Annotated in this window: 117 protein-coding genes, 1 tRNA gene and 1 pseudogene (1 of these 119 cut by a window edge); 31 read left to right on the top strand and 88 right to left on the bottom strand. The window is 70.6% G+C overall.

All coding sequences use genetic code 11. The features are described 5' to 3' along the window. Nucleotides 1-111: the 5' portion of a DUF4177 domain-containing protein gene (locus AB0J55_RS15850; RefSeq protein WP_003068074.1), read on the bottom strand. 51 nt of this gene lie to the left of the window's left edge; 111 of the gene's 162 nt are visible here — the first part of the coding sequence; its start codon is at nucleotides 109-111; its stop codon lies off the left edge, out of view. Between the two features lie 105 nt (nucleotides 112-216). On the opposite strand from AB0J55_RS15850, the gene AB0J55_RS15845 reads away from it, so the two are divergent. From AB0J55_RS15845 to AB0J55_RS15835, 3 genes are read left to right on the top strand one after another with little or no spacing between them, the layout of a single operon-like run. Continuing rightward, nucleotides 217-465, top strand: coding sequence for a hypothetical protein (locus AB0J55_RS15845; protein WP_364248359.1), 249 nt, complete (start codon nucleotides 217-219; stop codon nucleotides 463-465). Between the two features lie 21 nt (nucleotides 466-486). Further along, complete coding sequence (locus AB0J55_RS15840) at nucleotides 487-1,494, top strand: ArsA-related P-loop ATPase (RefSeq protein ID WP_364248357.1); 1,008 nt, start codon at nucleotides 487-489, stop codon at nucleotides 1,492-1,494. Then, nucleotides 1,491-2,600, top strand: coding sequence for an ArsA family ATPase (locus tag AB0J55_RS15835; protein ID WP_364248355.1), 1,110 nt, complete (start codon nucleotides 1,491-1,493; stop codon nucleotides 2,598-2,600). Before AB0J55_RS15840 ends, AB0J55_RS15835 begins: the two co-directional genes overlap by 4 nt. Before the next feature lie 45 nt (nucleotides 2,601-2,645). Here AB0J55_RS15835 and AB0J55_RS15830 read toward each other — a convergent pair whose 3' ends face one another. Next, nucleotides 2,646-2,942, bottom strand: a complete 297-nt coding sequence (locus tag AB0J55_RS15830; protein ID WP_364248353.1) for a WhiB family transcriptional regulator — start codon at nucleotides 2,940-2,942, stop codon at nucleotides 2,646-2,648. 344 nt (nucleotides 2,943-3,286) lie between these two features. Here AB0J55_RS15830 and AB0J55_RS15825 point away from each other — a divergent pair, with 344 nt between their 5' ends. Beyond that, complete coding sequence (locus tag AB0J55_RS15825; protein WP_364248351.1) at nucleotides 3,287-5,461, top strand: transglycosylase domain-containing protein; 2,175 nt, start codon at nucleotides 3,287-3,289, stop codon at nucleotides 5,459-5,461. Between the two features lie 59 nt (nucleotides 5,462-5,520). On the opposite strand, the gene AB0J55_RS15820 is transcribed toward AB0J55_RS15825, so the two are convergent. Further along, nucleotides 5,521-5,991: a hypothetical protein gene (locus AB0J55_RS15820; RefSeq protein WP_364248349.1), complete on the bottom strand. Its 471-nt coding sequence runs from the start codon at nucleotides 5,989-5,991 to the stop codon at nucleotides 5,521-5,523. Nucleotides 5,992-6,521: 530 nt separating this feature from the next. Between AB0J55_RS15820 and AB0J55_RS15815 the strand changes: the two genes are divergently transcribed. Both AB0J55_RS15815 and AB0J55_RS15810 read left to right on the top strand, forming a co-directional pair. Beyond that, complete coding sequence (locus AB0J55_RS15815; RefSeq protein WP_364248347.1) at nucleotides 6,522-10,361, top strand: SGNH/GDSL hydrolase family protein; 3,840 nt, start codon at nucleotides 6,522-6,524, stop codon at nucleotides 10,359-10,361. A 9-nt stretch (nucleotides 10,362-10,370) separates the two neighbouring features. Beyond that, nucleotides 10,371-10,844, top strand: a complete 474-nt coding sequence (locus tag AB0J55_RS15810) for a hypothetical protein (RefSeq protein ID WP_364248345.1) — start codon at nucleotides 10,371-10,373, stop codon at nucleotides 10,842-10,844. 2 nt (nucleotides 10,845-10,846) lie between these two features. Here AB0J55_RS15810 and AB0J55_RS15805 read toward each other — a convergent pair whose 3' ends face one another. From AB0J55_RS15805 to AB0J55_RS15795, 3 genes are all read right to left on the bottom strand, one after another. Next, nucleotides 10,847-11,221 carry a hypothetical protein gene (locus AB0J55_RS15805; RefSeq protein WP_364248343.1) on the bottom strand — a complete coding sequence of 125 codons (375 nt, stop codon included), beginning with the start codon at nucleotides 11,219-11,221 and terminating at the stop codon, nucleotides 10,847-10,849. A 20-nt stretch (nucleotides 11,222-11,241) separates the two neighbouring features. Continuing rightward, nucleotides 11,242-15,174 (bottom strand): hypothetical protein, encoded by a 3,933-nt coding sequence (locus AB0J55_RS15800; RefSeq protein WP_364248341.1) that lies wholly within the window; start codon nucleotides 15,172-15,174, stop codon nucleotides 11,242-11,244. A gap of 176 nt (nucleotides 15,175-15,350) precedes the next feature. Further along, nucleotides 15,351-17,045: a protein kinase gene (locus tag AB0J55_RS15795; RefSeq protein WP_364248339.1), complete on the bottom strand. Its 1,695-nt coding sequence runs from the start codon at nucleotides 17,043-17,045 to the stop codon at nucleotides 15,351-15,353. 179 nt (nucleotides 17,046-17,224) lie between these two features. On the opposite strand from AB0J55_RS15795, the gene AB0J55_RS15790 reads away from it, so the two are divergent. Both AB0J55_RS15790 and AB0J55_RS15785 read left to right on the top strand, forming a co-directional pair. Further along, nucleotides 17,225-18,205: a metallophosphoesterase gene (locus AB0J55_RS15790; protein ID WP_364248337.1), complete on the top strand. Its 981-nt coding sequence runs from the start codon at nucleotides 17,225-17,227 to the stop codon at nucleotides 18,203-18,205. Nucleotides 18,206-18,234: 29 nt separating this feature from the next. After that, nucleotides 18,235-18,308: transfer RNA gene (locus tag AB0J55_RS15785), tRNA-Pro, on the top strand. Nucleotides 18,309-18,350: 42 nt separating this feature from the next. On the opposite strand, the gene AB0J55_RS15780 is transcribed toward AB0J55_RS15785, so the two are convergent. Next, nucleotides 18,351-19,124 (bottom strand): methyltransferase domain-containing protein, encoded by a 774-nt coding sequence (locus AB0J55_RS15780; RefSeq protein WP_364248335.1) that lies wholly within the window; start codon nucleotides 19,122-19,124, stop codon nucleotides 18,351-18,353. Nucleotides 19,125-19,163: 39 nt separating this feature from the next. Between AB0J55_RS15780 and AB0J55_RS15775 the strand changes: the two genes are divergently transcribed. Further along, nucleotides 19,164-21,014 (top strand): prolyl oligopeptidase family serine peptidase, encoded by a 1,851-nt coding sequence (locus AB0J55_RS15775; protein ID WP_364248333.1) that lies wholly within the window; start codon nucleotides 19,164-19,166, stop codon nucleotides 21,012-21,014. A 37-nt stretch (nucleotides 21,015-21,051) separates the two neighbouring features. Here the strand turns inward: AB0J55_RS15775 and AB0J55_RS15770 are convergent, their stop codons facing one another. The 6 genes from AB0J55_RS15770 to AB0J55_RS15745 all read right to left on the bottom strand — a co-directional run bounded on the left by AB0J55_RS15770 (nucleotide 21,052) and on the right by AB0J55_RS15745 (nucleotide 25,030). Then, complete coding sequence (locus AB0J55_RS15770; RefSeq protein WP_086840847.1) at nucleotides 21,052-21,237, bottom strand: tautomerase family protein; 186 nt, start codon at nucleotides 21,235-21,237, stop codon at nucleotides 21,052-21,054. Nucleotides 21,238-21,247: 10 nt separating this feature from the next. After that, nucleotides 21,248-21,874 (bottom strand): TIGR03085 family metal-binding protein, encoded by a 627-nt coding sequence (locus tag AB0J55_RS15765; RefSeq protein WP_364248331.1) that lies wholly within the window; start codon nucleotides 21,872-21,874, stop codon nucleotides 21,248-21,250. Between the two features lie 46 nt (nucleotides 21,875-21,920). Next, entirely contained in the window at nucleotides 21,921-23,309 is a 1,389-nt protein-coding gene (locus AB0J55_RS15760) for a glutamate decarboxylase (RefSeq protein WP_364248329.1), read from the bottom strand. A gap of 73 nt (nucleotides 23,310-23,382) precedes the next feature. Next, nucleotides 23,383-23,859: a DNA starvation/stationary phase protection protein gene (locus AB0J55_RS15755; protein WP_364248327.1), complete on the bottom strand. Its 477-nt coding sequence runs from the start codon at nucleotides 23,857-23,859 to the stop codon at nucleotides 23,383-23,385. A gap of 40 nt (nucleotides 23,860-23,899) precedes the next feature. Next, nucleotides 23,900-24,322 carry an organic hydroperoxide resistance protein gene (locus AB0J55_RS15750; RefSeq protein ID WP_013230586.1) on the bottom strand — a complete coding sequence of 141 codons (423 nt, stop codon included), beginning with the start codon at nucleotides 24,320-24,322 and terminating at the stop codon, nucleotides 23,900-23,902. A 135-nt stretch (nucleotides 24,323-24,457) separates the two neighbouring features. Further along, complete coding sequence (locus AB0J55_RS15745; RefSeq protein ID WP_364248325.1) at nucleotides 24,458-25,030, bottom strand: NAD(P)H-dependent oxidoreductase; 573 nt, start codon at nucleotides 25,028-25,030, stop codon at nucleotides 24,458-24,460. A 127-nt stretch (nucleotides 25,031-25,157) separates the two neighbouring features. On the opposite strand from AB0J55_RS15745, the gene AB0J55_RS15740 reads away from it, so the two are divergent. Further along, complete coding sequence (locus AB0J55_RS15740; RefSeq protein WP_364248323.1) at nucleotides 25,158-26,210, top strand: alpha/beta hydrolase; 1,053 nt, start codon at nucleotides 25,158-25,160, stop codon at nucleotides 26,208-26,210. 14 nt (nucleotides 26,211-26,224) lie between these two features. On the opposite strand, the gene AB0J55_RS15735 is transcribed toward AB0J55_RS15740, so the two are convergent. Continuing rightward, nucleotides 26,225-26,824: a TetR family transcriptional regulator gene (locus AB0J55_RS15735; RefSeq protein WP_364248321.1), complete on the bottom strand. Its 600-nt coding sequence runs from the start codon at nucleotides 26,822-26,824 to the stop codon at nucleotides 26,225-26,227. After that, a complete protein-coding gene (locus tag AB0J55_RS15730) occupies nucleotides 26,805-28,334 on the bottom strand; it encodes a DHA2 family efflux MFS transporter permease subunit (protein ID WP_364248319.1) in 1,530 nt (509 codons plus the stop codon). The genes AB0J55_RS15735 and AB0J55_RS15730 overlap by 20 nt, the downstream gene beginning before the upstream one ends. A gap of 182 nt (nucleotides 28,335-28,516) precedes the next feature. Between AB0J55_RS15730 and AB0J55_RS15725 the strand changes: the two genes are divergently transcribed. After that, a complete protein-coding gene (locus AB0J55_RS15725) occupies nucleotides 28,517-29,656 on the top strand; it encodes an MFS transporter (protein WP_364249497.1) in 1,140 nt (379 codons plus the stop codon). A gap of 19 nt (nucleotides 29,657-29,675) precedes the next feature. Here the strand turns inward: AB0J55_RS15725 and AB0J55_RS15720 are convergent, their stop codons facing one another. Continuing rightward, complete coding sequence (locus AB0J55_RS15720; protein ID WP_364248317.1) at nucleotides 29,676-30,056, bottom strand: hypothetical protein; 381 nt, start codon at nucleotides 30,054-30,056, stop codon at nucleotides 29,676-29,678. A gap of 15 nt (nucleotides 30,057-30,071) precedes the next feature. After that, nucleotides 30,072-31,250 carry an RtcB family protein gene (locus AB0J55_RS15715; RefSeq protein WP_364248315.1) on the bottom strand — a complete coding sequence of 393 codons (1,179 nt, stop codon included), beginning with the start codon at nucleotides 31,248-31,250 and terminating at the stop codon, nucleotides 30,072-30,074. Nucleotides 31,251-31,413: 163 nt separating this feature from the next. Between AB0J55_RS15715 and AB0J55_RS15710 the strand changes: the two genes are divergently transcribed. Both AB0J55_RS15710 and AB0J55_RS15705 read left to right on the top strand, forming a co-directional pair. After that, nucleotides 31,414-32,898 carry a M48 family metalloprotease gene (locus AB0J55_RS15710; RefSeq protein ID WP_364248313.1) on the top strand — a complete coding sequence of 495 codons (1,485 nt, stop codon included), beginning with the start codon at nucleotides 31,414-31,416 and terminating at the stop codon, nucleotides 32,896-32,898. A 9-nt stretch (nucleotides 32,899-32,907) separates the two neighbouring features. Beyond that, the gene (locus tag AB0J55_RS15705) at nucleotides 32,908-34,008 is read left to right on the top strand and encodes a DUF4034 domain-containing protein (protein ID WP_364248311.1); all 1,101 of its coding nucleotides are present in this window, start codon (nucleotides 32,908-32,910) and stop codon (nucleotides 34,006-34,008) included. Between the two features lie 45 nt (nucleotides 34,009-34,053). Here AB0J55_RS15705 and AB0J55_RS15700 read toward each other — a convergent pair whose 3' ends face one another. Next, on the bottom strand, nucleotides 34,054-35,094 hold the full coding sequence (locus AB0J55_RS15700; protein WP_364248309.1) for an aspartate-semialdehyde dehydrogenase: 1,041 nt from the start codon (nucleotides 35,092-35,094) through the stop codon (nucleotides 34,054-34,056). Next, complete coding sequence (locus tag AB0J55_RS15695; protein WP_364248307.1) at nucleotides 35,094-36,359, bottom strand: aspartate kinase; 1,266 nt, start codon at nucleotides 36,357-36,359, stop codon at nucleotides 35,094-35,096. The genes AB0J55_RS15700 and AB0J55_RS15695 overlap by 1 nt, the downstream gene beginning before the upstream one ends. Before the next feature lie 228 nt (nucleotides 36,360-36,587). Between AB0J55_RS15695 and AB0J55_RS15690 the strand changes: the two genes are divergently transcribed. Then, a complete protein-coding gene (locus tag AB0J55_RS15690; protein WP_364248305.1) occupies nucleotides 36,588-37,178 on the top strand; it encodes a nitroreductase family protein in 591 nt (196 codons plus the stop codon). On the opposite strand, the gene AB0J55_RS15685 is transcribed toward AB0J55_RS15690, so the two are convergent. After that, nucleotides 37,173-37,541: a hypothetical protein gene (locus AB0J55_RS15685; RefSeq protein WP_364248303.1), complete on the bottom strand. Its 369-nt coding sequence runs from the start codon at nucleotides 37,539-37,541 to the stop codon at nucleotides 37,173-37,175. The genes AB0J55_RS15690 and AB0J55_RS15685 overlap by 6 nt on opposite strands. A 228-nt stretch (nucleotides 37,542-37,769) precedes the next feature. Here AB0J55_RS15685 and leuA point away from each other — a divergent pair, with 228 nt between their 5' ends. After that, entirely contained in the window at nucleotides 37,770-39,530 is a 1,761-nt protein-coding gene (leuA, locus tag AB0J55_RS15680) for a 2-isopropylmalate synthase (RefSeq protein WP_364248301.1), read from the top strand. Further along, nucleotides 39,527-40,504 carry a WYL domain-containing protein gene (locus tag AB0J55_RS15675; protein ID WP_364248299.1) on the top strand — a complete coding sequence of 326 codons (978 nt, stop codon included), beginning with the start codon at nucleotides 39,527-39,529 and terminating at the stop codon, nucleotides 40,502-40,504. The genes leuA and AB0J55_RS15675 overlap by 4 nt, the downstream gene beginning before the upstream one ends. Here the strand turns inward: AB0J55_RS15675 and AB0J55_RS15670 are convergent. Continuing rightward, on the bottom strand, nucleotides 40,495-41,397 hold the full coding sequence (locus AB0J55_RS15670) for an SDR family oxidoreductase (protein WP_364248297.1): 903 nt from the start codon (nucleotides 41,395-41,397) through the stop codon (nucleotides 40,495-40,497). The two genes, AB0J55_RS15675 and AB0J55_RS15670, sit on opposite strands and share 10 nt — an antisense overlap. A gap of 129 nt (nucleotides 41,398-41,526) precedes the next feature. Between AB0J55_RS15670 and AB0J55_RS15665 the strand changes: the two are divergent. Next, nucleotides 41,527-42,138 (top strand): annotated as a pseudogene (locus AB0J55_RS15665) (DedA family protein). On the opposite strand, the gene AB0J55_RS15660 reads toward AB0J55_RS15665, so the two are convergent. Beyond that, nucleotides 42,125-42,727: a peroxiredoxin-like family protein gene (locus AB0J55_RS15660; RefSeq protein ID WP_364248295.1), complete on the bottom strand. Its 603-nt coding sequence runs from the start codon at nucleotides 42,725-42,727 to the stop codon at nucleotides 42,125-42,127. The pseudogene AB0J55_RS15665 and the gene AB0J55_RS15660 overlap by 14 nt on opposite strands. A 59-nt stretch (nucleotides 42,728-42,786) precedes the next feature. Here AB0J55_RS15660 and AB0J55_RS15655 point away from each other — a divergent pair, with 59 nt between their 5' ends. Next, nucleotides 42,787-43,389 carry a TetR/AcrR family transcriptional regulator gene (locus AB0J55_RS15655; RefSeq protein WP_364248293.1) on the top strand — a complete coding sequence of 201 codons (603 nt, stop codon included), beginning with the start codon at nucleotides 42,787-42,789 and terminating at the stop codon, nucleotides 43,387-43,389. Here AB0J55_RS15655 and AB0J55_RS15650 read toward each other — a convergent pair. Further along, nucleotides 43,379-44,284: a LysR family transcriptional regulator gene (locus AB0J55_RS15650; RefSeq protein ID WP_364248291.1), complete on the bottom strand. Its 906-nt coding sequence runs from the start codon at nucleotides 44,282-44,284 to the stop codon at nucleotides 43,379-43,381. The two genes, AB0J55_RS15655 and AB0J55_RS15650, sit on opposite strands and share 11 nt — an antisense overlap. An 86-nt stretch (nucleotides 44,285-44,370) precedes the next feature. Here AB0J55_RS15650 and AB0J55_RS15645 point away from each other — a divergent pair, with 86 nt between their 5' ends. Continuing rightward, the gene (locus AB0J55_RS15645) at nucleotides 44,371-45,261 is read left to right on the top strand and encodes an EamA family transporter (protein WP_364248289.1); all 891 of its coding nucleotides are present in this window, start codon (nucleotides 44,371-44,373) and stop codon (nucleotides 45,259-45,261) included. On the opposite strand, the gene AB0J55_RS15640 is transcribed toward AB0J55_RS15645, so the two are convergent. Then, on the bottom strand, nucleotides 45,258-45,899 hold the full coding sequence (locus AB0J55_RS15640; RefSeq protein WP_364249495.1) for a DedA family protein: 642 nt from the start codon (nucleotides 45,897-45,899) through the stop codon (nucleotides 45,258-45,260). The genes AB0J55_RS15645 and AB0J55_RS15640 overlap by 4 nt on opposite strands. Before the next feature lie 362 nt (nucleotides 45,900-46,261). Continuing rightward, nucleotides 46,262-46,693, bottom strand: a complete 432-nt coding sequence (locus AB0J55_RS15635; RefSeq protein WP_364248287.1) for an SgcJ/EcaC family oxidoreductase — start codon at nucleotides 46,691-46,693, stop codon at nucleotides 46,262-46,264. Nucleotides 46,694-46,766: 73 nt separating this feature from the next. On the opposite strand from AB0J55_RS15635, the gene AB0J55_RS15630 reads away from it, so the two are divergent. Both AB0J55_RS15630 and AB0J55_RS15625 read left to right on the top strand, forming a co-directional pair. Then, complete coding sequence (locus AB0J55_RS15630; RefSeq protein WP_364248285.1) at nucleotides 46,767-47,120, top strand: YciI family protein; 354 nt, start codon at nucleotides 46,767-46,769, stop codon at nucleotides 47,118-47,120. Next, nucleotides 47,117-48,307 (top strand): DUF6596 domain-containing protein, encoded by a 1,191-nt coding sequence (locus AB0J55_RS15625; protein WP_364248284.1) that lies wholly within the window; start codon nucleotides 47,117-47,119, stop codon nucleotides 48,305-48,307. Before AB0J55_RS15630 ends, AB0J55_RS15625 begins: the two co-directional genes overlap by 4 nt. A gap of 47 nt (nucleotides 48,308-48,354) precedes the next feature. On the opposite strand, the gene AB0J55_RS15620 is transcribed toward AB0J55_RS15625, so the two are convergent. From AB0J55_RS15620 to AB0J55_RS15570, 11 genes are all read right to left on the bottom strand, one after another. Then, nucleotides 48,355-49,467, bottom strand: coding sequence for an oligopeptide/dipeptide ABC transporter ATP-binding protein (locus AB0J55_RS15620; protein WP_364248283.1), 1,113 nt, complete (start codon nucleotides 49,465-49,467; stop codon nucleotides 48,355-48,357). Continuing rightward, nucleotides 49,464-50,459 (bottom strand): ABC transporter ATP-binding protein, encoded by a 996-nt coding sequence (locus tag AB0J55_RS15615; protein ID WP_364248282.1) that lies wholly within the window; start codon nucleotides 50,457-50,459, stop codon nucleotides 49,464-49,466. Before AB0J55_RS15615 ends, AB0J55_RS15620 begins: the two co-directional genes overlap by 4 nt. Before the next feature lie 6 nt (nucleotides 50,460-50,465). Beyond that, nucleotides 50,466-51,395: an ABC transporter permease gene (locus tag AB0J55_RS15610; RefSeq protein ID WP_364248281.1), complete on the bottom strand. Its 930-nt coding sequence runs from the start codon at nucleotides 51,393-51,395 to the stop codon at nucleotides 50,466-50,468. Further along, nucleotides 51,392-52,393, bottom strand: coding sequence for an ABC transporter permease (locus AB0J55_RS15605; protein WP_364248279.1), 1,002 nt, complete (start codon nucleotides 52,391-52,393; stop codon nucleotides 51,392-51,394). Before AB0J55_RS15605 ends, AB0J55_RS15610 begins: the two co-directional genes overlap by 4 nt. An 86-nt stretch (nucleotides 52,394-52,479) precedes the next feature. Next, nucleotides 52,480-54,159, bottom strand: coding sequence for an ABC transporter substrate-binding protein (locus AB0J55_RS15600; RefSeq protein WP_364248277.1), 1,680 nt, complete (start codon nucleotides 54,157-54,159; stop codon nucleotides 52,480-52,482). 328 nt (nucleotides 54,160-54,487) lie between these two features. After that, nucleotides 54,488-54,991: a uridine kinase gene (locus AB0J55_RS15595; protein WP_364249493.1), complete on the bottom strand. Its 504-nt coding sequence runs from the start codon at nucleotides 54,989-54,991 to the stop codon at nucleotides 54,488-54,490. Nucleotides 54,992-55,028: 37 nt separating this feature from the next. Next, the gene (locus AB0J55_RS15590) at nucleotides 55,029-55,463 is read right to left on the bottom strand and encodes a DUF2304 domain-containing protein (RefSeq protein WP_364248275.1); all 435 of its coding nucleotides are present in this window, start codon (nucleotides 55,461-55,463) and stop codon (nucleotides 55,029-55,031) included. A 12-nt stretch (nucleotides 55,464-55,475) separates the two neighbouring features. Then, complete coding sequence (locus tag AB0J55_RS15585; protein WP_364249491.1) at nucleotides 55,476-56,222, bottom strand: glycosyltransferase family 2 protein; 747 nt, start codon at nucleotides 56,220-56,222, stop codon at nucleotides 55,476-55,478. Nucleotides 56,223-56,245: 23 nt separating this feature from the next. Beyond that, complete coding sequence (locus tag AB0J55_RS15580) at nucleotides 56,246-58,225, bottom strand: DUF6541 family protein (RefSeq protein ID WP_364248273.1); 1,980 nt, start codon at nucleotides 58,223-58,225, stop codon at nucleotides 56,246-56,248. A 61-nt stretch (nucleotides 58,226-58,286) separates the two neighbouring features. After that, entirely contained in the window at nucleotides 58,287-59,582 is a 1,296-nt protein-coding gene (locus AB0J55_RS15575; protein ID WP_364248271.1) for a hypothetical protein, read from the bottom strand. An 8-nt stretch (nucleotides 59,583-59,590) separates the two neighbouring features. Continuing rightward, nucleotides 59,591-60,622, bottom strand: a complete 1,032-nt coding sequence (locus AB0J55_RS15570) for a glycosyltransferase (RefSeq protein ID WP_364248269.1) — start codon at nucleotides 60,620-60,622, stop codon at nucleotides 59,591-59,593. 84 nt (nucleotides 60,623-60,706) lie between these two features. Between AB0J55_RS15570 and AB0J55_RS15565 the strand changes: the two genes are divergently transcribed. Next, entirely contained in the window at nucleotides 60,707-61,804 is a 1,098-nt protein-coding gene (locus AB0J55_RS15565) for a UDP-N-acetylglucosamine 2-epimerase (RefSeq protein WP_364248267.1), read from the top strand. A gap of 55 nt (nucleotides 61,805-61,859) precedes the next feature. After that, nucleotides 61,860-62,417, top strand: a complete 558-nt coding sequence (locus tag AB0J55_RS15560; protein WP_364248265.1) for a glucosaminidase domain-containing protein — start codon at nucleotides 61,860-61,862, stop codon at nucleotides 62,415-62,417. Here AB0J55_RS15560 and AB0J55_RS15555 read toward each other — a convergent pair. From AB0J55_RS15555 to AB0J55_RS15545, 3 genes are read right to left on the bottom strand one after another with little or no spacing between them, the layout of a single operon-like run. Next, entirely contained in the window at nucleotides 62,374-62,781 is a 408-nt protein-coding gene (locus tag AB0J55_RS15555) for a hypothetical protein (protein ID WP_364248263.1), read from the bottom strand. The two genes, AB0J55_RS15560 and AB0J55_RS15555, sit on opposite strands and share 44 nt — an antisense overlap. Before the next feature lie 55 nt (nucleotides 62,782-62,836). After that, the gene (recR, locus tag AB0J55_RS15550; protein WP_361087634.1) at nucleotides 62,837-63,433 is read right to left on the bottom strand and encodes a recombination mediator RecR; all 597 of its coding nucleotides are present in this window, start codon (nucleotides 63,431-63,433) and stop codon (nucleotides 62,837-62,839) included. Nucleotides 63,434-63,438: 5 nt separating this feature from the next. Continuing rightward, complete coding sequence (locus AB0J55_RS15545; RefSeq protein WP_103343527.1) at nucleotides 63,439-63,798, bottom strand: YbaB/EbfC family nucleoid-associated protein; 360 nt, start codon at nucleotides 63,796-63,798, stop codon at nucleotides 63,439-63,441. 78 nt (nucleotides 63,799-63,876) lie between these two features. Here AB0J55_RS15545 and AB0J55_RS15540 point away from each other — a divergent pair, with 78 nt between their 5' ends. Beyond that, entirely contained in the window at nucleotides 63,877-64,737 is an 861-nt protein-coding gene (locus AB0J55_RS15540; RefSeq protein ID WP_364248260.1) for an N-acetylmuramoyl-L-alanine amidase, read from the top strand. 10 nt (nucleotides 64,738-64,747) lie between these two features. Continuing rightward, the gene (locus tag AB0J55_RS15535) at nucleotides 64,748-65,179 is read left to right on the top strand and encodes a TIGR03618 family F420-dependent PPOX class oxidoreductase (protein ID WP_364248258.1); all 432 of its coding nucleotides are present in this window, start codon (nucleotides 64,748-64,750) and stop codon (nucleotides 65,177-65,179) included. Between the two features lie 357 nt (nucleotides 65,180-65,536). Here AB0J55_RS15535 and glmM read toward each other — a convergent pair whose 3' ends face one another. From glmM to rplM, 3 genes are all read right to left on the bottom strand, one after another. Then, nucleotides 65,537-66,871 carry a phosphoglucosamine mutase gene (gene glmM / locus AB0J55_RS15530; RefSeq protein WP_364248256.1) on the bottom strand — a complete coding sequence of 445 codons (1,335 nt, stop codon included), beginning with the start codon at nucleotides 66,869-66,871 and terminating at the stop codon, nucleotides 65,537-65,539. Between the two features lie 188 nt (nucleotides 66,872-67,059). Further along, nucleotides 67,060-67,560, bottom strand: coding sequence for a 30S ribosomal protein S9 (gene rpsI / locus AB0J55_RS15525; protein ID WP_004560139.1), 501 nt, complete (start codon nucleotides 67,558-67,560; stop codon nucleotides 67,060-67,062). A 14-nt stretch (nucleotides 67,561-67,574) separates the two neighbouring features. Then, a complete protein-coding gene (rplM, locus tag AB0J55_RS15520) occupies nucleotides 67,575-68,027 on the bottom strand; it encodes a 50S ribosomal protein L13 (protein ID WP_004560141.1) in 453 nt (150 codons plus the stop codon). Nucleotides 68,028-68,288: 261 nt separating this feature from the next. On the opposite strand from rplM, the gene AB0J55_RS15515 reads away from it, so the two are divergent. Beyond that, complete coding sequence (locus AB0J55_RS15515) at nucleotides 68,289-69,182, top strand: hypothetical protein (RefSeq protein WP_364248254.1); 894 nt, start codon at nucleotides 68,289-68,291, stop codon at nucleotides 69,180-69,182. 26 nt (nucleotides 69,183-69,208) lie between these two features. Then, the gene (locus tag AB0J55_RS15510; RefSeq protein ID WP_364248252.1) at nucleotides 69,209-69,973 is read left to right on the top strand and encodes a DUF4333 domain-containing protein; all 765 of its coding nucleotides are present in this window, start codon (nucleotides 69,209-69,211) and stop codon (nucleotides 69,971-69,973) included. Between the two features lie 98 nt (nucleotides 69,974-70,071). Here the strand turns inward: AB0J55_RS15510 and AB0J55_RS15505 are convergent, their stop codons facing one another. From AB0J55_RS15505 to eccCa, 5 genes are all read right to left on the bottom strand, one after another. Further along, nucleotides 70,072-70,365, bottom strand: coding sequence for a WXG100 family type VII secretion target (locus AB0J55_RS15505; protein WP_364248250.1), 294 nt, complete (start codon nucleotides 70,363-70,365; stop codon nucleotides 70,072-70,074). Nucleotides 70,366-70,416: 51 nt separating this feature from the next. Next, nucleotides 70,417-70,743, bottom strand: coding sequence for a WXG100 family type VII secretion target (locus AB0J55_RS15500; RefSeq protein ID WP_364248249.1), 327 nt, complete (start codon nucleotides 70,741-70,743; stop codon nucleotides 70,417-70,419). 255 nt (nucleotides 70,744-70,998) lie between these two features. Continuing rightward, nucleotides 70,999-71,337 (bottom strand): hypothetical protein, encoded by a 339-nt coding sequence (locus tag AB0J55_RS15495; protein ID WP_364248247.1) that lies wholly within the window; start codon nucleotides 71,335-71,337, stop codon nucleotides 70,999-71,001. Between the two features lie 14 nt (nucleotides 71,338-71,351). After that, a complete protein-coding gene (locus tag AB0J55_RS15490; protein ID WP_364248245.1) occupies nucleotides 71,352-73,343 on the bottom strand; it encodes a type VII secretion-associated protein in 1,992 nt (663 codons plus the stop codon). 106 nt (nucleotides 73,344-73,449) lie between these two features. Continuing rightward, a complete protein-coding gene (gene eccCa, locus AB0J55_RS15485) occupies nucleotides 73,450-77,463 on the bottom strand; it encodes a type VII secretion protein EccCa (RefSeq protein WP_364248243.1) in 4,014 nt (1,337 codons plus the stop codon). 306 nt (nucleotides 77,464-77,769) lie between these two features. Here eccCa and eccD point away from each other — a divergent pair, with 306 nt between their 5' ends. Together eccD and mycP are read left to right on the top strand one after the other, a co-directional pair. Then, a complete protein-coding gene (eccD, locus tag AB0J55_RS15480) occupies nucleotides 77,770-79,134 on the top strand; it encodes a type VII secretion integral membrane protein EccD (protein ID WP_364248241.1) in 1,365 nt (454 codons plus the stop codon). A gap of 20 nt (nucleotides 79,135-79,154) precedes the next feature. After that, a complete protein-coding gene (mycP, locus tag AB0J55_RS15475) occupies nucleotides 79,155-80,753 on the top strand; it encodes a type VII secretion-associated serine protease mycosin (RefSeq protein ID WP_364248239.1) in 1,599 nt (532 codons plus the stop codon). Between the two features lie 3 nt (nucleotides 80,754-80,756). Here mycP and AB0J55_RS15470 read toward each other — a convergent pair whose 3' ends face one another. From AB0J55_RS15470 to eccB, 3 genes are all read right to left on the bottom strand, one after another. Next, a complete protein-coding gene (locus AB0J55_RS15470; RefSeq protein WP_364248237.1) occupies nucleotides 80,757-81,770 on the bottom strand; it encodes a WXG100 family type VII secretion target in 1,014 nt (337 codons plus the stop codon). Beyond that, the gene (locus AB0J55_RS15465; protein ID WP_364248235.1) at nucleotides 81,767-82,081 is read right to left on the bottom strand and encodes a hypothetical protein; all 315 of its coding nucleotides are present in this window, start codon (nucleotides 82,079-82,081) and stop codon (nucleotides 81,767-81,769) included. Before AB0J55_RS15465 ends, AB0J55_RS15470 begins: the two co-directional genes overlap by 4 nt. 64 nt (nucleotides 82,082-82,145) lie before the next feature. Then, nucleotides 82,146-83,786: a type VII secretion protein EccB gene (gene eccB, locus AB0J55_RS15460; RefSeq protein ID WP_364248233.1), complete on the bottom strand. Its 1,641-nt coding sequence runs from the start codon at nucleotides 83,784-83,786 to the stop codon at nucleotides 82,146-82,148. Between the two features lie 669 nt (nucleotides 83,787-84,455). On the opposite strand from eccB, the gene eccE reads away from it, so the two are divergent. Both eccE and AB0J55_RS15450 read left to right on the top strand, forming a co-directional pair. After that, nucleotides 84,456-85,691, top strand: coding sequence for a type VII secretion protein EccE (eccE, locus tag AB0J55_RS15455; protein ID WP_364248231.1), 1,236 nt, complete (start codon nucleotides 84,456-84,458; stop codon nucleotides 85,689-85,691). Then, entirely contained in the window at nucleotides 85,688-86,407 is a 720-nt protein-coding gene (locus AB0J55_RS15450) for a hypothetical protein (protein WP_004558890.1), read from the top strand. The genes eccE and AB0J55_RS15450 overlap by 4 nt, the downstream gene beginning before the upstream one ends. A gap of 44 nt (nucleotides 86,408-86,451) precedes the next feature. Here AB0J55_RS15450 and truA read toward each other — a convergent pair whose 3' ends face one another. The 38 genes from truA to rpsL form a co-directional block, all read right to left on the bottom strand. Then, nucleotides 86,452-87,291: a tRNA pseudouridine(38-40) synthase TruA gene (gene truA / locus AB0J55_RS15445; RefSeq protein WP_364249489.1), complete on the bottom strand. Its 840-nt coding sequence runs from the start codon at nucleotides 87,289-87,291 to the stop codon at nucleotides 86,452-86,454. 73 nt (nucleotides 87,292-87,364) lie between these two features. Beyond that, nucleotides 87,365-87,904, bottom strand: coding sequence for a 50S ribosomal protein L17 (gene rplQ / locus AB0J55_RS15440; protein WP_364248229.1), 540 nt, complete (start codon nucleotides 87,902-87,904; stop codon nucleotides 87,365-87,367). 41 nt (nucleotides 87,905-87,945) lie between these two features. After that, on the bottom strand, nucleotides 87,946-89,016 hold the full coding sequence (locus AB0J55_RS15435) for a DNA-directed RNA polymerase subunit alpha (RefSeq protein WP_004558887.1): 1,071 nt from the start codon (nucleotides 89,014-89,016) through the stop codon (nucleotides 87,946-87,948). 105 nt (nucleotides 89,017-89,121) lie between these two features. Next, entirely contained in the window at nucleotides 89,122-89,727 is a 606-nt protein-coding gene (gene rpsD / locus AB0J55_RS15430; protein WP_125306120.1) for a 30S ribosomal protein S4, read from the bottom strand. A gap of 23 nt (nucleotides 89,728-89,750) precedes the next feature. Next, nucleotides 89,751-90,158: a 30S ribosomal protein S11 gene (gene rpsK / locus AB0J55_RS15425; protein ID WP_004558885.1), complete on the bottom strand. Its 408-nt coding sequence runs from the start codon at nucleotides 90,156-90,158 to the stop codon at nucleotides 89,751-89,753. A gap of 18 nt (nucleotides 90,159-90,176) precedes the next feature. Beyond that, on the bottom strand, nucleotides 90,177-90,362 hold the full coding sequence (locus tag AB0J55_RS15420; protein WP_004558884.1) for a hypothetical protein: 186 nt from the start codon (nucleotides 90,360-90,362) through the stop codon (nucleotides 90,177-90,179). Then, entirely contained in the window at nucleotides 90,359-90,739 is a 381-nt protein-coding gene (rpsM, locus tag AB0J55_RS15415) for a 30S ribosomal protein S13 (RefSeq protein ID WP_004558883.1), read from the bottom strand. Before rpsM ends, AB0J55_RS15420 begins: the two co-directional genes overlap by 4 nt. Nucleotides 90,740-90,945: 206 nt before the next feature. Beyond that, nucleotides 90,946-91,059 carry a 50S ribosomal protein L36 gene (rpmJ, locus tag AB0J55_RS15410; protein WP_004558882.1) on the bottom strand — a complete coding sequence of 38 codons (114 nt, stop codon included), beginning with the start codon at nucleotides 91,057-91,059 and terminating at the stop codon, nucleotides 90,946-90,948. Between the two features lie 37 nt (nucleotides 91,060-91,096). After that, the gene (gene infA, locus AB0J55_RS15405; protein WP_004558881.1) at nucleotides 91,097-91,318 is read right to left on the bottom strand and encodes a translation initiation factor IF-1; all 222 of its coding nucleotides are present in this window, start codon (nucleotides 91,316-91,318) and stop codon (nucleotides 91,097-91,099) included. Between the two features lie 267 nt (nucleotides 91,319-91,585). Further along, on the bottom strand, nucleotides 91,586-92,362 hold the full coding sequence (gene map, locus AB0J55_RS15400) for a type I methionyl aminopeptidase (protein WP_364248226.1): 777 nt from the start codon (nucleotides 92,360-92,362) through the stop codon (nucleotides 91,586-91,588). Nucleotides 92,363-92,406: 44 nt separating this feature from the next. Then, entirely contained in the window at nucleotides 92,407-92,961 is a 555-nt protein-coding gene (locus tag AB0J55_RS15395; protein ID WP_364248224.1) for an adenylate kinase, read from the bottom strand. After that, a complete protein-coding gene (gene secY / locus AB0J55_RS15390; protein WP_364248222.1) occupies nucleotides 92,958-94,265 on the bottom strand; it encodes a preprotein translocase subunit SecY in 1,308 nt (435 codons plus the stop codon). Before secY ends, AB0J55_RS15395 begins: the two co-directional genes overlap by 4 nt. 290 nt (nucleotides 94,266-94,555) lie before the next feature. Further along, nucleotides 94,556-95,086 (bottom strand): hypothetical protein, encoded by a 531-nt coding sequence (locus AB0J55_RS15385; RefSeq protein WP_364248220.1) that lies wholly within the window; start codon nucleotides 95,084-95,086, stop codon nucleotides 94,556-94,558. Between the two features lie 654 nt (nucleotides 95,087-95,740). After that, complete coding sequence (gene rplO, locus AB0J55_RS15380; RefSeq protein WP_086842934.1) at nucleotides 95,741-96,187, bottom strand: 50S ribosomal protein L15; 447 nt, start codon at nucleotides 96,185-96,187, stop codon at nucleotides 95,741-95,743. After that, nucleotides 96,184-96,369 carry a 50S ribosomal protein L30 gene (rpmD, locus tag AB0J55_RS15375; RefSeq protein ID WP_004558875.1) on the bottom strand — a complete coding sequence of 62 codons (186 nt, stop codon included), beginning with the start codon at nucleotides 96,367-96,369 and terminating at the stop codon, nucleotides 96,184-96,186. Before rpmD ends, rplO begins: the two co-directional genes overlap by 4 nt. A 1-nt stretch (nucleotide 96,370) precedes the next feature. Beyond that, the gene (rpsE, locus tag AB0J55_RS15370; protein WP_004558874.1) at nucleotides 96,371-97,015 is read right to left on the bottom strand and encodes a 30S ribosomal protein S5; all 645 of its coding nucleotides are present in this window, start codon (nucleotides 97,013-97,015) and stop codon (nucleotides 96,371-96,373) included. Between the two features lie 34 nt (nucleotides 97,016-97,049). Beyond that, nucleotides 97,050-97,448: a 50S ribosomal protein L18 gene (gene rplR, locus AB0J55_RS15365; protein ID WP_004558873.1), complete on the bottom strand. Its 399-nt coding sequence runs from the start codon at nucleotides 97,446-97,448 to the stop codon at nucleotides 97,050-97,052. Between the two features lie 2 nt (nucleotides 97,449-97,450). Next, complete coding sequence (gene rplF / locus AB0J55_RS15360; RefSeq protein ID WP_364248217.1) at nucleotides 97,451-97,990, bottom strand: 50S ribosomal protein L6; 540 nt, start codon at nucleotides 97,988-97,990, stop codon at nucleotides 97,451-97,453. 16 nt (nucleotides 97,991-98,006) lie between these two features. Then, nucleotides 98,007-98,405, bottom strand: a complete 399-nt coding sequence (gene rpsH / locus AB0J55_RS15355) for a 30S ribosomal protein S8 (protein WP_004558871.1) — start codon at nucleotides 98,403-98,405, stop codon at nucleotides 98,007-98,009. A gap of 90 nt (nucleotides 98,406-98,495) precedes the next feature. Further along, on the bottom strand, nucleotides 98,496-98,681 hold the full coding sequence (locus AB0J55_RS15350) for a type Z 30S ribosomal protein S14 (protein ID WP_004558870.1): 186 nt from the start codon (nucleotides 98,679-98,681) through the stop codon (nucleotides 98,496-98,498). Between the two features lie 4 nt (nucleotides 98,682-98,685). After that, a complete protein-coding gene (rplE, locus tag AB0J55_RS15345) occupies nucleotides 98,686-99,249 on the bottom strand; it encodes a 50S ribosomal protein L5 (RefSeq protein ID WP_004558869.1) in 564 nt (187 codons plus the stop codon). Then, the gene (rplX, locus tag AB0J55_RS15340) at nucleotides 99,249-99,563 is read right to left on the bottom strand and encodes a 50S ribosomal protein L24 (RefSeq protein WP_013222610.1); all 315 of its coding nucleotides are present in this window, start codon (nucleotides 99,561-99,563) and stop codon (nucleotides 99,249-99,251) included. Before rplX ends, rplE begins: the two co-directional genes overlap by 1 nt. Next, nucleotides 99,563-99,931 (bottom strand): 50S ribosomal protein L14, encoded by a 369-nt coding sequence (gene rplN, locus AB0J55_RS15335; RefSeq protein WP_004558867.1) that lies wholly within the window; start codon nucleotides 99,929-99,931, stop codon nucleotides 99,563-99,565. Before rplN ends, rplX begins: the two co-directional genes overlap by 1 nt. A gap of 79 nt (nucleotides 99,932-100,010) precedes the next feature. Continuing rightward, the gene (gene rpsQ / locus AB0J55_RS15330) at nucleotides 100,011-100,289 is read right to left on the bottom strand and encodes a 30S ribosomal protein S17 (RefSeq protein ID WP_043781942.1); all 279 of its coding nucleotides are present in this window, start codon (nucleotides 100,287-100,289) and stop codon (nucleotides 100,011-100,013) included. Then, nucleotides 100,286-100,531, bottom strand: coding sequence for a 50S ribosomal protein L29 (gene rpmC, locus AB0J55_RS15325; protein ID WP_191316653.1), 246 nt, complete (start codon nucleotides 100,529-100,531; stop codon nucleotides 100,286-100,288). The genes rpsQ and rpmC overlap by 4 nt, the downstream gene beginning before the upstream one ends. Continuing rightward, nucleotides 100,531-100,950, bottom strand: a complete 420-nt coding sequence (gene rplP, locus AB0J55_RS15320) for a 50S ribosomal protein L16 (RefSeq protein WP_004558864.1) — start codon at nucleotides 100,948-100,950, stop codon at nucleotides 100,531-100,533. The genes rpmC and rplP overlap by 1 nt, the downstream gene beginning before the upstream one ends. A gap of 3 nt (nucleotides 100,951-100,953) precedes the next feature. After that, nucleotides 100,954-101,787, bottom strand: coding sequence for a 30S ribosomal protein S3 (gene rpsC, locus AB0J55_RS15315; protein WP_176173271.1), 834 nt, complete (start codon nucleotides 101,785-101,787; stop codon nucleotides 100,954-100,956). Further along, complete coding sequence (rplV, locus tag AB0J55_RS15310; RefSeq protein WP_003102079.1) at nucleotides 101,787-102,203, bottom strand: 50S ribosomal protein L22; 417 nt, start codon at nucleotides 102,201-102,203, stop codon at nucleotides 101,787-101,789. Before rplV ends, rpsC begins: the two co-directional genes overlap by 1 nt. A 31-nt stretch (nucleotides 102,204-102,234) precedes the next feature. Next, nucleotides 102,235-102,516 carry a 30S ribosomal protein S19 gene (gene rpsS / locus AB0J55_RS15305; protein WP_003102083.1) on the bottom strand — a complete coding sequence of 94 codons (282 nt, stop codon included), beginning with the start codon at nucleotides 102,514-102,516 and terminating at the stop codon, nucleotides 102,235-102,237. An 18-nt stretch (nucleotides 102,517-102,534) separates the two neighbouring features. Next, a complete protein-coding gene (gene rplB, locus AB0J55_RS15300) occupies nucleotides 102,535-103,368 on the bottom strand; it encodes a 50S ribosomal protein L2 (RefSeq protein WP_310967696.1) in 834 nt (277 codons plus the stop codon). Between the two features lie 15 nt (nucleotides 103,369-103,383). Further along, a complete protein-coding gene (gene rplW / locus AB0J55_RS15295) occupies nucleotides 103,384-103,695 on the bottom strand; it encodes a 50S ribosomal protein L23 (protein WP_003102087.1) in 312 nt (103 codons plus the stop codon). Next, nucleotides 103,692-104,381 carry a 50S ribosomal protein L4 gene (gene rplD, locus AB0J55_RS15290; RefSeq protein ID WP_364248212.1) on the bottom strand — a complete coding sequence of 230 codons (690 nt, stop codon included), beginning with the start codon at nucleotides 104,379-104,381 and terminating at the stop codon, nucleotides 103,692-103,694. Before rplD ends, rplW begins: the two co-directional genes overlap by 4 nt. After that, nucleotides 104,378-105,034: a 50S ribosomal protein L3 gene (gene rplC / locus AB0J55_RS15285; protein ID WP_003102093.1), complete on the bottom strand. Its 657-nt coding sequence runs from the start codon at nucleotides 105,032-105,034 to the stop codon at nucleotides 104,378-104,380. The genes rplD and rplC overlap by 4 nt, the downstream gene beginning before the upstream one ends. Before the next feature lie 31 nt (nucleotides 105,035-105,065). Next, nucleotides 105,066-105,371, bottom strand: a complete 306-nt coding sequence (gene rpsJ / locus AB0J55_RS15280) for a 30S ribosomal protein S10 (protein WP_003102098.1) — start codon at nucleotides 105,369-105,371, stop codon at nucleotides 105,066-105,068. A gap of 411 nt (nucleotides 105,372-105,782) precedes the next feature. After that, on the bottom strand, nucleotides 105,783-106,976 hold the full coding sequence (gene tuf / locus AB0J55_RS15275; protein WP_091304691.1) for an elongation factor Tu: 1,194 nt from the start codon (nucleotides 106,974-106,976) through the stop codon (nucleotides 105,783-105,785). A 130-nt stretch (nucleotides 106,977-107,106) separates the two neighbouring features. Next, nucleotides 107,107-109,206 carry an elongation factor G gene (fusA, locus tag AB0J55_RS15270; RefSeq protein ID WP_364248210.1) on the bottom strand — a complete coding sequence of 700 codons (2,100 nt, stop codon included), beginning with the start codon at nucleotides 109,204-109,206 and terminating at the stop codon, nucleotides 107,107-107,109. Nucleotides 109,207-109,269: 63 nt separating this feature from the next. After that, a complete protein-coding gene (gene rpsG / locus AB0J55_RS15265; protein WP_003102106.1) occupies nucleotides 109,270-109,740 on the bottom strand; it encodes a 30S ribosomal protein S7 in 471 nt (156 codons plus the stop codon). Beyond that, the gene (gene rpsL / locus AB0J55_RS15260) at nucleotides 109,740-110,114 is read right to left on the bottom strand and encodes a 30S ribosomal protein S12 (RefSeq protein WP_003102113.1); all 375 of its coding nucleotides are present in this window, start codon (nucleotides 110,112-110,114) and stop codon (nucleotides 109,740-109,742) included. The genes rpsG and rpsL overlap by 1 nt, the downstream gene beginning before the upstream one ends. Between the last annotated feature and the right edge of the window lie 629 nt (nucleotides 110,115-110,743).

The raw sequence follows: 110,743 nt of genomic DNA, 5'->3' as shown, positions 1-110,743 counted from the left end.
CGGCAGCACGGTGACCAGCTCCCAGCCGTCCTCGCCCCACTGGTCGAGGATCTGCTTGGTGGCGTGGATCAGCAGAGGGACGGTGGCGTACTCCCACTTGGTGGCGCTCATGAACCGGGAGCGTAACCAAACGGGCAAGGGCCGCGCGGGCCACCGCCGGGTTAACGGCCGCGACGCGCCGGAGTGTGGTCCATCTCACGCCGTTAGCGTGGGTCCGTGGAAACGTGGCGCGTGATCGCGACGGCGCTGCTCGCGGCGGCCGGGCTGCCCCTGGTGCTCGTCGTGATGGCGAAGGTGCGGGACCGGACGCAGAGCTCGGGCCAGGTCGCGCTCGGCGGCGTGGTGACCCTCACGCTGCTGCTCGTGCTGGGCGTGTTGCTGCTCACGGTGCTGCCCGGGCTCGCCGCCTGGGTGCTGGTCGCGGCGGTCGCGGCTGCGGTCAGCGTCATGCTGCTGGCCAGCTGAGAGCTGATTTAGGGTGAAGAAGTGACCATTCCCCATGCCGGCTGGACCGACGAGCTTGCCCGCGCCCGGCTGCACTTCGTCACCGGCAAGGGCGGCACCGGCAAGACGACGCTCGCCGCCGCACTCGGCCTCGCGCTCGCCCGCGAAGGCCGCCGCGTGCTGCTCATCGAGGTCGAGGGCCGCCAGGGCATCGCCCAGCTCTTCGACACCGAGCCGCTGCCGTACGCCGAGCAGCGCATCGCGTCCGTCCCCGGCGGGGGCGAGCTGCGGGCGCTGCACATCGACGTCGAAGCCGCGCTGCTCGAGTACTTCGAGATGTTCTACAACCTCGGCTTCGCCGGCCGGACGCTGCGGCGGATGGGCGCGATCGAGTTCGCCACCACCCTCGCGCCCGGGCTCAGGGACGTCCTGCTCACCGGGAAGATCAAGGAGTGCGTCGGCCGCACCGAGTCCGACGGGCGGCACACCTACGACGCCGTCGTCGTCGACTCACCGCCGACCGGCCGGGTCGTCAAGTTCCTCGACGTCACCAAGGCCCTGACCGACCTCGCGAAGACCGGCCCGATCCGCGGCCAGGCCGAGGGGGTCGTGCGGCTGCTGCACTCCGGCGAGACCGCCGTGCACCTGGCGACGCTGCTGGAGGAGATGCCGGTCCGCGAGACCGTCGAGGCGGTGGCCGAGCTCGACGGCGCCGACCTGCGCCCGGGCGCGGTGCTGGTCAACCGGGTCCGGCCGCCGCGGCTGCCGGCCCGCTCGGTGACCGCCGCCGCGGACGGGCGCGTCGACGCCTCCCGCGTCCGCGACGGGCTGGCGTCGGCCGGGCTGAAGCTGCCGCAGGCCACCCTGGACGCGCTGGTCGACGAGACCGTCGAGCACGCCGTGCGGGTCGCCGCCGAGCAGCGGGCGCGCGAGCAGCTCGCCGAAGCCGACCTGCCGACCCTGGAACTGCCGGACCTGACCGAGGGCGTCGACGTCGCGGCCCTCTACGACCTGGCGGAAGCCCTGACCGACCAGGGGGTGCGGTTGTGACCACGATCGACATCGACGCGCTGCTCGACGACCCGGAAAGCCGCGTGATCGTCTGCTGCGGCTCCGGCGGCGTCGGCAAGACGACGACCGCCGCGGCGCTGGCCCTGCGCGCGGCCGAACGCGGGCGGCAGACCGTCGTGCTGACGATCGACCCCGCGCGACGGCTGGCCCAGGCGCTCGGCCTGCGCGAACTGGGCAACCACCCGCGGCAGGTGCAGGTCGAAGGCTTCGAGCCCAAGGGCGAGCTGTGGGCGATGATGCTGGACATGCGCCGCACCTTCGACGACATGGTGCGCGTGCACGCCGGGCCGGAACGCGCCGAGCAGTTGCTCCAGAACCCCTTCTACCAGACGATTTCCACGTCGTTCTCCGGCACGCAGGAGTACATGGCGATGGAGAAGCTGGGCCAGCTCGCGGCGACCGGCGAGTGGGACCTGATCATCGTCGACACCCCGCCGAGCCGGTCCGCTTTGGACTTCCTGGACGCGCCGACCCGGCTTTCGTCCGCTTTGGACGGCCGGATGATCCGGCTGCTCACCGCGCCGGCGAAGGCCGGCGGCTGGGGCCTGCGCAAGGTCGTCAACGCCGGGTTCTCGATGTTCGCCAAGGCGGTGTCGACGATCATCGGCGGCCAGCTGCTGACCGACGCCTCGGCGTTCATGCAGGCGTTCGACAGCATGTTCGGCGGCTTCCGCGAGCGCGCCCGCAAGACGGCGGAGCTGCTGCGGTCGTCGGGGACGTCGTTCCTGGTCGTGGCCGCCCCGGAGCCGGACGCGCTGCGGGAGGCGTCCTACTTCGTCGAGCGGCTCTCGGCCGAGTCGATGCCGCTGGCCGGGCTGATCGCGAACCGGACGCACCCGGTGCTGGCTTCGCTGTCGGGCGCGGAGGCGCTGGCGGCGGCCGAGACGCTGCAGAACGCGCCCCTGGCCGAGGCGGTGCTGCGGCTGCACGCGGACCGCGTCGAGCTGGCGGCCCGCGAGGAGCGGCTGCTGGCGCGGTTCACCCGGGCCCACCCGGAGGTGGCGCTGACGAAGGTCCCGGCGCTGGCCGGCGACGTCCACGACCTCGAGGGCCTGCGCAGCATCGGGGTGAAGCTCGCCGGCTGAGCGGCACGGGCGGCGCGGCAGCAGGTCCGCGCCGCCCGCGGCCGGTCAGCCGACCTTGACCCGCTCCAACGCGTCGCGCTTGGCCGCTTCCAGCAGGTCGGCCCAGCTCTCCACGTCGGGGCGGCGGCGCAGCAGGGCCCGCCGCTCACGTTCGGTCATGCCACCCCAGACGCCGAAGTTGATCCGGCCGTCGAGCGCTTCGGCGAGGCATTCGGTGCGGACCGGGCAGCCCATGCAGACCGCTTTGGCCCGGTTCTGCTCCGCACCCCGGACGAACAGGCCGTCCGGATCGGCGTCCCGGCAGGACGCGTTGATTCGCCAGCTCGACTGGTTGGTTTCCATACCCCCAGCTCCCTACCCTGGTGATCGACGCACCAGCGGGGAAAGGCACTGCGCGCCCTGCCCCCGCGAGCGTGTCTCCCTCAGCTCACGTCGGTTACCCGGGCACCTCCCCGGCGCCGGTGCCGCCGTTCGGACCAGGCGAGCTCCCACCCGCGTTGATCCATCCGTCGGCTTTTCTTCGTGAGACGTTGACGGACTGTAGGGGCCTTCGGTTCCCCCCGCCAAGACCCAGAATGCCTTCCGTTACCAGTTGTCACCGAAGGGGGCCTGTTTTGTCACGGATTTCACACCCTCGGGGACACGGCGTCACCGGCGCCCGACTCACTCCGGGTAGCCTGGCCCTCGTGCGAAAAGCGGATGGTTTGTTCAAGCTCATCGGCCTCTGTCTGCTCGCGGGGGTGCTCGTCGCCGGCATGCTCTTCCCCGTCGTGGGGGCGGCCGGTGTCATGTCCAACCAGGCCAGTGAGACGGTGGAAAAAACCTCCTCCGACCTCGCCGACATCCCGCCCCCGCTGGTGACGACGGTCACCGACAACACCGGGAAGCCGATCGCGACGCTCTACAGCCAGTACCGGCTGCCGATCACCGAGAACCAGATCAACGAGGCCATGAAATGGGCCCTCGTCTCGGTCGAGGACAAGCGGTTCTACGAACACCACGGCGTGGACTGGCAGGGCACGCTGCGCGCGGCCGTCAGCAACAGCACCGGCGCCGACACCCAGGGCGCCTCGACGCTGACCCAGCAGCTCACCAAGAACTACCTGATCAACGTCGTCTACCGGAACGACCCGATCGGCCAGAAGAAGGCCCAGGAGCAGTCGATCTCGCGCAAGCTGAAGGAAGCGCGGATCGCGATCAACCTCGAGACGAAGCTGAGCAAGCAGCAGATCCTGGCCAACTACCTCAACATCGTCGAGTTCTCCCGCCAGATCTTCGGGATCGGCGCGGCGGCGCACGCGTACTTCGACACGACCCCGGAGAAGCTCACCGTGCCGCAGGCCGCACTGCTGGCCGGCCTGGTGAACAACCCGATCAACAACGACCCGTGGAACCACCCGGACAAGGCCACCGCACGCCGCAACCTGGTGCTCGACCGCATGGTCGACAACAAGAAGCTGGCGAAGGCCGACGCGGACCGCTTCAAGGGCGAGCCGCTGGGCGTGGTCGCGGACGGCCCGAAGAAGCCGCCCGCCAACTGCATCGGCGCCGGCCCGGAGGCCGGGTTCTTCTGCCAGTACGTCGAGGACTACCTGCTCAAGAGCAGCGGGATGACCAAGGACCAGCTCTACTCCGGCGGCTTCACGATCAAGAGCACGCTGGACGAGCGCGCCAACCACGAGGCGAAGGTCTCGGCGGAGAACCAGGTCAAGAAGACCCAGCCGTACATCGCGAACACGCTGTCGCTGGTGAAACCGGGCAAGGACCGGCACGAAGTGGTGGCACTGGCCTCGAACCGCGACTACGGGCAGAACCAGGACCAGGGTCAGACGACCTACGCCCTGCCCGCGGGGGTCTACAACACCGGTGGTGCCGGGTCGACGTTCAAGATCTTCACCAGCGCGGCCGTGCTCGACAAGGGCATCGCGGGCATCTATTCGTCGGTCGACATGCCCGACACCTACACCTCCCGCGTGTTCTGGACCAGCAAGGGCGGTTGCAGCACCATCCCGACCGGAAAGCCGGCCAGCTACTGGTACTGCGTCGGCAACGCGGGCGACTACAGCAAGGCCGCCGCGAACGCGACGCTCCAGACGGCGCTCGCGACGTCCCCGAACACCACGTTCCTGGAGCTCGAAGACCGGCTCGGCAGCACCGGCCCGGCCATCGACATGGCCAAGCGGCTCGGCCTGCGCGAAACGATGGCCAGCAACACCGGCGGCGGCCCGGTCGACCCGAACAACAAGGACAAGGCCAAGAGCCAGGCGGAGACGTACGGTCCCACCGGGAACAACCCGGGGTACGGCGCCTTCACGCTCGGGTTCAGCCCGGTGAGCGGCCTGGAGATGGGCAACGTCGCCGCGACGATCCTGTCCGGCGGCGTCTGGTGCCCGCCGACGCCGATCGCCGGGGTGACCGACCGCAACGGGAAACCGGTGCCGATCAAGGAAGCGCCGTGCGAGCAGGCGGTGCCCGAAGGCCTGGCGAACACCCTGGCGGTCGGCATGAGCAAGGACGACCAGCCGGGCGGTACCTCGGCCAAGGCGGCGAGCGAGGTCGGCTGGGACCGGCCGATCATCGGCAAGACGGGTACGACGCAGGGCAACGTCTCGGCGGCGTTCGTCGGCGGCACCCCGCAGCTGGCGGGCGCGGCGATGACGTTCAAGTTCGGCGGCGGCCAGGGCGGTATCTGCGACGCCGGCCCCGGCAACGTCCGCGTATGCCCGACCGGGAACATCTTCGGCGGCAAGGCGCCGGCCCGGACCTGGTTCGGCGCGATGAAGAACATCCTGGACGCCAGCCAGCCGGTGATGCAGCTGCCGGGACCGGACCCGAGGTACATGGGCGGCGGCGCCCGGTAGCCGTCACGAAAGCCGGAAGGGGCCTGCGGAATCCGCGGGCCCCTTCCGGTTTTCCGGGCTCAGTACCAGCCGGTGAGGATCTGCTGTCCGTTGTGGTAGCCGCCGGCCCGGAACACCCAGCTGGTGCTCGGGTTCGTCAGCTGGGCCGCCGAGGTGATGCTGGCCTTGTTCTTGGGGTTGCCGAAGGGACCGCACTGCAGCCAGGTCCGGCCGCCGTCGCGCGACCAGTCCATCCAGACCGTGCCGGTCACCGGGACGTCCCAGGTGCCGTTCCACAACTCGGCGTACCCGCGCGTCCGGCCGCCGAACGTGCCGAAGAAGAGGTTCACGCGGGTCCCGTCGGACCAGTAGAGCTCGGGCCCGACCGGGCGGTAGTCGGCCGCACCGTCGTCGGAGATGTCGATGAAGCCGTTGGCGCCGCCGGCGCAGTCGGCGACGCTCGCCGACGCCGTCCCCGCCGGGACGAGCACGGCCGCCACCGCGGCCAGCGCGGCGGCCAGCACCGACACTTTTCCGGAAATTGTGCGCATCAAAGCCTCGATTCACCGTGGATCACGCGAACGAGAGTCGAGAATGAGCCGACGGCTCGATTGACGGTGCCCATTCCGGGCCACCGTCCCCTCCTCCCGTCCGGAGCATAGCTGCGTCCGACAACTCTTCCTCAATCCACCGATCGAGTGATGTCAGGCGTCCACGAAGATCGTGTCGAGCCGGTCGGCCGGTCACCCGGTCAGCCCTTGATCATGGCCGGGACAACCTGTTAACGTCACACGCTGCAGCGATGCCAGTTCAGGCCGCCGCGGTCACCAGCCCTGGGGAGGGGGTGAACGGCTCTGCCGCGTCTTCGGCCAGGAGTCGCACACGTGTTCGGTTCCGCATCGCATCCACATGTCTCACCAGGCCCGAAATACGGACATCCGCACCTTTTCCGCCTGGCTTGATCCCGGTTTTCCGCGGCGTTCCGCAATTCGGCGACCGCGTTCGAAAACTCATTCCCGTGATGGTTCACGCCGTCACGATTTCAGGAAGGCATGCGCCCATGCGCAAGGTCCCCAGACCCGTGTGGCCACCCCTCGCGGCGGCCGTCACCCTGATCTCCGCCCTCGCGGCCGGGCAGAGTCCCGCGTCCGCCGCGCCCGCTCCTCCACCCGCCGGCCCGCCACCCACCTCGTCGGTTCCGGCCGCCCAGCGCGCCGGCGTGCTCGGATCCGGCTGGGCCACCTCCGCCGACCGCGCGGTGGCCACCGCGGGTGACACCGCCGGCTTCCACGTCCTCGTCGCCGACGCCAAGGACGGCTACGCCTGGCGCACCGCGGCGACGCTCACCGAGCCCGGCGCCGAGACCAGCCAGTGGATCGGGCAGGACTGCGTGACCGGCTCGGGCCGGTTCGCCGCCGTCGTCTACGCCCCGCGCGAGGCGGTGAACCGCGAGGAGCGGTTCCACGCCGGCGGGCTCGCCGCCGTCGTCGACCTCGGCACCGGTGCCGTGCGCAAACTGCCGTTCGCGGTGAACCTCGCCTACTACAACCCGGGTTGCGGCTCGGGCGACGAGGTCGTCTTCACCCGCAACCTCACCGCCGGCGACACGTACAAGTCGCGGCTGGTGACGGTCGACGCCCCCACCGCGAAGGTGGTGCGGCAGGTCGACGCGACCGGGCAGGTCACCTCCGCGGTGCCCTTCGGCGACGGTGTGCTGGCCGCCGCGGCGGACGGCCTCGCCACCGTCGGACCGGACGGGAAGCTCCGGCACGTCGCCGGCAGCGCCGGCACGCCGTTCCGGCTGAGCGCGGACAAGGACGGCGGCGTCGGGTACGAAGTCCGCACGAAGGACGGCACCGAACTCCACCGCTACACCCGGGCCGGTGACGCGCGGATCACCGTGGCCCCGCTGGATTCCGTGCGGTTGAGCCAGGTCGCGGGCCACGTCGTGGTGCAGGGCCCGGCCGCGGCCCGGCTCGCCGCGCCGCTGCCCGCCGGCTGGCAGGCCGCCGACGTCCCGGCCGGCGCGAGCCTGTCGACCACGGGCGCGCTGGCCGTGCTGTCCGCCACGAACACCGGCGGCGCGCCGGACCACCCCGGTGACGCGTCGCCGGTCAGGATCGAAGCCCAGGTGCTGAAAACCGGTGCGCGGCCGGAGTTTTCCGTGCACCCCGACGCCCTGGTGCCGTCGGCCGGAAGCGCGGCTTCGCCCGCGATCGGCGCTCCGGACGGCACCGGACGGCGGGCCGCCGCCGTCGATCCGTCGACGACCACGATCGACCCCGACCGCGGGTGCGCGATACCCCGCAACGATCCGAAGATCCAGTCGCTGCAGGCCACGCCCGAGATGGCCGAATGGGCGGCCGACCTCGCGGTGAAGGGGCAGCTGAACGTCCAGCGCCCGGCCGGCTGGAACGGTTCGACGCTGCCCGCCTACACCCCGCAGGGCCTGTTCCCGCTGCACGCCCTCACCGGCGGCGGGCAGGTGCCCGCCCAGGTGCTGCTCGGCGTGATGGCGCAGGAATCGAACATGTGGCAGTCGGGGATGAACACCGTCGACGGCGAAAGCGGCAACTTCAACCAGGGCGGCTTCTACGGCAAGGGCGTCGGCGTCGACAGCGTGAACTTCGGCAACGTCGACTGCGGTTACGGCGCGACCCAGGTGACGACCGGCATGCGGGTCAGCGAAGGCACCTCGGTGTACACGCCGACGCAGCAGGTCGCGCTGACCGTCGACTACGCGGCCAACATCGCCGCCGGGCTCAACATCCTGATCGACAAGTGGAACCAGATGAAGCAGGTCGGCATCACCGTCAACAACGGCGATCCCGCCAAGATCGAGAACTGGTGGTACGCGCTCTGGGCGTACAACAGCGGCTGGCACGCAGTGGGCGAGGTGGCCGGTGTCTACGGCCTCGGCTGGGCCAACAACGTGGCGAACGAGGACTTCCCGCCCGACCGCAACGGTTTCCTCGACGCGAGCTACGACGACGCGAAGACGCCCGGCCACTGGGCCTACCCCGAGCGCGTGCTCGGCTGGGCGAAGCACCCGTTGGTGCGGCTGGACTGGAAGGCGGGCACGTACGGCACCGCCTACCAGCCCGCACTCTGGCCCAACGCGGGCACGCCGCAGCGGCCGCCGCTGGGCACCTTCTGCAGCACCGCGGTGCAGTGCGACATGACCCAGATCCACAAGCCGTCGCAGTACCCGAACGATTCCGGGAGCCACTGCCTGCGCGACGACCTGCGCTGCTGGTGGCACGCCTCGGTGAGCTGGACGAACTGCCCGACCGGGTGCGGCGGCGAAAACCCGCGCTTCACGCCGGGTACCCCCGAACCGGTGCTGGCCGCCTCGAAGGTGCTCTACCGGCCCGACTGCGGGGGCGCGGCGGAACTGCCGGCCGGCTCGCTGATCATCGACGACGTCCCCGGTGACGTCACGACCTACCGCGGCTGCAACAAGGACTGGACCAACCACGGTTCCCTGACGTTCAAGTTCGCCGCCGACGCACAGGGCCACTACCCGTCGAAGATCGACTTCCACCAGGTGGACGGCGGTTTCGGCGGCCACATGTGGAGCGCGCACGCGTGGCGCGGCCAGCCGAACGTCCCGGCCAACGAAAAGCACCGGGTCACCGGAACGTGGACGCTGGACCAGCAGCTCAACGGCTGGGCGCGCGTGCTGGTGTACATCCCGGACCACCGCGCCCGGACACCACAGGCGTTCTACACGGTCAACGGTTCCGATTCGACCTCACCCACCCGCTCGGTCGTGGAAGGCAACTACCTCGACGACGGGCGCAACCCGGCCCCCGGGCACTGGGAATCCCTGGGCGCGTTCAACTTCCACGGCACACCGAGCGTGTCGCTCGACAACTTCACGCGCCGCGACGTCGACAACCAGTGGGCCGACGACGTGCGGGACGTGCCGTGGGACGCCCTGGCCTTCCAGCCGCTGCCCGGCAAGCCCGCCAACCAGGTCGTCGCCCTCGGTGATTCGTACGCCTCGGGCGAGGGTGCGAGCGGCGACCCGCTGAACGGGGTGTGGAGCTACTACCGCAGCAGCGACCACGACGGCCGGGACGAACACGGCGACGACCACACCATGCGCGACGCCTGCCACCGCGCGCCCGGCGCGTGGGCACGGCAGACCTTCCTGCCGGACAACCCCGGCCGCACGATCGGGTCCCGGGTGGATGCGTTCGATCCGACGCTGAGCTACCACATGTCCGCCTGCGCCGGCGCGACGACGCGGAACCTGCTGCCGGGCGGATCCGGGCAGTACCAGGAGGGACAGCAGCCCGACCAGGGCTACCTCGACCAGTACACGACCCTGGTGACGTTCTCCGCGGGCGGCAACGACGCGCGGTTCACGCCGATCTTCAACCAGTGCGTGCTGTCGGTGACGGTCTGCCAGAACCAGGTGTTCGAGAACGACGGCGAACCGCTTTCGTCGGCCGAGCCGAAGAAGATCGACCAGATCGGCCCGGCCCTGCAAACCGTTCTGACGTCGCTGCGGGACCCGGCGCGAGCCCCGAACGCGAAGATCCTCGTGATGGGTTACCCGATCCTGCTGGAGGTCGACGGCGAGTGCATTCCCGGGATCGGGGCCGACGAGGGACCGTGGATCATCGAGATGAACAACCGCCTCGATGACGTCCTGCGCACCGCGGTGACGAACGCGAAGGCGGCGGGGATTCCGGTGACGTGGGCCGATCCGCGTCCGGCGTTCGCCGGCCGGGCGGCGTGCGGCGACGACCGGGGCGGCACCTCGAGCGGCCCGGAGCTGATCCACCGGGTCGTGCTGACGCTGACCCGGGGCGACGCCGCGAACGCCGTTTCCCAGCAGAGCATGCACCCGACCGTCGAGGGTTCGCAGGTCTACGGGCAGGTCGCCACCGCGGCGATCGCCGGGATGTAGCCTCGGGAGATGGGCTTGCGGGCGGGACTGGCCGGGCTGTGCGGGGCGATCGCGGTGGCGACGTGCTGCACGGCCTGTGCCAGTCCCGCCGACGAGCTCCGGCCGAAGGCGGTCGCCGGGGCACGCGCCGCCGCCGCGGATGCGCTGCGGCAGCTGCGGGCCGCCGCGCCGCCCATGCGGGCCTCGGTCGATCAGGCGATCGCGGACATCGTGCCGAACGAGAACCGGGTCGGGGGCACCGTGCTGCTGGGCAAGGAACTCCCCGCCGACGGCCGGTACACCGCCCGGTACGCGTTCGTTTCCCTTGTCGGCGACGGGTTCCAGGGCCAGTACGAGCAGATCGCCGTGCGGCTGTGCGTGTCCTACTCCGGGGACCTGGGCCGGCCCGGCGAGGTGGCGATGGCCGATCTCCCCTGCCCGCCCGGGCTGCCCGGTCCCGACAACGGTGTCCCGGTCGACCGGGAAATCAAGCTGGCGGACTGATTTCAGGGGCAGCTCGGCAACCGGTCGTACCGCACGGAAGCCGCGCCCGCCGGGGGAACAGCGAACGCATAGCAAACGTGGTCCGGATCCGGCGACACCAGCTGGACGACCACCGTCATCCGCGTGCCGTCCCGGGTGATCAGGATCGCCGTCGCGCCGTCGACCGCTGCCGCGCGGCGGAGCGGGCCGTCCTCCGCTCGCTCCGCCGGGGTCAGCTTCTCCAGCCTCGCGGCGATCTCCGGGGCCTCCGTGCCGACCACGTGCGGCTCCGTGACCTTGTCCTGCACCCGGCCCGGGACGACGGTGAAGACCCACACCACTCCCGCCGCCCCGGCCAGGAACACGCCGAAGAGCAGCCAGAAGAGGAGCGGCTTCACCCGCCGTCCCGGTCCGGTCATCAGCTCGGGTAGTGGAGCTGGGTCAGTCGCGCTTCCATGACCTGAGCGTAGCCGGTCGTCCCCGCCGCGTTGGGGTGGAACATCTCTCGGCTCAGGCACGCTCCGCCCAGGACGTCCCAGAAGCAGAACTGTGTCGGGTTGTCACCCTTGTGGAAGTCCCCCTCGCCGTTGGGGCCGAGGACGATCTTGTTGATCCACTCCGGGTCGTCGCAGCCGCCGTGGCCGACGAACGCGCCGATCGGGTCGGCCGCGTCCACCTTGATGCCCTCGCCGCGCAGCTGCGTGACGACCTCGGCCTCCTTGTCGCGGACGTAGCCGGTCAGCTCGGCGATCGCGTGCACCTCGCTCAGGTCGAAGTACCAGGAACCACCGCACTTCACCGTGCGGCTCAACGGTTCCGGGTACGCCGTCAGCACGATCTGGGCGTTCGGCGCTTCGCCGCGGATGGCGCGGACCGTGTCGGCGATCCGCGTCTTCGTGCGGTCGAAGACGGCCTTGTACTTCGGCAGGTACTCGTCGTCGGCGCAGTTGGTGATCGACGCGCAGTCCATCAGGGCGTTGACGAACGCGCCCTCGTCGTTGCCGCCGATCGTCAGGGTCACCAGCGTGGTTTCCGGCGTCAGCACCCCGGAGGCCACCTGGTTGATCTCGTGGAACTGACCCTCGCCCTTCTCGTACTGCTCCGGGTGGATCCACGACGTCGGGATCGAGCCCGAACCGTTCCACCGCCCGGAGACGTTCCACGTCGACGCGCCCGAACAGGCGACGAACCCGAGTTCGTTGTTCGTGTTCCACTGGTCGGACAACGTGCCCAGCGAACCGCCCGAACCGGGGATCACCATCTTGCGCGGCCAGGCGTTGGCGCTGCGGCGGCAGGCGTTCCACTCGGCGTTGCCGTGGTTGAGGTCGGACTCGGTCGCGTAGTTGCCGGCGCCCTCACCCGAGGAGTAGGAATCGCCCAGCGCCGCGACGATGTTCGTCGGCTTGGCCGGCAGCGGCTGGAACGCGATCGCGTCCCAGGCGACGTCGAGGTCGCCGGTGCCCTCCTCGGTCAGCGTGCTCATCGAGACGCTCGGCCGCCCGGCGAACGGGTACACCCCGATCGACACCCAGCCGTTGCGCTGGATCTGCTGGTTGAGGTACCGGTGCCGGCTCTGCCCGTTGCCCAGGTTGATGTCGTAGCGCGCCTGCTGGGTCTGGGCGCCGATGTCGGGCAGGTGCACCATGACCCGCGCCCAGGCGTTGAGCGGGTTGTCCAGCGTCCACGTCCCGGTGGCCTTCAGGCGGCCGCCCTCGACCGACGACGTGCGCGTGTGGCCGAAGTAGAAGTGGCCGCCGAAGCCACCGCCGAGCTGGTGCGTGTCGACCTTCCCCGGGTAGTGCCCGGTGCCGTCGTCGGAGTAGCTGAGCTGGAAGCTGCCCGCGTTGTTCCACGTCTGCCCGCAGTTGTTCCGGACCGGCGGGGCGCCGTTGGCGTCGTCGACGATCAGGGTGTTCGACGGCAGCCCGGCGGTGCTGCAGTTCGGCGGGTAGCTGTTGGCGTCTTCCTGGTAGGCGTACCCGGGATCGAACCGGAGCAGTTCGTACCCGCACGAGGAGTCGCAGTCCGGCTTCCACGTGTTGGACTGGTGGTACCAGCACTTGAGGTCGAACTTCCCGCCGGTCTTGTGCGCACACGGACCGGCCGGTTCGCCGACGACGTTGGCCGGGTCGTCCGGGCCGGTGCCCGCGTAGTCCGGCACGTTCTTCTCACCCGGGTGGCATTCGTTGCTGTCGTCGCAGAACTGGTTCACCGGCGGCTTGACCGCGAGCCGGTTGTCGACGGTGTTCCACCACGACGGCCGGAAGCCGGCGACCATGGTGCCCGGCGTCTCGATCAGGTTGACCGGGTGCCCGGCCCAGCCGAGCACCTTCTCCGGGTACGGCCAGTACTGCGGGTGCGCCGCGTCGGCGTAGGAATACTCGAGGAACGGCAGCCGGCTGTCGAGGAACCGCGGGTTCGCCGGGTTGTTGCCCCAGCCGAGCCCCCACGGCGCCGAACCCGACGCGGGGTGGAACCCGGAGTTGTAGGCCCAGATCGCGAAGAACCAGTTCTCGATCCGGGAGACGTCACCGTTGTTGACGACCAGGCCCGCGGCCCGGACCTCGTTCCACTTGTTGGAGATGATCTGCGCGCCGGCGGCCACGTTCGCGGCGAAGTCCAGCGCCACGGCCCGCTGCGTCTGCAGCGGCCACGCCTCGTCGCCCGGGCCCTTTTCCTTGCCCGCCAGGCGCATGTGGTCGGTGACCTGCGTGACGCCGTAGCCGCAGTCGGCCTTCGCCCAGTCGATCGTCCAGTCGTCGGCCGCGTTGCCGTTGTAGTAGTTGATGCCGTAGTAGTTGCCGATCAGCGGGTTGCCGGTGGTGCCGGGCACCGAGGACCGCGCGGCCTGCCACATGTTCGACTCCTGCGCCGTGATGCCGAGCATCACCTGCGCGGGCACGAACCCGCCGCCGGCCAGGTCCACCTTGGGGAACAGGCCCTGCGGCGTGTACGCCGGCATGCCGAGGTTCTTCCAGTTCGCCGGCCGCTGCACCGTCAGCGCGCCGCGGACGGCCTGGTCGACGGCCCATTCGACCTGCCGGGGCTTCGGCTGCATCGCCTGGTTGCGCGGGTCGGTGCGGGGCACGCTGCAGTAGCGGTCGGCCGAGTCGGACGGGTCGGTGGGGTTGCCGTTGGTGGCCGCCGGGGCCGAGGTGCCGGCCGGGGCCGGGCTCGTCACGCGCCCGGCCGCGGGCGCGGTGTCCGTTTCCGCGACGAGCGTGACCTGCTTGTGGTTGGGCAGGACCGTCGCGGTGATGTTGACGGCCTGGGCGCCCGCGGGTGCCTGCCGCGGGTCGGGCACGCCCGGCTTGACCACCTCGGTGACGGCGAGCCGGCCCTCGGTGGACACCGTCGCGTCCTTCGGCACGTCGAGCAGCGAGACCGCGGCGGGCAGGGCCGCGCCGGTGGCCTTCTTGACGCCGGTGACGGCGACCCGGCCACCACGGCCCGAGGTCACGCCCAGCGCGGTCCGCGTGCCGGTGGCGAGGGTCCTGGTGGTGACCGTCCCGTCGCCGGCGATCACCGCCCGGCGGGCCTTGGCGTTCTGCGTCCCGTCGTGGTCGAGGTAGACCACGCCGCCGTCGGCGTCGGCGGCCAGCGCGTAGGGCACGCCGGACGCCGGGGCGACCCGCTGCAGGGCGCCGCTGCCGGTGACCCGGACGAGCGCGTCCTTGGTCGCGCCGATCAGGCCGTGCGCCGTCGGCACCGCCGACGTCAGCTGGCCCGCGACGTCGACGGGCGCGGCGAGCTTGCCGGAGGCCGCGTCGAGGCGCAGCAGCCGGGTCTTCCCGAGGTCTTCGTCACCGGCCTGGGTGAGGACGGCGGAATCGCCGGTGCCGCAGGAGGGGTTGAAGTAGGCGAGGCTGGTCCGGACCGGCAGCTTCCGCACCGCCCCGGTGTCGAGGTCGACGACGGCGGTGAACGCCCCGCGGTCGAAGAGCTCGGTCTTGTTGGTGAAGGTGCGCGGGGCGTACGCGACGACCGCCCGGTGGGCCGACCCGGTCACGCAGACGTTGCCGATCCACGCGTCGGCGTCGAAACCCGGCTCGGACAGCGTGGCGACGGTGTGCCACTCGTAGGCTTTCGCCTCGTCGGCGACCAGGAGGTGGAAGCCGTCCGCGTCACCGCTGCTCGTCCAGGCCCGGTCGGCCGAGCGGTCCCAGCCGGGGGCGCGCTCCGCGGCACCGACGCTGCGGGCGGTGGCCCGTGGCGGAGCCGCGGCTTTGGTGTCGGTTTCGGGGTTCGGGTTCTCGGGTGCGGCGGAAGCCGGCGCCGAAACGGCGGCGCTGACCGAAAGCGCGACCGCGAACGCGGCCGCCCATCGGAGCCGCGGACGACTGGATCTCACTGATCCCCCTCGGGTGCAGTGGGCGCGAAACCGCTCGCACGGCAAACACCGCGCCGGCGACGGACGCGGTGTGGAACCCCCCAGCGATGACGACCGGCAGACGCTGCCGGTTTTGCCCCCTCTCCCGACGTATTCAGCCAGTTCGCCACACGGCGATCAATACGCTGCCCGGGTGATCAGCTCTGCGGCATGTCCGACAGGATCTCCGAGTTCCACCACTGGTAGAGCTTGTCCAGCTCGTCGTTGGTGGTGATCTTCGTCGAAAGCAGGACGCCCGCCACGAGGTTCTTCTTCTCCGTCCACACCAGCTGGGCGGGATCACCCAGGAAGCAGGTCAGGTACTCGCCCGGGACCGGGTTCCGGACCTCGGCCCGGTAGTAGGTGCCCCAGATCTTGGGGTACTTGTCCGGACGGCACGCTCCCTGCGCGTCGTTGCGGGTGAGGCCCTGGGTCTTCACGATGTTCTGGAAGAACGCGTCCATCGCGGCGGCGTCGGCGAAGCGGAGGAACCGGGCGCCGGTCGGCTCCGGGAACCAGACGTTGCCGATCCTGACGTCACCGACGGTCGAACCGGTGCACTCGACCGCCGCGGCCGCGCCGGCGGGCGCCGCCGCGTCGGTGCAGGTCCGGTAGATCGGCGGCACCGCCGCGGCCAGGGCGTCGTCGTGCGGCGGCTTCGCTTCCGAGGTCTTCGAGGATTCCGAAGTGGACGGTGGTTCCGTCGTCGGGGTTTCCGGTGCCGGTGAAGAGCTTTGGACGTCGGGGGTGGGTGTCGACGGCCCCGGTCCGGCCGTCTGGTTCGCCCGGTCCCGGGTCACGACGTAGGTGATCACGAGCGCCACCACGACGATTCCGGCCAGGACGGCGCACAGCGCGAGCCACCGGTTCCGCTGCGGTTTCGCGGGCTTCGGGGTGATCGGCGGCGGCCCGGTGAACGGTCCCGTCGGCGGCGCCGGGCGCGGGACCGCCGGGACCGGCATCGGCCGGGGCGGGGTCATCGGCGCCGCTTGCGCCACCGGCCCGGGCAGCGTCTTCTGCCACGTCGGGAAGGGCGGCGCGGGCGCGGTCAACGCCGCGCGGACGGCGTCGGCGAACGCGCTCGCCGTCGGGTACCGGTCGGCCGGGCGCTTCGCCATCCCGCGTGCCACCACGGCGTCCAACGCCGGCGGGAGGCCCGGGCGGGCTTGGGACAGCACCGGCGGCGGCGCGGTCAGGTGCGCGCCCATCTGCGCGGCCGCGCCCTCGGCCGGGAACGGGCGGCGGCCGGTGAGGCATTCGAAGAACACGCACGCGAGCGCGTAGACGTCGATGAGCCCGGTGACCGGCGTGTCGCCGAAGCGTTCCGGCGCCATGTAGTCGAGGGTGCCGATCACGTTGCCGGTGCCGGTGATCGAGGTCCCTTCGGCGGTCATCGACCGCGCGATGCCGAAGTCCACGAGGTACACGAAGTCGGCGTCGGTGACGAGCACGTTCGACGGCTTGACGTCGCGGTGCACCAGGCCGTCGGCGTGCGCGGCGTCGAGTGCGCCGGCGACCTGCGCCACGATCCCGGCGGCCCGTGCGGGTTCCAGCGGACCGTCTTCGAGGAGCTCCTTGAGGTCGCGGCCTTCGACGAGCCGCATGTCGAGGTAGAGGCGGCCGTCGATCTCGCCGTAGGCGTGGATCGGGATCACGTGCGGTTCCCGCAGCCGCGCGACGATCTGCGACTCGCGGCGGAACCGCGCGCGGAAGGCTTCGTCGGCGACGAAGGGGTCGGACAACAGCTTCAGCGCGACGACGCGGTCGTGCGCCGTGTCGTAGGCGCGGTGGACCTCGCCCATGCCACCGCGGCCGAGCAGGCCCTCGATCCGGTACGGCCCGAACTGCTCCATCGTTCTCCCCAAGCCCCCCGGCCTGTTTCCCGTGACATCCGGGGCTTCGCCCCGGGCCGGGGGCTCCGCCACCCGGAACCCCCGAAATGCCCATGTTCAGGCCGACGCAAATGCTAAGCGGCAGGTTCCCCGGAACGGCGGCGAAGTCACCCAACCGTTGAGCACGTATCCTGGACTTCGTGAGCACGCTCAGTAACACACGCACGTCGGGGGCGACGGCCGCGCGCCTCGCCGCGGGGACGGTGGCGCTCGGCGCCGCGACCCTCGGTTACGCCGTCGGCATCGAACGGCGCCGCTGGACCCTCCGCACCGCCGAGCTGCCGGTGCTGGCGCCGGGATCGCGGCCGTTCACCATCCTGCACGTCTCGGACCTGCACATGCTGCCCGGTCACCACAGCAAGCAGCGGTGGGTCGCCGCGCTCGACGAACTGAACCCGGACCTCGTGGTCAACACCGGCGACAACCTGTCGCACCGGACGGCCGTCCCGGCCGTGCTGCGGGCGCTGGGCCCGCTGCTCGACCGGCCGGGGGTGTTCGTCTTCGGCAGCAACGACTACTACGCGCCCAAGCCGAAGAACCCGGCCCGCTACCTGATGCCGCAGGGCAAGAAGAAGCGCATCCACGGCGTCCAGCTGCCCTGGCGCGACCTGCGCGCGGCGTTCGTCGAGCACGGCTGGACGGACCTGACGCACGTCCGCCGCACGATCGACGTCGGCGGGCAGCGCGTGTTCGCGGCGGGGGTCGACGACCCGCACCTGCGCCGCGACCGTTACGCGGACATCGCCGGCCCGGCCGACAGCGGCGCGGCCGTCCGCCTCGGCGTGACGCACTCGCCGGAGCCCCGGGTCCTGGACACGTTCGCCACGGACGGTTACGACCTGGTCCTGGCGGGCCACACCCACGGCGGCCAGCTCCGGCTCCCGGGCTACGGCGCCATCGTCACCAACTGTGACCTGGATCGCAGCCGGGCCCGGGGTGCGTCCCGCTGGGGCGCGCACATGTGGCTGCACGTGTCGGCCGGCTTGGGGACGTCACCGTGGGCACCGGCGCGGTTCGCGTGCCCGCCCGAGGCGAGCCTGTTGACGCTGGTCCCGCGCGGATCGGGGTCGAACGAGCCCCATAAGTCGGCCCCCCGTAAAGCCCGCGACAGCGTCCGCTAGACTTCTCCACGACCCGTTAAGCAGTACCTCGGGGTGTGGCGCAGCTTGGTAGCGTGCCTCGTTCGGGTCGAGGAGGTCGTGGGTTCAAATCCCGCCACCCCGACGAGTAAGAGCCGGTGTCTTCGGACACCGGCTCTTCTGGTTTTCAGGGCCGGGTGGCCGTCACCTCGACCCAGCACTGGCTGAAGTCGCCGTCGCCGCCGCGGGTCCACATCCAGGCCGAGCGGGCCGCGCTCGCCAGCTGGTCGCGGTCGCGCGCGAACGCCGGGTCCGCGATCGCCGCGTCCAGCCGCGACTCCACGTACTTCGCCAGGTCGCGGTAGCTCATGTCTTCGCGGTACTTCGCCCGCGAAGTCACCTCCGTGAAGCCCGCCCGCACGCACTCCTCCGCGATGTGACGACCCGCGAACGGGTCGCCGCCCGCGCGGCGGCGCAGGAGGTAGTGCCCTCTCAAGGCTGCGTCGACGTTCGCCGTCTTCGGGCGCAGGCGCGCCTTGCTCCAGTCCGATGTGGACAACGCCAGCTTCCCGCCGGGGCGCAACACCCGGCGTAACTCTGCCAACGCGTCGGCCGGAGAAGCGAGGTGCTCGAACAGCGCGTGCGAGAACGCCACGTCCACACTGCCGGAAGCGAACGGCAGGTCGTACGCCGAGCCGACCACGAAGTCCACTGTGGACCTGCCCGCGCGGCGGGCCGCCTCGCGGGCGAGGACCACCTGGCCCGCGTCGCGGTCGACGCCCGTCACCCGGGACTCCGCGGCCAGGCCCAGCGTGATCGAGCCCGGGCCGCAGCCCAGGTCGACCACCCACATGCCCGGCCGGAACAGGGGCTGGGCGAAAGTCGCGCGCTCGGCAGCCGTACGCGCGGCCAGCATCGACACCGCGTCTCGCCCGTAGCCCGGCGCGTAACCCTCCAGCACCCCGCACACAGTACGGCCAGAAGGTGGCAGGATCGAGGGGTGAGCACGCAGTCAGCCAACCAATATCCGCCCGCGGTGGTCCCGGACCGGCTGTTCGACGACGCCGAAGCCGAAGCCCGCTGGCGCGCCCGCTTCCACGCCCCGCGCATCTCCGTGCCCGAGTGGGCCCGCGACGCCCCGGAAGCCAACGTCTACGTCTCCAACGCCAGCGGCGTCTGGGAGGTCTACGCCTGGAACCGGGCGACGGACGAGCACCGCCGCGTCACCGACCGGCCCAACGGCACCATGCACGCCACGCCGTCCCCGGACGGCGAGTGGATCTGGTGGTTCGACGACACCGACGGCGACGAGTTCGGTTCCTGGGTCCGCGAGCCGTTCGCCGCGACCGAGGGCAGCAAGCCGGAGAAGGCCGTGCCGGACGTCCACGACGGCTACCCGGCCGGTCTCGAGATCGGCGCGAAGCTCGTCGCGGTCGGCGTCTCGACCGACGACGGCAGCGAGCTGTTCGCCCGGATCGGCGGCGAGACGCACCGCTTCTACAGCCACCCGGACGACGCCGGCATCGCCTCCCTCTCGCGCGACGAGAGCCTGATCGCGATCTCGCACTCCGAGCACGGTGACTCGCGCCACCCCGCGCTGCGGGTGCTGGCGGCCGACGGGTTCGGGACGGTCGCCGAGCTGTGGGACGGCGAGGGCAAGGGCCTGTCCGCGCTCGAGTTCTCGCCACTGCCCGGCGACCAGCGCCTGCTGGTGCTGCACGAACGCCGGGGCCGCGAGGAGCTGCTCGTCTGGGACGTCCAGGCCGGCACCGAGACCGAGATCGAGCTCGGCCTGCCCGGCGAGGTCGTCGCGGGCTGGTACCCGGACGCGCGCGCCCTGCTCGTCGTCCACTTCCACGAGGGCCGCAGTTCGCTGTACCGCTACGACCTCGACACGGCCGAACTGTCCTCTGTGGACACGCCGGCGGGGCGGATCGGCGGGGCGGGCGTCCGCCCGGACGGCACGGTCGAGTACTCGTGGTCCAGCGCCGCCGAGCCGGCCGCGGTGCGGGCGCGGACCACCGACGGCACCGATTCGATCCTGCTCGAGCCGCCGGGCGAGCGGGCGCCGGGCTCGGAGCCGATGACCGACGCGTTCGTCGAGGGGGTCGGCGGGCGGATCCACGCGCTCGTCTCGCGGCCTTCGGACGCACCGGAGGGCCCGCTGCCCACGGTGTTCACGCTGCACGGCGGCCCGCACGCGGCGGACGAGGACCGCTTCTCGGCCTACCGGGCGACCTGGCTCGACGCCGGGTTCGCCGTGGTCGAGGTCAACTACCGCGGCTCGACCGGCTACGGCTCGGCCTGGCGCGACGCCATCGAGGGCCGTCCCGGCCTGACCGAGCTCGAGGACGTCGCCGCGGTCCACGACTGGGCCATCCGAAGTGGACTCAGCGACCCGGCGAAGTGCGTCGTCAACGGCGCTTCCTGGGGCGGTTACCTGTCCCTGCTCGCGCTCGGCACGCAGCCGTCGCGGTGGGCGGCGGGCATCGCCGGGGTGCCGGTGGCGGACTACGTCGCCGCGTACGAGGACGAGATGGAGCAGCTGCGCTCGTTCGACCGCGCGCTCTTCGGCGGCTCGCCGGAGGACGTGCCCGCGGTGTACCGGGAGTGCTCGCCGATCACGTACGTCGACGCCGTGACGGCGCCGGTGCTCGTGCTCGCCGGCGACAACGACCCGCGCTGCCCGATCCGCCAGATCGAGAACTACCTCGACCGGCTCGGCCACCGCGACCTGCACCACGAGTTCTACCGCTACGACGCGGGCCACGGCTCGCTGGTGATCGCCGAGACGATCAAGCAGACCGCGATCGAGGTCCACTTCGCGCTGCGGGCCCTGGGCCTGCGCTGACGTGCTCGCCGGGAGGCCGGACCGGTCTCCCGGCGGGTCAGCGTTCGGAGTACAGGACGCCGCCGCTGGCCCAGTGGTCGGCGCCGATTTCGACCAGCGTGACCTGGACGCCTTCGGGCTTGCCGCCGCAGGTGCGGACGAAGGCGTCGGTCAGCTCGCGGACCAAGGCGCTCTTCTGGGCCGGGGTACGGCCGGGGAACATGGCAACGCTGATCATCGGCATGGGGCGCAGCCTAGAGGCCCCGGTTCACCGCCTGCAGCCGGCCGACGGCAGCCGCGTCGCCCTCGAAGTCCAGGTGAACGGCGTCGCGGCCGAAGACGAACAGCAGCAGGTCCACCGGCTCGCCGACGATCGTCACCGGGTCGGGCCCGGTCTTGACGGCGGCCTCGCGGCCGTCTTTCGTCCGCAGCGTCACGCCGACGGGCGACTTGCGGAGGTTCAGCTTCGCCGCCTGCGTCGCCGACCGCCAGGCGGCGGCGTCCCGGGTGGGATCCGCGGGCCGCGGCTCCCAGCCGTCCTGCGCACGCCGGACGTCCTCGTGGTGGACGAGGAACTCGGCGGTGTTGGTGAGTTCGTCGAGCGGGCCGATGGCGGTGGGCCAGAACTTCGACGGCCCCCGCCGCACCTGCTCGACCAGCTGCGCCCAGGGTTTCGCGGCGTAGCGATCCTGGACTTTCTGAGTGTACCGGGCGAGCGCGGGCACGACGATGCCCGGAGCGGCGTCCGCCCGGTGCTCCCGCACGACGAGGTGGGCGGCGAGATCCCGCGTGGTCCAGCCCTCGCACAACGTCGGCGCGTCGGGCCCGAGTTCTTCGAAGAGCGCACTCAGCGCCCGGCGTTCGTCAGCAGCGACACCCATGCCTCGACGTTACCCGCCGGTAGAGGCCCTGGCGACGGGATGTGAGCTAGTGGTGGAACGCCGTCGCCTTCGCCGGGTCCTTCGGGCGGCCGCCCAGCTCCTCCAGCTCCGGCAGCACCCGACGCAGGTCGGCCAGCAGGAGGTCCGCCAAGTCGTGCGTGAAGCCGTTGCGGACCACGATCCTCAGCACCGCCAGGTCCGTCCGGTTCTCCGGGAACGTGTACGCCGGCACCAGCCAGCCCCGCTCACGCAGCCGTCGTGACACGTCGAAGACGTCGAAGCCCGCGTCCGGAACCGTCGTGAACGCGAACACCGGCAGCTGATCCCCCCGCGTCAGCAACGAGAACGGCCCGAGCGACTCGATCCCGGAAGACAGGTGCATGGCGACGTCGCGCGAAGCCTGCTGCACCGCCCGGAACCCGGAGCGCCCGAGCCGGACGAACGTGTAGTACTGGGCCGCGACCTCCGCGCCCGGGCGGGAGAAGTTCAGCGCGAATGTCGGCATGTCGCCGCCGAGGTAGTTCACGTTGAACACCAGCTCGGACGGCAGCGCCGCCTTGTCGCGCCAGAGCACCCAGCCCACGCCCGGGTAGACCAGGCCGTACTTGTGGCCCGACGTGTTGATCGACGCCACGCGCGGCAGGCGGAAGTCCCACTCCAGGTCCGGGTCCAGGAACGGGGCGATCATCGCGCCGGAAGCGCCGTCGACGTGCACCGGGATGTCCCAGCCGGACCGCGCCTGCAGCGCGTCCAGGGCCGCCGCGATCTCCGCGACCGGCTCGTAGCTGCCGTCGAACGTCGAGCCCAGGATCGCGACCACGCCGATCGTGTTCTCGTCGCAGCGCGCCACGGCCTCCTCGGCGGTGAGGTGGAACCGGTCGCCGTCCATCGGGACCAGGCGGGGCTCGACCTCCCAGTACTCGCAGAACTTCTCCCAGCACACCTGGACGTTCGCGCCCATCACCAGGTTCGGCCGGCCGCTGCGGCCGAGCCGGGCCCAGCGCCGTTTCAGCGCCATCCCGGCGAGCATGCACGCCTCCGACGACCCCGTCGTCGAGCAGCCCATGATGTCCGCCGGATCGGGTGCGTGCCACAGGTCGGCGAGGATGTTCACACAGCGCCGCTCCAGCTCGGCCGTCTGCGGGTACTCGTCCTTGTCGATCATGTTCTTGTCGACGCACTCGGCCATCAGCTCCCGCGCCTGCGGCTCCATCCACGTCGTGACGAAGGTGGCGAGGTTGAGCCGGGCGTTGCCGTCGAGCATCAGCTCGTCGCGCACCAGCTGCAGTGCGGTGTCCGGCGGCAGCGAGTCTTCGCGCAGCTTGTCGTGCGGCATGACGAAGCCCGCCGCGAGCGCCGGGTTCGCCCCGGCGTACAACGGATTCGTCCCGGCCGTGCGGTCCGGGCGGTCGGTTTTCCCCTGATGCAAGACCATGCCACCGAACGTACTCACCCGCACCGACGAAAAAGGGCCGCTCCATCCGGAACGGCCCTTTCGTGGCGAAAAATCAGGCCTGCTGCGCCTGCCACATCCAGTGCGCCTCTTCCAGCGCCCGGGTGATCTCGATCAGCAGGTCCTGCGTGACGAGGTCGCTCTTGTCGGTCTCGTCGATGCGCTCGCGCAGCCGCGCGATGAGCGCCGCGAGGATGTCGACGATCGCGGCAACGGTGGACTCGACCGACTGCCAGTTGTCGGGGTAGTCGGGCACGCCCGAGCTCTCGACGACGGTCTTCGCCTTGCCGTTCGGCGAGATGCCGATGGCGTTGGCGCGCTCGGCCACCTCGTCGACGTACTGGCGCGCGGTGTTCACGAGCTCGTCGAGCTGCAGGTGCGCACTGCGGAAGTTCGAGCCGACGACGTTCCAGTGCGCCTGCTTGGCGATGAGGGACAGGTCGACCAGGTCGACCAGCGTCGCCTGCAGGGCGTTGCCGGTGATCTCCTTGTCGGCCTCGGAAAGCGGGCTCTTGATCGGAGACTTGCTCATCTGGCGTGATCCTTTCCTCGTACTGGTTCGGACCGGGGGGTCAGACGGTGGCGGACAGCGCGACCTCGATGTTGCCGCGGGTCGCGTTGGAGTAGGGGCACACCTGGTGCGCCTGCTCGACCAGCTGGTCGGCCTGGGCCTGGTCGAGGCCCGGGAGCGAGACGTTCAGCGCGACGCCGAGGCCGAACCCGACCTCCTGCTTGAGCACGCTGACCTCCGCGGTCACGGTCGAGCCGTTGAGCGGCACCTTCGCCTGGCGCGCGACCAGCTGCAGGGCGCTGTGGAAGCAGGCCGAGTAACCGGCGGCGAACAGCTGCTCGGGATTGGTCTTGTCCCCGCCAGGGCCACCCATCTCCTTCGGGATGGCCAGCGACTCGTCGATCACGCCGTCGGACGACGTCACTTCGCCGTTCCGCCCGTCGCCGCGCGCCGTCGCCACCGCCGTGTAGATCGCCTGACCCATGCTCAGCCTGCCTTCTGTCCCGGACGCTCCACCGCGAGCGTCTCACTGGGCACAACATCCCGCACCCGCGGAACAGTGCCCCCACATGGCAGGCATCACGTCTGGTTTGTTACCCGGCGGCCACCGGGCGAAACGTCATGCGGTGCGGGTCACCGCGAATTCGGCGACCTGCCGCCCGATCAGGCGAAGGGTGCGGACGCTCTTCTCGTCGGACGCGCCGCCGGCTTCGTCGAACTTGGTCTCGGCCGAGTTGATCGAGCCGCCCAGCGGGGTGGCCCAGCCGCGCAGGGCGTGCGTGATCGTGCGCAGCTGCTCGAGCGTGGTCACCGCGGCCTGCCAGCCGTACGCGACGGCGGCCAGCCCGACCGCGCGGCCGTCCAGGTACGGACGGCGGTCTTCGCGCAGGTCCTCGACGTAGTCCAGGGCGTTCTTGACCAGGCCGGACAGGGCGCCGTGGTAGCCGGGCGAGACGACGATGAGCCCGTCCGCGGCCCGGATGGCCTCGATGAGCCGGGTGGCGCGCTCGTCGCGCTCGGGGACGCCGGCGTCGTAGAACGGCAGCACGAGTTCCGGGCCGGTGATCAGCCGGGTCCGGGCGCCGGCCTCCGCGGCGCCGTCGAGCGCGATCTGCAGCGCGCGTTCGGACTGGGAGCCCTCACGCAGAGAGCCGCCGATCCCGAGCACGTTGATCGTCCTGGCTGAAGTCACGTTTTCCAGGCTAACCCCTCCACTTAACTGGAGGACCAGACTCTGGGACCGAGGTCCTGGTCACAGCTGGACCTGTTACCTACTGAGCAGTAACCTCGCACGCAGCCCCGACGCTGATGGAGGAACCATGGCGATCCCGCTCCCGGTCCGTGCCCAGGCGGCCGCGTCACAGCTCGCCTTCTGGCTGCCCACGCCGGTGCGGCGGGCGGTCGCGGGCCGCCCGGTCCGCATCGACGGCCAAGACCTCGCCCTCGACGCCCAGCTGTTGCTCCGCCTGCAGAAGATCGCCCGCGCCGAGCTGGTGCGCGGCTCGGTGGAGCAGTCGCGCGCCCTGCTCGACACTGGACGGCACCTGGTCAGCGGCCGCCCGATCGAGCCGGTTTCGGTGCGCGAGATCGCCGTGCCGACGCCCGACGGCGACCTTCCTTCGACGCTGTACACGCCGGTGGGGCTGCCCGAGAAGTCGCCGCTGCTGGTGTTCTTCCACGGCGGCGGCTGGGTGATCGGCACCCGTTCGAGCCACGACAACGCCGTCCGGTTCCTGGCCAAGCACGCCGGGGTGCGGGTGCTGTCGATCGAGTACCGGCTGGCCCCGGAGTTCCCCTTCCCGGCGGCGACGGAAGACGCGCTGGCCGCGTTCGAATACGCGGTGGCGAAGGCGGGCGACCTGGGCGCCGACCCGGCGCGCATCGCCGTCGGCGGCGACAGCGCGGGCGGCAACCTCGCGGCCGTGACGGCCCAGCAGGCCGTGCGCCGCGGCGGCCCGGTCCCGGCCTTCCAGCTGCTGATCTACCCGGCGACGGACTTCGCGCAGCGGTACCGCTCGCAGGACTTGTTCGCCGAGAACCTGTTCCTGACCGACGTGCACATGAAGTGGTTCGAAGGGCATTACGTACCGGAGGGCACGGACCTGACCGACCCGCGGCTCTCTCCGTTGCGCGCGGACGACCTGAGCGGCCTGCCGCCGGCGTTGGTCGTCACGGCGGGCTTCGACCCGTTGCGGGACGAAGGGGAGGCATACGCGGAGAAGCTACGCGAAGCGGGCGTCGAGGTCGCGTTGCGCCGCCACGACGACCTGATCCACGGATTCATCAACTTCACCGGGGTGGGGACGCGCTTCCGCGAAGCACTGGCGGAGACGGCGGGCGCCCTGCGGCAGGGACTGTCCAAAGTGCACTGACGGTCGGCTGCCGGCTACAACGGCAGCCCCTCCTCCAGGTGAGCGACGGCCCGGTCGACCACCACCAGCGGGTCGACATCCGGATCCGCCGCCGCACCCGCGAACGCCGCCATCACCACACCCACCACCGCACCAGCCCAGTTCCGCGCCTCGAAGTCGTCCGCCGCGCGGCCGGTGCGCTGGGCGGCGAACGCCGCCAGCAGGTCGATGCCCTCGGCGAACTTGTCCATCACCGCGCTGCGCAGCTCCGGCTCGCGGAACACCAGCAGCTGGCGCTGCCGCTCGTCCTCCCACGCCTCCGCGGGGATCTGCTCGCGGATGAAGTCCATGGTCGCCCGCAGCGCGTCGATCGGGCTCAGCTCGGGCGGCTGGGCGAGAGCCGCCTCGATGAGCACCGGGTCGAACGGGTCGTACAGCACCGTGTCCTCCTTCGTCGGGAAGTACCGGAAGAAGGTGCTGGGCGAGATCTCCGCCGCGGCCGCGATCTGGTCCACCGTCGTCGCGCTGTAGCCCTGCTCGTGGAACAGCCGCAACGCGTGCCGCTGGATCGCGGCGCGCGTCCTGGCCTTCTTCCGCTCCCGCAGCCCCGTGGGCTCAGCTGGTGACGACGTCATGCTCCGATTCTCGCGGCAGCGCCGCCGCCGCACCGGACCGGCCGGGCAGGAACACCAGCGCGAGCAGCGCCCCGGCGACGCCGAGGCCCGCGCACACCCACAGCGTCGCCGCCATGCCGCCGGTGAACGCGGCTCGCGCCGAGGCGGCCAGCGCGGGCTGGTGGAGCTGCTCCGCCACGGCGACGGCGGCGGACGCGCTGCCCCGCGCCGCGTCGGCGACCGGCGCGGGCAGGCCGCGGACGTCGACGCCGTCGCGGTAACCGCTGTTCAGCACCGTGCCCAGCACCGCGACCCCGATCGTGCCGCCCACCTGCCGCAACGCCTGGATCAGCGCCGATCCGGCGCCCGAGCGGCCCTCGGTGAGCGCGCCCATCGCCATCGTCATCAGCGGCGGCAGCGTCGAACCGGTGCCGAGCCCGATGACGATCTCCCAGCCCACCGTGGCGCCGTAGCCGTCCGACGGCGACGTCGCCGAGCCCCACGCCAGGCCCGCCGCGAGCAGCACGAACCCGCCCGCGACGACCAGGCGCACCCCGAGGACGGCGACCAGCCGCTCGGCGAGCTTCGCCGCGACCAGCATCCCGCCGATCAGCGGCAGCAGCCGCACGCCGGTCTGCAGCGCGTCCGCCCCCTGCACCGCCTGGAACAGCTGCGGCAGCACGAACAGCAGGCCCATCAGCGCGAACGACGCCACCGTGGCCAGCACCGCACCCCAGACGAACCGCGGCTCGCGGAACAACGCGAGGTCGGTCAGCGGCGCGGCGGCCCGCGGCTGCGTCCAGCAGAACACCGCCACCAGCGCGGCGCCGAGCGCGACCAGGCCGTACGTCACCGGGTCGGTCCAGCCGTGTTCGCCGGCGTGGACGAAGCCGTAGGTGAGCGCGACCAGGCCGGCCGTCGAGAGCGCGATGCCGGTGAAGTCGATCGCGCCGCGCCCGGCCCCCGGCGTGAGCGGCAGCAGGAACAGCACCGCAACCACGCCGACCGCCGTCAGCGGGACGTTGATCAGGAACACCGAGCCCCATGCGAAGTGGTCGAGCAGCCAGCCGCCGAGCAGCGGCCCGAGCGGGATGCCGACGAACATGGCCATCACCCACGTCGTCAGCGCCTTCGCCCGCTCCTCCGGCGGGAACAGGATGTTCAGCAGCGAAAGCGACAGCGGAATGAGGAACGCGGCACCGACGCCGAGCAGGACCCGGGCGGCGATCAGCTCGCCCGGCGACCCGGCGTAGGCGCACCACAGCGAGGCCAGCCCGAACACCACGAGCGCGCCGAGCAGCAGTTTCTTCGGGCCGAAGCGGTCGCCGAACAGGCCGGCCGGCAGCAGCAACGCGGCCAGCGCGAGCGTGTAGGCGTTGCCGAACCACTGCAGTTGCGTGGTCGTGGCGCCGAGGTCGACGGCCAGGGTCGGCATGGCCACGTTGAGCACGGTCAGGTCGAGCCCGATGGTCAGCAGGCTCACCGCGAGCGCACCGAGCGCCCACCACCTGCGTGGATAGGTCTTCGTCATAGCGACCCCCAAATGGTAGTGACTACCAAATGAGAGTAACTCTCATAACTGTCCGGCACCAGGGCACGGCGGCGGAAATATGTTGCACGCGCGTACCAACCTGGGGTCTCATCGGAGACGTGCCACTGCAGCCCTACCGCCGGGTGCTCTCGGTCCCCCGCGTCCCGTCGACGATGGCCCTGATGTTCCTGGCGCGCCTCCCGATGACCATGAACGGCGTGCTCATGACGCTGTACATCGTCACCGGGCTCGGCCGCGGATACGGCGCCGCCGGCCTGGTCGGGGGCGGTGTCACGCTCGGGATGGCGCTCGGCGCGCCGCTGCTGGGCCGCTGCTTCGACCGGTACGGGCTGCGCCCGGTCGTCGCGGTCTGCGGGATCGGCACGACGGTGTTCTGGATCGCCGCGCCGCACCTGCCGTTCGTGGCGCTCGCCGTCGTCGCGGTCCCGGCCGGGATGCTCTCGGTACCGGCGGGCTCGCTGGCCCGGCAGGTCCTGGCCACGCTCGTGCCGCCCGAGGAGCGCCGCGCGGCCTACTCGCTCGACACGATCTCGATCGAAGCGACGTTCATGATCGGCCCGGCGGCGGGCATCGCGGCCATCACGGCCTTCTCCCCGACGTGGACGCTCACCGCGCTCGGCCTGCTGTTCGGCGGCACGGCGTTCCTGATCTGGCTGGTCGACCCGCCGATCCGCGAGGGCGCCGCCGAAGCGGCGGAGCCGGGCTTCCGGCCTCCGCTGCGAAGCTGGCTCACCGGCCGGCTGGTGGCGACGCTGCTGATCGCGGGCGGCACGTTGTTCGTGCTGGTCGGCACGGAACTGGCGACGCTGGCGGCCCTGCGCGCGAACGGCGAACTCGGCGTGACCGGGCTGGTCATCGCGGTGATGTGCGTGGCCTCGATCCTGGGCGGCGTCGTGCACGGCGCGGTGAAGCGGTCGCTGCCGCAGGGCGTGCTGATGCTGCTGCTCGCGCTGCTGGTGATCCCGGTCGGCCTGGCGGACCACCCGTGGTGGCTGCTGATGCTGGTGCTGATCCCGTCGAACCTGATGTGCGCGCCGACGCTGGCGGCGACGACCGAGACGGTCAGCCGGATCGCCCCGCCGCAGGTCCGCGGCGAGGCGATGGGCCTGCAGGACGCGTTCACCCGCCTCGGCCTGGCGGTGGGCGGCCCGGTGGTCGGCTTCGCGATCGACCACTCGACCCCGGCGTGGGGCTTCGCGGCGGCGGGCCTCGGCGGCCTGGTGATCGCCTCGGCCGGCTTCCTCTGGCGCCGCTCCCCGTCACCCGCCCCGGAACCGGCCCTGGCCGAAAGCCGCAGCTAGCGCCCCTGCCGCAGGGCGGTCAGGCGCAGGCGGCGCGGAGCGCGTCGAGCTTCTTGACGTTGCGCTGCACCCACCCGGCCACCACGCCGGCGTCCTCGATGCGTTCCTTCTGGACCTCGACGTACGAGCCGGCCATGCCGAGCAGCGCGTTCTTCACGTCCTGGTCCTGGACGTTCCCGGCCAGCTCGCGCAGCCGCCGCTCCTTGTCGGCGGCCCGCTCCTTGAGCTTGGCCGGGTCGACCAGCGGGTTCAGGTCCGCGAGCCCGAGCGCCTCGGTGCACGCGCTCACCTTGTCCGCCGTCCGGCTGCCCTGGTCGACCGCGTTGCCGACCTCGGCGCACCCGCCCAGCAGCAGAGCGGCCGAGGCCAGCAGCGCAGCAGTGGTTCCACCCCTCGTCATGGCGCCAAGGTACCGTCAGCCCTTGACGCAGACCACCTGCTTGAGGTGCGCCACCACCTCGACCAGGTCCGTCTGCGCGCGGATCACCGATTCGATGTCCTTGTACGCCGCCGGGATCTCGTCGACCACGCCGGAGTCCTTCCGGCACTCGACACCGGCCGTCTGAGCCGCGAGGTCGTCCGCGGTGAACAGCTTCTTCGCCTTGGTCCGCGACATCCGGCGCCCCGCGCCGTGCGAAGCCGACTGGAACGACGAGTCGTTGCCCAGCCCGCGGACGATGTACGAACCGGTCCCCATGCTGCCCGGAATGATCCCGAGATCACCCGATCCGGCGCGGATCGCGCCCTTCCGGGTGACGAGCAGCTCGACACCGTCGTAGGTCTCCTCGGCGACGTAGTTGTGGTGGCACGAAATCGCGTCGTCGAAGGTCACCTGCGGGAGCTCGTCGCGGACCGCCTGCTTCACGAGCGCGACCATCGTGGCGCGGTTGCGCGCCGCGTACTCCTGCGCCCAGAACAGGTCGCGCCGGTACGCCTGCATCTCCGGCGTGCCGGCGACGAACACCGCGAGGTCGGGGTCGGGCAGGTCGGCGTTGTGCGGCAGCTTGCGCGCGACCGCCATGTGCCGCTCGGCCAGCTCCTTGCCGATGTTGCGCGAACCCGAATGCAGCATCAGCCAGACGCGACCGTCGTCGTCGAGGCAGACCTCGATGAAGTGGTTGCCGCCGCCGAGGCTGCCGATCTGCCGCGCGGCCCGGTCGTGCAGGTCCTGGACGCCGGTGTGCAGCTCGCCGAACTGCTTCCAGAACGCGTCCCAGCCGCCGACGCCGTGCACCTTGGCCGGGTTGACCGGCGTCTTGTGCAGCCCGAACCCGACCGGCACGGCGCTCTCGATGCGCCGGCGCAGCTTCCCGAGGTCGTCGGGCAGGTCGGCGGCGGTGAGCGACGTCCGGACCGCGCTCATCCCGCAGCCGATGTCCACGCCGACCGCGGCCGGCGAGACGGCGTCGCGCATCGCGATGACGCTGCCGACGGTCGCGCCCTTGCCGTAGTGCACGTCGGGCATCACGGCGACGCCGTGCACCCACGGCAGGTTCGCGACGTTGTGCAGCTGCCGCATGGCCTGGTCTTCGACCGACGCGGGATCCGCCCACATCCGGATCGGGACGCGGGCGCCGTCGACAGCGGTGTACATGGTTCCTCCCCTTGACTGGCTTGCGGTGCACAGGTTCCCCCAGCGGCCGCCAGAACACCAACGCGATTTCTTCGTGAGCAAAAAGAAATCCGCCGTGCCGATCATCCGGGGCAGAATGGGCCGACCGTCCGGGGAGGGACGGCACGGGGAGGATCGATCCATTGTGAAGACATCGTGGCGCGCGCTCGTCGCGGTCGCCCTGCTGGCCGGGTTCCCGGCCCTGGTGTTCCTGGTCGTCGGCGGCCTGGCCGTGACCGAGTACTACTTCTTCCGGCACCACTCCGGCATCCTGGCGATCAAGCTCGCCATCGTGGCCGTGCCGGTGTCGTACGCCCTGCTCAAGGCCCTGTTCGCGATCGAGCGGACGCGCGGGGACGACCTGCCCGGCGTGCCGGTGACGCGGGCGGACGAGCCCGCGCTGTGGGCGCTGGTCGAGGAGCTGGCCGCCGCGGTCGGCACCCGGCCGCCGGACACGATCACGCTGATCAGCGAGGTCAACGCCGGGGTCCGCGAGCGCACCGGCTGGCTCGGCCTGCGGGTGCTCCGGCGCGAGATGTTCATCGGCGCGCAGCTGCTCGCCGGGCTGCGGCACGACCAGCTGTGCGCCCTGCTCGGCCACGAACTCGGGCACTACAGCAACCGCGACACCCGGCTGGCCGCGCTGACCTACCGCGGCCGCCGGTCGATCGAGCGCGCGCTGGCCGGTCTGGGCGGTGACGGCTGGTTCGAAGGCCTGGTCCGCAAGCTGTTCGTCCTCTACGCGAAGCTCTACTTCGCGGTGTCCGCCGCGGTCTGCCGCCGTCAGGAGCTCGCCGCCGACGCCGCCGCGGCCCGCGTGGCCGGCACCGCGGCGATGACCGGCGTGCTGCGCGAGGTCGAAGTCCTCGACGTCGCCTGGGACTTCTACTCCGACCGCTACGTCGCCATCGGCTGGGACGCCGGCTACCTGCCCGACCGGCTGGCCGGGGGCTTCGCGGAGCTGCTCGCCGACGAAACCCGCGCCGCGGAGTTCGACCGGCTCCGGCAGCACCCGCCGGCCAAGGAGGAATCCCGGTACGCCACGCACCCGCCGACACCGGACCGGATCGCGGCGCTCGAGGCGCTGCCGGAGGTTCCGGGACGGCCCGGCGGCGACCACCCGGCGAGCGAAGTCCTCCGCGACCCCGTCCCGACGCTGGAGGCGGCGATGGCCTCCGACCTGTCCGACAAGGCGAAGCTCAAGCGGCGCACGGACTGGAACCGGCTGGTCGACCTCGGCGTCCGGCACACCGTCACCCGCGAGGCCGCCCGGATCCTGGGTCCGGGCGGGACGATCGCGCAGGCGCTCGACCGCATCGACGCCGGACGCGCCGCCGAGCTGGCCGACCCGGAACGCAAGCCGCCGTCGTCGGCCGGGCCGCGGGCCCAGCGCGAGTTCGCCGCCCCCTCGGTCCGCGAGCGACTGTCCACTGTGGTCCAGTCGTACCTCGCGGAAGCCGAGGTGGCGCACTGGAAGCTGTCGTGGTCCGGACCGCCCGAGTTCGTCGTCGACGAGCCTTACGCCGGCGAGCTGACCGCCGCCCTCGACGCCGCGGCGGCGGCCGACCACGACACGGCGCCGCTGCGCCGCCTGCTGGCCGCCACCGGCGTGCTGCCCGTCCGTTCCTGAGGAGAGACCGTGCTGTCGTTGTTCAATTCCAAGCGCCGCAAGGCCGCCGTCGCCCTGGTCAAGGCGGCGAGAGCTCGCGGGATGACCGTCGAGGAGTACGCGAAGACGCTCTCCCGCGACGAGCTCGCGCAGTTCGTCCCCCAGGACGACAAGCCGAAGTCCGAGCTGCTGGACGTGACCCGGTGGGGGCTGCCGGACGGCAAGGAGGTGTCGGCGGCGCCGTTCATCGCCGACGCCCGCGTCGCCGAAGCCGTCGCGGCCTACCGCGCCGGTGACTGGCAGCCGGCCGCCGCGTTGCTGGCCGAGCTGGGCACCGACTGGGACCGCCGCGCCTACGCCGTGCAGCAGCTCGGGGACGCCGCCGCGGACGACGACGCTCCCCTGAAGGAGTGGCTGGCGTCCGGGAGCGTGGACGCCGCCGTCGTCAACGCCCAGGGGCTGGTCGCCCTGGCCTGGCAAATCCGCACGAGGCAGACGCCGGAACACGTTTCCCAGGAGCAGTGGCAGGGGTTCTTCCGGGTCCTCGAAGACGCCGAGGCGGCGGCCCGCGCCGCGACCGAGGCCGCGCCCGAGGACCCGACTCCGTGGTGCACCATGCTCATGGTCGCCCGCGGGCGGCAGTACGAAAACGACGACTTCCGCGCGGTCTGGGCGGAGCTCGTGGCCCGGGACCCGCTCCACCGCGCCGCCCACGAACAGGCCCTGCAGTACTGGTGCGCCAAGTGGTTCGGCTCGCACGAGCAGATGTTCGCCTTCGCCGACGAGGCCGCGGCGAAGGCGCCGAAGCTCGCGGGCCTGGTCGTGATCGCCGCGCACGAAGCGGAGGCCAAGGGCGTCGAGGCGTGGCAGAGCGAACGGACGCAGCGCGCGCTCGACGTCGTCGTGCCCTGGCTGGCCGGCGAAGGCCGGGACCACCCGGCGAACCTGCGTGACCGCGCCTACGCGGCCAAGGCGCTGGTGGTGAACGGCCGCTGCGACGAGGCCGTCGAGGAGTTCAAGATCCTCGGCACGCACGCGGACGCGCTGGTCTGGGCCTACGGCGGCAAGCCGGTCCACGAATTCGTCAAGACGCGCTACCTCGCCTGCCACGGCTCGGCCACCCGGCCGTGAACGCACGGAGGCCCCGCACCGGGTGCGGGGCCTCCGAGGTGGTCGTCAGAGCTGCTGGGCCACCAGCTCGGCGATCTGCACGGCGTTGAGCGCCGCACCCTTGCGCAGGTTGTCGTTCGAGAGGAACAGGGCCAGCCCGCGGCCGCCTTCGACGCCCGGGTCGACGCGGATGCGGCCGACGTAGCTCGGGTCGTTGCCCGCCGCCTGCAGCGGGGTCGGGACATCCGACAGCTCGACGCCCGGCGCGTGCGCCAGCAGCTCCGTCGCGCGCTCGACCGACAGGGGCCGCTCGAACTCCGCGTTGACCGAGACCGAGTGCCCCGAGAACACCGGCACCCGCACACAGGTGCACGAGACGGCGAGCCCGGGGATGCCCAGGATCTTGCGGCTCTCGTTGCGGAACTTCTTCTCCTCGTCCGTCTCCAGCTCGCCGTCGTCCACAATGGACCCGGCCATCGGGAGGACGTTGAACGCGATCGGCCGGACGTACTTCTCCGGCTTCGGGAACTCGATCGCCGCCCCGTCGTGGGTCAGCAGCGACGCGTGCTCGGCGGCCGCCTTGACCTGGCCGGCCAGCTCGTCGACGCCGGCCAGCCCGCTGCCCGACACCGCCTGGTACGTCGAGGCGACCAGCCGCACCAGCCCGGCTTCGTCGTGCAGCGGCTTCAGCACCGGCATCGCGGCCATCGTGGTGCAGTTGGGGTTCGCGATGATCCCCTTGCGCGCTTCCTTGATGGCTTCGGGGTTGACCTCGCTGACGACCAGCGGCACGTCCGGGTCCATCCGGAACGCCGACGAGTTGTCGATCACCGTCACGCCGGCCGCGGCGAACCGCGGCGCCTGCGCCTTCGACGTCGAGCCGCCGGCGGAGAACAGCGCGATGTCCAAACCGGACGGGTCCGCTGTGGACGCGTCCTCGATGGTGATTTCGGTGTCGCGCCAGGGAAGCTTCGAGCCCGCCGAGCGCGCCGAAGCGAAGTACCGCAGCTCCGCGATCGGGAACTCCCGTTCCGCCAGCAGCTTGCGCATCACCGCGCCGACCTGGCCGGTCGCGCCGACCACCCCGACCCGCAGCCCGTCCGCCATCAGCGACCACTCCCCGCGTAGACGACGGCTTCTTCGTCGCCGCCGAGTTCGAACGCCTCGTGGATCGCGCGCACGGCTTCGTCGAGCTGCGCGTCCCGGATCAGCACCGAGATGCGGATCTCCGAGGTGTTGATGATTTCGATGTTGACGCCGGCCTGGGCCAGCGCCTCGCAGAACGTCGCCGTGACACCCGGGTGCGAGCGCATCCCGGCGCCGACCAGCGACACCTTGCCGACGTGGTCGTCGTAGAGGACCGACTCGAAGCCGATCTCCGCCTTGACCTTCTCCAGCTCCTTGACGGCCTTGGCGCCGTTGGCCTTCGACAGCGTGAACGTGATGTCCGTGCGGCCGGAGACGGTGCTGGACACGTTCTGCAGCACCATGTCGATGTCGATCTCGGCGTCGGCGATCACGCGGAAGATCCGGGCCGCGGCACCGGTGTGGTCCGGCACCCCGGTCACCGTGATCTTGGCTTCGGAGCGGTCGTGCGCCACACCGGTGATCAGGGCTTGTTCCACGGGGATCTCCTCGATAGAACCGGTCACCGTGGTGCCCGGCTTGTCACTGTAGGAAGAACGGACTCGGATCGGGACGCCGTAGCGGCGCGCGTACTCAACCGAGCGCAGGTGCAGGATCTTCGACCCGCTCGCGGCGAGCTCGAGCATTTCCTCGTACGTGACGGTGTCGAGCTTGCGCGCGTCCGGCACCACCCGCGGGTCGGCCGTGTACACACCGTCCACATCGGAGTAGATCTCGCAGACGTCGGCGTTCAGCGCGGCGGCGAGCGCGACGGCGGTGGTGTCCGAGCCGCCGCGGCCCAGCGTGGTGATGTCCTTCGTGTCCTGCGCGACGCCCTGGAAGCCCGCCACGAGCGCGATGTACCCCTGCTCGAGGGCCTCGGTGACCCGGCTGGGGGTGACGTCGATGATCCGCGCGTTGCCGTGCACGGACGTCGTCACGACGCCGGCCTGCGAGCCGGTGAACGACCACGCCTCGGCGCCCAGCGCCGCGATGGCCATCGCGACCAGCGAGTTCGAGATGCGCTCACCGGCGGTGAGCAGCATGTCCATTTCGCGCTCCGGCGGCGCCGGGTTGACCTGCTGCGCCAGGTCGAGCAGCTCGTCGGTGGTGTCACCCATCGCCGAGCAGACGACGACGACGTCGTTGCCCGCCTTCTTCGTCGCGACGATCCGTTCCGCCACGCGCTTGATCCGGTCGGCACTTTCCAGCGACGATCCGCCGTACTTCTGGACCACGAGGGCCACGCCCGAACCTCCTCGCGGGCCGGGCGGCTCCCTGGTGGGCACCGGAGAGCCCCCGCGTCCCATGATTTGAACTGGAGCCTACCGGGGCCGCGGCGGCCCGCCACCCTCTTGACGTGGGGCTCACCTCGCCGGTGGGTGCCGCCGGAGTAAATCTTTCGCGATGCCAACGGAATGCGCGGAGCCCTTCCGCCCGAGTGATGCACAGCACTCGTCGGTAGGGTCGTCGGCGTGCGGAAACCAGCTGTGACGAGCGTCCCGATCGCAACCCTGATGGCGGAACGGTGGAGCCCGCGGGCCTACGACGCTTCCGCGTCGGTCACCGACGAGCAGGTGCGGGCCCTTCTGGAGGCAGCCCGCTGGGCACCGTCGTTCGGCAACACCCAGCCGGCCCGCTACCTGGTGGGCGTTCGTGGCACGCCGGCGTTCGACGCGATCCTTTCGACGCTGAACTCGGGCAACCAGGCCTGGGCGCACCGGGCCGGCCTGCTGCTGGTCGGCGTGATGGTGACGACGAACGAGAAGGGTCCGGTGCCGTACGCCGAGTACGGGCTCGGGCTGGCTTCGGAGAACCTCGTGCTGCAGGCGGTGGAGCTGGGGTTGATCGCCCACCAGATGGCGGGCTTCTCCCCGGACGCGGTCCGGGCGGCGTTCTCGCTGCCGGAGGACGCCGTCCCGAAGGTGGCGATCGCGGTGGGGTCGGTGGCGCCGCCGGAGGTGCTCGAGGAGGACTGGCGGATCGAGCGGGAGAAGGCCGAGCGGGTGCGGCTGCCGCTGGAGGAGTTCGCGTTCACCGACGAGTGGGGCAAGCCCGCGCTATGACGCCCCGCCCACCCTGCGGATGACCTTCGCCAGGATCCCGGACACCACGAGCCAGAAGATCGCCGCGATGCCGTAGTTCACCAGCACGCGCAGCTTTCCGTCACTCGGCGTGAACAGGTCGCTGAAGCCCAGCGCCAGGCTGTCCGCCCAGGACTTCACGAACGAGACGATGCCGTTGGCCGGGTTGGCCGAGCCGACCGTGAAGATCACGTGGATCACCAGGAACGCGGCGAAGACCAGCCCGATCCAGCGGACGATCGACGCCACCACGGAAGCCACCCGGCCCCCGGTCTGGCGCCAGTCGACGGGGGCGCGCCGGGAGACGCGCGTTTCCTCCGACGACGACTCTGCGTGCTCACCCATGCCCGCAGTTTCGCACGGCAACCGGCCGATTGCTACCCACAAGTAACCGAGTGGGTAACAGATGCATCGCGGCCCGGCTTCCCTCCGCGCACGTTCGCTGGTTATGGTGGGGCCGTGGCGCGTGCTCTCCTGCTTCGCTGCCGCGACGGGGCCTGACCGGACCGGCTCCCCGTCGCGGGGCTTCGTGGTGCCGGTCGCACCCGTCGAGCTGGAGACACCCCAAATCCCATGAGCAAGATCCGCAAACCCTCCCGTCCCGCGCCCGCTGACCAGCCCGCCTGGAACACCCAGCGCGGCACGTCCATGCCGGTCCACCGCTACCGCCCCTGGTACGACCTGGTCGAGAACATCGACCTGCCCGACCGCACCTGGCCCGAAAAGCGCATCGAGCGCGCGCCGCTGTGGTGCGCCGTCGACCTGCGGGACGGCAACCAGGCCCTGATCGACCCGATGTCGCCCGCGCGGAAGCGCAAGTTCTTCGACCTGCTGGTCCGCATGGGCTACAAGGAGATCGAGGTCGGCTTCCCGGCCGCGTCGCAGACCGACTTCGACTTCGTCCGCGAGATCATCGACGAAGGCGCCATCCCGGACGACGTCAGCATCCAGGTGCTGAGCCAGTGCCGCCCGGAGCTGATCGAGCGCACCTTCCAGGCGCTCGACGGCGCGCCGCGCGCGATCGTCCACATCTACAACTCGACGTCGATCCTGCAGCGCCGCGTGGTCTTCCGCGAGGAGCGCGAGGGCATCAAGAAGATCGCCACGCAGGGCGCCGAAATGGTCGTCGACCTGGCCGCGAAGCACCCCGACACGGACTTCCGGTTCCAGTACTCGCCGGAGTCCTACACCGGCACCGAGCTGTCCTACGCCCTCGAGGTCTGCAACGCCGTCACCGACATCTGGCAGCCGACGCCGGAGCGGCCGGTGATCCTGAACCTGCCGGCCACCGTCGAGATGGCCACCCCGAACGTCTACGCCGACTCGATCGAGTGGATGAGCCGGAACCTGGGCCGCCGCGACTCGGTGATCCTGTCGCTGCACCCGCACAACGACCGCGGCACCGGCATCGCCGCCGCCGAGCTGGGCTACCAGGCCGGCGCCGACCGGATCGAGGGCTGCCTGTTCGGCAACGGCGAGCGCACCGGCAACGTCGACCTGGTCGCGCTGGGCATGAACCTCTACAGCCAGGGCATCGACCCGCAGATCGACTTCTCCGACATGGACGAGATCAAGCGGACGGTCGAGTACTGCAACCAGCTGCCGGTACCCGAGCGCTCGCCGTGGGGCGGCGACCTGGTGTTCACCGCGTTCTCCGGCAGCCACCAGGACGCGATCAACAAGGGGCTCGACGCGATGAAGGACGCCGCCGACAAGGCCGGCGTACCCGTCGACGAGCACCCGTGGGAGGTCCCGTACCTGCCGATCGACCCGAAGGACGTCGGCCGCACGTACGAGGCCGTGATCCGGGTGAACTCGCAGTCCGGCAAGGGCGGCGTCGCCTACATCATGAAGGCCGAGCACCAGCTCGACCTGCCGCGGCGGCTGCAGATCGAGTTCTCGAAGGTCATCCAGCGCTACACCGACTCCGAGGGCGGCGAGGTCGACCCGACCACGATGTACAACGCCTTCGCGGCCGAGTACCTGGAGCTGAAGACGCCGCTGGAGCTGGTCCGCCAGCACGTCCGCGACAACGGCGACGGCGAGTACGACATCACCGCGACGGTCCGCGTGGAGGGTGACGAGCACGAGGTCACCGGCCGCGGCAACGGCCCGATCGCGGCGTTCTTCGACGCGCTGTCGACGGTGGGCTTCGACCTGCGCCTGCTGGACTACAGCGAGCACACGCTCTCCCCGGGCGACGACTCGCGCGCGGCGTCGTACATCGAGTGCGCGATCTCGGACCGGGTGTTCTGGGGCATCGGCATCGACCCGTCGATCGTCACGGCGTCGCTGCGCGCGGTCGTCTCGGCGGTGAACCGCGCCAACCGGTGAAAGCGGAGCGGTTGGTCGCGCTGTTGTTCACGCTGCAACGGCGGCGCAGCGCGACCGCCGCTGAGCTCGCCCTCGAGCTCGGCGTCTCCGAACGCACGATGCACCGCGACCTCGCGGCCCTGCGCGACGCGGGCGTTCCCCTGTGGACGGAGCAGGGCCGCCACGGCGGCTTCCGCCTGGTCGACGGCTGGCGTGCCGGGCTCGACGGCCTCACTGCGCGGGAGGCGGTCGCGTTGTTCGCGTTGGGGGTCCCGTCGGCGCTCGCGGGCCTGGGCCTGGACACGGCGGGCAGCGCGGCACGGGCGAAGGTGACCGCGGGAATGCCGGCTGAGCTGCGGGAACACGCGGCTCTGGTGGCCGGGCGGTTCCATCTCGACGCCCCGGGCTGGTTCGGCTCACCGGACGAGCCGCCTGCATTGGCGACCGTCGTCCAGGCGGTGTGGTCCCAACGGCGGGTGTCGGTCTCCTACCGGCGGCGGGACAAGGTGGCTTCGCGGGAGCTGGAGCCGCTGGGGCTGGTGCTGAAGGCGGGCGTTTGGTACCTGGTGGCGCGGGTGGTCCCGGACGACGCTTTGCGGACGTACCGGGTGTCGCGGATCCTCTCGGTGGCCTCGTCGGAGGTGTCGTTCGACCGGCCCCCGGAGTTCGACCTGGCCGGCTGGTGGCGTTCGTCCTCGGCGGCGTTCGAGCAGGTGGCGCGGCCGTTGTCCGTGCGCGCCCGGCTGAACCGGACGGCGGTGCGGGAGCTGCGCCGGGTGTTCGGCGGGGAGCACCTGGCGGACACGGTGGTTTCCCTCGGGACACCGGACGACCACGGCTGGGCCGAGGCCGAGCTCGCCCTGGAAGACGGCGAGATCGGCCTCGGCCAGCTGGTAGCGCTGAGCCCGGGGGTCGAGGTGCTGGACCCGCCCGAGCTGCGGGCGGCCTTGGCCGCGGTCGGCGCGGAGCTGGCCGCCCGCAACGCTCAGCGGTAGCCGGTGGTGTCCGCCGGCTTTCCCGCGTCCGCCACCTCCCGCATGTACCGCCAAGCGTCCGGCCGGCTGCCGTCGACGTCGTCCACGCCGTACTCCTTCGCCAGCTGGCCGCTGCTCACCGTCTGCCCGTTCCACCTCGCCCGCTCGGGGTCCGCCGCCAGCGCCACCACCGTTCTCCCGCAGAACGTCGGCGTCTCCGAAATCGCGAAGTGCGGCACCCGCTCGCAGGCGTCGCGCCAGTTGTCCTCCGTGACCCCGTAGATCTCCAGCATCGCCTCCGACCGCAGGTACCCCGGCGTGAACGCGACCGCGGTCGCCCCGAACGAAGCCAGCTCCGCCGCTTCGCCGATCGCCAGCAGGTGCGCCGACGCCTTCGCCAGGTAGAACGGCAGCGAAGTGCCTTCGCGGTACTTCGCGTTGTACTCGGCCGTCCCGTCGGTCAGCTCGACGACCAGGCCGCCCGGCTTGCCGATCAGCCGCGGGAACAGGAAGTGGCTGGTGATCAGGTGCGCGTCGATGCCGAGGCGGAGCATCCGCAGGCCCGCGTCCAGGTCGTGCTCCCACACCGGCTTGCCCCAGCCCAGGTGCTTGTCACCACCCCAAAGGCCGTCGACCAGGATGTCGAGCGGGCCGACCCGCTCGGCCAGCGCCTCGACCTCGGCCGGGACCAGGTGGTCCACGCGGATCGCTTCCGCCCGGCCGCCCGCCTTTTCGATCAGCTCGGCCGTCTCCTCGATCGTCTCCGGACGGTCCACTTCGGACCGCCCGGCGCGGGTGGTCCGGCCCGTCACGTACACGAAGGCGCCCGCCCGGCCCAGTTCCACCGCGATGGCCCGGCTCGCGCCGCGGGTGCCGCCCGCCACCAGGGCGGTTTTTCCGGAAAGTGTGTTCATGCGCCCAGCCTCACGGCGAACCATGACAACTCCTGGCATGGTTTCGCGAACCTGTGGACCAGCTGTCGGGTTGCTGTGAGTCCCCGGTGATCGGGAGTGGTTCGCCGCTGGCGGGCGGTTAATGGAGGGGTGGACGGATCGACGGCGGGACTGCTGGTGCTGTTCGTCGTCGCGCTCGTGCCGCTGCTGCCCACCGAGGTGACCATCCTCGGCATGGGCATCTCGGCGGCGCAGGGCGGGACGTCGCTGGCGCTCGTGATCGCCGTGGCGAGTGCCGGGTGCCTGGTGTCCGACCAGGCGCTCTACGCCCTCGGCCGGTTCGGTGGCCGGGCGGCGCTGGACCGGCTGGGCCGGCGGCGGAAGATCGCCGCCGGCCTCGGCTGGCTCGACGGGCGGCTGCAGCGCCATCCCCGGCCGGTGCTGGTGGTCGCCCGCTGGCTGCCGTGACATCCGGGGCTTCGCCCCGGGCCGGGGGCTCCGCCACCCGGACCCCCGAAAGAGGGCGTGGGCGGCACCCTGGGCGCCCTCCTCGCCGGATCGCTCCGGTGGCCGATGGCGGAGTTCGTCACCGCCTCGGCCGTCGGCGTCACACTCTGGACGTCGTACGTGGCCTTCCTCGGCTACGCCGGCGGCCGGATCGTCACCGAACCCGGGATCAGCCTGCTGCTCTCCCTGGCGGTGGCCCTGATCCTGGGTTCGGTGCTCACCTACGGCGTGAAACGGTCGGCTAGAGCGCTTTGAGGATGTCCGCCGGCTCGGTCCGCGTGACGAAGTCCGGGTGGACGTCGATGTACCGGATCACCCGGTCGCGGCCGACCACGACCACCGCCGGGTGGACCAGCTCCCAGCTGCCGTTGACCTCCTCGAGGTCGGTACCCAGCGTCTTCATCGCCTCGCGCACGACATCGGAAACCGGATAGCTCAGCCCGAGACTCCGCCCCACGGTGCTGCCGACGTCCGAAAGCACGGGAAACGCCAGGTCCGGCGCCGGGCCGTCCGGCTTCTGCGGGCTGATCGCCGCGAGGGTCGCGCCGCGCTTCTCCAGCTCGGGCAGCAGCTCCTGCTGGTAGGTGCGCAGCGTCAGGTTGCAGTACGGGCACCACTGGCCGCGGTAGAACACGAGCACCGCCGGCCCGTCGGCCACGAGCTCGGCCAAGCCGATCGGCGCCCCGTCGGCTGCCGGCAGCGTGAAGTCCTCGATCTCGGCGCCCACCTCGGCGAAGTCCGTCGCGGCACGGCGGCGGTCGGCGTCGAGGACCTCGGCGATCTCCGGCGGCAGGGCGCTGCGGAGCTGGTGGTTCAGCCCGGTCAGGGCGGTTTCGAGCGTCATGGATCCCCCTAGCTGATTGTACTGATCGGTACAGTGTGCCGAACTGTACTATTCAGTACATGGAGACGCAAGCGGCCTCGACCCCGCGCGGCCAGCGGACGCGGGACGCGATCGTCGACGCGGCCGCCGCGCTGATGTACGTCGACGGCGTCGCGGGCACGAGCGTCGACAAGGTGCTGGCCGCGAGCGGGGCCGGGAAATCGCAGATGTACCACTACTTCAAGAACAAGGAACAGCTGGTCGAGGCCGTGATCGACCGGTACCTCGAGCAGATCCTCGGCAACCAGCCGGCGATCTTCACGCTGGCTTCCTGGGCCGATTTCGAGACCTGGACCGAGCAGCTGCTCGATGTCCACCGCCGCGCCGGCGGCCCGATCGCCTGCCCGCTGGGCAACCTCGCCGGCGAAGTGGGCGACAACCCGAAGCTCGCGCCCCTGGTCGACCGGGCCTACCGGACCTGGGAGTCCCACCTGGAGCGCGGGCTCGTCACCCTGCGGGACAAGGGAGAACTCGACCCGGACGCCGATCCGGCACGGCTGGCGCAGGCGGCGATGACGTCCGTCCAAGGTGGACTGCTGCTGGCGCACATCCGGCACGACCTCACGGCGCTGGAGGACGCGCTGGGCATCGCGCTCACTTATTTGCGCGGCTTCAAGCGGTGAGCTGACCGACCTCGGCGCGCAGTTCTTCGATCACCTGGGCCACCGCCGGGCGCTGGCGGGCGCCCGTCCGGCAGACCGCCTCGACCAGCCGGGCCGCGCGGATGCCGGCCAAGGGCCGCCCGACCAGGCCGCTGCCGGGCCCGGTGGTCATCGTGTAGCGCGGCAGCAACGCGATCCCGTGGCCCGCGGCGACCAGCCGTTCGGTGATCCGGAAGTCGTTGATCCGCTGGACGACCACCGGCCGGACGCCGGTGCGGATGGTCAGCGAGCGCAGCACGTCGTCCACCGGGAAGCCGAAGTCGACGCTGATCCAGCGCTCGTCCGCCAGCTCGGCCAGCTCCACGCGGCGCCGGCTCGCCAGCCGGTGCCCGGCCGGCAGCGCGACGTCGAGCGGCTCCCGCAGCAGCGGCACCACGTCGAGCCGTCCGGAGTCGAACTCCGGCGCGTGCTCGTCGCGGTGCGCCACGACGACGTCGTAGTCCGCGACCAGGCCGGGCACCTCCGGCGGCGTCATGTCGACGTCCCGGACGTCGACCTCCAGGCCGTCGTACCCGGCGACGCGGGTCAGCAGCCCCGGCAGCAGCATCAGGCCGGCCGACTGGAAGATCGCGATCCGCACCCGCCCGCGCGGCGCGCTGCGGTAGGTGTCCAGTTCGGACTCGGCCCGCTCGAGCGCGGCGAGCACCTCGTCGGCGCGGGCGACCAGCGCGCGGCCCGCGTCGGTCAGCCGCAGGCCCCGGCCGGCCGGCTCGGTGAGCGGCAGGCCGACCTCGCCCTGCAGCGCCCGCAACTGCTGCGAGACCGCCGACGGCGTGCAGTGCAGCGCCCGCGCGGCGGCCGTCACGCTGCCGCGGTCGGCGAACTCGCGCAGGGTGCGCAACCGGCCGAGATCCACGCGGCCACTGTACTTGAAGCACAGCTACACGGTTCCTGCAGATATTCTCGCTGGTCCTTCACGGTCGCCGTTGACACAGTGGAGGCATGCCTGCCCGTGATCGCCTGCTCGCCGTGCTCGTCGCCGTCCTGTGGGGCCTCAACTTCCTCGCCATCCACGCCACGCTCGGCCAGTTCCCGCCGGTGTTCGCGGGGGCGCTGCGGTTCGCCGTGATCGCCGTGCCGACGATCCTGTTCGTGCCGTGGCCGAGGGTGCAGGTGCGGCACCTGCTCGGCTACGGGCTGGGGTTCGGCACCGGGCAGTTCGCGTTCCTGTTCATCGCGATGGACACCGGGATGCCGACCGGGCTGGCGTCGCTGGTGCTGCAGGCGTCGGCGCCGTTCACGGTGCTGCTCGGCGCGGTGTTCCTGCGCGAACGCGTCACCGGCCACCAGCTGGCCGGGATCGCGCTGGCGGTGGCCGGGATGGCCGCGATCGCCTGGCAGCAGTCCGGGCACGCCGCCCTGCTGCCGATGGTCCTGACGTTGCTGGCCGCGCTGAGCTGGGCGTTCGGCAACCTGAGCACGCGGCGGGCCGAGCCGGACAACCCGCTGCACTTCACGCTGTGGATGTCGGTGGTGCCGCCGCTGCCGATGTTCGCGCTGTCGCTGGTCATGGAGGGCCCGGCCGCGCAGTGGCGTTCGCTGACGACCCTCGGCACCCCGGCCGGGCTGACGGCGCTGGGCGGCCTGGCCTACGTGGTGCTGATCGGCACGGTGGTGGGTTCGGGCCTGTGGACGACGCTGATGCGCCGCAACCCGGCCGGCGTGGTGTCGCCGTTTTCGCTGCTGGTGCCGGTGGTCGGGCTGACGGCGTCGTTCCTGGTCCTCGGCGAGCGGCCGACCTGGCTGGAGGTCGGCGCCGCCGTCGTCGTGATCGCCGGGGTGCTGCTGGGCTCGCTGCGGAGGGCACCCAAGCGGGAGCTCGTCGCGGTTTAGGCGGCGGTCTCTTCCTTGGTTTCCACTTCCTCGGGGTGCTTGCGGCCGAGGCGCTTCTTCATGACGACGAAGGCGACGGCACCGATCACGACGGCGGCCACCAGGCCGTACTTGGAGAAGTCGCCGAGCCACTTCTCGGCGGCCTCGCCGACGTAGTAGATGAGGGCGGTCGTGCCACCCGCCCAGGCGATGCCGCCGAGCGCGTTGGCGATCAGGAACTTCGGGTAGTGCATGCGCAGCGACCCGGCGAGCGGCCCGGCGAGAATCCGCAGGAAGGCGATGAACCGGCCGAAGAACACGGCCCACATGCCCCGTTTGTTGAAGATCCGTTCGGCGTTGGCGATGTGGGTGGGCCCGAAGTGCTTCGGGAATTTCCGCCCGGCCCAGGCGAACAGCCGTTGCCCCCCGGTTTTCCCGATCAGGTACCCGATGCTGTCCCCGACGATGGCCCCGGCACTGGCCACGACACCGACCCACAACGCGCTCAGGCTGGGATGGGTCAGGGTGAGCAGGGCGGCGCTGACCAGCACCACCTCACCGGGCAGCGGGATACCGAGGCTTTCGACCATGATCACCCCGCCGACGATGAGGTACACGGCGATCGGCGGGATCGACTCCAGCCACTGGTTGATGTGCACTGCCCGTACCCCCTGGTACATGTCCGATTGGGTTCGCTTTCCGCAGGGTACCGGGGCCGTGGTCACGCGGCGGCATCCTCAGGTATTGCCCTGGGTACGACTTTGGTCGGGGTCGGCGGTTTCCGGACGCTTCCGCTGCAGCCCGCCGACCACACCCCCCTGCCGAAGTTGTCCACAGGCTCCACCCCCATGTGGACAACTCCGGCCGAAGGCTCACCGACCGGCGGATTCCGTCGGCGGCGGCCGATACGCTGGACCCGGGGGGGCGCCCCCGCGGGCCGGCGGGGTTCCGGCAAAGCCGGGCGGCCTCGCGCGAGCCGAGCGCCCGCGCGAGCCGGAGCCGGAGCCGGAGCCGGAGCCGGTCAAGGCTTCAGGTCGACCGCCGCCCGCAGTGTCGCGTCCATGTAGAACGGCACCGAATCGTGCACGTGCGTGATCCGCCACTCGCCGTCCTCCCGGCGGAAGCACACCGTCGACCGGAACCACAGCTCGAACCCCGCCGGTGCCCCCTTCGGCGTCGTCGCCAGCCGGTTCAACGCGTGGCACCAAGCGATGTCGCCGCCGACCGTCACCTCCAAGTCCCGGGTCTCGTACTCGATCGGCCCCTCGAACGTCTCGAACCACGCCTGCCGCGCCGCGACGTCGATGACCTCCGCCCCGCGGTGCACCAGCGGCGGGGCCAGCGTGAACGCCACGACGTCCGGCGAGTAGTGGGAGCCCAGCGTCGAAGCGTCGCGGGCCGTCATCGCCACCTCACGGGCCGCCATCAGGTCGCGGATCTGCTGCTCACTCATGCCATTCTCCTCAAGGTCGGTGCTTGCACAGGAGACGTAGGCGCCGCCGGACGGATTTCGACAGGAGACTCCGGTGAAATATGTGGTCCTGATCTACGGCAACCCCGAGTCGCGCGCCGCGTGGGAGGGCATGAGCGACGAGCAGCGGGCCGCCGGGCTCGCCTACTACCAGCAGCTCAACGACGATCTCGATGCCTCCGGCGAGCGGATCGTCTCCGAGCGGCTCGCCTTCCCGGAACTGACCAAACAGGTGGGCATCACCACCGACGGGCCGTTCGCCGAGGCCAAGGAGTTCCTCGCCGGCTTCTACCTGCTCGACTGCGAGAGCGAAGACCGCGCCCTCGAGATCGCCGCCAAAGTTCCGGAGGCGTCCTTCGGCAAGGTCGAGGTCCGGCCGGTGATGGGGTTGCACGGGCCCGAGCTGTGACGGGCGTCGAGAGCCTGCTCCGCGAGCTCGCGCCGCAGGTGCTCGCCGCGCTCGTCCGGCGGTACGGCGACTTCGACGCCTGCGAAGACGCCGTTCAAGAGGCGCTGCTGGCCGCCTCGCAGCAATGGCCGGCCGAGGGGATCCCGGATCACCCGAAGGGGTGGCTGATCACGACCGCGTCCCGGCGGCGCATCGAGCAGTGGCGCAGCGAGACCGCGCGACGACGGCGGGAAGAGGCCGTCGCCCAGAACGAGCCGCCCGGCCGAGAGCCCGTCAGCGGCGTCGACGACACCCTGACCCTGCTGCTGCTCTGCTGCCACCCGGCGCTGCCGCGGCCGTCGCAGGTCGCCCTCACCCTGCGGGCCGTCGGCGGGCTGACCACCGCCGAGATCGCGCGGGCCTTCCTCGTCCCCGAGGCCACGATCGGCCAGCGCATCAGCCGCGCGAAACAGAAGCTGAAAGGCGAACGGCTCGCCGGCGATCAGCGTCCCGAACGCCTGGCTGCGGTGCTGCAGGTGCTGTACCTGATCTTCACCGAGGGCCACACGGCCAGCTCGGGCGCCACGCTCAGCCGCGTCGACCTGACCACCGAGGCCATCCGGCTGGCCCGGCAGCTGCACACCGAACTCCCGGACGACGGCGAGGTCGCGGGCCTGCTCGCGCTCATGCTCCTGACCGAGGCCCGCCGCCCGGCCCGGGCCGACGCGACCGGCGCCCTCGTCCCGCTGGCCGAACAGGACCGGACCCGCTGGAACCGCGCGTTCATCGACGAAGGCGTCGCGCTGATCACCAAGGCACTCGCGACCACCCCCGTCGGCCCGTACCAGCTGCAGGCGGCGATCGCCGCGGTCCACGACGAGGCCGCGACCAGCGAAGACACCGACTGGGCCGAGATCCTCACGCTCTACGACCTGCTGCAGGTCGTCGCGCCCGGCCCGATGGTGACGCTGAACCGCGTGGTCGCGTTCGCGCAGGTCAACGGCCCGGAAAAGGGGCTGGCCGAGCTGGGTGAAGCGGCGAAGCACCTCGCGCGGCACCACCGGGTCGACGCCATCCGCGCACACCTGCTCGAAAACGCCGGTGACCTGGCCGGCGCCCGCGAGGCCTACCTGGCCGCCGCCCGGCGGACGCTGAGCCTGCCGGAACAGGCGTACCTGCAGTCCCGGGCCAAAAAGCTGGAGAAATGAGAACGGCCGGCCGGGACGAGGCCCGGCCGGCCGTTCTCAGCAGAACATCAGAGGATCTCGGCTGCGGTGCCGACGTCCGGCGGGCCCAGATCGGGGTTGAGCGCTCCGGTGAGCTCCACCAGCTCCGGCTCCACCTCGTGCGGCTGGATGCGCCCGTCGCGGATGTCCTCCGCGTAGTGGCACGCCACCCGGTGCCCGCCGCCGATTTCGCGCAGCTGCGGGCGGTCGGTGTCGCACAGGCTCGCCTGCCGCCACGGGCACCGCGTGTGGAAGCGGCAGCCCGACGGCGGGTTGGCGGGCGAGGGCAGGTCACCGGCGAGCAGGATCTGCTCGCGGGTGTCCTCGACCTGCGGGTCCGGCACCGGGATGGCCGACAGCAGCGCCCGCGTGTACGGGTGCAGCGGGTCCCGGTACAGCGAGTCCGCGTCGGTCTCCTCGACCAGCGCACCCAGGTACATCACGCCGATGCGGTCGGAGATGTGCCGCACCACCGCGAGGTCGTGCGCGATCACCACGTACGTCAGGCCGAGCTGGTCCTGCAGGTCCTCCAGCAGGTTGACCACCTGGGCCTGCACCGAGACGTCCAATGCGGACACCGGCTCGTCGGCGACGATCAGGTCCGGCTCCACCGCCAGCGCCCGCGCGATGCCGATGCGCTGGCGCTGCCCGCCCGAGAACTCGTGCGGGTACTTCCGCAGCGACGTCTCCGGGAGGCCGACCGCCGCCAGCAGCTGCCGCAGCCGCCGCTGGGTGGCTTCCTTGTCCTTGTCGAGGCCGTGCGCGTGCATGCCTTCGACCAGGATCGACTCGACCGACTGGCGCGGGTCCAAACTGGACATCGGGTCCTGGAAGATCATCTGCATCCGGCGCCGGGCCTTCCGCAGTTCCTCCCCCTTGAGCTGCGCGACGTCGGTGCCGTCGAACTTCACGGAACCGGCGGTCGGCTCGTTGAGCCGCAGGATCGCCCGGCCCAAAGTGGACTTGCCGCAGCCGGACTCGCCCACCAGGCCGTAGGTTTCGCCGCGGCGGATGGCCAGGTCGACGCCGTCGACCGCGTAGACGTGCCCGACCGTCCGGTCGAACACGACGCCGCTCTTGATCGGGAAGTGCACCTTGAGGTCGGTGACCTCGAGCAGCACGTCACCAGCAGGACGGGTCATCGGGTTCCTCCTCCCGCGGCGACCGCGGGCCGCACGGGGTTGTGACAGCGCAGCAGCCCGCCCCGGTCGGGCACCAGCTGCGGCTGGACCTCGCGGCAGACCGGCAGCGCGTTCGGGCAGCGCGGCGCGAAGGCGCACCCGTGGTCCCACGGGATGTTGTCGGACACCGAACCCCGGATCGGGATGAGCTTCTCGCCGCGGCCCGCGTCCAGGCGCGGGATCGAGGCCAGCAGGCCGTGCGTGTACGGGTGCCGCGGCTCGGCGAACAGCTGGTGCCGCTGCGCCCGCTCGACGATCTTGCCGCCGTAGAGCACGTTGACCTCGTCGCACAGCCCGGCGACCACGCCGAGGTCGTGCGTGATCATGATCAGCGCGGTGCCGGTGTCCTGCACCAGTTCCCGCAGCAGCGCCAGGATCTGCGCCTGGATGGTGACGTCCAGCGCGGTGGTCGGCTCGTCGGCGATGAGCAGCCGGGGCCGGCACGCCAGCGCGATGGCGATCAGCGCGCGCTGCCGCATCCCGCCGGAAAGCTGGTGCGGGTACTCGGAAAGCCGGCGCGACGGGTCAGGGATGCCGACCTTGTCGAGCAGGTCCACCGCTTCGACGGACGCCGCCTTGCGCGACATCCCGCGGTGGCGCTCCAGCACCTCGGTGATCTGCAGCCCGATCGGGATGACCGGGTTCAGCGAGGACAGCGGGTCCTGGAACACCATGCCGAGGTCGCGGCCGCGGCGGTCGCTCATGTCCTTCGTGGACAGCTTGAGCAGGTCGGTGCCTTCGAAGCGCACCGAACCGGTGACCTTGTTGCCGCGCTTGGCCAGCAGCCGCATGATCGCCAGCGACGTCACGGACTTGCCGCAGCCGGACTCGCCGACCAGGCCGACCGTCTGGCCCGGCTCGACGTCGAAGCTGACGTTGTCGACCGCGGTGAACGACTGCTCGCCACGGCGGACGAACTGGACCGTGAGGTCACGGACTTCAAGGAGTGCCATCGGTGTTCACCGCCTGTTCTTCGGGTCGAGGGCTTCGCGGAGGGACTCGCCGAGCAGCGTGAACCCGAGCGCGACGATGATGATCGCGATCGCCGGGTAGTACGCGAGCTCGGGCCGGACGTCGAGGAACTGCCGGGCACCCTTGCTCAGCATGATGCCCCACTCCGCCCGGTTCGGGTCCGGGTCGCCCAGGCCGAGGAACGACAGCGCCGCGGCCTCCAGGATGGCGGTGGCCAGGGTCAGCGTGGCCTGCACGATGACCGGCCCGAGCGAGTTCGGCAGCATGTGCCGGAACACGATCGCGCCGCGCTTCACGCCCAGCGACGTCGCCGCGAGGACGTGGTCACTGCTGCGCTGGGTCAGCATCGAGCCGCGCAGCAGCCGCGCGAAGATCGGCACGCCGATCAGCGAGACGGCGAGGATCACCGTCCACTGGCTCGGCTTGGCGAACAGCGCCGCGACCGAAATCGCCAGCAGCAGCGACGGCACCGACAGCATGACGTCGACCAGTCGCATGAGGACGGTGTCGACCCAGCCGCCGAACGCGCCGGCGAGCCCGCCGATGATGATGCCGAGGAGTACGCCGATCACCGTGGCCAGCACGCCGACGAGCAGGGTGTTCTGCGCGCCGACGATCAGCCGCGACAGCTCGTCGCGGCCGAAGTCGTCCACGCCGAGCGGGAAACCGGGCTGGCTGCCCGGGATGATCCCCTGGCCGAGGGCGACCTTGTCCTGCAGGTAGCGCTCGAACGGGTCCTTGGGCGCGATCAGCGGCGCGAACACCGCCAGCAGCACGAACAGGCCGGTGATCACGCCACCGGTGATGGCGACCGGGCTGCGCAGCATCCGCCGCAGGGCTTCGCGGCCGAGGCTGTTCCCGCTCGCCGCGGCCAGCTTGTCGATCGGCTCTTTCTTCTTGTTCAGCAGAGTGTTCATCGCACACGCACCCTCGGGTCGATGATCCCGTACGAGACGTCGACCAGCATGTTCACCAGCACGTACACCAGCGCACCGAAGAGCAGCAGCGCCTGGAGCCGGGGGTAGTCACGCCGTTCGATGCCTTCGGCCAGCAGGAATCCGAGGCCGCGGAAGTTGAACACGCGCTCGGTGAGCACCGCGCCGCCGAGCAGCGCGCCGGTCTGCAGGCCGATGGTGGTGACCACCGGGAGCAGGCCGTTGCGCAGCACGTGCCGGCGGCGGACCACCGGCTGCGTGAGGCCCTTCGAGTTGGCCGTGCGGATGAAGTCCTCGTTGAGCACTTCGAGCACCGACGCGCGGGTGATCCGGGTGATCACCGCGAGCGGGATGGTGGCGAGCGCGAACGCCGGGAGGATCAGGTGCTTGATCGCGTCCCAGACGGCGTCCCACTCGCTGGTCATGATGCCGTCGAGGACGGCGAAGTTGGTGATGGCGGTCGCGTCCAGCCCGGCGGTCTGCCGTCCCTGCGACGGCAGGCCCAGCGGCCCGGCGAGCAGGTCCTGCATCATGTAGCCGAGGAAGAACACCGGCACCGCGACACCGATCAGCGTCAGCACGATGATCACGTTGTCGGCGACGCCACCGCGGTGGCGGGCCGAGAGGTAGCCGGCCGGGATGCCGATGACCACCGCGATGATCATCGCGGAGATGCCCAGCTCGATGGTGGCCGGCAGGAACGTGCCGATCTCCGACATCACCGGCTGGGTGGAAACCAGCGAGGCGCCGAAGTCACCGGTGATCGCGCGGCCGAGGAACTTGAAGTACTGGATGATGACCGGCTGGTCGAGCCCCAGCACGTGGTTGAGGTTGGCGATCTTCTCCGGCGTTGCCTTGTCGCCGAGGAGGGCGGCCGCGGGCCCTCCGGGCAGCGATCGCAGCCAGGCGAAGACCAGGATGGACAGGATGAGCAGCGTCGGGATCGCTTGTAGCAGCCGACGCACGAGAAAACGGAGCACTTGCAGTCCTTAGGTGGCAGCCCGCTGAGTACGGAACATGGGGTGGGCGCGGTAGCGCCCACCCCATGCCTCGCGGCGTTGAACCGTCAGTTCACGGTCACGGTGTTGAACCGCTCGTCGGTCAGCGGGCTGGCGACCAGACCCTTGACCTTCGGGCCGACCACGATGGCGGGCGGGCCGTAGGAGATCGGGATGGCCGGCAGGAAGTCCATGATCTGCTTGTTGACTTCCTGGTACGCCTTGGCGTGCGCGTCGCCGGCGGGCGAAGCGTCCGCGGCGGCCAGCGCCTGGAACAGCTGCGGGTTGTCGAAGCCGAACTCCTTCTTCGTGCGACCGAAGAAGGTGCCGACGAAGTTCCCGGCGTCGTTGTAGTCACCGGTCCAGCCGAGCAGGTGGAGGTCCTGCTTGCCGAACTTCTGGACGTCGTCCTTGTAGCCACCGTTCCACGGCTTGGCGACCGGCTCGATCTTGATGCCGATGGCCTTCAGGTCCTCCGAGATCGAGGTGAAGACGTCCGCCGGGTTCGGCATGTACGGCCGGGTGACCTCGGTCGGGTAGTAGAACTTCAGCGTCAGGTTCGTCGCCCCGGCCTCCTGCAGCAGCTGCTTGGCCTTCTGCTGGTCGAACGGGTACTTGGTGACGTCGTCGGTGTAGCCGGAGATCGTCTTGGGCACGAACTCGTTGGCGACCTCGGCACCCTCGGGCAGCTTGCTCTTCACGAACTGCTCGCGGTTGATGCCGTAGGCCAGCGCCTGGCGGACCTTGAGGTCCTTCAGCTTCTCGCCGGCCGGGCCCGACTGGTTGATGCCCAGGTAGAGCACGTTGAACGGCGGGCGCACCAGCACCTGCTCGCCCTCGTTGCGCAGCAGGCCGTAGTCCGCGGGCGCCGGGTAGTCGTAGCCCTGGATGTCGCCGGCCTTGAGCGCCTGCTTGCGGGCGTTCTCGTCCGGGATCACCTTGAAGATGAGCTTGTCGAGCTTGGCCGTCTGGGTCGGGCTGGTGTCGTTCTTGGACAGGGTGATCTCACCCTTGCCCTGGTCCCAGCCGTCGAACTTGAACGGGCCGGTGCCGACCGGGTGCTTGTTCGCGTACTCGCTGTAGGTGAACGAGTCGCCGGACTGGGTGACCTCGTCCGCCTTGTACTGCTTGAGCGCGGTCGGGCTCTGCATCGCGAACGACGGCAGGGTGAAGGCCGCGGGGAACGCACCCTTCGCCTTGTTCAGGTTGACCACCGCGGTCGCCGGGTCCTTGGCTTCGCAGCTCTTGTAGACCGGGTCGCTGTAGTCGGTGCTCTCGTTCTTGGCGAACCCGCCGAAGACGTCGGCGTAGTAGATCATCTGGCTCTGGGCGGCGGCGCCCTTCATGTTGTACCAGCGGTCGAAGTTGAAGCAGACCGCGGTCGCGTCGAACGGGGTGCCGTCGGAGAACTTCACGCCCTGCTTGAGGGAGAAGGTCCAGGTCTTGCCGTCGTTGCTGGGCTCCCACTTCTCGGCGAGGGAGGGCTCCAGGTCGGCCGTGCCCGGCTTGTTCTGGATCAGCGTGTCGAAGATCTGCCGGGTGATCCGGAAGGTCTCGCCCTCGTCGTTGAAGATCGGGTCGAACAACTTCGGGTTACCGGCCGCGCCGAAGATCATCGTGCCCCCGGAACCACCCCCTGCGCCCTCGTCACGCTTGGATTCCGCACAGGCGGACAGCGAAACCGCGAGCGCGCCGCTCAGCCCGATCAGGGCCACGCGGCGTGTTCGGGTCAGCCGCAATTGCTGCATCTGGCACCCCTTGGGAGATGTTTCGGGTTCAAAGTCACCGTCCGGTCGGTCAGGAACTCGACGGACGATCGGTGTGCCCCGCGACACTAGCGGGAACTCGGCCCAGGCTTAAGTACGTGAGGTTACGATCGCGCTACGTGGGCACCGATTTGACCGCAATGTGTCCGTAAATCGCGACAGAATGTGACTATCTGTGCGCGCTGGCTGCATGCGGTGCCGGATCACTAACTCAGATGGCGGTACCAAGATTAGTCCGCTCGTGTTGCAACCGCTCGTCGACTTGATCGATCCGGAGCGGGTCGCGCACGCAGGGTGACGGGCCGGCCTCCTACGAAAGTCGGGTTCCGGCCGCCGCGGCCGTCCCGTCGACGGCGAACCAGCCGCGCTCGAACCGTTGCCAGCGGCCCAGTTCGGCCCGTGCGGCCTCGCCGTCCCTGGCGACGGTCCTGGCCAGCCGCGCGGCCTCCGGGCCGCCCTCGAGCCAGCAGAGGTGCGAAAGCAGGGGTCTTACCGAAGTGCGGCCGCTGGAAACGCCCTCCAGCACGAGCACGTCCGGCACGGCCACCCGGACGAGCTCCCCCGGCCGGGGCACCCCGGTGGTCCAGTCCATCCGCCGGTAGGTGCCGGGCCGGCCGTCGGCCAGGGGACGCAGGACGCCTTCGACGAGCCGGGGCCACCACGCGACCGGGTCGTCCCACGTCGCGAAGGCGTCGGTGCTCACCAGCGCGGTGCGGCAGCCGCGGGCCCGGAGCCCGGCGACGATCCGGGCGGCGAACGTGGACTTCCCCGCCCCCGACGGGCCGTCGACGGCCAGCACCCGCACCCCGCCCAGCCGCGCGGGGGCGGCCAGGAGGGTTTCGATCAGGGTGTCACTTGCTGACGCGCTCGACCTCGGGAAGCCCTTTGACGTCGTCGGGAGCCGCCGTCTTCGCCTCCAGCTCGGCGATCCGGCTCGCCAGCTCGCGGCGGCTGTCCTCGAGCTCACAGCGCAGCAGCGCGATCTCCTCGATCGAGGTGCGCACCTCTTCCTCGAGGTGCCCGACCTCGGTGGACAGGTGCAGCGACACGAGCGCCAGCACGACGCCGGCCAGGAGGAAGACGAAGTTCGACGGCGTCTGCACGCCGGTGTGGAGGGCCAGGAACTCGGCGGCCTGCGGGACCACCGCGAGCACGACGACGCCGATCGCGACGACCAGCCACACGCCCGCGTACTTCTCGCGCAGCTTCCGCCGCCGCATCATCTCGATGACGACGAACAGGACGATGCAGGCGACGACGATGCTGAGGATGCGCCAACCGGCCATTTCCACTTCCCCTTACGCCGAGTCGGACGAGTCGACCGCCGGGCGGCGGCGCACCAGCGCCAGCAGCAGCGCCAGCCCGGCCCGGCTCAGGTAGACGGCCGACTTCACGGGCGAGTGGCTGGGCGTGCCGGCCACCCGCTCCCGCATGACGACCGGGATCTCCTTGATGGTCAGCTTGGCCCGGATGGCCATCACCAGCGACTCCACGGTGTCACCGAGGTACTCCGCGGGGTAGTAGCCGGCGAAGAGCCGGATCGCGCGCGGCCCCATCGCCTTGAAGCCCGACGTGACGTCGGTGAGCCTGGTCTTCGCCAGCCGCGAGAACACGAGCGAGAGCGCGACCATCGCGTACTTGCGCGGCCCGCTGGCCTTGTAGGAACCCTTGCCGGCGAACCGGGAGCCGATCACGATGTCCGCGTCGTCCAGGCCGCGCAGCAGGGCGTCGAGCTCGTCGGGGTCGTGCTGGCCGTCCGCGTCCACCTGCACGACGACGTCGTAGCCGCGGGCGGCGGCGTACCGGAACCCGGTGCGCATCGCCCCGCCGACGCCGAGGTTCACGGCGAGCCGGGCCACCTCGGCCCCGGCCGCTCGGGCGAGCTTGGCGGTGTCGTCGACCGAGCCGTCGTCGACGACGAGCAGGTCGCCGTCCGGCAGGGCGCGTTTGACCTGCTCGATGACCGACGCGACACTCGCCGACTCGTTCAGCGCGGGCATCACGATGAGCACCCGGCGGCTGGTCACGGACGTCACCGAAGACACTGACACGCGATCACTCTAGCCCTTCACTTCCCGTGACCGGCCGCGGACCCTGGCGCCGCTCCCGCCGTGACGACACCCTGCTGGCCCTCGATCTCGTAGACGGACGCGCCGGGGTTGCGGAACACGAGCTTGAAGCCGGGGTCGGATTCCAGGTGGTCGAGGCCGACGCCGTTCTTCGTCGTCGCCGTGACGTGGCCCGAGCCGACGAACACGTACCGGACCTTGAGGTCGGTCAGTTCCTGGCGCACCTTGGGGTACTTGTTGATGTCGTTGAGGAACACGCTGAGGTACCCGGACGGGGTGTTCGGTTCGGCGCCGTAGAAGGTCCATTCGACCGGCTGGACGCCGTTGAGCGCGTACATCCACACCGAGCCGTCGGCCTTGCCGTTCATCACCCGCTCGCCCGGCGCCACGTGCGCGGCGAGCCAGCCGAACGCCTGGCGCTCGTCGTTGCTGACCGTCGGGCCGCCGCTGTAGTTGAGCTGCAGGCGGGCGGCGTTGCGGCCGATGTAGCCGCCCCGGCTCAGGCCGCCGACGACGACGGCGATCAGCACGACACCGACCGCGACGAGGGTCGCGGGGCGGACGTTCGGCAGCCGGGTACCCGCCTTGCCCGCGAACCAGCGGGCCGCGGTCTCGGTGAACTCGCCGAACGCGACCGCGCCGGCCAGCGGGACCAGCGCGCCGATCCGCCAGTGGTCGTTGTAGAAGATGCCGGTCAGGGTGTGGATGAGCGGCGTCTCCAGCGACACGGTGGCCGCGAACAGGCCGCCGAACACGACGTACGCCGCGACCATCCACACCATGCGCCGGTGCTTGGCCAGCAGGAAGATGCCGATGATGGCCGGCACGCCGATCCACCACTGCGGGAACGCCGCCATCGGCGAGAACGTGATCGTCTCGCCGAGGCCGCCGCTGACCGTCGCGTCCGAGGCCCAGAACGCGCTCGTCACGCCACCGGCGTTGTAGAGCGAAGGCAGCGCCAGCGGCAGCCCGCAGACCACGGCGAGCACGACGGTCGCGGCCAGCGAGGGCGCGGACCGGCGCCAGTCGATGCGCTCGAACTTGAAGAGCACGGCGAACAGGATCAGCAGGAAGTACACGACGACGACGAACGCGACGCTGGTGTGCAGCCCGATCAGGCCGGCGACGGCGACCCCGATCGCCACCGGACCGGCCAGGCCCCGCGGCTCCAGCAGCAGGCGGGCCAGCGCGAGCGCGGCCGGGATCAGCGCGACCCCGGCGACGTACGGCCACAGCGGGCCGCGCCACAGCGAGTCGTACGGGAAGTTGGTGAACGACGCCGAGACCGCCGCGGCCGCGGCGACCGCGAGCGGCGGCATCCGCCACACGTGGCACATCGCGGCGACGCCGATCGGCACGCACAGGATGACGGTGAGCGCCGCCATGTTCAGCGTCGGCATCATCGCCAGGCCGGCCTTGTCGAAGACCAGCGCGAGCAGGGCGTGGTAGGTGTCCGGGTAGAAGTAGTTCGTCTGGCCCGGCAGGTTCGCGATCGTGCCGACGGTCGACGGCCGGGCGTCGCCGTGCTCGGCGATCCAGCGGACCAGGTTGGCGTGGAACGGCGCGTCCCAGCCCTGCTGGACCTGGTTGAGGCCGCGCGCGCCGCGCAGGAACGTGACGATCCCGATCAGGCTGCCGGCCAGGACGCCGGCCCCCATCAGCAGGTGTTCGCGCAGCGACCGGGCGGGTGCCGCCGCGGCGGCGTCCTGTTCGGCCCAGCCGGGGTGCCGCCGGGCGGTGAACCGCAGCACGAGGAACGCCAGCCCGAAGCCGACAGCGGACAGCAGGAGTGTCCACAGGGCGACGTCCAGGATGTCCCAGCGGATCCCGAGCCCGCCGAGCACCGGCACACCGAGGCTCACGACGCCGAACGTCAGCAGCGGCGCGGCCGCGGCGAGCAGCCAGCCGCGGAGCCGGATCGCCGCCCCGAAGACGAGGCCAGGCAGCCAGAAGGCGAGCACGACCAGAAGTACGTTCATGGTTTTCCGCTAACCAACCTCACCGGCGTTTCACGCCGACCTGTCCGGGGTACGGCCGGGGTCACCCTACTGGGACGTCCGGAGCGGCCTGCACGTTGCCCGGCCGTCGCAACACGAAGACCAGCACGACCACCAGGCCCAGCGTCGGCCCCCCGGCCAGGCCGGCGACGGCCCGGAGGATCGGGTCGCCGGGCACGAGCAGCAGGATCGCCGCGGTCGAGACCGCGACCACCGCCCACGTGACGAGCACCTTGTTCGCCTCTTTGCGGGCCACGAGCACGGCCGTCATCAGCTGCAGCGCCGTGAGCAGGACCGCGCCCCACACCATCCACGCCACCCACCAGCCCTGGGCGACGAAGTCCTTGTCGTAGAGCAGGGTGACCAGCCACGGCCCGATCAGCCAGCCGACCAGGGCGCCGACCACGCCGACCACGACCGTGCCGAGCGCACCGGCGGCGAGGAGCTTCCGCAGCCGGTGCCGCCCGTCTTCGGTGCCCGAAAGCCGGACGACCGTCGGCACCGCGAGCGCCTGCAGCGGGGACAGCAGCAGCAACGGCACCCGGGAGACGGTGAGCGTCGCGAACAGGACGCCGACGTCCCGCGCGGACCCGCCGGGCGCGAGCAGGCTGACCATCGCCGGGTAGCCGGTGATGACGCTCGCGGTGAGCGCGGCGCCCGCCATCAGGACGAGGATCCGGCCGGTCACCGGCCCCCAGCTCTCGCCGTCGGCGTGCAGGTCGACCAGGCCGCCGACCGGCCGGACGAACAGCAGCCACGCGAAGGAGCCGGCGGCCGCCGCGATCGCGAACGACGTCACGCCGGTCAGCCCGGCGGCGGCGATCCCGAGCAGCACGACCACCCGGACCGCGGCCTCGGCCACGACCAGTCCCGAGTACGGCTTGATCCGCTGCTGCCCGACGAGCAGGCCACGCGCGGCGAACTGGCAGGCGAACGCGACCGCGCCGCACAGCACGATGACGCCGAGTGCGGCGTTCCCGCCGTAGAGCCGGTCCGACAGCACCGGCACGGCCAGAGTCAGGGCCGCGACGACGGCGACGGTCACCGCGCCGACGGTCAGCGCCCGCAACGCGGGTTTGCCCGCCTTGCCGCCGTCGAGCGCGGCCACCGCGGACTGGCGGGACAGCTCCTGCTCGAGCGGCGACAGCGCGCTGCCGAGGCCCATCAGGATGCCCCAGAACGACAGGTAGACCTTGCTGTTCACGGGGCCGAGCCAGCGCGTCGCGACCACGGTCAGCACGTACCCGAGCGCGATGGCGACCAGCAGCGAGATGCCGATCTTCCCGGCCGAGCGCCCGGTCTCCTTCGCCAGGCTGCGCCCGTCGGTCTCGTCGGTCATCGGCGAGCTCATCGGCCCTGCACGCCCCGCCGCCGGCGGGCACGCAGTGCCAGCACCAGGCCACGGACGGCACCCGCGCCGAAGCCGGCACCGAACACCGGGGCCAGCTTCGCGACGGCCTTGGCCTCGGCGGGCGTCGCGCCGAAGCGCGTCACGGCCACGCCGGCCGCCGCGGACCCGGCGGCGGTGATCGCCACGGCCGTCTTCGGCCGCTTGGCCGCGACGGCGAGGCCGAGCAGGCCGACGCCGAACGCGGCGAACAGGCCGTTGCGGGCCGGACCGGGCGAGCCGAGGTAGGAGTCCACGAAGGTCGTCCCGCGGAAGTACGACTGGGCGACGAACTTCTTGAAGCTGTCGCGCCCGTTGTAGGTCGCGGAGAACTCCGGGGCCAGGTGGATGCGGTGCCGTTCGGCGATCCAGCGCAGGACGCCGGTGTCGTCGCTGGCGAAGCGGACGTCGTCGAACAGCGAAACGAAAGCGTCGGAGGCCGCTTCGAGCACGGCTCGGGGCGCGAAAAAGAACCCGGTGCCCTTGGGGAAGAGGTCGAACTCCTCGATGCCGAAGGACATCAGGCGCGGGTTCGCGCAGTACCGGCGCCACGGGATCTTCACCAGGCCGGCCATGAAACCGGCGTACGGGTTGTGTTCGGAGGCGACGTTGACGTGGCCGTTCCAGACCGTCCGCTCGGGGTGGTCCACGAGCTGGTCGCGCAGGAAGGACAGCGCCCCGACGTCCATGACCACGCGGCTGTCGAGCAGCAGGATCTGCTCGCCCGCGGCCTTGGCGATGCCCGCCCGCCGGGCCTCGAACCGGCCCGAGTTGGCCTGGCTGAGCACCGTGATGCCGTGGCGTTCGCGCAGGTCGTCGAGCCGCGAAGGGGTCTCGTCGGTGCTGCCGTCGTCGACCACCACCACCTCGATCGGCCAGCTCGCGGCCGCGGCCGAGGCGAGCAGCGCGCCGACACTGCGTTCGATCCAGTCCTGCTCGTTGTAGACCGGGATCACGACGCTGAGCGAGGGGAGGAGCGGGTTCGCACTCACCGGGCCGAGGCTACCCGGCGGCCCCCGCGGCGGGTCGGCCAGTATCCTTACGCCACCGCTCCCGACCAGGAATGGGCTTCTCTGGTGATTTCCTTCATTCTCGGCACCACCGCGGAACTGATCAAGATCGCGCCGGTCTACCACGGGATCCGCGAGCGCGGGATGCGGCCGAAGATCTGGTTCACCGCCCAGCACGTCGACGAGGTCGCGGACGTCCTCGCCGACCTGAACATGCCCGAGCCGGACGTCTGGCTGGTGCCGGAGGACAAGGCCCACAACCTCGAGTCGCCGGCGCAGGTGCCGGGCTGGGCCGCGCAGGTGCTGCGGACGGCGTGGGGCCGTCGCCGCGAACTGCGCGCCGCGCTGACCGAGGACGGCCGTCCCCCGCTGGTGCTGGTGCACGGCGACACGTTCACCACGCCGTACGGCTCGCTGATCGGGAAGCGGATCCTCAAGGCCCGGGTCGGGCACGTCGAGGCGGGCGCGCGGTCGGGCAGCATCCTGTCGCCGCTGCCGGAGGAGCTGAACCGCAAGATCGCGGCGAAGATCGTCGACATCCACTTCGCGCCGAGCATCCGCGAGGTGAACAACCTGCGGCACGCCCGCGGCGTGGTCGTCGACACCGAGGCGAACACGGCGATCGACGCGATGCGGCTGGCCATCAACGGGCCGCTGGACGTGCCGGACCTGCCGGAGAAGTTCGGCCTCGCCACGCTGCACCGCTTCGAGCTGGTCTCGCGCCCGGACAAGTACCGCGAAGCCCTCGAAATCCTGCGCGAGCAGAGCCGCAAGATGCCGATCCTGTACATGGCCGGGGCGCCGGAGCGCGAGAAGATCCGCTCGCTGGGCATCGGCAACATCTTCGACGACCAGTTCATCGTCCAGCCGAAGATGCGGTACCTGAAGTTCCTGCCGCTGGTGGCCCGCGCCGAGTACGTCGTCACCGATTCGGGTGGTCTTTCGGCGGAGTGCTACTACCTCGGCCTCCCCTGCGCGGTGCACCGCGAGCGCACGGAGACCCCGCAGCACCTCGGCGAGACGGTGGTGCTGACCGAGATGCGCGGCGACAAGCTGCAGAACTTCCTCGACACGTACCAGAACCGCCGCGGCGAGTCGTGGATGGACAAGTACCACCCGTCCGAGATCGTCGTCGACACGCTGGCGCAGCTCGGCTACTGCTGAGGTCTCTTTGGGGTGACCCCGGTTTCTCCGGGGGTGAGCCGGGCACAGTCCCGCCATGATCCATATCGGACTGGCGGCGCTGCTGGCGGTGATCCCGCCGCCCATCGACCAGGGTTCGGTCCGGCAGGCGGCGCTCGACTCCGGCTTCCAGGAGGCGTACGTCGGCGCGGCGAGCCCCATCGCGCGCACGATCCACGCGGAGTACGACATCCCGGCGTCGGTGACGGTGGCGCAGTCGATCCTGGAATCCAACTGGGGCCGCAGCAAGCTGTCCACGGCGGAGCGCAACTACTTCGGCTTCAAGTGCGTGACGCCGACGAGCCCGGGGCCCCTCGCGGTGCGCTGCGCGCAGTACCCGTCGACGGAGTGCGTTCCGGCGCCGTGCCACCCGGTGGACGCGTATTTCCGCTCGTACGCGTCGATCGACGACTCGTTCCGCGACTACGGGCGCCTGTTGACGACCTCGCCGAACTACGCGGCGGCGTTGCCGGTGCGCAAGGACCCGGACGCGTTCATCCGGGCGGTGGCGAAGAAGTACGCCACCGACCCGGAGTACGCGAACAAGGTGATCAGGCTGATGGACCGGTACGACCTGCGCCGCTTCGACCAGTGAGCTCGAGCAGCTTCGCGAAGAACTCTTCGGCGCCCACCTCGAGAGCGGAGAGCAACTTCTCCTCACCGGTGACCGCGGTCTCGCGGTACGGCTCGCCGGCCACGGTGATCCTGATGAGCCCCGGCGGGACCGGCTCGAGTGTGATGCGCGCGGGCTGGTCGGGAAAGCCGACCTCGGCGCGCCCGTCCCGGCGATAGCCGGCCACGAGGTCGGTCACGAAGCCCCACAGCAGCTCGATGTCCGACACCCAGTTCGGCCCGAACAGCGTGACGGGCCCGATGGTCAGCTCGATCGCGCCGAGCAGGTCGCCACCACGCCGGGCCCGGGGCAGCTCGGCGCAGTCCCGGATGTCGACGAACTCCACTTCCCGCCGCCGTTCGAAACCGAGCAGCGTGCGGACCGGCTCGACCGGCAGGCCGTCAAAGGGCACGGCGACCCGAGAGCGCCCGGCCGAGCGTGAGCTCGTCCGCGAACTCCAGGTCGCCGCCCATCGGCAGGCCCGACGCCAGCCGCGTCACGCTCAGGCCCGGGAAGTCCCGCAGCATGCGGACCAGGTACGTCGCCGTCGCCTCGCCCTCCGTGTTGGGGTCGGTGGCGATGATGATCTCCTTGATGTCCGCCTCGCCGATGCGCTTGAGCAGCTCACGCATCCGCAGCTGCTCCGGGCCGATGCCCGACAGCGGGTCGAGCGCGCCGCCCAGGACGTGGTAGCGGCCCTTGAACTCGCGGGTGCGCTCGACCGCCAGGACGTCCTTCGGCTCCTCGACCACGCAGATCACCGTGAGGTCGCGGCGCTCGTCGCGGCAGATGCGGCACGTCGGCTGCTCGGAGACGTTGCCGCAGATCTCGCAGAACTGCACGCCCTCCTTGACCTTGCCGAGGACGTCCTGCAGCCGCGCGATGTCGGCCGGGTCGGTGGCCAGCAGGTGGAACGCGATCCGCTGGGCGCTCTTCGGCCCGACCCCGGGCAGGCGCCCGAGCTCGTCGATCAGGTCCTGGACGACACCTTCGTACAAGTTCGTCAGCCGCCGAAGCCGAGGCTGCCGAGGTCCGGCATGCCGCCACCGCCGCCGAGCCCGCCGGCCAGCGGGCCGAGCTTCTGCTCGGTGAGCTTCTGCGCGCTCGCCGACGCGTCGCGGACCGCCGCGACGATCAGGTCGGACAGCGTCTCGACGTCGTCCGGGTCGACCACCTTCGGGTCGATCCGCAGGCTCTTCAGCTGGCTGTCACCGGAGACGGTCGCGGTGACCAGCCCGCCCCCTGCCGTGCCGGTGACCTCGGTGTTGGCCAGTTCTTCCTGGGCCTCGACGAGCTTCTGCTGCATCTGCTGCGCCTGCTGCATCAGCTGGGAAAGGTCGAAGCCGCCGCCGGGTTGGGCCATGATCGCACTCGGTCCTCTCTGCACGCCTGTGTCCCCACCAGGGTAGTCGCGCCACGCGAAGGGCCGGGCTGTGGCACCGTGGTCGCCGTGCGACGCGCGATTGCCCCCCTGCTGCTGGCCGGCACCCTGCTGCTCACCGGCTGCTCCGACGACGTCCCGGCGGCGGTCCCCGTGACCACGCTCCCGCCCACGTCGGCTGCCGTGACGCCGCCGCCCTCGTCTTCACCTCCGCCGTCTTCGGTCTCGCCTTCGTCGTCGGCTCCCGCGGCTCCCTCGACTCCCGCGGCTGCGGGCAAGGTCGTCGTCCTGGACCCCGGGCACAACGGCGGCAACGCGGCCCACCCGGCGGAGATCAACCGGCCGGTGCCCGCCGGGCGTGGCCAGACCAAGCCGTGCAACACGACCGGCACCGCGACCAACGCGGGCTACCCCGAGCACGCGTTCACCTTCGACGTCGCTCAGCTGGTCGGGAAAGCGTTGGCGGACAAGGGAATTCGTGTTGTCTACACGCGACAGAACGACACCGGTGTCGGCCCCTGCGTCGACCGCCGTGCGGCGATCGGCAACGAGGCGGACGCCGACGCGGTCGTCTCCATCCACGCCGACGGCTCGGAAGCGGCGGGGGCGACCGGCTTCCACGTCGCGTACTCGTCACCGGCCCTGAACGCCGCGCAGGGAGCGCCCTCGACGCAGCTGGCGCGGACGTTGCGCGACACGCTGCGCACGAGCGGCTTCACGACAGCGAACTACATCGGCTCCGAGGGGCTGTCGGCCCGCGCGGACCTCGCCGGGCTCAACCTCTCGACGCGGCCGGCGGCCCTGGTGGAGTGCGGCAACATGCGCAACGCGGCCGAGGCCGCCCGCATGACGAGCGCGGACGGCCGCCGGCAGTACGCGGCCGCCATCGCGGCGGCGATCGAGGCCTACCTGGCTGGCTAACCTCGGCAGCATGGAACTTCCCGAGAGCTGCCACCGCCTGTTCGAGCGGCCGTTCAACGCCGTGCTGACGACCGTCAACCCGGACGGCTCGCCGCAGACGTCGCTGGTCTGGGCCAGCCGCGAGGGCGACGAGATCGTCATGGGCATGGAGGGCCACCGCCCCAAGGTGCGCAACATCCGCAACGACCCGCGCGTGACGGTGCTGATCGAGGACCACGACGGCCGCGACTCCCGCGGCCTCCCCCAGTACCTGCTGGTCCGGGGCACCGCCCGGGTGACCGGGCCGGACATCGCCGCCGAGTTCACGGCGCTGATGGACCGCCAGGCCCGCCGCTACCTGGGCACCGAGAAGTACGAGCTGGGCAACGAGGGCTCCCCGACGGCGGTGATCGTCCGCATCACGGCCGACCGCGTGACCGGCAACGGCCCCTGGGCCACCTGACCCGCTTCCGGAACGGTCGCCTCCCGTACCCGGAACGCCGGCTCGCGTACCCGAACGGTCGGCCCGCGTACCTGGAGCGTCGGCCTGCGTACCTGAGCGGTCGGCTTACGTACCTGGAACGTCGGCTCGCGTGCCCGGGGCCGGCTCGGTGAGCCGACCCGCGTGGTGCGCGGGCCGCACCGCTGGGGTCGGCAAAACGACCGCGGGGGAAGCCTGGCGCCCCCCGGGGGGGGCGGCGGGTGGGGGCGGCCGCGCCCCTCCCCCCCCCGCGGGCGGCCCGGGGCCGCCGCCCCCCCTTTGGTTCCTTTGTTACCCCCCCCCCAAACCCCCCCCCCCCCCCCCCCCCCCCCGGAGGGGTTAAGAGACGGCGGAGACGACGCCGGCGAGGCGGTCGGCGGCAGCCTGGGCCGTCGACTGGGCCGGGGCTTCGACCATCACGCGGACCAGCTGCTCGGTGCCGGACGGGCGCAGCAGCACCCGGCCTTCCTCGCCCAGCTCGGCCTCGACCGCGCCGACCGCGTCGCGGACCTCGGCGGAGTGGGCGACCGCCGCCTTGTCCGCGACCGGCACGTTCACCAGGACCTGCGGCAGCCGGTTCATCACGGCCGCCAGGTCCGCCAGGGACTTGCCCGTCGCGGCCATGCGGCTCATCAGGCGGAGCGCGGTCAGCAGGCCGTCGCCGGTCGTGGCGTGCGCCGGGAGCACGACGTGGCCGGACTGCTCGCCGCCGAGGGCGAACCCGCTCGCGCGCAGCTCCTCGAGGACGTACCGGTCGCCGACCGCGGTCGTCACGACGTTGATGTTGTGGGCCTTCATGGCCAGGTGCAGGCCGAGGTTGCTCATCACGGTCGCGACCAGCGTGTCCTTGGTCAGCTCGCCCGCCTCGGCCAGCGCCAAGGCCAGCACCGCCATGATCTGGTCGCCGTCCACCAGCTCGCCCGCGGAGTCGACGGCCACGCAGCGATCGGCGTCGCCGTCGTGGGCGATGCCGAGGTCCGCGCCGTGCTCGACGACGGCCTTGCGCAGCTTCTCCGGGTGGTTCGAGCCGCAGTGCTCGTTGATGTTCACGCCGTCCGGCTCGGCGAACAGCGCGACGACCTCGGCGCCCGCCCGGCGGTAGATCTCGGGCGCGGCGGCCGACGACGCCCCGTTCGCGCAGTCGACGACGACCTTCAGCCCGGCGAGCGAGTGCGGCGTCGCGTCGACCAGGTGGGTGGCGTAGCGGTCGAGGGCGTCCTCGACATCGGTGACGCGGCCCACACCGGCGCCGGTCGGCCGGACCTTGCCGTCCGCGAGGCCGGCCTCGATCTCGTCCTCGATGCCGTCGGGGAGCTTGTGCCCGCCCGCGGCGAAGAGCTTGATGCCGTTGTCGGGCATCGGGTTGTGCGACGCGGAGATCATCACGCCGAGGTCGGCCTCGAGCGAGCCGACCAGGTAGGCGACGGCCGGCGTGGGCAGCACGCCGACGCGCAGGACGTCGGCCCCCGCGGAGGTGAGGCCGGCGACGACCGCGGCTTCGAGCATCTCACCGCTGGCGCGCGGGTCACGGCCGACGACGGCGACCGGCCGGTGCGAACGGTCGTGCGCGGCGAGCACCCGGGCGGCACTGGCCGCCAGCGCCAGCGCGAGCTCCGGCGTCAGCTCGGCGTTGGCCAGGCCACGGACCCCGTCGGTCCCGAACAGGCGTGCCATCGATCGACCTCCTCTGCGCGGTCACACCGGTGCGACCACCACGACAACCTAGCGACCCTTCCGGGCCGCTCTCCCCCACCCCTGAATGTCGCTCCGACCGGCGGAAACAACACATCATCCCGTGAAAAACGCCGGAGCGCCCATCCGAGGACGGATGGGCGCTCCGGTGGGTTGCGCCAAGGGCGCGATCAGCGCTTGCTGTACTGCGGGGCCTTGCGGGCCTTCTTGAGGCCGTACTTCTTCCGCTCCGTGGCGCGGGCGTCACGGGTCAGGAAGCCGGCCTTCTTGAGGGCCGGGCGGTCGTCCGCGTCGACCTCGACGAGGGCGCGGGCGATCGCCAGGCGCAGCGCGCCGGCCTGGCCGGAGACGCCGCCGCCCTTGAGGTTGGCGAAGATGTCGAAGGAGTCCGGCTTCTCGACCGTGACCAGCGGCTCGCGGATGAGCTGCTGGTGCACCTTGTTCGGGAAGTACTCCTCGAGGGTGCGGCCGTTGAGCTTGAACTCACCGGTGCCCGGGACGACCCGCACGCGGACGACGGCTTCCTTGCGGCGGCCGACGGTCTGGGCGTTGCCGCCGGCGGCACGCGACGGGCGCGGCGCGGCAGGGGTCTCGCTGGTCGCGACGGCGCCGGTCTCGGTCGCCTCGGTGGCCTCGACGACCTCGGGGGTCTCGGTCTCGGTGCTGGTCACAGACTGTTCCTCACTCACTGCGCGACCTGCGCGATCTTGGTGATCTCGCGCGCCTGCGGCTGCTGCGCGGCGTGCGGGTGCTGCGGGCCGGCGTACACCTTCAGCTTCTTCGCCTGGGCGCGGCCGAGCTTGTTCTTCGGCAGCATGCCCTTGACGACCTTCTCGACAAGGTGCTCGGGCTTGGTGTCCAGCAGCTCGCCGAACGAGCGCTTCCGCAGACCGCCCGGGTAACCGCTGTGCCGGTAGGCGAACTTCTGCTCGCGCTTGTTACCGGTGAGCGCGACCTTCTCGGCGTTGACGATGATGACGAAGTCACCGGTGTCCACGTGCGGGGCGTAGGTCGGCTTGTGCTTGCCGCGCAGCAGCGTGGCGACCTCGGTCGCCAGCCGTCCGAGCACGACATCCTCGGCGTCGATCACGTGCCAGGCACGAGTGACGTCGCCGGGCTTGGGGCTGTACGTGGGCAAGGGTCTACCTCGTCGTCAACATTGCGTGTGGGTTCTGTGCGGGCCTAGCGCTTACGCGCCGCAGCGCACAACGACATATGAAGATACCCCCACGGTCACCGCACCCGCGCATCGGGGGTGGTGGAAGCGCCCATATTAGGCTCCGAGCGGCCCGGGCGCAGCGGGGACTCTACCGGAATTTTCCCGCCGAAGCGCCTGCACGCGCCGCCTCGGCACGCGAGGATGGGGCCATCCGGGCGACGAGGTTGAGCAGGGGACGGCATGAGGAAACGACCGACGGCGATCTTCGTCCTGGGCGCCCTGCTGGCCCTGGTCAGCGCCTGCGGCACGGCGAAGGCGGGCACCGCGCTGCCGAAGGGCGACGACGCGGCCGACTACGTCGGGGCCAAGTTCGAGCAGGTCATCGGCAAGCTGTCGGACGCCATCACGGACTCGCGCGACGTCACCAACTCGCTGGACGCCTACTTCAAGTTCGACGACAAGTGGATCCACAGCACCGTGACGTCGGCGCGGACCGGCAGCCCGGAGAGCCGCGCGGTGCGGCACCGATCGCAGAAGAACCCGGATGAGATCATCGACACGTACACGCCCGCCGACGGCGCGGTCGAGTACACCTACCTCGGCCCGGTGTACGTGCAGAAGGGCGTCTCGCCGACGGCGTGGGTGTCGATGCCGAAGCCGGAGGGCGGCCTGCTCGTGCCGTGCGCCTGGGGCGGGGTGCTGACGCCGTGCCGGATGGCGGACTCGACGGTGGAGGCGTACGAGGCCGACAAGCGGGCGGTCCGCGGGGCGAAGAGCCTCGGCGACGGCCGGACCGCGCTGACCGTGAACGTGCCGTTCCAGATCTTCGTCAAGGACAAGGTCGAGATCCTGCCGCCGAGCATCACCGGCCAGGTCGGGCCGGAGCTGAAGAAGGCCCCGGTCCCGGCGACGATCACGCTCAACCCGGACGGCAGCCTGGCCTCGTTCCTGATGGAGGCCAAGTTCGCCGGCGACGGCCACCAGGTCGAGCTCAAGTACGAGTTCCGGTTCACCGGCAAGGCGAGCCTCCAGGACATGCCGAAGCTGCCGGACGCGAGCCAGATCACGGTGCTGCCGGACCGGGCGGCGATGGACGACTTCTACCGCAGGCTCGGCGAAGCGCAGGGCAGCTGAGTGACCACGACCCGAGGTGATCTCCGATGACGCAGCCCGACCCGCGGCAGCCGCAGCAGTGGTGGCAGCCGTCGAACCCGCCGGGTGCCGGGAGTCCGGCGGGTCCCGCCGGTCCGGCGGGCTCGCCTGGTTCGGCGGGCTCGCCTGGTTCGGCGGGTCCCGCCGGTTCGGCTGGTCCGGCGCCTGGCGCGTGGCAGCCGGACCAGCAGGCGACCGGCCCGCACCCCGGGCAGTGGCAGCAGACCGCCGACCCGGGCACCGGGTCCGCCACCGGGCCGTGGCCCCCGGGGCCGTCGGGCTCGTTCTCCGGGCCGTGGCAGCCGGGGCAGGGCAGCGGCCCGTGGCAGCCACCGTCCCAGCCGACGCCCCAGCAGCCCCCGGCGCCCGGCCAGCTGCAGTACGGCGGCGGGTTCCAGGGGTTCCAGCAGGCGCAGTACGGCGGCCTGGGTGCGTTCGCGGCCGAGCCGGAGAAGAAGCCGAAGTCGAAGAAGCCGGCGCTGATCGCGATCGGCGTGGTGCTGGTGCTCGCGCTGGGCGGCGGCATGGCGTGGCTGCTGGGGGCGTTCCGCGGGGACGTGCTGGACCAGCAGTCCCTTCAGGACGGTGTGGTGAAGGTCCTGAACGAGAACTACGGCGAGCCGGACGTGAAGAACGCCGAGTGCCCGGCGAACGAGGCCGCGCAGAACGGGACGACGTTCGACTGCACGGTGGTGATCGGCGGGCAGCAGAAGAAGGTGACGGTGCGGGTGCTGAACGACCGGCCGGAGTACGAGGTCGGCGCGCCGCACTGAGTTTGCGGTGGCCGGCCGCGGCTTTCCCTTTCCCGCAACGGAAAACGGCGGGCCCCGCACCGGAGTGCGGGCCCGCCGTGGTTTCCGTCGCTACCTAATCAGAACAGGCTCTCGACGGCGTTGTCCGTGGCCTGGTAGCCGTCGGCGATCTGCGGCAGGGCGGCGGCGATCTGGGCCAGAACCTGCTTCATGTCCTCGAACTTCTGGTCCCAGGTGCGCTGCGCCGCGTCGTACTGCTCCTTCGCGGAACCGGTCCAGGTGGTGACCAGGGGCTTGAGGTCGTCCTTCAGGCGGTCGAACGCGGTCTGCAGCTCGCCACCGGTCTGGGTGCAGTCGTCCGCGGCCGCGCGGATCGTCGCGTAATTGACGAGAATGCCGGGAGTGTCGGGCATGATGAGCTCCTTTTGTGCGGAGGAAGTTCAGGTGAAGTTTCGGGGTGGAACTCAGCCGAGCTGGTCGAAGCCCGCGTTGACGGCGCTGAGGATCTCCTGCTGCTGCTGCTCGGAACGCTCGTACTTAGAACCGGCCTCGCGGAGCAGCTCACCGATGCGCTGCAGCGCCTGCGCCATGCCGCGGGCGTCGTCGTCGAACCGCATCATCACGTGGTTGAACGCCTTCGCGGCATCGCCCGACCAGCCGGCGCGGGTGGCCTCGATGCGGTCGCGCAGGGTCGCGAGGTTCTGGTCCATCTGCGCCCGGACCTCGGTCACCTTGCCTTCGGCGTCGGTGAACTGGGCAACTGTCCCTTGAAAACCAGGCCCACCGCTCATGACGGGACCCCCTTCTGTGATGTGGAGTTTGGCCGCAACCAAGCTTGTTCGTTCGTACGGCCCTACGACGCAGACACTGCCATGTCCGGTTCCCCCTTGTCGTGGTTTGCCCGGAAGTAGTTGCTTGCGTTAACGCCCGCGCCGGGAACCGATCGCCGCGGGTATCCGGAGATCGCCACGACCCGGTGCTGCACCACCCGGAAATGCGTTCTCTACCAGCGGGATTAGCACGCGCACAGCGACCGCGGCCCGGTTTCACTGATCGCGCTGCAGAATTCGCATCTGGGAAAAGTCTTCGTCATCGTCACCCGATCGAGGGGCTCGGACGGGAGATTGCGAACGCGAAGGAACCGGATCGGGAACCGCCAGCCCGCGGGCGCGGCGGAACCGTTCGGCGGCCGCGCGCAGCGTGCCCGGTGTCGGGTCACCCGCCTTCGTGCCGCGCCCGCTCTGCTTCAGGAGGTCGGCGTTTTCGCTGTGGTGGCGCTGGTTCCGCGCCTTCGCGGTCCCGGCGACGCGCCGCGCGTGCGTCACCGCGTCCTGGCCGGCCCGCTTGAAGGACGCCGCGGCGCTTTCGAACTCTCCGGACGGCACCGCGTCCCCGCCTCTCAGTTGAGGATCTCGACGGTGCGCACGGCCCGCACGCACGCGGCACCGACCCGGTCCCGCAGCGCTGCCGTCGCGTACTGGCACCCGACGTGCACCCGGATCCGGCCCTTCGCCACGACGTACCAGTCGACCTGGAGGTCGGGCCGGTCCTTCTTGCTCTCGTGGTAGAAGATCACGGTCTTGCCCGCGTACGACAGGCCCGGGTCGAACGCACTGTAGCGGTGGTAGGGATCGTTGTCCGCGCCGCTCTTGATCTCGTCGGCGAGCTTCTGCGGGTCGGCGGTCGCGTCGTAGTCCATGACGTACTCCTGCACCACCAGCAGGTCGTTGCCGCCCCGGTCCTCCTGCGGGTGGATGACGACCTGCCGCTCGGCGACGCGGTCGTCGGTCTGGACCCAGTCCTCGGGCGAGACGAACTTGAAGTCGTACTGCGCGAGCGTCCGGCCGTGCTCGGCCTGCTCGCCGGAGCCGCGGAAGACGAAGATCCCGCCGACGACGAGCGCGGCCACCACGACTACCGCGACCGCGACGCCGGCCCACAGCTTCCGGCGGCTCTTCCCGGCCGGCGCCGGGGCCGGCCGGGGCCCGGACGGCGGGCCCGGCTGGGCGGGCTGGCCGGCGGGCGGCGTCCACGGGCGGGCCCCCGGACGGCCCGGCGGGGCCGGCGGCGGCACCGCCGGGCGGTTCGCCTTCGGCGGGAACCCCGCCGGTGCGGGCGGGGTGCGCGGCGGAGCCGGGCGCGGGGCGACGTCGCCGGGCCGGACGACCTCCGTGCGCTGGGCCGCCGGACCGGCCGCGGCGGCGCCGAGCCGCGCCATCGCTTCGCCCGGCAGCGCGCCGGTTCGGTCCGGGTCCACCAGCACCGCCCGCAGCGCGCCGCGCGCGACCACCGTCTCGGGCTGGTCGAGGCTCGTCGGCACCACGCCGGTGCGTTCGTGCACCAGCCGCGAAATCATCGGGATCCGGCTGGACCCGCCGACCAGGAAGATCGCCGTGAGCTGCTTCGGCCGCAGGCCGGCGTCGCCGATCGCCGCGACCGTCAGCTCGACGGCCCGGCCCAGCGGCGCCGCGATCAGCCGTTCGAGGTCTTCGCGGGTCACGTGCGCGTCGGCGAACGGCGGCGGCATCGGCACGTCGGTGTAGGCGTGCCGCGACAACGTCTCCTTCGCGCCCCGCACGTCCTGGCGCAGCACGCGGCGACGGCGCCGGTCGACCAGCTCGCGCCCTTCGACGAGCTGGCGCCAGGCGTCCGGGTCCGCCGCGGCCACCAGGGAACCGATGTGTTCGAGCAGCGCCTGGTCGATGTCCGCGCCGCCGAAGCCCGGGTCGCCCCGGGTGGCAAGCACCTGGAAGCCGCCGCGCTGCGGACGGCCGGCGCGGTCGCGCCCGGTGTCCGGCGGCAGCCGCCGCACCACGCTGACGTCGACCGTGCCGCCGCCGAGGTCGAGCACCGCGAGCGCGTCGCCGGGGCGGCCGCTGAACTCGACGGTGCGGTCGTTCGTGACGTCCTGCGGCGCGAACGTCGCCGCGTGGTACACCGCCGCCGCGACCGGCTCCGGCACCAGCGCGACCTCGCGCGCCAGCCCGCCCGCGGCCTGCCGCAGCAGGCGGGTGCGGATCGCGCCCCAGTCCGCCGGGTGGGTCAGCACCAGCAGGTCGACCTCGGCGTCACCGGCCAGCCGGCGCGCCTCGGCCACCGCGCGCCCCAGCACGGCGTGCACGACGTCGGTGACCCGCAGGACGCTCTCGCCGAGCAGCAGCTCGCCCTCGTCGATCCGGCGCTTCGGGTTCGGCTCGTACCGCGACGGGTCGACGGCCGCCTGCCGCTCGGCCTCCTGGCCGACGAACAGCGTGCCGTCCGCCGCCGCGTACACCGCCGAGGACATCAGCGGCTGGCCGTCGATCACCACGACCTGCGGCTCGCGCCCGTTCACGGAGGCGACGACGCAGGTGCTCGAGGTCCCGAAGTCCACCGCAACCCGGACCGTCACCAGCAGCTCCCGCACATTTCGTCGCGATCCCCCGCGCCCGGCCGGCGGGGCGCGCCCTCGGGGAGGAACCTACTCACCCCGCCGGGCGCGCGTCCGGGCGCCGTCGTCAGTCGGGCTGGATCCACGACACCTGGATCAGCTGCTTGCCGAACTTGCGGGTGAGCATGTTGCCCCGGCCCGGCGGCATCGCGGACGGCTTGATGTTGCCGACCAGCGGGCCTTCGTCGCGGGAACCGTTCATCACCATGCCCGGCGCCGCGATCTCCTTGAGCTTGCCGATGATCGGGTCGTACATCGCCTTGCTCGCGCCACCGGTGCGCCGCACGACCACCAGGTGCAGGCCGACGTCCTTGGCCTGAGGCAGGAAGTCGGAGATCTTCCGCAGCGGGTTGGTGCTGGAGGTCGCGACCAGGTCGTAGTCGTCGACCAGGATGAACAGCTCCGGGCCCTTCCACCACGACCGCGTCTTCAGCTGCTCCTGCGTGACGTCGGGGCCGGGCAGGCGCCGGGTCATCGAGTTGAAGACGTCGTTGATCATGCTTTCCAGCTGGGCCGCCGACACCGCGTACCCGAGCAGCGAGTCCCCCTGGATGAACCCGAGCATCGTGCGCCGGTAGTCGACCAGCAGGATCAGGCCTTCCTTGGCGGTGTAGCGCTCGGAGATGCCCCGGGCGATCTGCCGCAGCAGGTTCGTCTTCCCCGACTCGCCGTCGGCGAAGGCGTAGAAGTGCGGCTCGGCGTTGAAGTCCAGGTAGATCGGCTGCAGGTCCTCTTCGTTGACGCCGATCGGGATGAGCTTGGAGTCCCGGGCGGAGTCGAGCTTGAGGACCTCCTCGTAGGTGATCAGCTCCGGCAGCAGGCGCACCTGCGGCGCGACCCGGCCGCGCCACGCGCTCTTGATCTTCGCCACCGCGTCGGCCACGCCGGCCGCGATCGTCTCCGGGTCGCTGGAGCCGTCGATCCGCGGCAGCCCGCCGAGCATGTGCAGCTTGTCCCGGGTCAGGCCGCGGCCCGGCCGCCCGGCCGGGATGTTCACCGCGATCCGCCGGTCGATGTCGGACTCGGTCGGGTCACCCAGGCGCAGCTCGAACCGGGTGCCCAGCATGTCCTTGATCGCCGGGCGGATGTCGGCCCACCGGTTGGCGGCGATGATCACGTGCACGCCGTAGGACAGACCCTGCGTGGCGAGCCGGGTGATCGTGGTCTCGAGCTCTTCGAAGTCGTCCCGCAGGGCCCGCCAGTTGTCCACGATCAGGAACGCGTCCCCGAACGGGTCCTGCTCCGGGCGGATCTCGCCGCGGCGCTTGCGGTTGCGGAACTCGGTCATCGAGTCGATGCCCATCGCCCCGAACCGGCCCTCCCGCTCGGTGAGCAGGGTGGTCAGCTCGGCCACGATCCGGCGGGCCTTGTCCGGCTCGCGCCGCGCGACCGCGACGCCACCGACGTGCGGCAGGTCCGCGAGACCCGCCAGGGTGCCACCACCGAGGTCCAGGCAGTAGAACTGCGCTTCCTCCGGGGTGTGCGTCAGCGCCATCGACATGATCAGCGTCCGCAGCATGGTCGACTTGCCGGTCTGCGGGCCGCCGACGATCACGCCGTGCCCGGACGCGCCCGAGAAGTCCGCCCACAGCGGGTCACGCCGCTGCTCGTACGGCCGGTCGATGATGCCCAGCGGCACCTGCAGCCGCCCGTTGCCGAAGAAGCCCACCGGGGACAGGCCGCGGTCGTCGGTCGGGTTCAGGTTGGGCAGCAGCGTGTCGAGGGAGTTGGGGTCCTTCAGCGGCGGCAGCCACACCTCGTGCGCCGGCGGGCCCTGGCCCACCAGCCGCGACACGATGACGTCCAGCTCGCTGGGTTCGACCGCCTCTTCCGGCTGCTGCGGCGCCTGCGCCACCGGCGCCTCGATCTGCTGCGGCTCCGGCTCCTTCGGCAGCTCCACGAAGTCCGGGACGAACAGCTGCGGCCGCTTGTCCGCGCGGACCACGGTCGCCGCCGGGCCCGCCGCCTTCAACCCCGCCGGCCGGTACGGGCCCGAGACGTAGGCGGCCTTGAACCGCACCAACGTCGAGGTGTCGTACTTCAGGTACCCGCCACCCGGGACCGACGGCAGCTCGAACGCGTCCGGCACGCCGATCGCGGCGCGGGACTCCGCCGCCGAGAACGTCTTGAGGCCGATCCGGTACGACAGGTGGGAGTCGAGGCCGCGCAGCTTGCCTTCTTCGAGGCGCTGCGAGGCGAGCAGCATGTGCATCTGCAGCGACCGGCCCAGCCGGCCGATGGCGACGAACAGGTCGATGAAGTCCGGCTTCGCGCTCAGCAGCTCGGAGAACTCGTCGCAGACGATGAAGAGGGCGGGCAACGGGTCGAGGTCGGCGCCGTTTTCGCGGGCTTTCTCGTATTCCCAGACGTTCTTGAAGTTGCCGCCGTTCTTCAGCGCTTCCTGGCGGCGGTTCATCTCGCCGGCCAGCGCGTCCTTCATCCGGTCGACCAGCGTGACCTCGTCCGCGAGGTTGGTGATGACGGCGGAGACGTGCGGGGCCTTGTCCAGACCCAGGAACGTCGCGCCACCCTTGAAGTCGACGAGCACGAAGTTCAACGTCGAGGACGAGTGCGTCGCCAGCAGGCCCAGCACCAGGGTGCGGAGGAACTCCGACTTACCGGAACCGGTCGCCCCGATGCACAAGCCGTGCGGACCCATGCCTTCGGCGGCCGCTTCCTTGATGTCCAGCTCCACCGGCTGCCCGTACTCGCCGACCCCGAACGGAACCCGGTAGCGGTCCCGGATCGGCCGCGGCCGCCACGCCTGCTGGACGTCGAAGGTCATCGGGTCACCGGGAATGCCGAGCAGTTCCAGCAGCGACGGGTTGGACAGCAGCGGCTCTTCGTCGCCGACGTCCTGGCCCGCGGCCCCGCCGACGCGGTAGGGCGAGATGAGCCGGGCCAGCGACTCGGTTTCCACCAGGCTCAGGGTGTCCGGGCGGCCGAACCACTCGACGCCGCCGGCGCTGCGCGCCCCCAGCCTGTCCGGCTCCACGACCAGCCGGAGACCGCGGCGGGCGGCCAGGTTGCCGAGGGAGTCGGACAGGTCGATCAGCGTGACGCCGACCAGGCCCTCCTCGAGGACGATCTGCTCCTCGCGGGTCACCTCGGCGTCGTCGATGATGATGACGACGTGCGGCTGGTCCGGGGCCGGCGTGGCGTTGCGGGAAAACCGCTGCCGGTCACGCAGTTCTTCGTCGAGCCAGTCTTCGATCTGGGCTAGGGAACCGGCCATCATGCGGAGCTGGCCGATACCGTCCGACAGCGTGGGGTGCTGGACGTGCGGCAGCCACTTCGCCCACTCCCACTCCTCCTTCGCGCGGCCCGCGGTGGCGACCGCGATCAGCACGTCGTCGGGGCTGTGGAAGGTGACCAGCTGCGCGAGCATCGCGCGGGTGAGGCCGCGGGTCAGCGCGCGGTCGCCCTGCATGCTGACCGCGGCGAAGCCGCGCAGCGTGATCTGGGTCGGCAGGTCGGGGACGATCGAGTGCGCGCGCACGAACCGGCGCAGCGCGAGGGTGGCGATCGGCTCCAGCTCGTCGACGGGCCCGGTCTGGGGCGGGACCAGCCGCGTCGCGAGGCGGTGCGAGCTGCGCCCGACGCGCAGGTGCAGGAAGTCCTGGTCGTTCTGGCGGCGTTCCCACATGCGGCGGCTCGCCGCGAGCGACCAGAGGGACTGGGGGTCGGGGTGCACCCATTCCAGGGCGGCGCGCTGGTCGACCATCGCCTCGCGGGCGCGGTCGCGCATCTGGCCCAGGTAACGCAGGTAGTCCTTGCGGTCTTCGTCCATCTCGGCGCGCTTGGCGCCGCCGCCCTTGCCGCCACCGCCGGCCATCATCCCGAGCGTTCCGACGACCATCATGCCGCCCATGGCCATCATCATCGGGTTCCGCCCGGAGGCGGTGAACATGAAGACCATCATCCCGATCGACGCGAAGATCATCACGATCGGCAGGGCCTTCATGACGATGTTGCCGGGGATGACCCGGGGCACCTCGGGCGGCGGCTCGAGGTGCACCTCACCGCCCGGCGGCCGCGGTGCCGCCAGCCGCGGCGACTTCTTGAACTGCAGCGTGCTCATCGAAGGACCCCTCTTCAAACTCGACGATGGCGGCCACCGCAAGGTGTGCGGACAACCTATCGAACGCCTCGTGGGAATTTCGCCGGATGCTCGGAAACCCCTCGTGAACGCCCCTTTGCCCGCGTCGCACGAGTGTACGGCCCGGCACCGACAGTAATATGGGGTTCGCGGCGCCGGCCTGCGGCGGCCGGTGGATTTCGGACGTTCCATGATGCCCGCACCGGGGTTCGGTATAAGTTCCCCCGGGAGACGTCTCATCAGAGCGGGGGCAGTGCAGTGGCTACGGGCACGACAGTTTTCAGCAGGGTGACGGTCGTCGCGCCCTCGACGCGGATCGACGTCGCGCTGCCCGCCGACGTCGCGGTGGCCGACCTCCTGCCGATGCTCCTCGACATGGCCAAGGAGACCTCGCCCGACGGCGGCGCCCGGCACGGCGGCTGGGCGCTGGCGAAGCTCGGCGACGCCCCGCTCGACCCCAGCCGGACGCTGGCCTCGCTCGGCGTGGTCGACGGTGAGCTCCTGCAGCTGCGCAAGCGCAACGAGAACCCGCCGCCGCCGCTGTACGACGACGTCGTCGACGCCATCGCGGAGTCCTCCCCCGACAGTTTCCGCCCGTGGACCAAGGAGACGGCGAACCGGTTCGGGCACATCGCCGGCGGGCTGGCGCTGTTCGCCGCCGCGGTCGCGCTGTTCATGAGCGGCTCGCTCTACGGCGGCAGTGCACTGGGCGCGGCCATCGCCGGCGGCATCGGCGCCGTCGCGTGCGTCGCGGTCGGCGCGACGCTCGCCAAGGGCTACCAGGCGGAGCAGACCGGCGTGCTGATCGCCGCGGCCGGCGGCCTGCCGCTGGCCTTCGTCAGCGGCTTCTACATCGTGCCCGGCCTGTCGATGCGGGCGAACCTGCTGCTCGGCGCGGTCCTGGTGATCATCGTCGCCTCGGTCTGCATCATGGTGATCGGCGCCGGCATCACGACGTTCATCGCGGCGGCCACGGCGGGCACGTTCGGCGGGCTGGCCTTCCTGTTCGGCACGCTCGTCGCGCACCCGGCGGCCGGGATCGCGGCCGGCACGGTCGCGGTCGCCCTCGCCTGCATCTCGATCCTGCCCCGCGCCACGATCTGGCTCGCGAAGCTGCCGCTGCCGCACGTCCCGAGCAACGCCGAAGAGCTGAAGGAAGACTCCGGCTTCCCCGATTACCGGGCGATCGAGCGCCGCACCGCGGTGGCGCACAACTACATGACCGGCCTGATGGTCGGCTGCGGGGCCACCGTCGCGGTGGCCGCGATCATCGCCGCCACCGCGCCGGGCGCGTTCGGGATCATCCTCGGCGTCGTCGCGACGCTCGTGCTGCTCCTGCGCGCCCGCGCGTACGCCAACGGCAGCCAGGCGATCGCCCTGCTCACCACCGGCCTGGTGTCGGCCACCGGGATCGCCGTCGGCTGGCTGCTCACGGCGAACGCCCAGAACCGCCTGCTCTACGTCTTCGGCGTGCTGGTCCTGCTGGCCGCGGGGGCGCTGGTGGTCGGCGTGATCTTCCCGAACCAGCGGTTCTCGCCGCCGCTGCGGCGCACCGTGGAGATCATCGAAGCGGTCTGCATCGCCTCGGTGCTGCCCCTCGCCCTGGGTGTGATGGATCTGTACACCACCCTGCGGCACCTGAACTTCAAGTGACCGGATCGGGTGACTCTCCGATGGCAGCAGCACGGCGTCCCGGCGCCACCCGGCGGACCACGACGGCCCTGCTGGCCGGCACGATCGGCCTCCTGTCGCCCCTGACGCTCGCGGTGCCGGCGTGGGCGCAGGCCGCACCGGCCGACGGCTACTTCGCGACGCCCCCGCCGGTCGACATGGGCAAGCTGATCCCGGACTCGGGGCAGCCCGACAAGAAGTACAAGCAGACGAAGGGCTGCGTGCAGCGCAGCACCCTCGGGCAGAACATCGAGATCAAGAACCGGCCGTGGGGCCAGGAGTACCTGCAGATCTCCAAGGCGCAGGACATCGTCAAGGCGGCCACCGGCAGCGCCGGCGGGGGCGTCAAGGTCGCGGTGATCGACACCGGCGTGACGAAGCACCCGTGGTTCCAGGACCGGCTCAAGTCCGGCGGCGACTACGTGGCCACGCCGACGAAGGGCCAGCAGCCGGGGCTCGAGGACTGCGACGGTCACGGCACCGAGGTCGCCGGGATCATCGGAGCCAAGCCGGACAACCCGGAGGTCGGGTTCGTCGGCGTCGCGCCGGACGCCACGATCGTCTCCTACCGCCAGCTCAGCGAGAACTACGAGCCCGACACCTCGACCCCGACACCGCCGCCGTCGAGCAGCAGTTCGGGCACGCCGTCGTCGAGCACCAGCCCGCCACCGGGCGGTGGCGGCGGCAGCGGGGAAGGCGACCGGACCTCGCCCGGGCAGTCCAACGGCGGCCGCCAGCTGGAGAAGGCGGGCACCGCGGGCACCCTGAAGACGCTGGCCGAGATCATCCGCGGCATCGCCGACAACCACGAGGCCGACGTCATCAACATGTCGGTCGACAACTGCCGCCCCGCCACCGGCTCGATCACCGAAGGCGAGCAGCAGGTCCAGGCGGCCGTGCGCCTGGCGGCCCAGGCGGGCATCGTGGTCGTCGCGGCGGCCGGCAACGCGACGGACACGTGCCCGCAGAACGACCAGCCGGACGCGCGCAAGCCGAAGACGATCGTGACGCCACCGTGGTTCGCGGACGACGTGCTGTCGGTCGGGGCGATCGACGAGACCGGCGGCGTGGCGCAGTTCAGCGTGCACGGCCCGTGGGTCGGCGTCGCGGCGCCCGGTACGAAGATCATCTCGCTCGACCCGGCGGAGGGGTCCGGCAGCCTGGCGAACCTGACGTTCGAAAACGGCGACAAGGCGAGCGAAATCCAGGGCACCAGCTTCGCGGCGCCGTACGTCGCGGGCCTGGCGGCACTGGTGAAGGCGAAGTACCCGCAGCTCGACGCCAAGGGCATCATCAACCGCATCAAGGAGACGGCCCAGCACCCGGCGGCCCCGGGCGGCCGCGACAACTTCGTCGGCTACGGCGTGATCGACCCGGTGGCGGCGCTGACCCAGGTCCTGCCGTCGGAGGTGGGCAACCAGGCGCCGATCCCGGCTCCGCAGCTGGCCCAGCTCCCCCCGGCGAACGACCGCAGCTCGACCCCGGTGATCGTGGCGCTGGCCGGCACCGCGGGCGGCGTGCTGGCCCTGCTGATCACGTTGTTCGTGATGCACACGATCCGCCGCAACCGCCCGGCCGAGAGCGACACCCGCCGCCGCTGAGCCCTACTTCGCGGGTGGTTTCTTCGGCGGCGGGTTCTCGTCTTCGCCGATCACCGGCGGAGCGACCAGGCCCGGCTCGCCCAGCAGGTCCGACGACTTCGTGACCGGGCGGGTCTTCGACGGGCGGCGGGCCTGGCCGCCGCCCGTGCCGAAGGCGCCGAAGCCCATCATCGGCATCATCGGCATGCCGGACGACGTGCTGTGGTTCTCCTCCGCCGGCGGGGCCTGCGGTGCCGGCGGAGCCTCGGCGGCCGGACCCGGGTCGGCCGCGCCCGTGTGGCGTCCCTCCGCCGGTTCGCTCGCCGAAGACGGCGTCATCACCTCGTCGGCCGCAGCCGAAGACGGCGCCGTCCCTTCGTCCGCCGAAGCCGCTTCGTTCAACGCGTCGTCGTGGAGCTTGAACTTCTCCTGCGGGTACCGGTGCCGGATCTCGATGGTGCGGGACGCCGCGTCGGGGTCGTCGACGCCGTCGCAGAGCCGGTCGAACGCCTCCAGCACGTCGCGAGCCGTCTCGAACAGCGCCTTCGCCGAATCCTGCGTCTCCTGCAGCTGGGCCCGGGCCCGTTTGGTGCCGCCGCTCGGGAGCAGCATCGTCTCCGACGTCAGCTCCGCCGCGTCCACCAGCACTTCCACCAGGTCCACGACGATGTGGCGCAGCGTCGTCACCAGGTCGTCGAGCGCGGCCGCCAGGGTGGTGAGCGCTTCCTGGAGGTCGCCGCCCGCCGCGCCGATCTCGCGCATGTACGTCACGAACGCGTCCGCGTCGCGGCCCTCCCAGCCCGCGTCGAGGCGGCCGAGCTGGTCGTCGAGCCGCGTGGACACGTCGGCCGCGGCCGACGCCGCCTCGCGCAGCCGGTCGGCTTCGGCACCGAGGTCGGCCCAGCGGCCGAGCAGCGGGCGGAAATACGTCTCCACGGGGTCGATCAGGCCGAGCTGCTGCGCGAGGTCCGACAGGTAACCCAGGTAGGGCTCGGCGGCCGCGGTGAGGTCCTCGCCGCCGGGGGCCACGGCCGTCATCCGAGCCTCCCCGCGCGCTTGATCAGCTCGGCGGCTTCGGTGTCCTGCCCGCCGTGCCGGACCGTCACCTGCCGCAGCGCCTCCGCGGCCGAGCGCAGCGCCTCCGCGCCGTCGGCCAGCTGCCGCCGCAACGCACCCGCGGCCCGGCCGTACGACGCGCCGAGGCCGATCTGCGCCCCCAGCGTCCCGTACGACTCGTCGGTGACGTCCCCGCCGACCTCGGTCGCCGCGGCGTCCAGATCGTCCGCGGCGGCGTCCGCCGTCGCCGCGTACCCGGCGACGACGACGGCGTCCATCCTCAAGCCGGCCACGGCACCTCCGCTCGCCAAAAAGACCTTCGAGCGTGGGACGCCCGCCGGGGCCCGGTGGTTCCGCTCAGTTCCCCGGCTGTGCGGCAGCCGTCGGGTAGGTGCCCGCGTTCGGGTCGATCGGCACCGAGTCGAACTGCCGCAGCACGTCCTGGGTGTTCAGCGACGCCCCGGTCGGCAGCAGCCCGATGATCGACTCGGGCGCGGGCTGCCGGTTGTTCAGGCCGATCGCGTCCGCGGTCTGGGCGTCCGGGACGCTGTAGCGGACGCCCCGGTCGGAGATCAGCTGGATCTGGCCCTTGCCGAAGCTGGCCTTGCCGGTGGCCGACTGGACCACCGCGGCGAAGCCCGGCTTCAGGTAGAAACCGTTGAGCGGCACCCGGTTCGGGCCCGGCGTGGTCACCGTCATCGGGGTGAACCTGTCGCCGGTGCTCTTCGCGCCGGGCAGCTGCGTGTCGACGTACACCGAGGTGTGCCCGTCCTGGTCCGGGCCGGACCCGACCAGCGACCAGCCCAGGCAGGCGACCGACGAGTTCTTCGTCGCGTCGAGGACCGTCGGCACCGAACGCGGGAAGTCGTCGACGGCGATGTAGTCGGGGTCGGTGGGCTGCATGACGTGCACCCCGGCGAGCTTGTCGGGGCCGAGCGTCTGGATCTTGCCGGAACTGCCGTTCTTCGCCACGCGGATGATGTCGGCCACCGCGTTGGACACGCGCTGGATGCCGCTGCGGGTGATCGCCCAGTAGTTCAGCGTCGTCTCGCCGGCCTGCTGCGTGGCGAAGACGTCGCCCGCGGTCAGGCCGTCGAAGTCCGCCGGGGCCGGGCCGCTCGCGATCTTCGGCGGGCTCAGCTTGGCGACCTCGGGGATCGCGTTCAGCAGCCCCTGCGTGATCTTCCGCGGCGCGGGCGGCAGCTGCAGCGCCGTCCGGACGGCGTCGTTCGGGTTGTCGACGTCGATCTCGGCGCGCACGGTGTTCGCGTTCGGCCGGTTCCGGGAGCTCGGCAGCCGGTAGACGAGATAGGTCCGGCCGTTGTCGGCCTTCGCCAGCAGTGCCTCGTTCTCCCCCAGTTCGGCGCCGAGGCCGCCGGGCGCGATGCCGCCGAAGACGTAGGTGTTGGTCTTGCCCGTGTCGGCGTTCGGCAGCGACGGATCCACCACCACCTGGTCGCAGACCGCCCAATTCGCGGAAATCCGCTGGGAATCCGTCGGGATCAGCTGCGGGCCGTCCGGAATCCCGGTCAGTTTGTCGCGCGGAATGTCCTTCAGCTGATCGTCGGAAACGACCGTGGGATTCTTCACACTCGCCGCGCCCGCCGCGGCGGCTGGGGCGGGCGCCGCGGTCGCGCCACCGGTGCCGCCGCCGGGCTGCTTCGACTGCGCCAGCAGGAGAAGCCGCGCCGAAGCGAGGTTGAAGGTCGGGATGAGCTTCTTCGGGTTGCCCGTGACGACGTACACCGTGCCGGACTGCTCGCCGATCACGATGTTCCCGGCCGCCGGCACCGAAGGCGCCGGGCTGAGCAGCCCCCAGACGACGAACACGATCATGCCCAGCGCCCCCAGCACGACACCGACGATCGTGGCCCGCGTGTGGGTGCGCATCGGGTCGTGCAGCATCACCGCGTCCCGCCGGACCAGCGCCGACTGCATCCGCCGCAGGACGAACTGATAAGCCTGGACCTGAGACTTAGTCGTGGGTGTTGATGGCATTCTCGACCTACAGCTCTCCCCGTCGCGGTACGGTTCCGCAGGATAGCCGTACGGGGACCGTCTGGTGTGGGGTTTCTACCAACTCAGGCTAGGGTCGGGCACCCCGGGACCCGGCTTCCGGGTATGCAGCAAGCACGAGGGGAAGAGAAAGCGGCGATGTCCGTCACCAACCCGCCACGTCCGCCTGGTCCGCCCGGGCCCCCGCCGCCCGGCCGCCAGCCGGTCCCGCCGCCGCGGCCGGGCAGACCCGGTGGTCCGGGCGGGGTGCCGGGCGGCCCGGGCGGCCCCGGTGGCGTCCCCGGTGCCCCCGCCGGACCGGCCGGACCGCCGACGGGACCCCATGGTGTCCCCGGCGGGCCCGGCATGCCCCCGCGCGGGCCCGGTGGCCCCGGTGGGCGTCCCGGCCCCGGCGGACCGGGCGGCGGCCCCGGCGGACCGGGCGGCGGGCCTGGTGGCCCGGGCGGCGGCCCCGCTGGTCCCGGCGGCGGTGCCCCGGGTGGCGGTCCCGGTGGGCCTGGTGGTCCCGGTGGGCCTGGTGGTCCCGGTGGCGGTGGCCCGGGCGGACCCGGCGGTCCTGGCGGCCCAGGCGGACCGGGTGGCGGCTCCGGTGGCCCGCAGGGACCCGAGGACAGCGGCCCGGCCTCTCCCCCGGCCGGCGGTGCGACCCGGATGGCGCCGCCCGCGCGGCGCCGGTCCTCCGGCGTCACGCTCGGCCCGCTGCCCGTGGCGAACCTCGTCGTGCTCGAAGTCGGCCTCGCGATCGGCCTGGTGCTGCTCGCCATCGACATGAAGCTGAAGTGGGTCGGCGTCGGCATCGTCGGCTTCGCCCTCATCGTCGCGCTGCTGCGCTGGCGCGGCCGCTGGTTCACCCAGTGGGTCGGCCTGACGCTGCGCTACTCCTTCCGCTCGCACGACCGGGTCGCGAACCCGCTGCCGCCGAGCACCGTCGAGGAACTGGCCGCCGAAGAGACCTCGGTGACCGGCCCCGACGACGCCCGCGTGAACCTGCTGCGCATCGCCGTGCCCGACCTCGTCGTCGCGCACGGCGTCGACCACGAACGCCAGCAGGTCGGGCTCGCCTGGAACGACGGCACGTGGACGGCGGTACTGCTCGTCGAGCCGGCGCCGGCGTTGATCACCCAGGCCGACGGGGCTCCAAGCCTGCCGCTGTCGGCGCTCGCCCCCTGCCTCGAGGACCGCGGCGTGGTCCTGGACTCCATCCAGATGATCTGGCACTGCTACCCGGGCAGCGCGGCGCTGCCGTCGGATTCGCCGGCGCTGAGCTCCTACATGGAGGTGCTGGGCCCGCTGCCCGCGGCGGCGCGGCGGACGACGTGGGTGGCGATCCGGCTCGACCCGAAGCGCTGCCCGGCGGCGATCCGGGAACGCGGCGGCGGCGTGGTCGGCGCCCACCGCGCGCTGATCGGTGCGCTGTCCCGCGTCCGCAACGCTTTGGAGTCCCAGGGTGTGCCGACGCGGCCGCTCGACCCCGACGAGCTGCTGCGGGCGAGCATTTCGGCTGCGGAGCTGACCGCCGTGGCCGGTTCGCCCGCGAAGGTGACGTTGCAGGAACGCTGGTCCGGCGTGACGGCGGCCGGGATCGGGCACGCCAGCTACGCCATCACCGGCTGGCCGAAGGGCAAGGTCACCAGCAGCCTCAACGCGCTGACGAGCGTCCGCGCGCTGTCGGCGACGCTGGCGATGTCGATCTCGCCGGCGTCCGACGAAGGCAAGATCGGCCTGCGCGGCGTGGTCCGGGTGAGTGCCCGGAACCCGCGTGAGCTCGACGCCGCCGACCAGCGGCTGCACGGGCTGTCCGAGCGGCTGGGGGTGGACCTGACCCCGCTGCGCGGGCTGCAGGTCTCCGCGTTCGCCGCGACGTTGCCGATCGGAGGTACGGCATGAGCTCCCGCGTCCGCGACGCCGGCCAGAACAGCGGGGTCGCGCCGGAGTTCACGGTGGACCCCGCGATGCTCGACGCGATCAGCCCCTCGGGCGACCGCGGCGGCATCGTCCTCGGTTCGGGGCTGAAGGGCGAGCCCCTGACGATCTCGGCGCTGCGCTCGACGCCGACGCGCATCGTGCTGGTGGGCGGGCTCTACCTGGCCCGCCAGGTCGCCCTGCGCGCGATGGCCGTCGGCGCGTGGGTCGTGGTGGCCACCGGGCGCCCGACGGAGTGGCAGGTGCTGTCCCGCGCGGCCGGCAGCCGCGACGGGCGGCCGTCGCCGCTGGTGCAGATCCGCCGGCTGTCCCCGGTCGAGCTGCCGCGGCCGTCGGAGGACGCGCCCCTGCTGGTGGTGACGGACGGCGGCCCGACCCCGCAGGACCTGTTCCCGCCCCGCTCCCCGTGGCAGACGACGGTGTACGTGCTGCCGTACCTGCACCCGCAGGCGGGCATGACGGCCAACGCGGCGGACCTGGTGCTGATGCAGCGCCTCCCGGCCGGCCAGGCCGAACTGGCGGGCCGCATCTGGAACCTGCCGCCGCAGATGATGCGCCAGCTGACGATGCTGAAGGACGACCAGGTGGTGGCCCTGGGCCGCAACCTGTGGCGTCCCCTTCGCCTGGTCACGACGAGCAAGGAGCAGCAGCTCCTCGGCCCGGTCCGCCGCGGCGACTGACGTCCACCCCTCGTGAGTGAGAAACAGTGTCAGAACACTGTTTCTCACTCACGACCGGCTGGGGAAGTGCGGACGTTGCGGGTTTGGGCGGCGCGGGCGGCCAGGTCGGCGTCCGGCGGGTAGTCGACGCCCAGCAGGGTGAGGCCGTGGGCCGGGGCCACCGCGCTGTCGCGGATGCCGCTCTCCAAGACCTTTGACGGCCAGGCGTCGGTGCGGCGGCCGTCGCCGACCAGGAGCAGGACGCCCACCAGGCTGCGGACCATCGAATGGCAGAACGCGTCCGCCGAGACGCGGACCTCCAGCAGGTGGTCGTCCACCCGCTCCCACTCCAGGCGCTGCAGCTCGCGGATCGTCGTGCCCGTTTCGCGTTGCTTGCAGTACGCCGCGAAGTCGTGCAGACCCAGCAGTTCCGCCGCCGCGGCGTTCATCGCGTCCGTCGACAGTGGACGGTTCCAGGCCAGGGTGTCGTGGCGGCGCAACGGGTCCACGCCCCAGGGGGCGTCGGAGACCCGGTAGCGGTAGTGGCGGCGGATCGCCGAGAACCGTGCGTCGAACCCCTCGGGCGCGATCCGGGCACCCAGGACCCGGACGTCACCCGGCAGGAGGCGGTTCCAGCGGCCCACCATGCGCGTCAGGTCGGGGATGCCTTCGGGGGACACGGGAATTCGGCCGGAAGGCGCGGAGAGGGGCACCACGTCGACGTGCACCACCTGGCCGGTCGCGTGCACGCCGGCGTCCGTGCGGCCCGCCACGACCACGGACTTGGGCACCGCCGCCCCCGGCGGCTGCTTCTGCAGAGCCTCCTCCAGGAGCCCCTGGACGGTCCGGCGGCCCGGCTGGCGGGCCCAGCCCGAGAAGTCCGTGCCGTCATAGGAGACGTCCAGGCGCAGACGAACGAGCCCGCCCTCCCCGAAGGGAGTGGCGGGCTCGTCCGGTGTCGAATCGGCCGTCAGGACGTCAGTCCTTCTTGGCGTCCGCGTCGTCCGAAGCAGGAGCCTCGGTCTCGGCGGCGGCGGTGTCCTCGGCCGGAGCCTCCTCGGCGGCGGGCGCCTCGGTGGTCTCCTCGGCGACCGGGGCGGCAGCCTTCTCGTCCTTCGCGAACTTCGTCTTGCGAGCGCGCTCGGCTTCCGAAGTCACCGTCTTCTCGGCCACCAGCTCGATGACGGCCATGGCGGCGTTGTCGCCCTTGCGCGGCATCGTCTTGGTGATCCGGGTGTAGCCACCCGCACGCTCCGCGAAGTGCGGACCGATCTCGGCGAACAGCTTGTGCAGGACGTCCTTGTCACGGACGACCTTCTGCACCTGACGGCGGTTGTGCAGGTCGCCCCGCTTCGCCTTCGTGATCAGCTTCTCGGCCAGCGGGCGGACCCGGCGGGCCTTCGCCTCGGTGGTCGTGATCTTGCCGTGCTCGAACAGCTGCGTGGCCAAGTTGGCCAGGATCAGCCGCTCGTGCGCGGACGACCCGCCGAGCCGGGCTCCCTTGGTAGGGGTGGGCATTGGTTCTCCTAGTTCAGCTCACAGCGTCCGGGCACAGAGCCTCAGAGCTGCTCGGTCTCTGCGTAGTCCTGGCCATCGTCGTGGCCGTCCGAAATCCCGTCGGCGATGCCACCGACACCCTCCGACCAGCCTTCACCGTCGTAGCTGGCGGCCGCCGCGGTCGGGTCGAACCCGGGCGGGCTGTCCTTCAGCGCGAGGCCGAGGCCGACGAGCTTGAGCTTGACCTCGTCGATCGACTTGGCGCCGAAGTTGCGGATGTCGAGCAGGTCCGCCTCGCTGCGCGAGACGAGCTCGCCCACCGTGTGGATGCCCTCGCGCTTGAGGCAGTTGTACGACCGGACGGTGAGGTCCAGGTCCTCGATCGGCATCGCGTAGGCGGCGATGGTGTCCGCCTCCTGCGGCGACGGGCCGATCTCGATGCCCTCGGCGTCGACGTTCAGCTCGCGGGCGAGACCGAACAGCTCCACCAGCGTCTTGCCGGCCGACGCGACCGCGTCGCGCGGCGTGATCGACGGCTTGGTCTCGACGTCCAGGATCAGCTTGTCGAAGTCGGTGCGCTGCTCGACACGGGTGGCCTCGACCTTGTAGGTCACCTTGAGCACCGGCGAGTAGATCGAGTCGACCGGGATCCGGCCGATCTCCGCGCCCGCCTGCTTGTTCTGCAGGGCCGGAACGTAACCGCGGCCGCGCTCGACGACGAGCTCGATCTCGAGCTTGCCCTTGCCGTTCAGCGACGCGATGTGCAGATCCGGGTTGTGCACGGTGACACCCGCCGGCGGCACGATGTCGGCCGCCGTGACCTCACCCGGGCCCTGCTTGCGCAGGTACATGGTGACCGGCTCGTCCTCTTCCGAGGACACCACGAGCTCCTTGAGGTTCAGGATGATGTCGGTGACGTCTTCCTTCACCCCGGGAACGGTGGTGAACTCGTGCAGCACGCCGTCGATGCGGATGCTCGTCACGGCCGCGCCCGGGATGGACGACAGCAGCGTACGACGCAGCGAGTTGCCGAGCGTGTAGCCGAAGCCGGGCTCCAGCGGTTCGATGGTGAACCGGGAGCGGGTCTCGTTGACCGTCTCTTCGCCGAGAGCCGGCCGCTGGGAAATCAGCATTCTTCCTTGTTCCTTTCCAGACGACGCCCGCCATATGACGTCGAAGGGATGGCGCGGCGGCGGCGCACCTGTTGCGCCGCCGCCCTGCGTCCAGCCAGGGCCGGACTACTTCGAGTAGAGCTCGACGATCAGCTGTTCCTGCACCGGAACGTCGATCTGCGCACGCTCCGGCAGCTGGTGGACCAGCACGCGGAGGTTGGACTGGACGACCTGCAGCCACGCCGGGATCGGGCGCTCGCCGAAGGACTCCTTCGCCGCGACGAACGGCAGCATGCCCATGGACTTCGGCCGCACGTCGATGATGTCCCACTTGGTGACCTGGAACGACGGGACGTTCACCTTCTGGCCGTTGACCAGGAAGTGGCCGTGGCTCACCAGCTGACGCGCCTGACGGCGGGTGCGGGCGATGCCGGCGCGGTAGATCACGTTGTCCAGGCGGGACTCGAGGATCTGCAGCAGGTTCTCACCGGTCTTGCCCGGACGCCGGACGGCTTCCTTGTAGTACCGGACGAACTGACGCTCGAGAACGCCGTAGGTGTAGCGAGCCTTCTGCTTCTCCTGCGACTGCAGGAGGTACTCGGACTCCTTGATGCGCCCGCGGCCGTGCTGGCCCGGCGGGTAGGGGCGACGCTCGAAAGCCTGGTCGCCGCCGATGAGGTCAACCTTGAGGCGACGCGAAATACGCGTCGCGGGGCCGGTGTAACGAGCCATTTCTTCTTACTCCTCCCCGTTCCTCAGACCCGGCGCCGCTTGGGCGGGCGGCAGCCGTTGTGAGGCTGCGGGGTCACGTCCTGGATGGTGCCGACCTCGAGGCCGGCCGCCTGCAGCGAGCGGATCGCCGTCTCGCGGCCCGAACCCGGGCCCTTCACGAAGACGTCGACCTTCTTCATGCCGTGCTCGGCGGCCTTGCGGGCAGCGTTCTCAGCAGCCATCTGCGCGGCGAACGGGGTGGACTTGCGGGAGCCCTTGAAGCCCACGTGCCCACTCGACGCCCACGCGATCACGGCACCGGTCGGGTCCGTGATCGAGACGATGGTGTTGTTGAAGGTGCTCTTGATGTGCGCGTGACCGTGCGCGACATTCTTCTTTTCCTTGCGGCGGACCTTCTTGGCCCCGGCCGCAGTACGAGACTTCGGTGGCATGTTCTGAGGGTTCTCCTGTTAGCGCGCGTTCTCTTGGTGAGCGGCGACCGCTTCGGCCTGGCCGCGCCGGATGATCGAACCGGCGTCGGTGTACAGGTTGCGGAGCGCCATCGGGCGGGCGTAGAGCGCCTTGGGCGAGACACAAGCCGAGCCGCGGCGGTGAACGCCACCCATCTGCACGACCTTCTTGCCCTGGACGCTCACTTCTTGCCAGCCTTCTTCTTGCCGGCGACCGTCTTCTTCGGACCCTTGCGGGTACGGGCGTTGGTCTTCGTGCGCTGCCCACGGACGGGAAGTCCGCGGCGCCAGCGAAGGCCCTCGTAGCACCCGATCTCGATCTTCCGACGGATGTCGGCGTTCACCTCACGGCGAAGGTCACCCTCGACCTTGAAGTTCTCTTCGATGTACGTACGCAGCTTCGCGAGGTCGTCATCGCTGAGGTCCTTGACGCGGGTGTCCGCGTTGAGCTCGGCAGCCTTGATGAGCTGCTTCGAGCGGGTACGGCCGATGCCGTAGATGTAGGTAAGCGCGATCTCCAACCGCTTCTCGCGGGGGAGGTCTACGCCAGCGAGTCGTGCCATTGGCGCTGATGCTCCTTCTTCGGTTTCGTCTTCAGGTCTGCTCCCCGTCCGGTTCCGGGACCGACTCGCCTGTCGTGCCCTCGGCTTGCGCTTCGGGTGTCCCGGCCCCGGCCTGAAGCCCGGGGGTGGTCCGGCTCACACGTGAGCCGGCAGGTGCGGGGAGGTTGGGTAAAGCCGTCAAGCCACTCTGCTCGAGTGCTTGGCGATCAGCCCTGCCGCTGCTTGTGCCGCAGGTTTTCGCAGATCACCATGATCCGGCCGTGGCGGCGGATCACCTTGCACTTGTCGCAGATCTTCTTGACGCTCGGCTGAACCTTCACGTCTTCTGCTCTCCTGCTGTTGAGCTGCTCTTCGTGATCACTTGTAGCGGTAGACGATGCGACCACGAGAGAGGTCGTAGGGCGACAGCTCCACGACAACCCTGTCCTCCGGCAGGATGCGGATGTAGTGCTGCCGCATCTTGCCGCTGATGTGAGCCAGGACCTTGTGACCGTTCTCCAACTCGACGCGGAACATCGCGTTGGGGAGCGGCTCGACTACGCGGCCTTCGACCTCGATGGCCCCGTCTTTCTTCGCCATGTCCTCCGCATTTCCTTGTCATCGAACGTCGACCGCCACACCCGTGATCAACTCGAGCACTAGTGCCGGGTTGGGGTGGTGCGTGGCACACTGGTGCCCGGGTCCCTAGACCGTGAATTCACGAGCGCGCAGGATCCGGGCGCGATAAGTGCGCCGACTTGACAGTGTACGCATGTCGTGTCGCGACCCCCAAACCGGGGGTGACCATGCTAAAGGCGCATGCAGGTGGACGTGATGGCGATCACCGCTTGTGGGTGAATACCCAGGTCAGGAGTCCTCGGGTGCGGTGAGCACCCACGGGCCGTCCTCGGTGATCGCGACGGTGTGTTCCCAGTGGGCCGCGCGGGAGCCGTCGGCCGTGACGACCGTCCAGCCGTCGTCCAGCTCGCGGGTCTCGCCGCCACCGCCGGTCAGCATCGGCTCGATGGCCAGGGCCATGCCCGGCTTGAGCCGCGGGCCCTTGCCCGGCTTGCCGACGTTCGGCAGGAACGGGTCCATGTGCATCTGGCGGCCGATGCCGTGGCCGCCGTACTCGACGATCATCCCGTACTCGATGCCGTCGTCGCGGCCCGCGCGCTCGGCGGCGGACTGGACGGCGAAGGAGATGTCGGTGAGCCGGCCGCCGGGCGTGACCGCCTCGATCCCGGCCCACATCGCCGCCTCGGTGGCCGCGGACAGCGCGAGGTCGGCGTCGGCGACCTGGCCGATGGCCAGCGTCACGGCGGAGTCGCCGTGCCAGCCGTCGAGGATCGCCCCGCAGTCGACGGAGATGATGTCGCCGTCGGCCAGCACCTGGGTCTTCGCCGGGATGCCGTGCACGATCTGCTCGTTCACCGACGCGCAGATCGACGCCGGGAAGCCGTGGTAGCCCTTGAACGACGGCACCGCGCCGGCGTCCCGGATCGTCTGCTCGGCCAGCTCGTCGAGCTCGGCGGTGCTGACGCCCGGCTTCGCCGCGGCGCGGACCGCGGCGAGCGTGCGGGCGACGACCAGGCCGGCCGCCCGCATCGCCTGCAGCTCGTCCGGGGTCTTGACCTCGATCATGCGCCCGCGCCGGAGCACTTGCAGAACACGCAGTCCTCCGAGGTTCACGTGCGGTCGCGCAGGGCGGCCAGGACCCGCCCGGAGATCTCTTCGACGCTGCCGACGCCGTCGACGGTCACCAGGATGTCGGCGTAGTACTCGAGCAGCGGCGCGGTGTCCGAGACGTAGATCTGCTGACGGCGGCGGATGACCTCTTCGGTGTCGTCCGCGCGGCCGCGGGACATGAGCCGCGCGACGACGACGTCCTCCGGGACCTGCAGCTGGATCACCGCGTCGAGCGAGGCGTCCGCGTCGCCCAGGATCTCGCCCAGGACCTCGGCCTGCTTCGTGTTGCGGGGGAAGCCGTCGAGCAGGAAGCCGACCTTGGCGTCCGGCTCGGCGAGCCGCTCGCGGACCATCTCGTTGGTCACCGAGTCGGGCACGAGCTCACCCGAGTCCAGGTACCGCTTCGCCTCCTGGCCCAGCGGGGTCTCCTGGCCGACGTGCGCGCGGAACAGGTCACCCGTGGAGATGTGCGGGACACGCAGCTGCTCCGACAGGGCCACCGCCTGCGTACCCTTGCCCGCGCCGGGCGGACCCACGAGAACCAGACGCGTCACTTCAAGAACCCTTCGTAGTTGCGCTGCATCAGCTGGCTTTCGATCTGCTTCACGGTGTCGAGGCCGACACCGACCATGATCAGCACAGCCGTGCCACCGAACGGGAAGTTCTGGTTGTTCCCGCTACCGGTCACCGACAGGAAGAAGTTCGGAAGGATCGCGATGATGCCCAGGTACAGCGAGCCGGGCAGGGTGATCCGGCCCAGGACGAAGCTCAGGTACTCGGCCGTCGGGCGGCCCGGGCGGATGCCCGGGATGAAGCCACCGAACTTCTTCATCTCTTCCGCACGCTCGTCCACGTTGAACGTGATCGTGATGTAGAAGTACGTGAAGAAGATGATCAGGCCGAAGTACAGCGCGATGTGCACCCAGCTGGACTGGTTCACGATGTAGTTCTTGATGAAGACCTGCCAGCCGGAGTTGCTGTTCTGGTCGCCGACGAGGCGGCTGATCAGGTCCGGCAGGTACAGCAGGGACGACGCGAAGATGACCGGGATGACGCCGGCCTGGTTGACCTTGATCGGCAGGTAGGTCGACGTGCCGCCGTACATCCGGCGGCCGATCATGCGCTTGGCGTACTGCACCGGGATCCGGCGCTGCCCCTGCTCGACGAAGATGACGCTGGCGATGATCACCAGGCCGAAGATGCAGATCATCGTCAGCGCGATGCCGCCGCCGTTGGACAGGATGTTCCCGCCCTCGACCGGGATGCGCGCGGCGATGTTCAGGAAGATCAGGACGGACATGCCGTTGCCGACACCGCGCTCGGTGATCAGCTCGCCCAGCCACATCATGACGGCGGTGCCCGCGGTCATCGTGATGACGATGATGGCCAGCGAGTAGACGCTGTTGTCCGGGATGATCGGCGACTGGCAGTCGGGGAAGAGCTGCTTGCGGTCCGCGAGCGCGACCACACCGGTGGCCTGCAGGATCGCCAGCGCGATCGTCAGGTACCGGGTGTACTGGGTCAGCTTGCCCTGGCCGGACTGGCCTTCCTTCTTCAGCTCCTCGAACCGCGGGATGACCACGGTGAGCAGCTGGATGATGATGCTCGCCGTGATGTACGGCATGATGCCGGTCGAGAAGAGCGACAGCTGCAGCAGCGCACCACCGCTGAACAGGTTCAGCAGCTGGTAGACGCCCTCCTGCTGCGCCTGGGAGCTGCAGGCCTGTACGGCACCGTACGAGATGCCGGGCGCCGGAATGGTCGCACCGATTCGGTAAACCGCGACGATGGCTAGCGTGAACAGGATCTTCTTGCGTAGATCCGGCGTCGCGAGAGCCGAGCGGAAGGCGCTGAGCACGCGGGGGACCTCCTCGGCGTCGTCGGCTGTCCTAACCGACGATCGGCTTGGCCGGCACGGGGCCGGCAGGAACACACAGCACTACTGGCACGCAAGCCAGGAACGCTTCGGGGCACACTCGTCCCGAAGCGTGTCGCCGACTCTAACAGCTTCACAGGGCGTGTCCGCAGTCCGTGTGCGTTTTCCGTACCAAGGTTGCTCCGGCGGGTTGATCCACATCGCCGTCTTGGCGGAATCGCTTGACAGATGTGGATCACCCGGCCCGCCGGATTCGCGCCGTGACCTCGGTGTCAGGGGTTGCCCGGCTCCTCGGGCGGCAGCACGGTGATGGCGACGCCGGAGGGCGGGGTCGGGGTGTCGGCGTAGGCGACGGCCGGATCGGCCCAGCCGGGTTGCCGGCGCACCCAGGCCAGCACGGCGGCGGCGCCCGCGGCGACGGTCCCCCCGATCAGCAGCCACATCCCGGCGCCGAGGGTGACGTCGAGGTTCTCCCCGCCGGTGGCGACGGACCACCCGATGCCGTCCATGCCGACGGTGACGACGACCCCGGCGCCGAAGACGGCCCCGGCGGCAACCAGCCACCGCCCGCGTTCGGGCCGCACGAAGGCGGCGAGGGCCCCGGCGACCAGCACGGCGACGGCGAGCAGCAGCGGGATGCCGACGGGCGAGCCGGTCTGTTCGGTGACCTCCTGACCGGGGACGGCGAAGGAACTGCCCCAGGCGGTCTCGGTGACGGTCAGCTGGGCGTCGAGGAACCGCTGGACCGGGCCGAAGCTCTGCCGGATCCGGAAGAGAGGCAGGAAGGCCCCGAGAGCGGTCATCAGGGCGGCGACGAGGGCTAGGAGGGGCGGGAGGAAGCGAGGAAGGGGGTTGGGGGCCGGGGAGGTGGGAGCGGCGGTTTGCGGCGGCTCAGGGGCTGGTGAGGGCGCTGCGGGGGTACCGGGGAGCTGGGCGACCGGGAACGGGAGCGGCGCGGCGGGCTGGAGGGGCGCAGGTGGGGGTGGCTCGCCGGGGAAGAGCGCGCCCGCTCCCGGCTCGGGGCCGGCGGGGCGCGGGGCCTCGACCGGGAAGCTCAGCGGCTCGGCCTGCGGTGGACCGGCGGCGCTGCTGGGCATACCGCCCGCGAAGAGCTCACCCGGCGGCCCGTCCCGCGGCGGCTCGCCCACCTGCGGCCCCGCGGGCCGCGGGGCCTCGGCGGGGACCTGCAAGGGCGGAGTCCAAGCCTGCCCGGGCGGCGCCCCAGCTCCCGGCTCCGGGCCCGCAGGCCGCGGGGCCTCGACGGGGAAGCTCAACGGCGACTCCGCGGCGGCGGGCGGTGATCCCACCTGATCGGGTGGCTCCTGCGACGGTCTGTCCACCTCTTGATCCTGCGTCGGGCTGCCCCGCGGCGGCAAGGAATCCGGCCGCCCAACTGCACCCCGAACGCCGGAAGGCCCGCCTGGCGGACCAGGCGGGCCTTCCGGTTACGGCGAACTTCAGTTGGTGGTGGCGGAGCCACCGGCCGCTTCGAGCTTCTCCTTGGCGGAGCCGGAGAACGCGTCGGCGGTGACGTTCAGCTTGACGCCGTTCACGTCGCCGTTGCCGAGGACCTTCACCAGCTTGCCCTTGCGGACCAGGCCGCCCTTGACCAGCTCGTCGGCGCCGATGGTGCCGCCGTCCGGGAAGACGCGGGCGATGTCGCCCACGTTCACCGGCTGGTACTCGGTGCGGAAGCGGTTCTTGAAGCCGCGGAGCTTCGGGAGCCGCATCTGGATGGGCATCTGCCCACCCTCGAACCGGGCCGGCACGTTCTTCCGGGCCTTGGTGCCCTTCGTACCGCGACCGGCCGTCTTGCCCTTCGAACCCTCACCACGGCCCACGCGGATCTTGTCGCGCTTGGCGCCCGGAGCCGGACGCAGGTGGTGGATCTTGATGGCCGTCATGCCTGAACCTCCTCGACCTCCACCAGGTGGCGGACGGTGTGGATCAGGCCGCGCACCTGGGGGGTGTCTTCACGCACGACGCTCTGGCGGATCTTGCGCAGCCCGAGGGTGCGCAGCGACTCGCGGTGAGCGTGCTTCGTGCCGATCTTGCTCTTGACCTGCGTGACCTTGAGCTGAGCCATGTCAGACCCCCTGGCCGGCACGCTGGCGCAGCATCCGGGCCGGGGCGACGTCCTCGAGCGGCAGGCCACGGCGGGCCGCCACCTCTTCGGGACGCTGCAGACCCTTCAGGGCCGCCACGGTCGCGTGCACGATGTTGATCGCGTTGTCGGAGCCGAGCGACTTCGACAGCACGTCGTGGACACCCGCGCACTCCAGCACCGCGCGCACCGGGCCACCGGCGATGACGCCGGTACCGGCGGACGCCGGGCGGAGCAGCACGACACCGGCGGCTTCCTCACCCTGGATCGGGTGCGGGATGGTGCCGCCGACGCGCGGGACGCGGAAGAAGTTCTTCTTCGCTTCCTCGACGCCCTTGGCGATGGCCGCGGGAACTTCCTTGGCCTTGCCGTAGCCGACGCCGACCTGACCGTCGCCGTCGCCGACGACCACCAGGGCGGTGAAGCTGAAGCGACGACCACCCTTGACGACCTTGGCGACGCGGTTGATCGTCACGACCTTCTCGAGGTGCGGGGTCTTGTCCTGGGCCGCCCCGCCACGGCCGCTGTCGCGCCGGTCGCGGCGGTCGCGACGGTCACCGCGGTCGTTGCCGCCCTGCCCGCCGGGTCCACCCTGGCCGCCGCCGAATTGCCGTGTACGTCCCGGCATCAGGCTTTCCTTCCGTTAACAAGCTTCTGCATCGTCAGAACTCCAACCCCGCCTCACGGGCGGCGTCGGCGAGCGCGGCGATGCGGCCGTGGTAGGCGTTGCCCCCACGGTCGAACACCACAGCCGAGATCCCGGCGTTCTTGGCCCGCTCGGCGACGAGGGCCCCGACCTTGGCGGCCTTGGCCTTCTTGTCGCCGTCGACCGCCCGGACGTCCGCCTCGAGGGTGGACGCCGACACCAGCGTGTGGCCGGCGAGGTCGTCGATCACCTGCACGGCGATGTGCCGCGAGGACCGCTTGACGACCAGGCGCGGACGCTGCTCGGTGCCCGAGACCTTCTTGCGGAGCCGGAAGTGCCGACGGGCCTTCGCGACGCGGCGGCGGGTCGAGATGTCCTTGCCCACCGGCTTGCGCTTCGTAGTCGTGTCGCTCATGATCACTTACCCGTCTTTCCGACCTTGCGGCGGATCTTCTCACCCTCGTAGCGCAGGCCCTTGCCCTTGTACGGGTCCGGGCGCCGCAGCTTGCGGATGACGGCCGAGATCTGGCCGACCTTCTGCTTGTCGATGCCCGAGACCGAGAACCGGGTCGGGGTCTCCACCTTGAAGGTGATGCCCTCGGGGGCCTCGATCTTGACCGGGTGCGAGTAGCCGAGGGCGAACTCGAGGTCCGCGCCCTTGGCCTGCACGCGGTAACCCACGCCGTGGATTTCCATCTTCTTCTCGTAGCCGGCGGTGACGCCGACGACGAGGTTGTTCACCAGCGTGCGGGTGAGCCCGTGCAGCGCCTTGGAGGTGCGCTCGTCGTCCGGGCGCTTGACCAGCAGCGTGCCGTCTTCGTCGCGCTCGACGGTGATCGGCTCGGCGATGGTGTGCTCCAGGGTGCCCTTGGGCCCCTTGACCTTGATCTGCTGACCGTCGATGGTCACCTCGACCCCGGAAGGGACGGCGACCGGCAGCTTTCCGATGCGTGACATGCCTTTACCCCTTCCCTTACCAGACGTAGGCGAGGACTTCGCCGCCCACGCTGTTGCGCTTGGCCTGCCGGTCCGTCTGCAGGCCACCGGACGTCGAAATGATCGCGATGCCCAGGCCGCCGAGGACCGACGGCAGTTCGGTGGACTTTGCGTAGACCCGCAGACCCGGCTTGGAGACGCGGCGCAGGCCGGCGATGCTCCGCTCGCGGTTGGGGCCGTACTTGAGCTCGACGACGAGGTTCTTGTGCTTCTCGCCCGGCTCGTCGTGGTAACCCGCGATGTAACCCTCGCGCTTGAGGATCTCGGCGATGTTCGCCTTGAGCTTCGAGTGCGGGAGCTTGACCTCGTCGTGGTACGCCGAGTTCGCGTTGCGCAGACGCGTCAAGAAGTCTGCGATGGGGTCGGTCATCGTCATGGTGACCTGTCAACCTTTCTCGCCTGGTTCCCCGCCGCCCGGTACACGGGCGGCAGGGCCTGTGGCGAATCTGGAGTTAAAAAGAAGCTCTTACCAGCTGGACTTGCGGACGCCGGGCAGCTCGCCCGCGTGCGCCATCTCGCGAAGGCAGATCCGGCAGAGCCCGAACTTGCGGAACACGGCGTGCGGGCGGCCGCACCGCTGGCAGCGGGTGTAGGCGCGCACGGCGAACTTCGGCTTCTTCGCGGCCTTGTGGACCAGTGCTTTCTTGGCCATCGGCTCAGTTCTCCTTGAACGGGAAGCCGAGCTTGCGCAGCAGCGCCCGGCCCTCGTCGTCGTTCGTGGCGGTCGTGACGACGGTGACGTCCATGCCGCGGGGGCGGTCGATGGAGTCGGGGTCGATCTCGTGGAACATCGACTGCTCGTTGAGACCGAAGGTGTAGTTGCCGTGGCCGTCGAACTGCTTCGGCGAAAGCCCGCGGAAGTCGCGGATACGCGGCAGCGCGATGGTCAGCAGCCGGTCGAGGAACTCCCACATCCGGTCGCCGCGCAGCGTGACGCGCGCGCCGATCGGCTGGCCCTCGCGCAGCTTGAACTGCGCGATGGACTTGCGGGCCTTCCGGACCTCCGGCTTCTGGCCGGTGATCGCGGCGAGGTCGCGGACCGCGCCCTCGATCAGCTTGCTGTCGCGGGCGGCGTCGCCGACGCCCATGTTCACGACGACCTTCACGACGCCCGGGATCTGGTGGACGTTGGCGAAGGAGAACTCAGCCTGCAGCTGGCCCTTGATTTCCTCGCGGTACCGCACCTTGAGGCGCGGCGAGGTCTTCTCTGCGGTGGTCATCAGATGTCCTTACCGTTCCGGCGCGAGATCCGGACCTTCTTGCCGTCCTCGCCGATGCGGTAACCCACCCGGGCCGGCTTGCCGTCCGAGTCGACGACCATCACGTTCGAGACGTGGATGGGCGCCTCCTGCGTGACGATGCCGCCGGACTGCGCGCCGCGCTGGGTCTGGCTGATCCGCGTGTGCTTCTTGATCCGGTTCACGCCCTCGACCAGCACGCGCTCGCGCTCCGGGTAAGCCTGGATGACCTTGCCCTTGGCGCCCTTGTCCTTGCCGGCGATGACGACGACCGTGTCGCCCTTCTTCACCTTCATCACAGCACCTCCGGCGCGAGCGAAATGATCTTCATGAACTTTCGGTCGCGCAGCTCGCGGCCCACCGGGCCGAAGATGCGGGTGCCGCGGGGCTCGTTGTCGTTCTTGATGAGCACGGCGGCGTTCTCGTCGAACCGGATGTAGGAACCGTCCGGACGACGGCGCTCCTTGACCGTGCGGACGATGACGGCCTTGACGACGTCGCCCTTCTTCACCCCGGCAGCCGGGATGGCGTCCTTCACGGTGGCGACGATGATGTCGCCGATGCCGGCGTAGCGCCGCCCGGAGCCACCGAGAACCCGGATGCAGAGGATTTCCTTCGCACCCGTGTTGTCGGCTACCCGAAGCCGCGACTCCTGCTGGATCACGTCTACTCCTGTATGTCGCGCCGGTTCTCGCGGGGAAACCCGCGAGCCTTGCGGAACTAAGAACTCCGAAGAGCCCTGCTTACTTGGCCTTCTCCACGATCTGCACCAGGCGCCAGCGCTTCGTCGCCGACAGCGGGCGGGTCTCCATCAGGGTGACCCGGTCGCCCACGCCCGCCTCGTTGTTCTCGTCGTGCACCTTCACCTTGGAGGTGGAGCGGACGACCTTCGAGTAACGGGGGTGCTTCTTGCGGTCCTCGAGCTCGACCACGATCGTCTTGTTCATCTTGTCCGAGACGACGTAGCCCTCGCGGACCTTGCGGTCGTTCCGGGCCGGCGTCTCGGTGGTGGGCTCGCTCATGCGGCACCTTCACTCTCGGCGTCGGGGGCAACGGACAGGCCGAGTTCGCGCTCGCGCATGACCGTGTAGATCCGCGCGATGTCCGTGCGGACGGTGCGCAGACGGCGGTTGTTGTCGAGCTGCCCGGTCGCCATCTGGAAGCGGAGGTTGAACAGCTCCTCCTTGTATTCCTTCAGACGCAGGACGAGCTCTTCCGCGGTGAGCTCACGCAGCTCCGATGCCTGGGCACCTGCGTTAGCCATCAGAACTCACCACCTTCACGGGTCACGATGCGGCACTTCATGGGCAGCTTGTGGATCGCGCGGCGCAGCGCCTCGCGAGCCGTCTCCTCGTTCGGGAACGAGATCTCGAACATCACGCGACCCGGCTTCACGTTGGCGATCCACCACTCGGGCGAACCCTTACCGGAACCCATCCGGGTCTCGGCCGGCTTCTTGGTCAGCGGGCGGTCCGGGTAGATGGTCGTCCACACCTTGCCACCACGCTTGATGTGACGGGTCATGGCGATACGAGCGGACTCGATCTGCCGGTTCGTCACGTAGCTGTGCTCAAGCGCCTGGATGCCGTACTCGCCGAAGCTGACCTTCGTGCCACCCTTGGCGGCGCCGTGGCGCTTCGGGGAGTGCTGCTTCCGGTGCTTGACCCTGCGCGGGATGAGCACGTCTCAGCCCTCCGTCTTTTCTGCGGTCTCGGTGGCCGGGGCCGCCGGGGCCTCGGTCGTGGCGGCGGCGGCCGCACGACCGGCTTCGGTCGAGGTGGCGGTGGTGCCCGAGGCGCCGGAACGACGCGGACGGGACGGCCGGTCGCTGCGGTCGCGACCACCGCGCGGCGCGCGCTCGGCGGCGTCGCGGGCTTCGCGGGCCTTCAGGCCACCGACGAGCTCACCCTTGTAGATCCACACCTTGACGCCGATGCGGCCGAACGTCGTCTTGGCCTCGAAGAAGCCGTAGTCGATGTCGGCGCGCAGCGTGTGCAGCGGGACACGGCCGTCGCGGTAGTGCTCGGAGCGGGACATCTCGGCACCGCCGAGACGGCCGCCGCACTGCACGCGGATGCCCTTGACCTGCGGCGAGCGCATGGAGGTCTGGATCGCCTTCCGCATCGCGCGGCGGAACGCCACGCGGTTGGAGAGCTGCTCCGCGACCGCCTGGGCGACCAGCTGGGCGTCGGCCTCGGGGTTCTTGACCTCGAGGATGTTCAGCTGGACCTGCTTCTTGGTCAGCTTCTCCAGCGCGCCGCGGATCCGGTCGGCCTCCGCGCCGCGGCGGCCGATGACGATGCCCGGCCGGGCGGTGTGGATGTCCACGCGGACGCGGTCACGGGTGCGCTCGATCTCGACCTTGGAGATGCCCGCGCGCTCCATGCCGGTGGCGAGGAGCTTGCGGATCTTGACGTCCTCGGCCACGTACTCGGCGTACTGCTTGTCGGCGTACCAGCGCGACTTCCAGTCCGTGGTGATACCCAGGCGGAAACCGTGCGGGTTGATCTTCTGGCCCACTACCGGCCACCTGCCTTCTTCTTGCTCTGAGCCTTCTGCGCGACGGCGGGACGCGACTCCACCTCGACGGTGATGTGGCTGGTCCGCTTGCGGATCCGGTACGCGCGGCCCTGGGCCCGCGGGCGGATGCGCTTGAGGGTGGGGCCCTCGTCGGCGTACGCGTTCTTGACCCAGAGCGTCTCCGGGTCCAGCTGAAGGTTGTTCTCGGCGTTGGCCACGGCGCTGGCGAGCACCTTCGCGACCGGCTCGCTGGCCGCCTGGGGGGCGAACCGGAGCACGGCCAAGGCGTCGGCGGCGCTACGTCCCTTGATGAGCTCGATCACCCGGCGCACCTTGGTCGGCGAGTCCCGGACGAAGCGAGCCCGCGCGTACGCCGTAGGCAGAGCCTCGGTCGTCGCGTCGTTCTGGGCGTTCATCGCTACTTCCCTTGTTCTCTCTCGTGCCCGCTCAGCGGCGGCGCGACTTGCGGTCGTCCTTGATGTGGCCCTTGAAGGTCCGCGTCGGGGCGAACTCGCCCAGCTTGTGACCCACCATCGCCTCGGTGACGAACACCGGGACGTGCTTGCGGCCGTCGTGCACCGCGATCGTGTGTCCCAGGAAGTCCGGGATGATCGTCGAGCGGCGCGACCAGGTCTTGATGACCGTCTTCTTGCCCGATTCGTTCAGCGCGTCCACCTTCTTGAGCAGGTGGTCGTCCACGAACGGGCCCTTCTTAAGGCTGCGTGGCATGTGCTTCTACCTCCCTGCTCAGCGCTTCTTGCCGGTACGCCGGCGGCGGACGATGAGGGCGTCGGACGCCTTGCGGCGACGCGTGCGGCCCTCGGGCTTACCGTTCGGGTTGACCGGGTGGCGACCACCGGAGGTCTTGCCCTCACCACCACCGTGCGGGTGGTCGACCGGGTTCATGACGACACCGCGGACCGTGGGGCGCTTGCCGCGCCAGCGGTTGCGGCCGGCCTTGCCCCAGTTGATGTTGGCGTGCTCGGAGTTGCCGACCTCGCCGACCGTGGCGCGGTTGCGCACGTCCACGTTGCGGATCTCGCCCGAGGGGAGACGCAGCTGGGCGTACGGACCGTCCTTGGCGACGAGCTGCACCTTCGCGCCCGCGGACCGCGCCATCTTCGCGCCGCCGCCGGGGCGGAGCTCGATCGCGTGGATCACGGTGCCGACCGGGATGTTGCGCAGCGGCAGGTTGTTGCCCGGCTTGATGTCGGCCCGGGGGCCGTTCTCGACGGTGTCGCCCTGCTTCAGCTTCTCCGGCGCGATGATGTAGCGCTTCTCGCCGTCGGCGTAGTGCAGCAGCGCGATGCGAGCCGACCGGTTGGGGTCGTACTCGATGTGCGCGACCTTGGCGGGGATGCCGTCCTTGTCATTGCGACGGAAGTCGATGACGCGGTAGGCGCGCTTGTGGCCGCCACCCTTGTGCCGGGTGGTGATCTTGCCGGACGAGTTGCGACCGCCCGAACCGCTCAGCGGACGAAGCAGCGACTTCTCCGGGGTGGAGCGGGTGATCTCGGCGAAGTCCGAGACGCTCGAACCGCGACGACCGGGGGTCGTCGGCTTGTACTTGCGGATGCCCATTGTCAGCTCAGTCCTTTACGCGGTGGGTCCGCCGAAGATCTCGATCGCCTTGCTCTCGGGCGAAAGAGTCACGATGGCGCGCTTGGTGTCCTTGCGCTTGCCGAAGCCGGCGCGAGTCCGCTTCCGCTTGCCCTGGCGGTTGGCCGTGTTGACGCTGACCACCTTGACGCCGAACACCTTCTCGACCGCGATCTTGATCTGGGTCTTGTTGGCGTCCGGGCGGACGATGAACGTGTACTTGTGGTCCTCGAGCAGCCCGTAGGACTTCTCGGAGATGACCGGCGCGAGCAGGATGTCGCGGGGGTCCGGAATGGCGACCGAACTCACTTCTCGTCACTCCCTTCCGTGACCTCGCCCGACCGCGCGGAAGCCTTGACGGTCTTACCGCGGACGGGGCCGGCGACGAACGCGTCGTACGCGGCCTTGGTGAACACGACGTCGTCGTTGACCAGCACGTCGTAGGTGTTGAGCTGGTCGGCCCAGAGGATGTGCACCTCGGGCAGGTTCCGCAGGGAAACCCAGCTCAGCTCGTCCGCCCGGTCCAGCACCACGAGCACGCGCTTCGCGGCCGTCACGGCGGCGAGGGCGGTCTTGGCGGCCTTGGTGGACGGCTTCTCGCCGGTCACCAGCTCGGTGACGACGTGCAGCTGGCCGGCGCGGGCCCGGTCGGAGAGGGCGCCACGCAGGGCGGCGGCCTTCATCTTCTTCGGGGTGCGCTGGGTGTAGTCGCGCGGCGTGGGGCCGTGCACGACGCCACCGCCGACGAACTGCGGCGCGCGGGTCGAACCCTGGCGGGCACGGCCGGTGCCCTTCTGGCGGTACGGCTTCTTGCCGCCACCGCGAACCTCACCACGGGTCTTCGTGTCGTGCGTGCCCTGGCGCGCGGCGGCCTGCTGGGCCACCACGACCTGGTGCATCAGCGCGACATTGGCCTGCACGTCGAAGATCTCCGCGGGGAGATCGACCGTGCCGTCGGCTTTACCGGCCGGGGTCTTCAGCTCGACGCTTGTCATTCGGAGTTACCACCCTTCGCGGCGCTGCGCACGAACAGCAGGCCGCCCTTGGGACCGGGCACAGCGCCCTTGATCAGCAGCAGGCCGTCCTCGGCACGCACGGCGTGCACGGTCAGGTTCTGCGTGGTGACCCGGTCGTTGCCCATCCGGCCCGCCATGCGCAGGCCCTTGAAGACGCGGCCGGGGGTGGCGCAGCCACCGATCGAACCCGGCTTGCGGTGCACGGCCTGGGCACCGTGGCTCGCGCCCTGGCCCTTGAAGCCGTGGCGCTTCATGACACCCGCGTAGCCCTTGCCCTTGCTGGTCCCGGTCACGTCGACCTCGACGCCGGCGGCGAACACCTCGGCGGTGATCTCCTGGCCGACCTCGTAGGTCTCGGCGTCGGTGGTGCGCAGCTCGGCGAGGAACCGGCGCGGGGTCACGCCCGCCTTGTCGAAGTGGCCGGTGCGCGGCTTGTTCACCTTGCGCGGGTCGACCGCGCCGAACGCCAGCTGCACGGCCGCGTAGCCGTCCTTGTCCTGGGTCCGAACCTGGGTGACCACGTTCGGACCGGCCTTCACGACGGTGACCGGGACAACCCGGTTCTGCTCGTCGAAGACCTGGGTCATGCCGAGCTTGGTGCCCAGGATGCCCTTCATCTGCCTGTCAGACATGAGTCTCTTATCTCCGCCGCTCGCCCAACGCTTACTGGATGTTGACGTCGACGCTCGCCGGCAGGTCGATGCGCATGAGCGCGTCGACCGTCTTCGGCGTCGGGTCGAGGATGTCGATCAGACGCTTGTGCGTGCGCATCTCGAAGTGCTCGCGCGAGTCCTTGTACTTGTGCGGCGAGCGGATGACGCAGTAAACGTTCTTCTCGGTGGGCAGCGGCACCGGCCCGACAACCCGGGCGCCGGTGCGCGTGACCGTCTCCACGATCTTGCGCGCCGAGGTGTCGATCGCCTCGTGGTCGTAGGCCTTGAGCCGGATGCGGATCTTCTGTCCCGCCATGGTGGCTGCTCGTTCCTTGTCGTCTCGTGCCGCTATCTCACAAACCCCGCCGGGTGTTTCCACCCTGACGCTGGGTTTCCGCAGTTCAACGGCCCTGTCCCCGGTCCACGCGGTCGGGCGTGTCGCGCCCGACGCACAGACGGATCCCGCGGGATCGTCGTCTTGCCTGGTCTTCCTCAACGTGAGGAGGCGTTGAGTCGGCACCGCTTTTGGCAAGCACTGTCGTCTCACTGCCTTTGCCCGCTCGCCTCACCCGAAGGAAAGAGCTCCGCGGACCGTGGCCACTCGCACCGAGGCGGCCGGACCCTCGAAGGGATCGGCCGCCCCAGGACGAGCAACCAAAATAGTGTCGCACACGTGAGTTGACGCCCTGCACCCGGGGGTGTATTACCCGGGCGCAGGGCGCCTACGTCACTTGATGATCTTGGTGACCTGACCCGCGCCGACGGTCCGGCCACCCTCGCGGATGGCGAAGCGCAGACCCTCGTCCATCGCGACCGGCTGGATCAGCTGGACCGAGATGTCGGTGTTGTCGCCCGGCATGACCATCTCGGTGCCCTCGGGGAGGGTCACGACGCCGGTCACGTCGGTGGTGCGGAAGTAGAACTGCGGGCGGTAGTTGTTGAAGAACGGGGTGTGACGGCCACCCTCGTCCTTCGACAGGATGTAGACCCGGCCCTCGAAGTCGGTGTGCGGGGTGGTGGTGCCCGGCTTCACGACGACCTGGCCGCGCTCGACGTCCTCGCGCTTGATGCCGCGGACCAGCAGGCCGACGTTGTCGCCCGCCTGGCCCGAGTCGAGCAGCTTGCGGAACATCTCGACACCGGTGACGGTGGTCTTGGTCGACTTCTCGCGGATACCCACGATCTCGACCTCTTCGTTGACGTTGATCTGGCCGCGCTCGACGCGACCGGTCACCACGGTGCCACGACCGGTGATGGTGAAGACGTCCTCGATCGGCATCAGGAACGGCTTGTCGAGCTCACGCACCGGGTCCGGCACGTTGTCGTCGACGGCGGTCATCAGCTCGAGAACGGCCTCGGACCACTTCTCGTCGCCCTCGAGGGCCTTCAGGCCGGAAACGCGCACGACCGGCGCGTCGTCGCCCGGGAACTCCTGCGAGGACAGCAGCTCGCGGACCTCCAGCTCGACGAGCTCGAGGATCTCCTCGTCGTCGACCATGTCGGCCTTGTTCAGCGCGACCACGATGTAGGGCACGCCGACCTGGCGGGCGAGCAGCACGTGCTCACGGGTCTGCGGCATCGGGCCGTCGGTGGCGGCCACGACCAGGATCGCGCCGTCCATCTGGGCGGCACCGGTGATCATGTTCTTGATGTAGTCCGCGTGACCCGGGGCGTCCACGTGGGCGTAGTGACGCTTCTCGGTCTGGTACTCGACGTGCGAGATGTTGATCGTGATGCCGCGCTGCTTCTCTTCCGGCGCGTTGTCGATCTGGTCGAACGCCCGCGACTCGTTCAGCTCCGGGTACTTGTCGTGCAGCACCTTGGTGATGGCCGCGGTCAGAGTCGTCTTGCCGTGGTCAACGTGACCGATGGTGCCGATGTTGACGTGCGGCTTGGTCCGCTCGAATTTCGCCTTCGCCACTGGAATGTCCTCCTGGACTGATTTCGCTTTGTGCTCGTGGGGCGGCGTGGCTGCCGCCCCACGATTGTTCCTTCGTCGGTGCTGCGGACGTTCAGGAGAGTCCCTTAATGCCCGCGAGCGCTGAGGGGTTTTACTCCCCCGTCGCCTTCGCGATGATTTCCTTCGCGACGTTCGCGGGAACCTCGGCGTAGGAGTCGAACACCATGGAGTAGTTCGCCCGGCCCTGGGTGCGGGACCGCAGGTCGCCGACGTAGCCGAACATCTCCGACAGCGGGACCAGCGCCTTCACGACGCGGGTACCGGACCGCTCCTCCATGGCCTGGATCTGACCACGGCGGGAGTTGAGGTCACCGATGACGTCACCCATGTAGTCCTCGGGCGTGGTCACCTCGACCGCCATCATCGGCTCCAGGATCACCGGGCCGGCCTTCTTCGCGGCTTCCTTCATCGCCATGGAACCGGCGATCTTGAACGCCATCTCCGAAGAGTCGACCTCGTGGTACGCACCATCCAACAGGGTGAACTTCAACCCGACGAGCGGGTAGCCGGCCAGAACGCCGTACTGCATCGCGTCCTGCGCGCCCGCGTCCACCGACGGGATGTACTCCCGAGGCACGCGACCACCGGTCACCTTGTTGTCGAACTCGTAGAGCGCGCCGTCGGTGCGCTCGAGCGGCTCCAGCTTCACGATGACCTTCGCGAACTGGCCGGAACCACCGGTCTGCTTCTTGTGGACGTAGTCGAGCTTCTCGACCGTCTTCTTGATCGTCTCACGGTAGGCGACCTGCGGCTTGCCGATGTTCGCCTCGACCTTGTAGTCGGACTTCATCCGGTTCACCAGCACCTCGAGGTGCAGCTCGCCCATGCCCGCGATGATCGTCTGGCCGGTGTCCTCGTCCAGCTTGACCTGGAACGTCGGGTCCTCTTCGGCCAGCTTCTGGATCGCCAGGGACAGCTTCTCCTGGTCGGCCTTCGTCTTCGGCTCGATCGCGACCCGGATGACCGGCTCGGGGAACGTCATCGACTCCAGCACGATCGGGTTCTGCGGGTCCGCCAGGGTGTCACCCGTGGTGGTGTCCTTCAGCCCGATGACCGCGTAGATGTGGCCGACCTGGGCGTCGTCGACCGGGTTCTCCTTGTTGGAGTGCATCTGGAAGATCTTCCCGATGCGCTCCTTGCGCTCCTTGGTCGCGTTGATGACCTGTGCGCCGGAAGCGACCTTGCCCGAGTACACCCGGATGTAGGTCAGCTTGCCGAAGAACGGGTGCGCCGCGATCTTGAACGCGAGAGCCGCGAACGGCTCGTCGACCGACGCCTTGCGGGTCGCCGTGGTCTCGCCGTCGGGCAGCAGGCCCTCGACGGCCGGGACGTCCAGCGGCGACGGCAGGTAGTCGATCACCGCGTCGAGCATGGGCTGCACGCCCTTGTTCTTGAACGCGGAACCGGCCAGGACCGGGAACGCCGCCCGGGTGATCACGAGCTTGCGGATGCCGGCCTTGATCTCGGCCTCCGACAGCTCTTCGCCCTCGAGGAACTTCTCCATCAGGGAGTCGTCGGTCTCGGCGACGGTCTCGACCAGCTTCTCGCGGTATTCCGCGGCCCGGTCGGCCAGGTCGGCCGGGATCTCCTCGACCGCGTAGTCCTCGCCCTTCTGCACCTCGCCGCGCCAGACCAGGGCCTTCATCCGGACCAGGTCGACGACGCCTTCGAAGTCGTTCTCGGCGCCGATGGGCAGCTGGATCGCCAGCGGCTTGACGCCGAGGCGCTCCTCGATGGTGCGCAGGGTGTAGTAGAAGTCCGCACCCAGCTTGTCCATCTTGTTGACGAAGCAGATGCGCGGGACGTCGTACTTGTCCGCCTGCCGCCAGACCTGCTCGGACTGCGGCTCGACACCTTCCTTGCCGTCGAAGACGGCGACCGCGCCGTCGAGCACCCGCAGGTTGCGCTCCACCTCGACGGTGAAGTCGACGTGCCCGGGGGTGTCGATCAGGTTGATCTGGTGGTCGTCCCAGAAGGTGGTGGTGGCAGCCGAGGTGATGGTGATACCCCGCTTCTGCTCCTCCTCCATCCAGTCCATGGTGGCGGCGCCGTCGTGGACTTCACCGATCTTGTAGTTGACCCCGGTGTAGAACAGGATCCGCTCGGTGGTCGTCGTCTTGCCGGCGTCGATGTGGGCCATGATGCCGATGTTGCGGACCTTGTTCAGGTCGGTCAGCACTTCACGTGCCACGAGAGTGTTCCCCTGTTCTCAAGCTTGGGGCCCGGCATGGCTTGGTCGACAGCCGGGCGGTCATCACCAGCGGTAGTGCGCGAAGGCCCGGTTGGACTCGGCCATCTTGTGCGTGTCTTCGCGACGCTTCACCGAGGCACCGAGGCCGTTGGAAGCGTCCAGCAGTTCGTTCTGCAGGCGCTCGATCATCGTCTTCTCGCGGCGGGCCTGCGAGAAGGAGACCAGCCAGCGCAGCGCCAGCGTGGTGGAGCGGCCCGGCTTGACCTCGATCGGCACCTGGTAGGTGGCACCACCGACGCGGCGGCTCTTCACCTCGATGGTGGGCTTCACGTTGTCGAGGGCGCGCTTCAGCGTGACGACCGGGTCGGTGCCCGTCTTCTCGCGAGCGCCTTCGAGCGCGCCGTACACGATGCGCTCGGCCAGGGACCGCTTCCCGTCCTTCAGCACCTTGTTCACCAGCTGGGTGACCAGCGGGGAGGCGTAGACGGGGTCGGAGATCAGCGGCCGCTTCGGGGCCGGACCCTTGCGGGGCATTAGCTCTTCTCCTTCTTCGCGCCGTACCGGCTGCGCGCCTGCTTGCGGTTCTTGACACCCTGGGTGTCGAGCGAACCGCGGATGATCTTGTAACGGACACCCGGAAGGTCCTTCACACGACCACCGCGCACGAGCACCATCGAGTGCTCCTGCAGGTTGTGGCCCTCACCGGGGATGTAGGCGGTGACCTCGATGCCGCTGGTCAGCTTCACACGCGCGACCTTGCGCAGCGCCGAGTTCGGCTTCTTGGGGGTCGTGGTGTACACGCGGGTGCACACGCCACGCCGCTGCGGGCTCCCCTTGAGGGCCGCCGTCTTCTGCTTGGCAGCCTTGTCCTGGCGGCCCTTGCGGACCAGCTGCTGGATCGTGGGCAATGGACCAGCTTCCTGTCGTGATCTGCTTCTTCGTGTCTTCACCGGCCCCCGCGGTCGGGCGTGTCGGCCCGCGTCACGGTCTCGCGACCGGTAACTTCCCGGAGGGATTTCCGTCGGAACCCCGACCTGCCGAAGCCGGTGACCGGGTGCCGAAGCACCCCGACCATGCCGCACGGCACGCGGAGCGGCCCGACGCATGCCGGGCACGGTCTCCAAAGATACCCGCCCGGGTCCGGGAGGAGCGCGGCGGGGGGTCTGTAGGTCTCAGTGGGGCGACGAACCTCCAGCGTACCTCTCAACGCCCCGGGCCTGCGGGACATTCCCACGCCTCGGGTCGCGGGGCGATCACGGTGGTGGGATGTGGGCGGTTCCGGCTGGCGGGGTGGTTCGCGGGGTCGGAGCCGGCTCGCGACGCTGGAGCGGCAAGGGGCTGCTCGAGGGCCGTGGGGGCCGCAAGGCGCCTACAGCATCACCACATGCGAACCGGCGGCCGGCAGCGCAAGCCGACCAACGACGTCACCAGACCTCCCCTGCCCCTCATCCTCAGCCTTCCCTTCAGCCGGCGGTCGGGTTTGTCAAGGCACGCTTTCCCCCCATAGAAAACCGAACCGCCCCGGGCAGAAAAACAA

The organism is Amycolatopsis sp. NPDC049688, from assembly GCF_040674975.1.
Lineage (GTDB): Bacteria > Actinomycetota > Actinomycetes > Mycobacteriales > Pseudonocardiaceae > Amycolatopsis.
Note: the sequence above shows the minus strand (reverse complement) of the source record. Positions and strands in the feature narration are given on the sequence as shown.

Coding starts and splice junctions, on each gene's coding strand:
- AB0J55_RS15830 (WP_364248353.1), bottom strand. CDS start 2,942: ATGGAAACCAACCAGTCGAGCTGGCGAATCAACGCGTCCTGCCGGGAC.
- AB0J55_RS15820 (WP_364248349.1), bottom strand. CDS start 5,991: ATGCGCACAATTTCCGGAAAAGTGTCGGTGCTGGCCGCCGCGCTGGCC.
- AB0J55_RS15810 (WP_364248345.1), top strand. CDS start 10,371: ATGGGCTTGCGGGCGGGACTGGCCGGGCTGTGCGGGGCGATCGCGGTG.
- AB0J55_RS15795 (WP_364248339.1), bottom strand. CDS start 17,045: ATGGAGCAGTTCGGGCCGTACCGGATCGAGGGCCTGCTCGGCCGCGGT.
- AB0J55_RS15770 (WP_086840847.1), bottom strand. CDS start 21,237: ATGCCGATGATCAGCGTTGCCATGTTCCCCGGCCGTACCCCGGCCCAG.
- AB0J55_RS15765 (WP_364248331.1), bottom strand. CDS start 21,874: ATGGGTGTCGCTGCTGACGAACGCCGGGCGCTGAGTGCGCTCTTCGAA.
- AB0J55_RS15760 (WP_364248329.1), bottom strand. CDS start 23,309: ATGGTCTTGCATCAGGGGAAAACCGACCGCCCGGACCGCACGGCCGGG.
- AB0J55_RS15755 (WP_364248327.1), bottom strand. CDS start 23,859: ATGAGCAAGTCTCCGATCAAGAGCCCGCTTTCCGAGGCCGACAAGGAG.
- AB0J55_RS15750 (WP_013230586.1), bottom strand. CDS start 24,322: ATGGGTCAGGCGATCTACACGGCGGTGGCGACGGCGCGCGGCGACGGG.
- AB0J55_RS15740 (WP_364248323.1), top strand. CDS start 25,158: ATGGCGATCCCGCTCCCGGTCCGTGCCCAGGCGGCCGCGTCACAGCTC.
- AB0J55_RS15735 (WP_364248321.1), bottom strand. CDS start 26,824: ATGACGTCGTCACCAGCTGAGCCCACGGGGCTGCGGGAGCGGAAGAAG.
- AB0J55_RS15730 (WP_364248319.1), bottom strand. CDS start 28,334: ATGACGAAGACCTATCCACGCAGGTGGTGGGCGCTCGGTGCGCTCGCG.
- AB0J55_RS15725 (WP_364249497.1), top strand. CDS start 28,517: ATGTTCCTGGCGCGCCTCCCGATGACCATGAACGGCGTGCTCATGACG.
- AB0J55_RS15720 (WP_364248317.1), bottom strand. CDS start 30,056: ATGACGAGGGGTGGAACCACTGCTGCGCTGCTGGCCTCGGCCGCTCTG.
- AB0J55_RS15715 (WP_364248315.1), bottom strand. CDS start 31,250: ATGTACACCGCTGTCGACGGCGCCCGCGTCCCGATCCGGATGTGGGCG.
- AB0J55_RS15700 (WP_364248309.1), bottom strand. CDS start 35,094: ATGGCGGACGGGCTGCGGGTCGGGGTGGTCGGCGCGACCGGCCAGGTC.
- AB0J55_RS15685 (WP_364248303.1), bottom strand. CDS start 37,541: ATGGGTGAGCACGCAGAGTCGTCGTCGGAGGAAACGCGCGTCTCCCGG.
- leuA (WP_364248301.1), top strand. CDS start 37,770: ATGAGCAAGATCCGCAAACCCTCCCGTCCCGCGCCCGCTGACCAGCCC.
- AB0J55_RS15670 (WP_364248297.1), bottom strand. CDS start 41,397: ATGAACACACTTTCCGGAAAAACCGCCCTGGTGGCGGGCGGCACCCGC.
- AB0J55_RS15660 (WP_364248295.1), bottom strand. CDS start 42,727: ATGACGCTCGAAACCGCCCTGACCGGGCTGAACCACCAGCTCCGCAGC.
- AB0J55_RS15655 (WP_364248293.1), top strand. CDS start 42,787: ATGGAGACGCAAGCGGCCTCGACCCCGCGCGGCCAGCGGACGCGGGAC.
- AB0J55_RS15645 (WP_364248289.1), top strand. CDS start 44,371: ATGCCTGCCCGTGATCGCCTGCTCGCCGTGCTCGTCGCCGTCCTGTGG.
- AB0J55_RS15635 (WP_364248287.1), bottom strand. CDS start 46,693: ATGAGTGAGCAGCAGATCCGCGACCTGATGGCGGCCCGTGAGGTGGCG.
- AB0J55_RS15620 (WP_364248283.1), bottom strand. CDS start 49,467: ATGACCCGTCCTGCTGGTGACGTGCTGCTCGAGGTCACCGACCTCAAG.
- AB0J55_RS15615 (WP_364248282.1), bottom strand. CDS start 50,459: ATGGCACTCCTTGAAGTCCGTGACCTCACGGTCCAGTTCGTCCGCCGT.
- AB0J55_RS15610 (WP_364248281.1), bottom strand. CDS start 51,395: ATGAACACTCTGCTGAACAAGAAGAAAGAGCCGATCGACAAGCTGGCC.
- AB0J55_RS15600 (WP_364248277.1), bottom strand. CDS start 54,159: ATGCAGCAATTGCGGCTGACCCGAACACGCCGCGTGGCCCTGATCGGG.
- AB0J55_RS15590 (WP_364248275.1), bottom strand. CDS start 55,463: ATGGCCGGTTGGCGCATCCTCAGCATCGTCGTCGCCTGCATCGTCCTG.
- AB0J55_RS15580 (WP_364248273.1), bottom strand. CDS start 58,225: ATGAACGTACTTCTGGTCGTGCTCGCCTTCTGGCTGCCTGGCCTCGTC.
- AB0J55_RS15575 (WP_364248271.1), bottom strand. CDS start 59,582: ATGACCGACGAGACCGACGGGCGCAGCCTGGCGAAGGAGACCGGGCGC.
- AB0J55_RS15560 (WP_364248265.1), top strand. CDS start 61,860: ATGATCCATATCGGACTGGCGGCGCTGCTGGCGGTGATCCCGCCGCCC.
- AB0J55_RS15545 (WP_103343527.1), bottom strand. CDS start 63,798: ATGGCCCAACCCGGCGGCGGCTTCGACCTTTCCCAGCTGATGCAGCAG.
- AB0J55_RS15535 (WP_364248258.1), top strand. CDS start 64,748: ATGGAACTTCCCGAGAGCTGCCACCGCCTGTTCGAGCGGCCGTTCAAC.
- glmM (WP_364248256.1), bottom strand. CDS start 66,871: ATGGCACGCCTGTTCGGGACCGACGGGGTCCGTGGCCTGGCCAACGCC.
- AB0J55_RS15515 (WP_364248254.1), top strand. CDS start 68,289: ATGAGGAAACGACCGACGGCGATCTTCGTCCTGGGCGCCCTGCTGGCC.
- AB0J55_RS15510 (WP_364248252.1), top strand. CDS start 69,209: ATGACGCAGCCCGACCCGCGGCAGCCGCAGCAGTGGTGGCAGCCGTCG.
- AB0J55_RS15505 (WP_364248250.1), bottom strand. CDS start 70,365: ATGCCCGACACTCCCGGCATTCTCGTCAATTACGCGACGATCCGCGCG.
- AB0J55_RS15500 (WP_364248249.1), bottom strand. CDS start 70,743: ATGAGCGGTGGGCCTGGTTTTCAAGGGACAGTTGCCCAGTTCACCGAC.
- eccCa (WP_364248243.1), bottom strand. CDS start 77,463: ATGAGCACGCTGCAGTTCAAGAAGTCGCCGCGGCTGGCGGCACCGCGG.
- mycP (WP_364248239.1), top strand. CDS start 79,155: ATGGCAGCAGCACGGCGTCCCGGCGCCACCCGGCGGACCACGACGGCC.
- AB0J55_RS15470 (WP_364248237.1), bottom strand. CDS start 81,770: ATGACGGCCGTGGCCCCCGGCGGCGAGGACCTCACCGCGGCCGCCGAG.
- eccB (WP_364248233.1), bottom strand. CDS start 83,786: ATGCCATCAACACCCACGACTAAGTCTCAGGTCCAGGCTTATCAGTTC.
- eccE (WP_364248231.1), top strand. CDS start 84,456: ATGGCGCCGCCCGCGCGGCGCCGGTCCTCCGGCGTCACGCTCGGCCCG.
- AB0J55_RS15450 (WP_004558890.1), top strand. CDS start 85,688: ATGAGCTCCCGCGTCCGCGACGCCGGCCAGAACAGCGGGGTCGCGCCG.
- rplQ (WP_364248229.1), bottom strand. CDS start 87,904: ATGCCCACCCCTACCAAGGGAGCCCGGCTCGGCGGGTCGTCCGCGCAC.
- AB0J55_RS15435 (WP_004558887.1), bottom strand. CDS start 89,016: ATGCTGATTTCCCAGCGGCCGGCTCTCGGCGAAGAGACGGTCAACGAG.
- rpsD (WP_125306120.1), bottom strand. CDS start 89,727: ATGGCTCGTTACACCGGCCCCGCGACGCGTATTTCGCGTCGCCTCAAG.
- rpsK (WP_004558885.1), bottom strand. CDS start 90,158: ATGCCACCGAAGTCTCGTACTGCGGCCGGGGCCAAGAAGGTCCGCCGC.
- rpsM (WP_004558883.1), bottom strand. CDS start 90,739: ATGGCACGACTCGCTGGCGTAGACCTCCCCCGCGAGAAGCGGTTGGAG.
- infA (WP_004558881.1), bottom strand. CDS start 91,318: ATGGCGAAGAAAGACGGGGCCATCGAGGTCGAAGGCCGCGTAGTCGAG.
- map (WP_364248226.1), bottom strand. CDS start 92,362: ATGATCGAGGTCAAGACCCCGGACGAGCTGCAGGCGATGCGGGCGGCC.
- AB0J55_RS15385 (WP_364248220.1), bottom strand. CDS start 95,086: ATGACCGCTCTCGGGGCCTTCCTGCCTCTCTTCCGGATCCGGCAGAGC.
- rplO (WP_086842934.1), bottom strand. CDS start 96,187: ATGACGGCCATCAAGATCCACCACCTGCGTCCGGCTCCGGGCGCCAAG.
- rpmD (WP_004558875.1), bottom strand. CDS start 96,369: ATGGCTCAGCTCAAGGTCACGCAGGTCAAGAGCAAGATCGGCACGAAG.
- rpsE (WP_004558874.1), bottom strand. CDS start 97,015: ATGCCGGGACGTACACGGCAATTCGGCGGCGGCCAGGGTGGACCCGGC.
- rplR (WP_004558873.1), bottom strand. CDS start 97,448: ATGAGCGACACGACTACGAAGCGCAAGCCGGTGGGCAAGGACATCTCG.
- rplF (WP_364248217.1), bottom strand. CDS start 97,990: ATGTCACGCATCGGAAAGCTGCCGGTCGCCGTCCCTTCCGGGGTCGAG.
- rpsH (WP_004558871.1), bottom strand. CDS start 98,405: ATGACGATGACCGACCCCATCGCAGACTTCTTGACGCGTCTGCGCAAC.
- AB0J55_RS15350 (WP_004558870.1), bottom strand. CDS start 98,681: ATGGCCAAGAAAGCACTGGTCCACAAGGCCGCGAAGAAGCCGAAGTTC.
- rplE (WP_004558869.1), bottom strand. CDS start 99,249: ATGACCACCGCAGAGAAGACCTCGCCGCGCCTCAAGGTGCGGTACCGC.
- rplX (WP_013222610.1), bottom strand. CDS start 99,563: ATGAAGGTGAAGAAGGGCGACACGGTCGTCGTCATCGCCGGCAAGGAC.
- rpsQ (WP_043781942.1), bottom strand. CDS start 100,289: ATGAGCGAGCCCACCACCGAGACGCCGGCCCGGAACGACCGCAAGGTC.
- rpmC (WP_191316653.1), bottom strand. CDS start 100,531: ATGGCTAACGCAGGTGCCCAGGCATCGGAGCTGCGTGAGCTCACCGCG.
- rplV (WP_003102079.1), bottom strand. CDS start 102,203: ATGAACGCCCAGAACGACGCGACGACCGAGGCTCTGCCTACGGCGTAC.
- rpsS (WP_003102083.1), bottom strand. CDS start 102,516: ATGCCACGCAGCCTTAAGAAGGGCCCGTTCGTGGACGACCACCTGCTC.
- rplB (WP_310967696.1), bottom strand. CDS start 103,368: ATGGGCATCCGCAAGTACAAGCCGACGACCCCCGGTCGTCGCGGTTCG.
- rplD (WP_364248212.1), bottom strand. CDS start 104,381: ATGACAAGCGTCGAGCTGAAGACCCCGGCCGGTAAAGCCGACGGCACG.
- rplC (WP_003102093.1), bottom strand. CDS start 105,034: ATGTCTGACAGGCAGATGAAGGGCATCCTGGGCACCAAGCTCGGCATG.
- rpsJ (WP_003102098.1), bottom strand. CDS start 105,371: ATGGCGGGACAGAAGATCCGCATCCGGCTCAAGGCCTACGACCACGAG.
- rpsG (WP_003102106.1), bottom strand. CDS start 109,740: ATGCCCCGCAAGGGTCCGGCCCCGAAGCGGCCGCTGATCTCCGACCCC.